The sequence below is a fragment of the Methylomonas sp. LWB genome, from assembly GCF_001856095.1.
Classification (GTDB): Bacteria; Pseudomonadota; Gammaproteobacteria; order Methylococcales; family Methylomonadaceae; genus Methylomonas; species Methylomonas koyamae_A.
In genome coordinates, this window is record NZ_MKMC01000012.1 from 1 (window position 1) to 115,343 (window position 115,343).

Annotated in this window: 104 protein-coding genes and 1 pseudogene; 47 read left to right on the top strand and 58 right to left on the bottom strand. The window is 53.5% G+C overall.

Translation table 11 applies throughout. From position 1 onward, the window contains the following. The 3 genes from cobN to BJL95_RS05880 all read left to right on the top strand — a co-directional run. Positions 1 to 3,263: cobaltochelatase subunit CobN (cobN, locus tag BJL95_RS05870; RefSeq protein WP_071156234.1), on the top strand; the 3,263-nt coding region annotated here is incomplete at its 5' end. Between the two features lie 154 nt (positions 3,264 to 3,417). Beyond that, positions 3,418 to 3,903, top strand: coding sequence for a MotA/TolQ/ExbB proton channel family protein (locus tag BJL95_RS05875; RefSeq protein WP_071156237.1), 486 nt, complete (start codon positions 3,418 to 3,420; stop codon positions 3,901 to 3,903). A 10-nt stretch (positions 3,904 to 3,913) separates the two neighbouring features. After that, positions 3,914 to 4,255 carry a DUF2149 domain-containing protein gene (locus BJL95_RS05880; protein ID WP_071156239.1) on the top strand — a complete coding sequence of 114 codons (342 nt, stop codon included), beginning with the start codon at positions 3,914 to 3,916 and terminating at the stop codon, positions 4,253 to 4,255. A 13-nt stretch (positions 4,256 to 4,268) separates the two neighbouring features. Here the strand turns inward: BJL95_RS05880 and BJL95_RS05885 are convergent, their stop codons facing one another. Genes BJL95_RS05885 through BJL95_RS05900 form a run of 4 tightly spaced genes read right to left on the bottom strand, consistent with a single transcriptional unit; the run spans position 4,269 to position 6,497 of the window. Continuing rightward, positions 4,269 to 4,724: a roadblock/LC7 domain-containing protein gene (locus tag BJL95_RS05885; RefSeq protein WP_071156241.1), complete on the bottom strand. Its 456-nt coding sequence runs from the start codon at positions 4,722 to 4,724 to the stop codon at positions 4,269 to 4,271. 17 nt (positions 4,725 to 4,741) lie between these two features. Beyond that, entirely contained in the window at positions 4,742 to 5,155 is a 414-nt protein-coding gene (locus BJL95_RS05890; protein WP_064030484.1) for a roadblock/LC7 domain-containing protein, read from the bottom strand. A gap of 25 nt (positions 5,156 to 5,180) precedes the next feature. Beyond that, entirely contained in the window at positions 5,181 to 5,729 is a 549-nt protein-coding gene (locus BJL95_RS05895; protein WP_082885617.1) for a V4R domain-containing protein, read from the bottom strand. A gap of 24 nt (positions 5,730 to 5,753) precedes the next feature. Next, a complete protein-coding gene (locus tag BJL95_RS05900) occupies positions 5,754 to 6,497 on the bottom strand; it encodes an OmpA family protein (RefSeq protein WP_071156243.1) in 744 nt (247 codons plus the stop codon). Positions 6,498 to 6,909: 412 nt separating this feature from the next. Here BJL95_RS05900 and BJL95_RS05905 point away from each other — a divergent pair, with 412 nt between their 5' ends. The 7 genes from BJL95_RS05905 to BJL95_RS05935 all read left to right on the top strand — a co-directional run bounded on the left by BJL95_RS05905 (position 6,910) and on the right by BJL95_RS05935 (position 13,041). Continuing rightward, on the top strand, positions 6,910 to 7,119 hold the full coding sequence (locus tag BJL95_RS05905) for a hypothetical protein (protein ID WP_064030488.1): 210 nt from the start codon (positions 6,910 to 6,912) through the stop codon (positions 7,117 to 7,119). A gap of 542 nt (positions 7,120 to 7,661) precedes the next feature. Beyond that, a complete protein-coding gene (locus BJL95_RS05910; protein WP_071156245.1) occupies positions 7,662 to 9,440 on the top strand; it encodes an NAD(P)H-dependent oxidoreductase subunit E in 1,779 nt (592 codons plus the stop codon). Between the two features lie 2 nt (positions 9,441 to 9,442). Next, on the top strand, positions 9,443 to 10,159 hold the full coding sequence (locus tag BJL95_RS05915) for a 2Fe-2S iron-sulfur cluster-binding protein (protein WP_071156248.1): 717 nt from the start codon (positions 9,443 to 9,445) through the stop codon (positions 10,157 to 10,159). After that, positions 10,149 to 10,688 carry an NADP oxidoreductase gene (locus tag BJL95_RS05920; RefSeq protein WP_064030494.1) on the top strand — a complete coding sequence of 180 codons (540 nt, stop codon included), beginning with the start codon at positions 10,149 to 10,151 and terminating at the stop codon, positions 10,686 to 10,688. The genes BJL95_RS05915 and BJL95_RS05920 overlap by 11 nt, the downstream gene beginning before the upstream one ends. 77 nt (positions 10,689 to 10,765) lie before the next feature. Next, a complete protein-coding gene (locus BJL95_RS05925) occupies positions 10,766 to 12,265 on the top strand; it encodes a Ni/Fe hydrogenase subunit alpha (protein ID WP_071156250.1) in 1,500 nt (499 codons plus the stop codon). Beyond that, complete coding sequence (locus BJL95_RS05930) at positions 12,265 to 12,777, top strand: hydrogenase maturation protease (protein ID WP_071156252.1); 513 nt, start codon at positions 12,265 to 12,267, stop codon at positions 12,775 to 12,777. The genes BJL95_RS05925 and BJL95_RS05930 overlap by 1 nt, the downstream gene beginning before the upstream one ends. Before the next feature lie 96 nt (positions 12,778 to 12,873). Further along, on the top strand, positions 12,874 to 13,041 hold the full coding sequence (locus BJL95_RS05935; protein WP_348637062.1) for a TraR/DksA C4-type zinc finger protein: 168 nt from the start codon (positions 12,874 to 12,876) through the stop codon (positions 13,039 to 13,041). A gap of 13 nt (positions 13,042 to 13,054) precedes the next feature. On the opposite strand, the gene BJL95_RS05940 is transcribed toward BJL95_RS05935, so the two are convergent. Then, positions 13,055 to 13,402 carry a hypothetical protein gene (locus tag BJL95_RS05940; protein WP_071156253.1) on the bottom strand — a complete coding sequence of 116 codons (348 nt, stop codon included), beginning with the start codon at positions 13,400 to 13,402 and terminating at the stop codon, positions 13,055 to 13,057. Between the two features lie 131 nt (positions 13,403 to 13,533). Between BJL95_RS05940 and argH the strand changes: the two genes are divergently transcribed. From argH to BJL95_RS05980, 8 genes are all read left to right on the top strand, one after another. After that, positions 13,534 to 14,925: an argininosuccinate lyase gene (gene argH / locus BJL95_RS05945; RefSeq protein ID WP_071156255.1), complete on the top strand. Its 1,392-nt coding sequence runs from the start codon at positions 13,534 to 13,536 to the stop codon at positions 14,923 to 14,925. Positions 14,926 to 14,986: 61 nt separating this feature from the next. Next, positions 14,987 to 15,673, top strand: a complete 687-nt coding sequence (locus BJL95_RS05950; protein ID WP_071156257.1) for a FimV family protein — start codon at positions 14,987 to 14,989, stop codon at positions 15,671 to 15,673. Further along, the gene (locus tag BJL95_RS05955; RefSeq protein WP_064030508.1) at positions 15,670 to 16,845 is read left to right on the top strand and encodes a hypothetical protein; all 1,176 of its coding nucleotides are present in this window, start codon (positions 15,670 to 15,672) and stop codon (positions 16,843 to 16,845) included. Before BJL95_RS05950 ends, BJL95_RS05955 begins: the two co-directional genes overlap by 4 nt. Positions 16,846 to 16,860: 15 nt before the next feature. Further along, positions 16,861 to 17,397, top strand: a complete 537-nt coding sequence (locus BJL95_RS05960; RefSeq protein ID WP_071156259.1) for an ATP/GTP-binding protein — start codon at positions 16,861 to 16,863, stop codon at positions 17,395 to 17,397. Positions 17,398 to 17,401: 4 nt separating this feature from the next. After that, positions 17,402 to 18,037, top strand: a complete 636-nt coding sequence (locus BJL95_RS05965; RefSeq protein ID WP_071156261.1) for a hypothetical protein — start codon at positions 17,402 to 17,404, stop codon at positions 18,035 to 18,037. A gap of 55 nt (positions 18,038 to 18,092) precedes the next feature. Beyond that, positions 18,093 to 18,455: a roadblock/LC7 domain-containing protein gene (locus tag BJL95_RS05970; RefSeq protein ID WP_071156263.1), complete on the top strand. Its 363-nt coding sequence runs from the start codon at positions 18,093 to 18,095 to the stop codon at positions 18,453 to 18,455. 27 nt (positions 18,456 to 18,482) lie between these two features. Next, positions 18,483 to 18,959: a PAS domain-containing protein gene (locus tag BJL95_RS05975; protein ID WP_064030516.1), complete on the top strand. Its 477-nt coding sequence runs from the start codon at positions 18,483 to 18,485 to the stop codon at positions 18,957 to 18,959. 15 nt (positions 18,960 to 18,974) lie between these two features. Beyond that, the gene (locus tag BJL95_RS05980) at positions 18,975 to 19,721 is read left to right on the top strand and encodes a phosphate/phosphite/phosphonate ABC transporter substrate-binding protein (RefSeq protein WP_071156265.1); all 747 of its coding nucleotides are present in this window, start codon (positions 18,975 to 18,977) and stop codon (positions 19,719 to 19,721) included. A 13-nt stretch (positions 19,722 to 19,734) separates the two neighbouring features. On the opposite strand, the gene hypF is transcribed toward BJL95_RS05980, so the two are convergent. The 4 genes from hypF to BJL95_RS06000 form a co-directional block, all read right to left on the bottom strand. Then, positions 19,735 to 22,044 (bottom strand): carbamoyltransferase HypF, encoded by a 2,310-nt coding sequence (gene hypF / locus BJL95_RS05985; protein WP_071156267.1) that lies wholly within the window; start codon positions 22,042 to 22,044, stop codon positions 19,735 to 19,737. After that, positions 22,044 to 23,084: a hydrogenase expression/formation protein HypE gene (gene hypE / locus BJL95_RS05990; RefSeq protein WP_071156269.1), complete on the bottom strand. Its 1,041-nt coding sequence runs from the start codon at positions 23,082 to 23,084 to the stop codon at positions 22,044 to 22,046. Before hypE ends, hypF begins: the two co-directional genes overlap by 1 nt. A gap of 253 nt (positions 23,085 to 23,337) precedes the next feature. Continuing rightward, complete coding sequence (locus BJL95_RS05995; protein ID WP_071156271.1) at positions 23,338 to 25,077, bottom strand: sulfite reductase subunit alpha; 1,740 nt, start codon at positions 25,075 to 25,077, stop codon at positions 23,338 to 23,340. A gap of 144 nt (positions 25,078 to 25,221) precedes the next feature. After that, positions 25,222 to 30,702: a glutamate synthase-related protein gene (locus tag BJL95_RS06000; RefSeq protein ID WP_071156273.1), complete on the bottom strand. Its 5,481-nt coding sequence runs from the start codon at positions 30,700 to 30,702 to the stop codon at positions 25,222 to 25,224. 269 nt (positions 30,703 to 30,971) lie between these two features. On the opposite strand from BJL95_RS06000, the gene BJL95_RS06005 reads away from it, so the two are divergent. Continuing rightward, entirely contained in the window at positions 30,972 to 32,192 is a 1,221-nt protein-coding gene (locus BJL95_RS06005; RefSeq protein ID WP_071157002.1) for an FAD-dependent monooxygenase, read from the top strand. A 5-nt stretch (positions 32,193 to 32,197) separates the two neighbouring features. Here the strand turns inward: BJL95_RS06005 and glnD are convergent, their stop codons facing one another. Continuing rightward, entirely contained in the window at positions 32,198 to 34,828 is a 2,631-nt protein-coding gene (gene glnD / locus BJL95_RS06010; protein WP_071156275.1) for a [protein-PII] uridylyltransferase, read from the bottom strand. Positions 34,829 to 34,833: 5 nt separating this feature from the next. Then, positions 34,834 to 35,646 carry a type I methionyl aminopeptidase gene (gene map, locus BJL95_RS06015; RefSeq protein ID WP_083385702.1) on the bottom strand — a complete coding sequence of 271 codons (813 nt, stop codon included), beginning with the start codon at positions 35,644 to 35,646 and terminating at the stop codon, positions 34,834 to 34,836. Between the two features lie 216 nt (positions 35,647 to 35,862). Here map and rpsB point away from each other — a divergent pair, with 216 nt between their 5' ends. The 9 genes from rpsB (at position 35,863) to BJL95_RS06060 (ending at position 44,105) form a co-directional block, all read left to right on the top strand. Beyond that, complete coding sequence (gene rpsB, locus BJL95_RS06020; protein ID WP_064030535.1) at positions 35,863 to 36,606, top strand: 30S ribosomal protein S2; 744 nt, start codon at positions 35,863 to 35,865, stop codon at positions 36,604 to 36,606. A 131-nt stretch (positions 36,607 to 36,737) separates the two neighbouring features. Beyond that, positions 36,738 to 37,622 (top strand): translation elongation factor Ts, encoded by an 885-nt coding sequence (gene tsf / locus BJL95_RS06025; RefSeq protein WP_064030537.1) that lies wholly within the window; start codon positions 36,738 to 36,740, stop codon positions 37,620 to 37,622. Between the two features lie 141 nt (positions 37,623 to 37,763). Beyond that, positions 37,764 to 38,483, top strand: coding sequence for a UMP kinase (gene pyrH / locus BJL95_RS06030; protein WP_064030539.1), 720 nt, complete (start codon positions 37,764 to 37,766; stop codon positions 38,481 to 38,483). Between the two features lie 5 nt (positions 38,484 to 38,488). Continuing rightward, positions 38,489 to 39,046, top strand: a complete 558-nt coding sequence (gene frr, locus BJL95_RS06035) for a ribosome recycling factor (protein WP_064030541.1) — start codon at positions 38,489 to 38,491, stop codon at positions 39,044 to 39,046. Positions 39,047 to 39,058: 12 nt separating this feature from the next. Then, positions 39,059 to 39,823, top strand: a complete 765-nt coding sequence (locus BJL95_RS06040; protein ID WP_071156278.1) for an isoprenyl transferase — start codon at positions 39,059 to 39,061, stop codon at positions 39,821 to 39,823. Positions 39,824 to 39,861: 38 nt separating this feature from the next. Beyond that, positions 39,862 to 40,785, top strand: a complete 924-nt coding sequence (locus BJL95_RS06045) for a phosphatidate cytidylyltransferase (RefSeq protein WP_064030545.1) — start codon at positions 39,862 to 39,864, stop codon at positions 40,783 to 40,785. After that, entirely contained in the window at positions 40,782 to 41,966 is a 1,185-nt protein-coding gene (gene ispC / locus BJL95_RS06050) for a 1-deoxy-D-xylulose-5-phosphate reductoisomerase (protein ID WP_071156280.1), read from the top strand. The genes BJL95_RS06045 and ispC overlap by 4 nt, the downstream gene beginning before the upstream one ends. A gap of 2 nt (positions 41,967 to 41,968) precedes the next feature. Further along, a complete protein-coding gene (gene rseP, locus BJL95_RS06055; protein WP_071156282.1) occupies positions 41,969 to 43,333 on the top strand; it encodes an RIP metalloprotease RseP in 1,365 nt (454 codons plus the stop codon). 61 nt (positions 43,334 to 43,394) lie between these two features. Then, complete coding sequence (locus tag BJL95_RS06060) at positions 43,395 to 44,105, top strand: DsbC family protein (RefSeq protein ID WP_064027213.1); 711 nt, start codon at positions 43,395 to 43,397, stop codon at positions 44,103 to 44,105. Positions 44,106 to 44,192: 87 nt separating this feature from the next. Here BJL95_RS06060 and BJL95_RS06065 read toward each other — a convergent pair whose 3' ends face one another. From BJL95_RS06065 to mutS, 4 genes are all read right to left on the bottom strand, one after another. Next, positions 44,193 to 44,786 carry an OmpA family protein gene (locus tag BJL95_RS06065; protein WP_071156284.1) on the bottom strand — a complete coding sequence of 198 codons (594 nt, stop codon included), beginning with the start codon at positions 44,784 to 44,786 and terminating at the stop codon, positions 44,193 to 44,195. Between the two features lie 12 nt (positions 44,787 to 44,798). Beyond that, a complete protein-coding gene (locus tag BJL95_RS06070; protein ID WP_064027217.1) occupies positions 44,799 to 45,239 on the bottom strand; it encodes a FecR domain-containing protein in 441 nt (146 codons plus the stop codon). A 78-nt stretch (positions 45,240 to 45,317) separates the two neighbouring features. Continuing rightward, the gene (locus tag BJL95_RS06075) at positions 45,318 to 47,588 is read right to left on the bottom strand and encodes a CHASE2 domain-containing protein (protein WP_071156286.1); all 2,271 of its coding nucleotides are present in this window, start codon (positions 47,586 to 47,588) and stop codon (positions 45,318 to 45,320) included. Between the two features lie 208 nt (positions 47,589 to 47,796). After that, on the bottom strand, positions 47,797 to 50,382 hold the full coding sequence (mutS, locus tag BJL95_RS06085; protein WP_071156290.1) for a DNA mismatch repair protein MutS: 2,586 nt from the start codon (positions 50,380 to 50,382) through the stop codon (positions 47,797 to 47,799). Between the two features lie 166 nt (positions 50,383 to 50,548). On the opposite strand from mutS, the gene BJL95_RS06090 reads away from it, so the two are divergent. Beyond that, positions 50,549 to 51,847 carry a tyrosine-type recombinase/integrase gene (locus BJL95_RS06090; protein ID WP_071156292.1) on the top strand — a complete coding sequence of 433 codons (1,299 nt, stop codon included), beginning with the start codon at positions 50,549 to 50,551 and terminating at the stop codon, positions 51,845 to 51,847. On the opposite strand, the gene BJL95_RS23670 is transcribed toward BJL95_RS06090, so the two are convergent. The 5 genes from BJL95_RS23670 to BJL95_RS25650 all read right to left on the bottom strand — a co-directional run bounded on the left by BJL95_RS23670 (position 51,798) and on the right by BJL95_RS25650 (position 54,559). Further along, positions 51,798 to 52,133 (bottom strand): AlpA family transcriptional regulator, encoded by a 336-nt coding sequence (locus BJL95_RS23670; protein WP_197484912.1) that lies wholly within the window; start codon positions 52,131 to 52,133, stop codon positions 51,798 to 51,800. The two genes, BJL95_RS06090 and BJL95_RS23670, sit on opposite strands and share 50 nt — an antisense overlap. A 92-nt stretch (positions 52,134 to 52,225) precedes the next feature. After that, positions 52,226 to 52,693 (bottom strand): FlhC family transcriptional regulator, encoded by a 468-nt coding sequence (locus BJL95_RS23675; protein ID WP_083385704.1) that lies wholly within the window; start codon positions 52,691 to 52,693, stop codon positions 52,226 to 52,228. 12 nt (positions 52,694 to 52,705) lie between these two features. Beyond that, entirely contained in the window at positions 52,706 to 53,299 is a 594-nt protein-coding gene (locus BJL95_RS06095; RefSeq protein ID WP_071156294.1) for an STAS-like domain-containing protein, read from the bottom strand. 32 nt (positions 53,300 to 53,331) lie between these two features. Beyond that, positions 53,332 to 53,949: a FlhC family transcriptional regulator gene (locus BJL95_RS23680; RefSeq protein ID WP_175463654.1), complete on the bottom strand. Its 618-nt coding sequence runs from the start codon at positions 53,947 to 53,949 to the stop codon at positions 53,332 to 53,334. Further along, positions 53,930 to 54,559 carry a flagellar transcriptional regulator FlhD gene (locus BJL95_RS25650; protein WP_254786697.1) on the bottom strand — a complete coding sequence of 210 codons (630 nt, stop codon included), beginning with the start codon at positions 54,557 to 54,559 and terminating at the stop codon, positions 53,930 to 53,932. The genes BJL95_RS23680 and BJL95_RS25650 overlap by 20 nt, the downstream gene beginning before the upstream one ends. Positions 54,560 to 54,660: 101 nt before the next feature. On the opposite strand from BJL95_RS25650, the gene BJL95_RS06100 reads away from it, so the two are divergent. Further along, the gene (locus tag BJL95_RS06100; protein WP_071156296.1) at positions 54,661 to 55,644 is read left to right on the top strand and encodes a hypothetical protein; all 984 of its coding nucleotides are present in this window, start codon (positions 54,661 to 54,663) and stop codon (positions 55,642 to 55,644) included. Between the two features lie 111 nt (positions 55,645 to 55,755). Here BJL95_RS06100 and BJL95_RS06105 read toward each other — a convergent pair whose 3' ends face one another. From BJL95_RS06105 to BJL95_RS06125, 5 genes are all read right to left on the bottom strand, one after another. Further along, positions 55,756 to 56,856, bottom strand: a complete 1,101-nt coding sequence (locus BJL95_RS06105; protein ID WP_254786698.1) for a hypothetical protein — start codon at positions 56,854 to 56,856, stop codon at positions 55,756 to 55,758. Continuing rightward, a complete protein-coding gene (locus BJL95_RS25655; protein ID WP_071156299.1) occupies positions 56,783 to 57,412 on the bottom strand; it encodes an ATP-binding protein in 630 nt (209 codons plus the stop codon). Before BJL95_RS25655 ends, BJL95_RS06105 begins: the two co-directional genes overlap by 74 nt. A 141-nt stretch (positions 57,413 to 57,553) precedes the next feature. After that, on the bottom strand, positions 57,554 to 59,317 hold the full coding sequence (locus BJL95_RS06115) for a DUF4942 domain-containing protein (RefSeq protein WP_071156301.1): 1,764 nt from the start codon (positions 59,315 to 59,317) through the stop codon (positions 57,554 to 57,556). A gap of 118 nt (positions 59,318 to 59,435) precedes the next feature. After that, a complete protein-coding gene (locus BJL95_RS06120; RefSeq protein ID WP_071156303.1) occupies positions 59,436 to 59,936 on the bottom strand; it encodes a hypothetical protein in 501 nt (166 codons plus the stop codon). Positions 59,937 to 60,083: 147 nt separating this feature from the next. Beyond that, the gene (locus tag BJL95_RS06125; RefSeq protein ID WP_254786699.1) at positions 60,084 to 60,746 is read right to left on the bottom strand and encodes a hypothetical protein; all 663 of its coding nucleotides are present in this window, start codon (positions 60,744 to 60,746) and stop codon (positions 60,084 to 60,086) included. Between the two features lie 243 nt (positions 60,747 to 60,989). Between BJL95_RS06125 and BJL95_RS06130 the strand changes: the two genes are divergently transcribed. Further along, positions 60,990 to 61,286, top strand: coding sequence for a hypothetical protein (locus tag BJL95_RS06130; protein ID WP_254786700.1), 297 nt, complete (start codon positions 60,990 to 60,992; stop codon positions 61,284 to 61,286). Here BJL95_RS06130 and BJL95_RS06135 read toward each other — a convergent pair. From BJL95_RS06135 to BJL95_RS06180, 10 genes are all read right to left on the bottom strand, one after another. Beyond that, positions 61,264 to 61,797: a hypothetical protein gene (locus tag BJL95_RS06135; RefSeq protein WP_071156310.1), complete on the bottom strand. Its 534-nt coding sequence runs from the start codon at positions 61,795 to 61,797 to the stop codon at positions 61,264 to 61,266. The two genes, BJL95_RS06130 and BJL95_RS06135, sit on opposite strands and share 23 nt — an antisense overlap. A gap of 350 nt (positions 61,798 to 62,147) precedes the next feature. Then, positions 62,148 to 63,968: a VWA domain-containing protein gene (locus BJL95_RS06140; RefSeq protein ID WP_071156312.1), complete on the bottom strand. Its 1,821-nt coding sequence runs from the start codon at positions 63,966 to 63,968 to the stop codon at positions 62,148 to 62,150. 88 nt (positions 63,969 to 64,056) lie between these two features. Next, positions 64,057 to 65,262, bottom strand: coding sequence for a DUF3150 domain-containing protein (locus BJL95_RS06145; protein WP_071156314.1), 1,206 nt, complete (start codon positions 65,260 to 65,262; stop codon positions 64,057 to 64,059). Positions 65,263 to 65,345: 83 nt separating this feature from the next. Beyond that, positions 65,346 to 66,113, bottom strand: coding sequence for a hypothetical protein (locus BJL95_RS06150; RefSeq protein WP_071156317.1), 768 nt, complete (start codon positions 66,111 to 66,113; stop codon positions 65,346 to 65,348). 2 nt (positions 66,114 to 66,115) lie between these two features. Then, a complete protein-coding gene (locus tag BJL95_RS06155; RefSeq protein WP_071156319.1) occupies positions 66,116 to 67,057 on the bottom strand; it encodes a MoxR family ATPase in 942 nt (313 codons plus the stop codon). 146 nt (positions 67,058 to 67,203) lie between these two features. Continuing rightward, positions 67,204 to 67,431, bottom strand: coding sequence for a hypothetical protein (locus tag BJL95_RS06160; protein ID WP_071156321.1), 228 nt, complete (start codon positions 67,429 to 67,431; stop codon positions 67,204 to 67,206). 223 nt (positions 67,432 to 67,654) lie between these two features. Beyond that, complete coding sequence (locus BJL95_RS06165) at positions 67,655 to 68,656, bottom strand: YqaJ viral recombinase family protein (RefSeq protein WP_071156323.1); 1,002 nt, start codon at positions 68,654 to 68,656, stop codon at positions 67,655 to 67,657. After that, positions 68,656 to 68,988 (bottom strand): hypothetical protein, encoded by a 333-nt coding sequence (locus BJL95_RS06170; RefSeq protein WP_071156325.1) that lies wholly within the window; start codon positions 68,986 to 68,988, stop codon positions 68,656 to 68,658. Before BJL95_RS06170 ends, BJL95_RS06165 begins: the two co-directional genes overlap by 1 nt. 118 nt (positions 68,989 to 69,106) lie before the next feature. Further along, on the bottom strand, positions 69,107 to 70,171 hold the full coding sequence (locus BJL95_RS06175) for a recombinase RecT (protein WP_071156327.1): 1,065 nt from the start codon (positions 70,169 to 70,171) through the stop codon (positions 69,107 to 69,109). A 145-nt stretch (positions 70,172 to 70,316) separates the two neighbouring features. Continuing rightward, on the bottom strand, positions 70,317 to 70,772 hold the full coding sequence (locus tag BJL95_RS06180) for a single-stranded DNA-binding protein (protein WP_368086599.1): 456 nt from the start codon (positions 70,770 to 70,772) through the stop codon (positions 70,317 to 70,319). A gap of 217 nt (positions 70,773 to 70,989) precedes the next feature. On the opposite strand from BJL95_RS06180, the gene BJL95_RS06185 reads away from it, so the two are divergent. The 13 genes from BJL95_RS06185 (at position 70,990) to BJL95_RS06250 (ending at position 89,467) form a co-directional block, all read left to right on the top strand. Further along, positions 70,990 to 71,868, top strand: coding sequence for a hypothetical protein (locus tag BJL95_RS06185; protein WP_254786701.1), 879 nt, complete (start codon positions 70,990 to 70,992; stop codon positions 71,866 to 71,868). 147 nt (positions 71,869 to 72,015) lie between these two features. Next, entirely contained in the window at positions 72,016 to 73,611 is a 1,596-nt protein-coding gene (locus BJL95_RS06190) for an SAVED domain-containing protein (protein WP_175463655.1), read from the top strand. 12 nt (positions 73,612 to 73,623) lie between these two features. After that, positions 73,624 to 74,886 carry a nucleotidyltransferase gene (locus BJL95_RS06195; protein WP_139306150.1) on the top strand — a complete coding sequence of 421 codons (1,263 nt, stop codon included), beginning with the start codon at positions 73,624 to 73,626 and terminating at the stop codon, positions 74,884 to 74,886. A 14-nt stretch (positions 74,887 to 74,900) separates the two neighbouring features. Next, positions 74,901 to 76,565 (top strand): ThiF family adenylyltransferase, encoded by a 1,665-nt coding sequence (locus BJL95_RS25445; RefSeq protein WP_217631664.1) that lies wholly within the window; start codon positions 74,901 to 74,903, stop codon positions 76,563 to 76,565. Continuing rightward, the gene (locus BJL95_RS23700) at positions 76,558 to 77,064 is read left to right on the top strand and encodes a Mov34/MPN/PAD-1 family protein (RefSeq protein ID WP_175463656.1); all 507 of its coding nucleotides are present in this window, start codon (positions 76,558 to 76,560) and stop codon (positions 77,062 to 77,064) included. Before BJL95_RS25445 ends, BJL95_RS23700 begins: the two co-directional genes overlap by 8 nt. Positions 77,065 to 77,323: 259 nt before the next feature. Further along, the gene (locus BJL95_RS06215; protein ID WP_071156333.1) at positions 77,324 to 78,778 is read left to right on the top strand and encodes an ATP-binding protein; all 1,455 of its coding nucleotides are present in this window, start codon (positions 77,324 to 77,326) and stop codon (positions 78,776 to 78,778) included. A gap of 25 nt (positions 78,779 to 78,803) precedes the next feature. Beyond that, a complete protein-coding gene (locus BJL95_RS06220) occupies positions 78,804 to 81,176 on the top strand; it encodes a class I SAM-dependent DNA methyltransferase (RefSeq protein WP_071156334.1) in 2,373 nt (790 codons plus the stop codon). 67 nt (positions 81,177 to 81,243) lie between these two features. Further along, positions 81,244 to 82,638 (top strand): restriction endonuclease subunit S, encoded by a 1,395-nt coding sequence (locus BJL95_RS06225; RefSeq protein WP_071156336.1) that lies wholly within the window; start codon positions 81,244 to 81,246, stop codon positions 82,636 to 82,638. After that, a complete protein-coding gene (locus BJL95_RS06230) occupies positions 82,625 to 83,749 on the top strand; it encodes a YhcG family protein (RefSeq protein ID WP_071156338.1) in 1,125 nt (374 codons plus the stop codon). The genes BJL95_RS06225 and BJL95_RS06230 overlap by 14 nt, the downstream gene beginning before the upstream one ends. Next, positions 83,746 to 86,802, top strand: a complete 3,057-nt coding sequence (locus BJL95_RS06235; protein WP_071156341.1) for a type I restriction endonuclease subunit R — start codon at positions 83,746 to 83,748, stop codon at positions 86,800 to 86,802. The genes BJL95_RS06230 and BJL95_RS06235 overlap by 4 nt, the downstream gene beginning before the upstream one ends. A 159-nt stretch (positions 86,803 to 86,961) precedes the next feature. After that, positions 86,962 to 87,993: a nucleoid-associated protein gene (locus BJL95_RS06240; RefSeq protein WP_071156342.1), complete on the top strand. Its 1,032-nt coding sequence runs from the start codon at positions 86,962 to 86,964 to the stop codon at positions 87,991 to 87,993. Further along, positions 87,980 to 89,131 (top strand): hypothetical protein, encoded by a 1,152-nt coding sequence (locus BJL95_RS06245; RefSeq protein WP_071156344.1) that lies wholly within the window; start codon positions 87,980 to 87,982, stop codon positions 89,129 to 89,131. Before BJL95_RS06240 ends, BJL95_RS06245 begins: the two co-directional genes overlap by 14 nt. A gap of 15 nt (positions 89,132 to 89,146) precedes the next feature. Beyond that, complete coding sequence (locus tag BJL95_RS06250; RefSeq protein ID WP_302848339.1) at positions 89,147 to 89,467, top strand: HU family DNA-binding protein; 321 nt, start codon at positions 89,147 to 89,149, stop codon at positions 89,465 to 89,467. Between the two features lie 12 nt (positions 89,468 to 89,479). Here BJL95_RS06250 and traN read toward each other — a convergent pair whose 3' ends face one another. From traN to BJL95_RS06340, 18 genes and pseudogenes are all read right to left on the bottom strand, one after another. Continuing rightward, entirely contained in the window at positions 89,480 to 92,263 is a 2,784-nt protein-coding gene (gene traN / locus BJL95_RS06255) for a conjugal transfer mating pair stabilization protein TraN (RefSeq protein WP_071156347.1), read from the bottom strand. Next, on the bottom strand, positions 92,263 to 93,255 hold the full coding sequence (locus BJL95_RS06260) for a TraU family protein (protein ID WP_254786733.1): 993 nt from the start codon (positions 93,253 to 93,255) through the stop codon (positions 92,263 to 92,265). The genes traN and BJL95_RS06260 overlap by 1 nt, the downstream gene beginning before the upstream one ends. 35 nt (positions 93,256 to 93,290) lie before the next feature. Continuing rightward, positions 93,291 to 94,439 carry a TrbC family F-type conjugative pilus assembly protein gene (locus BJL95_RS06265; protein WP_254786702.1) on the bottom strand — a complete coding sequence of 383 codons (1,149 nt, stop codon included), beginning with the start codon at positions 94,437 to 94,439 and terminating at the stop codon, positions 93,291 to 93,293. Positions 94,440 to 94,479: 40 nt separating this feature from the next. Next, the gene (gene lepB, locus BJL95_RS06270; RefSeq protein ID WP_139306152.1) at positions 94,480 to 95,010 is read right to left on the bottom strand and encodes a signal peptidase I; all 531 of its coding nucleotides are present in this window, start codon (positions 95,008 to 95,010) and stop codon (positions 94,480 to 94,482) included. Positions 95,011 to 95,014: 4 nt separating this feature from the next. Further along, a complete protein-coding gene (locus tag BJL95_RS06275; RefSeq protein ID WP_071156353.1) occupies positions 95,015 to 95,332 on the bottom strand; it encodes a hypothetical protein in 318 nt (105 codons plus the stop codon). After that, a complete protein-coding gene (traC, locus tag BJL95_RS06280; RefSeq protein WP_071156354.1) occupies positions 95,322 to 97,736 on the bottom strand; it encodes a type IV secretion system protein TraC in 2,415 nt (804 codons plus the stop codon). Before traC ends, BJL95_RS06275 begins: the two co-directional genes overlap by 11 nt. After that, positions 97,733 to 97,996 carry an RRXRR domain-containing protein gene (locus BJL95_RS06285; RefSeq protein WP_254786703.1) on the bottom strand — a complete coding sequence of 88 codons (264 nt, stop codon included), beginning with the start codon at positions 97,994 to 97,996 and terminating at the stop codon, positions 97,733 to 97,735. Before BJL95_RS06285 ends, traC begins: the two co-directional genes overlap by 4 nt. A 7-nt stretch (positions 97,997 to 98,003) precedes the next feature. Continuing rightward, positions 98,004 to 98,303: a TraA family conjugative transfer protein gene (gene traA, locus BJL95_RS06290; RefSeq protein ID WP_071156358.1), complete on the bottom strand. Its 300-nt coding sequence runs from the start codon at positions 98,301 to 98,303 to the stop codon at positions 98,004 to 98,006. Positions 98,304 to 98,426: 123 nt separating this feature from the next. After that, complete coding sequence (locus BJL95_RS06295) at positions 98,427 to 98,951, bottom strand: TraV family lipoprotein (protein ID WP_071156361.1); 525 nt, start codon at positions 98,949 to 98,951, stop codon at positions 98,427 to 98,429. Continuing rightward, positions 98,948 to 99,751: a DsbC family protein gene (locus BJL95_RS06300; RefSeq protein ID WP_071156363.1), complete on the bottom strand. Its 804-nt coding sequence runs from the start codon at positions 99,749 to 99,751 to the stop codon at positions 98,948 to 98,950. The genes BJL95_RS06295 and BJL95_RS06300 overlap by 4 nt, the downstream gene beginning before the upstream one ends. Positions 99,752 to 99,780: 29 nt before the next feature. Then, positions 99,781 to 101,151, bottom strand: a complete 1,371-nt coding sequence (locus tag BJL95_RS06305; protein WP_071156365.1) for a TraB/VirB10 family protein — start codon at positions 101,149 to 101,151, stop codon at positions 99,781 to 99,783. Beyond that, positions 101,151 to 102,113 carry a type-F conjugative transfer system secretin TraK gene (locus BJL95_RS06310; protein WP_071156367.1) on the bottom strand — a complete coding sequence of 321 codons (963 nt, stop codon included), beginning with the start codon at positions 102,111 to 102,113 and terminating at the stop codon, positions 101,151 to 101,153. Before BJL95_RS06310 ends, BJL95_RS06305 begins: the two co-directional genes overlap by 1 nt. Further along, on the bottom strand, positions 102,110 to 102,721 hold the full coding sequence (locus BJL95_RS06315) for a TraE/TraK family type IV conjugative transfer system protein (protein ID WP_071156369.1): 612 nt from the start codon (positions 102,719 to 102,721) through the stop codon (positions 102,110 to 102,112). Before BJL95_RS06315 ends, BJL95_RS06310 begins: the two co-directional genes overlap by 4 nt. After that, positions 102,718 to 102,999 carry a type IV conjugative transfer system protein TraL gene (gene traL, locus BJL95_RS06320; protein ID WP_071156371.1) on the bottom strand — a complete coding sequence of 94 codons (282 nt, stop codon included), beginning with the start codon at positions 102,997 to 102,999 and terminating at the stop codon, positions 102,718 to 102,720. The genes BJL95_RS06315 and traL overlap by 4 nt, the downstream gene beginning before the upstream one ends. A gap of 217 nt (positions 103,000 to 103,216) precedes the next feature. Further along, positions 103,217 to 103,690: pseudogene (locus BJL95_RS06325) on the bottom strand (DUF1348 family protein). A gap of 30 nt (positions 103,691 to 103,720) precedes the next feature. Continuing rightward, positions 103,721 to 104,326, bottom strand: a complete 606-nt coding sequence (locus tag BJL95_RS06330) for a glutathione S-transferase family protein (RefSeq protein WP_071156373.1) — start codon at positions 104,324 to 104,326, stop codon at positions 103,721 to 103,723. Between the two features lie 15 nt (positions 104,327 to 104,341). Further along, positions 104,342 to 105,628 (bottom strand): pyridoxamine 5'-phosphate oxidase family protein, encoded by a 1,287-nt coding sequence (locus BJL95_RS06335; protein WP_071156375.1) that lies wholly within the window; start codon positions 105,626 to 105,628, stop codon positions 104,342 to 104,344. 147 nt (positions 105,629 to 105,775) lie between these two features. After that, complete coding sequence (locus tag BJL95_RS06340; protein WP_071156377.1) at positions 105,776 to 106,321, bottom strand: carboxymuconolactone decarboxylase family protein; 546 nt, start codon at positions 106,319 to 106,321, stop codon at positions 105,776 to 105,778. 136 nt (positions 106,322 to 106,457) lie between these two features. Between BJL95_RS06340 and BJL95_RS06345 the strand changes: the two genes are divergently transcribed. Further along, positions 106,458 to 107,357, top strand: coding sequence for a LysR family transcriptional regulator (locus tag BJL95_RS06345; protein WP_071156379.1), 900 nt, complete (start codon positions 106,458 to 106,460; stop codon positions 107,355 to 107,357). A 9-nt stretch (positions 107,358 to 107,366) separates the two neighbouring features. Here the strand turns inward: BJL95_RS06345 and BJL95_RS06350 are convergent, their stop codons facing one another. Beyond that, entirely contained in the window at positions 107,367 to 108,242 is an 876-nt protein-coding gene (locus BJL95_RS06350) for an AraC family transcriptional regulator (protein ID WP_071156382.1), read from the bottom strand. A 155-nt stretch (positions 108,243 to 108,397) separates the two neighbouring features. Here BJL95_RS06350 and BJL95_RS06355 point away from each other — a divergent pair, with 155 nt between their 5' ends. Further along, on the top strand, positions 108,398 to 108,979 hold the full coding sequence (locus BJL95_RS06355; RefSeq protein WP_071156384.1) for a carboxymuconolactone decarboxylase family protein: 582 nt from the start codon (positions 108,398 to 108,400) through the stop codon (positions 108,977 to 108,979). A 115-nt stretch (positions 108,980 to 109,094) separates the two neighbouring features. Here the strand turns inward: BJL95_RS06355 and BJL95_RS06360 are convergent, their stop codons facing one another. Both BJL95_RS06360 and BJL95_RS06365 read right to left on the bottom strand, forming a co-directional pair. Next, entirely contained in the window at positions 109,095 to 109,721 is a 627-nt protein-coding gene (locus BJL95_RS06360; protein ID WP_071156386.1) for a TIGR04282 family arsenosugar biosynthesis glycosyltransferase, read from the bottom strand. Between the two features lie 3 nt (positions 109,722 to 109,724). Further along, positions 109,725 to 111,875 carry an FAD-dependent oxidoreductase gene (locus tag BJL95_RS06365; RefSeq protein ID WP_071156388.1) on the bottom strand — a complete coding sequence of 717 codons (2,151 nt, stop codon included), beginning with the start codon at positions 111,873 to 111,875 and terminating at the stop codon, positions 109,725 to 109,727. A 280-nt stretch (positions 111,876 to 112,155) separates the two neighbouring features. On the opposite strand from BJL95_RS06365, the gene BJL95_RS06370 reads away from it, so the two are divergent. Next, positions 112,156 to 112,650: a MerR family transcriptional regulator gene (locus BJL95_RS06370; protein ID WP_071156390.1), complete on the top strand. Its 495-nt coding sequence runs from the start codon at positions 112,156 to 112,158 to the stop codon at positions 112,648 to 112,650. 281 nt (positions 112,651 to 112,931) lie between these two features. Here the strand turns inward: BJL95_RS06370 and BJL95_RS06375 are convergent, their stop codons facing one another. Then, on the bottom strand, positions 112,932 to 113,939 hold the full coding sequence (locus BJL95_RS06375; RefSeq protein WP_071156392.1) for a hypothetical protein: 1,008 nt from the start codon (positions 113,937 to 113,939) through the stop codon (positions 112,932 to 112,934). Positions 113,940 to 114,274: 335 nt separating this feature from the next. Further along, positions 114,275 to 115,339, bottom strand: a complete 1,065-nt coding sequence (locus BJL95_RS06380; protein ID WP_071156394.1) for a cobalamin-independent methionine synthase II family protein — start codon at positions 115,337 to 115,339, stop codon at positions 114,275 to 114,277. Between the last annotated feature and the right edge of the window lie 4 nt (positions 115,340 to 115,343).

Consider the following 115,343-nt stretch of genomic DNA (forward strand, 5'->3'; position numbering starts at 1 on the left):
GCAACGGTTTTCCCAATCCCAAGGCGCGCCGCGTGGTCGAAATCGACGAACCGTTGATAACCTTGGACGGCAAATTGTTGCCGCGGGTGTTGCTGGTCAATACCTTTCTGGGCATGGCGCCGGACAGCCGCAAGGCTTGGCATCAGGCCTTGGGGATCCCGGCGATTAACGTGTTGGCCTATCGTACCGGCACCCGTGCCGAGTATTTGAAAGACTTGGCCGGCATCAATAGCTTTTATCTGCCGATGACGCTGATTAATGCCGAGTACATCGGCTTGATCGATCCACTGGTGTTGAGCAGCAATGAAAGCGGCGAACTGGTGCCAATGCCGGAGCAAATGGATTTGCTGGTCGGCAAGGCAATGAAGCTGGCCCGTTTACAGACCATGAACAATGCCGATAAAAAAATAGCCCTGCTGTTTTGGAATCATCCGCCCGGCGAAAAGAATCAGGGCGCTTCGAATTTGAATGTGCCGCGCTCGCTGGAAAAATTAATTCTCGATATGAAGGCTGACGGTTATCGTTTCGAGCCGGCCGCCGAGCAAGAAATCATCGACGCGGTCGGCAACATGCTGCGACCGGTTTACCGTCCCGGCACGCTGAATGAATTGATGGCAGGGCCGAATTGGGATTTCGTGTCGCTCGAGCGCTATAAGGCCTGGTATGCGACCTTGCCGGAACACGTGCGTCATGAAGTGGAGGGTAGTTTCGGTCAGCCGGAAGATAGCAAATGGTTGGCCAGCAAGGACGGTGTGGCGGGCTTTGTAATTCTCAGAATGCAGCGGGGCAATCTGGTGTTGATGCCGCAACCTCCGCGCGGCGAAATTTCCGACGAACGCGAGAAAAAGCTGTTCCACGATACCAAGATGCCGCTCAATCATTTTTACATGGCGGCCTATTTATGGATACGCGAGGTCTACCAGGCCGACGCCATCGTACATTTCGGTACCCACGGCAGCCAGGAATGGACGCCGGGCAAGGAACGCGGCTTATGGGCCTACGACTACCCGAATTTGCTGGTCGGCAATACACCGGTGGTGTATCCCTACATCGTCGATAACATTAACGAGGCCATCCACGTCAAGCGGCGGGGGCGCGGCGTGATTATCAGCCACCAAACGCCGGCCTTCGCGCCGGCCGGGCTGTCCGATGATTTCGTCAAGATCAATGACCTGATCCGCGAATACCGTTCGGTCGACGAAGGTCTGGTTAAGGATAACAGCCGCAAGCTGATCATCGAACAGGCGGTGAAAATGAACATACACAAGGACATGAAGTGGCAAGTGGCCGATCTGGAGCGTAACTTCGAGAATTTCCTGCGCGACATCGAGGATTACCTTGAAGACCTAGGTTCGGCGATGCAACCGCTGGGCTTGCATACCTTCGGTAAGGATGCCGCGCGGGAGCATCAAGTCAGCAACGTGATGCAGATGTTGGGTCAGCCGCTTTACGCCAAGTTGGGTGTGGATAGTAAACAGTTGTTCAAGGGCGATTACCGGACCTTGCAGCAGACGACCCCGTATCGTTTCGTCGCCGAAAAAGTGTTTTCCGACCAAGCGTTGGATATGTTTGGCGATGCGGAGGAAAGAGCCCTGGTCGAAAAGGGCCGTAAATTCCGCGACGATTTAAGAGCCGGCAGCGAGAGCGAAGCGTTGAAACGCGGTTTGGCGGCGCGCTGGATCGATCCATCCTACGGCGGCGATCCGATCCGCAATCCGGATTCGTTGCCGACCGGCCGCAATATGTACGGTTTCGATCCATCTCGTGTGCCTACCAAGGCCGCGTATGAGGCCGGCAAGCAGGCCATCGAAAACTTGATCCGAGAATACCAGCTGACTCACGACGGCGAATTCCCGAAAAAGCTGACCTTCACGATGTGGAGTTCGGAAACCATGCGTCACATGGGCATGTTGGAAGGCCAGGTGTTGTACGCGATGGGCGCTAGGCCGAAGTGGGACGATGGCGGACGAGTGGTCGGCATGGAAGTGATTCCGCAAGTCGAATTGGCGAGACCGCGTATCGATACCATCATTTCGCTGACCGGGTTGTACCGCGATCAATTTCCGAACGTGATGGAACGTTTTAACGAAGCGATCGCGATGATTGCCAAACTGGATGAAAAGCCGGAATTGAATCTGGTCCGCGCCAACACGCTGCGCATCAAGGCTCTGTTGGCCAAACAGGACATAGACCCGGCCGCTGCCGAGGAATATGCGCTGACCCGGATCTACGGCAACGAAAGCGGCGATTACAGTACCAAGCTCACGCCGGCGACCTTGGCATCCGACCAATGGAACGAAGGCGACGGCAAAATGGAAAACCTGTATCTATCGCGGTTGTCCTGGGCATATGGTCCCAACACCTCGCATTGGAGTCAAAAGCTCAAGGATCGTTCCGGCAAGGAGATCAATGCCTATGCCGAACATTTGAAGGGCACTAGCGCGGCGGTATTCTCGCGTTCCTCGAATCTGCGCGGTCTGCTGGATACCGACCATCCCTTCGAATATCTAGGTGGGATTTCAATGGCGGTGCGCCATCTGGATGGCAAGTCGCCGCAGCTGTACATCTCGAATATGCGCGACCCTAATCGTACCAAACTGGAAACGGCCGAGAAGTTTCTGGCCACGGAATTACGGGCGGTTTACCAGCACCCGAACTGGATGAAGGAAATGCAGAAGGAAGGTTATTCCGGGACCTTGCAGATGCTGAATACCATCAACAATTTTTGGGGCTGGCAAACCATGGATCGCAATATCGTGCGAGACGATCAATGGCAGGAATTCCACGAGACCTATGTGAAGGATAAGTACCAACTCGGCATGCGCGAATGGTTCGAAAAAAACAATCCGACCGCGCTGGCTCAGATCAGCGAACGCATGCTGGAAGCCATTCGCAAGGACTACTGGAAGGCCGACGAGCAGACCAAGCGCGAGCTGGTGCAGGTCTACCAGGAAATCGCCGCCAAGCATGACGTGTATACCGCCAACGAAACCTTCAAGGCCTATGTCGCCGAGCTGGCTCAGGGATACGGCATCAGTGTGCAAGCCGCGCCGGCCGAAACGCAGCCGACCGCCGCGCGACCACCCGAGGCCGCCAACCAAGCGGTACAAGGTCAGCAGTTACAGAAAGTGGAGCAGCCGCAAGCGATCAATGAAGATTGGTTGAAATTGCTGTTTCTGTTACCGGCCTTGCTCGCGTTGCTGGCCGGCATGATTTGGCAGGGCCGGCGACCGGAGCCGGGCCGGGAGATCGTCTTGAGCTAAGCCAAGCGTTTCCAGGGCGCCTCCTCGTCCTTCGCTATAAACCTTCCTGGTGGCTTGGCTTCGGCCTGCCGCCTTTTTTTGAACATAGCGCGTCGCGGCTGTGGATTTCCCCCGCTCGTCGCAATCAAGTATTTATTAACAACCCTAAATCGATATGTCATTTTTGGAAGTCTCGCTTTACGAAATCACCAAGTACTTTTTAACCCCGGTGTTATTGCTGATTGTCGCGATGTTTATTTTTGCGTTCTTCGCGCTCGGGGTGTTTTTGATGGAACTGTGGCAACGTTTATACGCTGGTCGGCGCGGATTGGCGTTTCCCAGTAGCCTGGACTGGTATCGGCGACAAAAACCGGGCCGCAGCGTGGAAGATTTGGAATTGTATATATTGAAACGCTTGGAGCCGTTTCGGATCGTGTCGCGCGCGGCGCCAATGCTGGGTTTGGTGGCGACGATGATACCAATGGGGCCGGCCCTGTTGTCGCTGAGTGAAAACAATACTCGCAACGTTAGCGAAAACTTGGTGGTAGCGTTTTCGGCGGTCATCACCGCGCTACTGGCCGCGTCGATTACCTTCGTTATCCTAACGGTGCGCCGGCGTTGGTTATTAACCGAGCTGCACGATTTGAACCGGGAAGTGTAAGGAAGCGAAGATGGCCGAAAAGAGAAAATTGCATATCTTAGAAGACGAAGAACTCGATGACCCGATTCTGTCGGTCGTCAACGCGGTTGATGTGTTTTTGGTGATCATCGCCATCCTGTTTATCATCGTCATGGAAAATCCGCTGAATCCGTTTAACAGCGACAAGGTGATTGTAGTTAAGAATCCGGGTGAAGCGAATATGGAAATGACGATTAAGGACGGCGAGAAAATGGAGAAATACCAATCGACCGGCAAAATCGGGCAGGGCGAGGGTATGAAAGCCGGTGTGACCTATCGACTAAAAGACGGTTCCTTCGTGTATGTGCCCGAGGATAAACCGGCCGGTCCCTAAGTTTAGCGACACTTTAGCGCTTGGCTTTCAGTGGTTCGCTGAGCGCGGCGGCCAGATTGGTGGCCTTGGGACAAGCGATGCAGAGCACCACCGGGCCGATGTTGAGCACCGCCACTTTGCTGGTCGAGCCGACGATGACCAGTTGCTCGATATCGCCCAACTTTAGAATCGCCGAACTGTCGCGGGCCACGCCGATGCTGTCCTCGATCAGCGCGCCCAGCGCGTCGGCGTGCGGCAGTTGACCGGCACTGGCCAGAATCAAGCCCTCGTGGTACGCGGCGCAGGCGTGGATGCCTTTGATCCGCACCACGCCATCGACCAGTGTTTGCAATGCGGCGATGAATTCGCCGCGCTTGGTGCGCAGGGAGGCGCTGGTACTGACTAGATCGTCCGATGGCTGGCGTTGGGCCGCCGAGTAGGCCGCCGCCAAGCGATCGAGCTCGGCGAGTTGCGATTCGAACCAATGCATGGTCGCGGTGCGTCGGGTTATTTGAATAGGTAGCTGGAAAACAGTTTTTTCAGCATCGGCACGGTTTCCTTCAGTTCGAAGCGGACCCTGCCCAACAAAGCGTCGCGCTTGGTCACCAACGCCAGCATGAAACCGGCTTCGATCGGCGTTGACAGGATATAGCCCTCGGCATTTTCGCAGATTACCATTTGGGTTTGATGATGGCCGACATGTCCGGCGGCTTTGGAGGCAGCGCCGAATACCACTTGCACCGAGGCGCCGATGGCATCGGTATTGATCTCGTAATCGCGGTGGATGTGGGTGACGAATCCGTCGCTGTCGACGATGGCTGCGGCGGAAACGCCCTGTATGCTCATCAAATTCCGCAGAATCGATTCGATTTCCGCCGATTGCGAGGCTCTTGGCTCCAAAGCGTGGATGTTGCTGTTCATGATACGCTCCAATGTGTCGTCATAATTACAGTAAGTCGACCCGGATCAGGCAGGTTTTGTCGCCCAGGGCGTTGCACTTGGTTTCGGTGGCTTTGACGTTGCGCTTGAAAAATGCCTTGACGATGCCGCCGACCATGCCGGCCTCGAAATGGCAAATCGGCGCCGCCACGTTATGGATGCCGGCGCAGGAGACGCATTCGTCCACCCGCAATTCCAACAAACCACTGGATAGATCGACCTTGTCGGGCACCACCAAGCCGATGCAAAGTTGCCGGCACAATTGCTGGATCTTGCCGACATAGGTTTCCAGATCCTTGTCGACGTTGGCCGCGACGATTTGGCCCAGCGTACTGCCCAGGCTTTGTCCGGAGTGGTATACCAGCGACGGTGCGCCCTGGCCGAGGATGTCCTCGACGTTAGAGCCCAGTGCCACCATCCGCAACACCTGAAACAGGCGAATCGGGATGAGTGGACCGAGGTCGTTGCGGTTTTCGATGCCGAATTCCCCGGACAAAATACCCTCGAGAATTTGTTGTTGCGCCAGTTGGTAGTCGGTTTTGTTGTTGGTGAGCATGCCTGATCCTCTTTGGGGGTGCGTTTAGGGCGTCAAACAGCGTACTTCGGCGCGCCGGTTCAACTTTTGGCCGTCCGGCGTGTCGTTGGAAGCCGCGGGTTTGTTCCAACCTTCCGTGGTGGTTTCAATGGGCGCGGCAATACCCTGTCCGGTCAGCCAAATTTTCAGCGCTTCGGCGCGCGCTTGGCCGAGTTGGCGGTTGGATAGGTCGCTACCCAGGTTGCAGGTATGCCCGACGATTCGGATACCCTGACCGCATTGTTTGACTTGTTCTAGCAGACGGTTTTTCTCGGCGTCGGACAGTTTGCTCGGCCTCGTGGAGTTGAACTTGAAATACACGATATAAACCGGATCGGTATTGGCCGGAACCGGACCGGCGGCGGTGGGCTCGGTTGGCAATTCCAGCTTGGCTTGCGGCTCGACGGCCGGCACCGGCGACGCGGCGACCGATTCCGGCGTGCTCTCCGCCGGCGCCGTTGGCTCGGCGTCTTGGGTTGTCGGCAGCGCGGCAACGGCTTCCGCCTGCTTTGTTGGCGGTGAAGGCGGAATTGGCGGAGCCGGAACGGCATTGCTGGACCGGTTCGGCGTTTCCGGCCATTCCAACTTCGGCACAGGATGGTTGCGCACCCAGGCCGCGCCGATCGCCGCGATCACTAACAATAGCAAGCTCCAAACGACCCAGGCCCGGCTCGCTGGCGGGCGCGGTTCCGCGGCGGGACGAAGGATGCCGTCCAAGCCGTCGAGATCGAGTGACCGTTGTTTTTTCATGCAATTTCCTTGATGTACATCACAACCAAGACTCAATATTTTTGATTGTACTCCCGGAATCCGTCTTTGTGGAATTGAGGTTTATCGGCAAGTGTTGAGATTGGCATCCGCCGTGCGGGCAAATCGGATAGAGCCTATGCAAGCTTGTTATTCCGGTTGGCTTGCCGGAACTGATTCGGAATGGCTTGAAATCGGTTTGTCATAATCGACTTGTAGAGTGACCGCCGAAAGCTAGTCGCTGCAATCCAAGCGGGTTGCCGCTGACAATACTGACCCGAGGCTGACAAATATGTCCGAAAGCGCGGCGCATCGGCTGACCCAGGAATCCAACTCCTTGAATAGAAAAGCTGAAATACCTGGCCCGACATCTGCTTGACATTTAAACAGTTCTATCAACCCAGGGGTGAATGTCATGGAAACTTTTTCAAACGATAATCTCGAGTTTGGCGATACCCGGACTGATTTCATCGAAATGCTAAGTCATCAATTTGTGTCGATGACCGGATGCGGTGTCTACGTGTATCTAAACCCGTTGGCGATCAACAGTTTGTACAACCAATATTTAAGCGAATCCATGCCGATTCGAACCTTCGCTCGGCAATGCGTTAAGGATTTGCTGTAACAGCGGCCTTAGTGTTGATGTTTTAGTGCTTCGCTCCGGGATCCGGAGCAGTTCTCCCTCTGTTCGTTACTTTGCAGTTCGCCCGGTTTTTTGGGACCGGATTTGTGACGAATTGTTTGGTACGTCAAGTTCGCACCAATTTACGTCTGGCCTGGCCGACCTAGGGGGCGGCAGGTCAGCTTTGTGTTGTTCGGCGTTCCGTAAGTCAATCCACCGAAGCCGGTTAACGGCTTGTCGAGTTTCAGATGAAAATACCCTTGCCGCTCGGTAGATTTCGTATGCTGGTGTCCCCGGCCTGATCAAATTGGATTGGTGAGCTCCGCGAAAGGTCGAGACCGTTGGGTTTACTTGGGTTTGCGGGACGTTTTGGAGTAAAACGCCGGTCGTTTTGAAAAATTTGCCGAATAGTCCTCACAAATTGTCTAGTATTAACGCAGATTGATTGCTTAGTTTCGCCAGGTAGTTTCATGTTTCGAAAGCCTTGGTCCTGGCGTTTTCCGGGCAGTTGCTAAATTTCTTGCTCAACCAAACGGTGCGAAACGATGAAGACGTTTATTCAGACCGTGCTGGCGGAAGCCGATGCTCAAGCGGTTAATCTGCTGCAAATCCTAAGAGCCGTCCAAGCCCGCTACCAGCATATTCCCGAGGAAGCCATCGAATTGCTGGCGGAAGGCTTGTCTATTCCGCGTACGCAAATTCTCGGTGTCGCCGAGTTTTACAGCTTCTTGCATATGACCCCGCAAGGTCGTTATGACTTGTTAATCAGCGATTCGATCACCGATCGGATGTTGGGTAACCAGTTTGTGTTGGATTATCTTGCCGAGCGTTTGGCGGTTCAGGTCGGTCAGGTCCGGGCGGATAGCTTGGTGAGTTTAAATCGTACTTCGTGTACCGGTATGTGCGATCAAGGGCCGGCCGGCTTGGTCAACGGATTGGCTTTAACGAGCCTGGATATAGCTCGGCTCGAGGAAATCGTCGAGTTGGTGAATCAGCAAACGCCGCTGTCGCAGTGGCCGGCGACATTGTTTGCGGTCGCCGATAACATTCATAGACCTGGACTATTGCTTAGCGAACCCTTGGTCGCTGGCGATGCGTTGCGGGCGGCGTTTGGACGCGGTCTGTCGGAAACGTTGGAGGAACTCGACCGCTCCGGTCTGCGCGGCCGCGGTGGCGCGGGCTTCAAAACGGCGGTGAAATGGCGGTTTTGCGCCGATGAGCCGGCCGACACCCGTTTCGTGGTCTGCAACGCCGACGAGGGCGAGCCCGGTACCTTCAAAGACCGGGTGTTGCTAAACAGCTATGCCGGTCAAGTTTTCGAAGGTATGACGCTGGCGGCAGCGCTGATTGGCGCCCAACAAGGGTTTTTGTACCTGCGTGGCGAATATTTGCATCTGCACGAACAATTGCAGGGTGTGTTGACCGAGCGCCGCGCGTCCGGCTTGCTGGGCGAGAATATCCTCGGCCTGGGATTGAACTTCGATATCGAAATCCGTCTCGGCGCTGGCGCGTATATTTGCGGCGAGGAATCGGCGCTGATCGAATCGTTGGAAGGTAAGCCCGGCATACCCCGCAATCGGCCGCCTTATCCGGTGACCAGCGGCTATTTGAATAAACCGACGATAGTCAATAACGTCGAAACCTTTTTGGCCGCCGCTCACATAGCCGTACGCGGCGGCGCTTGGTTTGCCGCGGTCGGCACCGAAAAATCCGCCGGCACTAAGATTCTCAGCATTAGCGGCGATTGTGCACGGCCGGGCATCTACGAGTACCCGTTCGGTACTCGTATTCGCCAGGTGCTGGAAGACTGCGGCGCCGTTGACGTATTGGGAGTTCAGATCGGCGGACCATCGGGTACGTTCATTTCCAATCGGGAACTGGACCGGGCCTTAGCCTTCGAAGATCTAGCCACCGGCGGTTCCTTCATTGTCTTTGACTGCAGTCGGGACATCCTAAGGATCGTTCAAAATTTCACCCATTTCTTCGCTCACGAGAGTTGCGGATTTTGCACGCCATGCCGGGTTGGGACCTCGTTGTTGAAAAAGCAGTTGGATAAAATCGTCGACGGTCATGGTTCGGCCGGCGATGTCGTCGAGCTGGAAAATCTTTGTCAGTTAGTGAAACACCACAGCCATTGCGGCCTGGGACAAACCGCGGCCAACCCGATCTTGAGCACATTGGAACGCTACCCCGACGTCTACGAAAAACAATTGAAGCAGATCAGTTACGAACCTGGGTTCGATTTGGACGGCGCGTTGGCGATAGCCCGCCGCATGGCGCATCGCGACGACGCGGCCGCGCATTTGTCGCAACTGGAGGATTGAGCATGACAGGTACCATCACCATCGACGGGCAAATCGTCCCGTTCCAAGCAGGGCAAACCATCATCGAAGCCGCCACCGCGGCCGGCATCTATATTCCGCATCTCTGCCACAAGCCCGGCTACACGCCCCACGGCAGTTGCAAATTATGCACGGTCAACGTCAACGGTCGGAACTGCTCGGCTTGCACCTTTCCAGCTGTTGACGGCCAAACCGTGATAAACAATAGCGCCGAGCTGCAGCAAGACCGCCGCCGCATCACGCAGATGCTGTTCGTCGAGGGCAACCACCTATGTCCGTCTTGCGAGAAAACCGGTAACTGCCAATTACAGGGCGTCGCTTACTATTTGAATATGACGGACAACCACTTCCCGCACTTTTTCGCCCACCGGGAAATGGATGCTTCGCATCCGGACATTTTGATCGATCACAACCGTTGCATTTTTTGCAATCTCTGCGTGCGGGCGAGTAAGGAAAAAGACGGCAAAAACGTGTTTGCGATCGCCGGTCGCGGCATCAATAAGCGTTTGGTTGTCAATTCGGTCAGCGGGCTGTTGAAGGACAGTGACGTCAGCATCGATGACAGCGCGGTGCACGTGTGCCCGACCGGGGCGCTGTTGATCAAGCGCACCGGTTATCAAGTCCCTATCGGGCAACGTATTTACGATCATCGCCAAATCAGCGAAGTGGCGCTGTTCGCGGAGGGAAGTCATGAGCAATAAAATTAAGGTCGCGACCACCTCGTTGGCGGGTTGCTTCGGTTGCCACATGTCGTTTCTGGATATCGACGAACGCCTGTTGACCTTGGCCGAAGTCGCCGAATTCGACCGTTCGCCGATCACCGACATCGAGCACTGCGGTCCCTGCGACATCGGTTTGATCGAAGGTGGCGTCTGCAATTCGGAAAACGTGCATGTATTGCGCGAATTTCGGAAGAACTGCAAGATCCTGGTGGCGGTTGGCGCTTGCGCGATCAACGGCGGCTTACCGGCGATGCGCAACCACATCGATCTGGAAGATTGTTTGCTGGAAGCGTATCGAGACGGCATCGGCGTTGAAAATCCGCAAATTCCCAGCGATCCGGAATTGCCGTTGTTACTGAACCAGGTGCATCCAATCCACGAAATCGTCAAAATCGACTATTTCCTGCCCGGTTGCCCGCCGTCCGCCGACGTGTTCTGGACCTTCCTGACCGCGTTGGTCGAGGGCCGAGAACCCAGCCTGCCTTACGAATTGGTGCATTACGATTGAGCCTCGCGCCCGTTTGGCGTCGGTTCGAGTAAATGACGTCGAGCGCGGCCCGCCGTCCCGTTAAAGAGAGAATATTTATGTACGAGCATCTTGAAACCGCCGTCAATCCCGCCGGCCTGAAACGGGTCGTGGTCGATCCCGTCTCTCGCGTCGAGGGTCATGGAAAAGTTACGTTGTTGCTGGACGCCGAGAATCGGGTCCAGCAAGCCCGGCTGCACATCGTCGAATTTCGCGGCTTCGAAAAATTCATTCAGGGCCGGCCGTATTGGGAGTTGCCGGTGTTGGTGCAACGGCTCTGCGGCATTTGCCCGGTTAGTCACCATCTGGCGGCGGCCAAGGCCATCGATCAATTGGTGGGTGTCGATCCTGCCGACTTAACGCCGGCCGCCGACAAATTGCGCCGTCTGCTGCATTTTGGTCAGGTTTTACAATCGCATGCTTTACACTTTTTTCATCTTTCCAGCCCGGACTTGCTGTTTGGTTTCGATAGCGACATCGCCAAGCGTAACGTCATCGCGGTGCTGGCGGAATACCCCGAGATCGGTCTGCAAGGCGTTAAGCTGCGCAAGTACGGCCAGGAAGTCATACGGATGGTATCCGGCAAAAGGGTGCACGGTACCGGCGCGATACCCGGCGGCATGAACAAGGCTTTGAGCCGAGACGAGCGGGATTATTTGTTGCGGGATATCGATCAGGTGCTGGCTTGGGCCGAATCGGCGGTGGCCTTGATCAAATCGGTGCATACCGCCAACCTGCCGTATTACGACGAGTTTGCGACGATACGCAGCAATTATCTGGGCTTGATCAAGCCGAACGGTGCGATGGAGCTTTATCACGGTGGGATTCGCGCCAAAACCGACAGCGGCGCGACGATAGTCGACCACTACGATTATTGCGCTTACACCGATTTGATCCATGAAGAGGTGCGCTCCTGGAGTTATATGAAATTCCCGTATCTGACCGCATTGGGCAAGGCCGACGGTTGGTATCGGGTGGGACCCTTGGCTCGGGTCAACAACTGCGATTTCATCGATACGCCGCTGGCCGAAGCAGCGCGGGTCGAGTTCAAGCAACACGGTGGGGAGGCCATGGTGCACAGCACCTTGGCTTTCCATTGGGCCCGGTTGATCGAATTATTGCATTGCGCCGAAGGTATTAAGATTTTGTTGCGCGATTCCGACGTGATGAGTAGTCATTTGCTGGTTCAAGGCGAAAAGCGTTACGAAGGTATCGGCGTGATCGAGGCGCCGCGCGGAACCTTGTTTCACCACTATCAGATCGATGACAACGACATCGTCACCAAGGCTAACTTGATCGTTTCGACGACCAGTAACAATATGGGCATGAACGAGTCGGTACGTCAGGTCGCGGCTGAATACCTGTCCGGGCGCGAGTTGACCGAGCCGTTGCTGAACAGTCTGGAAGTGGCGATACGCGCCTACGATCCTTGCTTGTCTTGCGCCACCCATGCGGTTGGCAAAATGCCGTTGCAACTCGAATTGGTGGATGCCGAAGGCCAAGTGATTGATCGGTTGATTCGGCATAGCGACGGTGAATTCGAGCACGGTTTGGCCTGATGACGGCACTTAAACCGGTTCTGGTGTTTGCTTACGGCAACCCGAGCCGAGGTGACGATGCCCTCGGACCTCTACTATTGGAGGCTCTGGAAAACCAAGTCGGCACCAACACCGTCGAATTCATCGTCGATTTTCAGTTGCAAATCGAGCACGCGCTGGATTTACAGGGGCGGCGTGTGGCGATATTCGTCGATGCGTCGGTCAAGGCCGAGATGCCCTACCAATTCAGCCGGCTCATGCCGTTACGTGATCGGAGTTACACTAGCCATGCGATGAGTCCGGCGGCCTTGCTGGACGTTTATCAAGCGTTGTACGGTTCGCCGCCGCCGACTTTCTTATTGGGCATTGCCGGTTTGTCGTTCGAGCTTGGCGAGGTGCTCAGCCCTGACGCCGCGCAAAACCTGGCGCTGGCTGTCGAATTCGCCTGTCGCTTGCTGAGCGGGTCGGCGGAGGATATATTAGCCGCCGCTATCAAAGCCGTTCCGCCTTTAGACCTCCCCGTTCCGGCTTGAGCGGCGCCAGCGACTTTTCCAATTTTTCACAGGATTACCCGTATGTCCACCGCATGGGCCGGCGGTACCGACGCCATTGTCGAACGCTTGGATCAAATGACTGAATTATTCGTCGAACAAACTCGCCGCTCGATGTATGCCGGGGAGTCGGCGACGCATTGCGACGAATGCGGCGAACCCATCCCCGAGGCGCGCCGGAGCGCGATTGCCTGTCGTTATTGTTTGCCCTGCCAGACCAAATTGGAACGTAGCGGTAAAATCTGAATTGGTGATCATCTCAGGATTTAACCCGTTTCATCCTGATCGATACCAAGTCGCCGCCACGTTCCAATGTGTCTTGGTCGACGATTTTCCAGGCCTCTTCCGAGCCGTCGGCTTTCTTGAATACCAAATACGACTGACTACCGGATTCGCGGACGAAAATGTCGGCGAATTCGGTGCGTTCGCCGTTGGAATCCAGGTAGTTTTTGCCAATGACCAAGGTTTGGTCGCCGATGATTTTCGCGACGGCGTCGATGAACTGGTTTTCCGAGCCGCCTTCGGCCCGGTATTCACCTTCGTAACCGTGTCCGCAACCGACGAGTAGGATTAACGCGCCGGCCAAAATGGCTGATTTGAATGTCATTGGTGATCTCCTGAGTGTCGGTTTTGGCCGATTATGCCCGAAGCATGGCCGGCTGAATATCGCAAATCCTAATTTTGATTCCGGTCGTCGACGGTATAATCGGCGTTTTTTGCCGCTTGCGATCGTTGCCTATGTCAAATGTAAACTCCGAAAAACTCTCCAGCGCCCGCTTCGCCGAAGCCACCGACGCCTTCGTCGAGGAATTCACCGCCTCGGTCGGTTTCGATCAACGCATGGCCCTGCAGGATATTCAGGGTTCGTTGGCGCACGCGACGATGCTCCATAAGATTGGGATTTTGACCGAACAGGAGCTGGCCGACATCCGTAGTGGGCTGGCGCAAATTCGCGGTGAAATCGAACGCGGCGAGTTCGTCTGGTCGATAAAGCAGGAAGATGTTCACATGAATATCGAAGCGCGCTTGACCGACCTGATCGGTATCGCCGGCAAAAAACTGCACACCGGACGTTCGCGTAACGATCAGGTCGCCACCGACATTCGTTTGTATTTGCGCGACGAAGTCGACGTCATTCTGGGTCAATTGCGGCGCCTGCAAACCGCGTTGTTGGATCTGGCCGAACGCGAGGCCGCGACGATCATGCCCGGTTTCACCCACTTGCAGGTGGCCCAACCGGTGACCTTCGGCCACCATTTGATGGCCTGGTTCGAGATGCTGAGCCGCGACGTCGAGCGCTTCCAGGATTGCCGCAAGCGCATCAATGTGATGCCGCTGGGAGCGGCGGCGCTGGCCGGTACCAGTTATCCGCTGGATCGTTTCTTGACCGCGGAATTACTGGGTTTTTCCCGGCCGTCCAACAATTCGCTGGATTCGGTTAGCGATCGCGATTTCGCGATCGAGTTTACCGCCGCCGCCAGCCTAGTGATGTTGCATTTGTCCAGGTTTTCCGAAGAGCTGGTACTTTGGGCTAGTGCTCAGTTCGACTTCATCGATATTCCGGACGCCTTTTGCACGGGATCGTCGATCATGCCGCAGAAGAAAAACCCGGACGTACCGGAGTTGGTGCGCGGCAAGTCCGGCCGGGTGGCCGGGCATTTGATGGCCTTGCTGATGTTGATGAAAAGCCAACCCCTGGCCTACAACAAGGACAATCAGGAAGACAAGGAGCCGTTATTCGATACCGTCGATACCGTCGTCAACAGTCTACGGGCTTTTGCCGACATGATGCCGCGCGTCCAGGCCAAGCGCGAAAACATGTATCAGTCCGCCAAATGCGGGTTTGCGACTGCGACCGATTTAGCCGACTACTTGGTCCGTAAGGGCATGGCGTTCCGCGATGCGCACGAGGTGGTCGGTTTGGCGGTTCGCCTGGGTTTGCGGACCGGTCGGGATTTGTCGGAATTAACCCTGACCGAATTGCAAAGTTTCTCGGCAACCATTGCGGAAGATGTGTTCGATATCCTCGGCTTAGAAGGGTCGGTGGCTTTGCGCAAGCATATTGGCGGTACGGCACCGGAGACAGTTCGTCAGGCAATTTGTGATGCGCGCCGGCAAATCCTTAGTTAAATCGCGGTAATTATCTGATTCGCTGCTACCCTTTCGAACGGTCTTGGTTCGGAGGGTGGCAATGCTTCAAAGCGATTTTGGTTTAGAAACCGCTCGGACGGTCATAGCGGCGGAGTCCGAGTTCTGGTCCGATGCTCGCTTGGCGGCGTTTGGCATCGATCCGGACGGCGAGCAGGCCTTGAATGTCCTGGTCTTCGCGGTCCGCAAACAACCCGCCGATCTGCTTGGCCATTTGCGGCGTATTTATCGCTGTTACCGTAGCGACTTATCCGAGCAGCTATTTGCCGCATTGCTCGATTTAACGATTATCTTGGGCGGACGCGGTTCCGCGTTACGCGCCCGATTGCTCGCCGCCTGTCGCGGTAAATTGAGTGCCGCCCAAGCGGCGGCTTTACTCAAGCCCGGTACGCGCGTGGCGAATCGTTACACGTTATTTACCGACGGTATGTTGGGAAGCTCGGACTTGGTTCAACAGGTCCGGGGAACCGACACTCAATACGACTATCTGGCACTGGCTAACGATTTCATCGAGTACAGCCAATTGAGCCAAGCCATCGAGGCGTTGGAAACCGGATTGATTCAACAACCCGAACGCGAGGACTTGCAGAACTCGCTGTTGGAGTTATATCGCTCTACCAAAAATGCTGAACGCTTTCGCCGGCAATACCGAGCATTGAGCGACGCCGGCGTGGCTCTTGTGGACGGCTGGCGCCAAGTTGCGGTTTACTTTGACGGAATCAGCTCATGACACTTCACGTGCCCCCGGCCTTGCGGGCCGCGTTATTCGCGATGGACGGCCGGACCGGCAAAACCATGGCCATGTATTTGAAAGGACCTTGCCGCGGAGTAGCGGTCGTCGTCAACGAAGACGAAGCGGATCTGGACCTGATCGATGCCGACCACGCCAAGGCGGCCGATATCATTAAAGCCCGGCGCGCCGCCAATCCTGGTAGACCGTTAGTATTGTTGTCGCTCTATGACCTGCGGGTTGAAAACGCGTTTTTCGTTAAGAAGCCGGTCAATGCTCAACAAATGCTGTCGGTGTTCGCGCAAGTGCGGGATGTTTTGGCGGCTCGAAAGGTCGCCGAAAAACTCCGTCACCCCGCCAGCCGCGGATCGGAAGCCGAGCATGCGTCTGAATCGGTATCGTCCGGACAACCTCGCCCGGAGCGATTGAAATCCAGCAAACACCGGACTGCGGCGCAACTGAGCGATAGCGGGTTCCGCACCTTCCTCGGCACATTGGCCGATATCGATTTCGACGACCCTGCTCAATGGCGCACCGCGTATTTTGATCCGAGACATTATTTCCTGGGCTTTGTGCAATCGGCATTCAAGACCGCCCGCTTGCAGCATAAGGCACTACGGCTGAACTCGATCTGGAAGCCGTTGTTGATTTTTCCCGAGTCCGAGGAAATCTGGTTGGATGCCGATGACAAGCAATTGCGGGCATTCGCCGGGGTGGTGCTGAACCGGGCCTCGGCGGGGAACATGACATTGTCGGTATTCGATTTGACCGACCCGGCGCCCCGCGACGCTGAAAAACATCAGGACATGTCGGCTTTTCTTTGGAAACTGGCGATTTGGACCTCCAAGGGCCGATTTCCGATCGGAATCGATATTTACAAGCCGGTATATCTGGACCGCTGGCCTAACTTTACCCGCTTGGTGATTACCCCGGAAGCTTTGCGGATCGCGGCCTTGTTGATCCAGCAACCGCGCACGCCGTTGGAAATCGCCGAAGTGCTGCGGATCAAGATGCAATACGTCTTTGTGTTCGTCAGTGCCTGTCATACGCTGGGCTTGTTGCGCCAATCCGAACGCCAAGCCGACGCGGTGGTCGCCCAACCGGCCCCAAGACCGGCCAAAAACCAAGGTCTGTTGAGCAAGATTCTTGGGAAGTTGCGCGGCGAGCAATAACGATAAGGAACCACGATGAGTCAATACAAAATCATATTCACCGGCCCAGTCGGCGCCGGCAAGACTACCGCTATACATTCGATCAGCGATCTGCCGCCGGTCAAGACCGATGCCGCCGCTAGCGATATGACTAAGAACCGCAAGGAATCGACGACCGTGGCCATGGATTACGGCGTGATGAATTTACCCGGCGGCGAAAAGATCCACTTGTACGGAACACCGGGCCAAGAGCGCTTCGATTTCATGTGGGAGATTCTGACCGTCGGCGGTATCGGCTTGGTCTTGCTGCTCGACAACACCAGGGCCGATCCGTTTCAAGACATGAAATTCTTTCTGGATGCCTTCGGTAAATTTATCGATACCACCGGCGTGGCCATAGGCGTCACCCAAATGGATTTGAGCAGCACGCCGGCGATAGACGACTACCATCAACAGTTGCAAACCTTGGGTTTGAATCCGCCGGTATTTGCCGTCGACGCTCGCGAGCGGGCCGATGTCTCGCTGTTGGTCCAGTCCTTGTTGTACTCGCTCGATCCTGGTTTGGTGGGCTGAAGTCATGGCCGGTTACGAACTAAAACAGGGTTTGTATTTATACCCTACGCCCGCCGGCGCTTATTACGCGATCGCCAGTCCCGCCGAAGATAAGCCGCGTCGCTTTCTAAATCAGTTGTTGAAGCTGGAACAAACGCCGGAATTGACCGAAGGTCGCTTAATGGCCTTGATGGAAACCGACGAAACCGAAAAAGCCATGCAATTGTTGTCGTATTGCCAAAAACTTGGTTGGGTTCAAGGTCTGGATGCGCCGATAACGGCGCCGCAAGGGGCTTTGGAGGATATTCTGCCGGCGATGTTGGGCTTGATCGCCGAGTCCGGAAAAGTCTTGCTCGCCGACGATCAAGGTTTTTACTTGGCTTGCAGCGGATTCCCGCATGAGGTCGCCGAAGAGTTATCGGCACTGAGCGCGGAATTGGCGACAGTGCATAAGCGCCGGTCCGGTCTACTGGTTAATAACCTGGGAATCGCCAGCCACGCCTTGGCGATCGTCGATGCGTTCGGGAATAGCCAAATTGGCTTTTGGCCGATGTTCGTCGGCAAGCACCGCTTTGTGTTGGCTATCAGCGGCGTGCCGCATTTCAATCACGCCGAGTTCGTTTCGTTGGCGTGGGCATTGATTACTCGCTATCTGAAATGACCGGCGGCAAACCGGCGGTTTTAACTTATCACCTGAAAACAGAGGAAACCACACTATGAGAGCAGACATGTTGACCTCGGTCTTGACCGAGCTGAACGGCACTTCGGCGGACATCGAAGCGTCCGGAGTGATTTCCACCGATGGTTTGATGATGGCCTCGGTATTGCCTGCCAACATGGATGAGGACCGGGTCGGCGCCATGAGCGCGGCGATGTTGTCGTTGGGTGACCGCACCGCGCAGGAGTTGAGTCGCGGCGGCCTGGAGCAAGTGTTGATTAAGGGCGACAAGGGCTACGTGCTAATGACTTACGCCGGGCGCGAGGCGGTTTTGACGGTGTTGGCCAAGCCTAACGCCAAGTTGGGTTTGATATTTCTGGACGTCAAACGGGCGGCCGAGAGCATCGCCGAAATGTTGTAATTCCCTCAAACGCTAGTGGAGCGCATCATGATTGCTGATATGAAGCCCGAGGATATCGTAGGCGACTTCAAGGAGACGACGCTGACCTATTTTGACGGAAGCAGCCGTAAAGTACTGTATACCGAACTGGAAACCCCGTATCCGGACGGCAAACTGATTGTTTCGACGACGACGCCGGACGGCATCATTCGCCACGCCAACCAAGCCTTTATCGACATGTCCGGCTATGCCGTGCAAGAGTTGATCGGGATGCCGCACAGTGTGCTAAGACATCCCGATATGCCCGCCGCCGCGTTTAAGGACTTGTGGGACACCGTCGGGCGCGGCGAAAAATGGCAGGGTTACGTGAAGAATTTGCGCAAGGACGGCGGCTATTATTGGGTTAAGGCGACCGTCATTCCCAACGTCCGCAACGGTCAGGTGGTCGGGTATACCTCGGTCAGGCGTAAGCCCTCGCGCCGCAAGATCGAAGACAGCATCCAACTCTATTCGACGCTAATCTGAGCAGGGGAACGCGTTATGACTTATTTGTTTACCGTTAGTCCCGATTTTGCGCCGGATCGTTTGTCCGGATGGTATATCTTCAATACGTGGCTGCAAAAACACACCGCCGCCGCGATCCATTTGGAAATGTACGACCATTATCAACGCTTGCACCAAGCTATCGCCGGCGATGCGGTGGACTTGATCTATGCCAATCCGTTCGACGCGGCGATGCTGGTCCGGGAGAAAGGCTTTCTACCCCTGGTCAAGCCGGTAGGCTTGTCGGATGAGGCGGTGATCGCGGTCAACGCCGACAGCCCGATTCAGGACGTAGCGGATCTGACGCCGGGTATCCGCGTCGCCCACACCGAAGATCCGGACGTGCGGTTGATGGGCATGATCATGTTGGAACCGGCCGATCTGGACCGCGGCAACATTCAAGCATTGCTATCCGACAATTACGTGTTGGTTGCAAAGCACCTGCTAAAGGGCGAAGCCGATGTCGGCATTTTCTTAGCGGAAGCCTTCGACAACTTATCCGGCATGATCAAAAAACAACTAAGGGTGTTGGTACGTAGTCAGATCAGCGTCATCAACCACGCACTGCTGGTTGGCCCGCGTCTGGCCGAGCGGCGCCAGGAGATTCGCGATCTGTTGGTGCGGATGGCCGAGGAAGACAAGGGCCCCGGCGTACTGGAAAGCCTAGGATTTTCCGGTTGGCAAGCTCTGGAGGACGAAGACATGGAGTTCATGATCGATTTGATGGAGACGTTGAATACTTGAGCCTTCGTTCGGGTCATCGCGCCGCCGCCGCCGCGATGACCGCCTGACCCAGCGCCAGACCACCGTCGTTGGCCGGATAGGCGCGCGGTGCCAACACCTGAAAGCCGGCGGTTCTCAACTTCGCCGATAGACCTTCCAATAGCAAACGATTCTGAAACACGCCGCCGCTCAGTACCACGGTATCCGCCGGGTGGGTTGTTGCCAACGTAGATAAGATTGCCGATGTGGCGTCGATCAGTGTGTGGTGAATGCGGGCCGCCACGTGAGCCGGATCGGTGCCGTCGCGCAAGTTGGTTAATACTGCCAGCCACAATCCCCGCCAACTGAGTACCCGACTCTCGCCGTTTGGGGCCAAAGCCCAACTGTTCGGATAAGCTCGCTCATCGGCAAATGCCGATCCGGCCAAGGTCTCCAACGCAATCGCCGCTTGGCCCTCGTAATCGGCGAACTCGGCGTGAAGGCCAAGTGCGGCTGCAAACGCATCGAACCATCGCCCGCACGATGAAGCCGGTGGCGAATTCAAGCCTTTTGCGATCATCGCGTCCAAAGTTGCCAACGGCTTGCGATTCAGCAATTGCACGATATCCAGACCGCCGTATTCGGCGATCAGGTCGGGCCAAGCGAAATAGTGCGCGAGCTGAGCGTATGCGTTTCGCCACGGTTCCCGAATCGCCTGCGTGCCGCCGGGCAGGGCGATCGATTCAAAATGCGCGAGACGCCGGCAAGTCCGGTAGCCTCCCCAGAAAAATTCGCCGCCCCACAAACTGCCGTCGTTACCCAGGCCCAAGCCGTCGAAAATCGCCGCCAATACCGGCGGACCGGCCAATGGCGCGCCATCTTCTGCCAGACAGGCGGCCAGATGGGCGTGGTGATGCTGAACTTCGTTCAGCTCGGCGGCTAGCGCGGCGGCAAGTTCGCGGCCGTGAGTACTGGACAGATAACCGGGATGGCGGTCGATCGCGATCCGTGTCGGCGTGCAGCCGTGCAGCTGCTGGTATAGATCAATCGTTTGGCGGTAGTCACGTTGCGCCGCCGCATTTTCCAGATCGCCGATATGCTGCGAGACGATGGCTTGACCCCGCCGAATCAGGCAAAAACTGTTTTTCAATTCGGCGCCCATTGCCAGAACGCCGTCCGCCTGCTCGAAGCCGACGGGAAGAATCAACGCTTGCGGGCTGTAGCCGCGCGCCCGCCGCAACAAGCGAATTTCGCCGTCCACTAGCCGCGCCACCGAATCATCCAAGCGATTCACGATATCGCGGTCGTGCATCAGCCACAGGTCGGCGATGTCGGCTAATTCGGCGCGGGCCGCAGCGTTGTCGATGCATTGCGGTTCGTCGCTAACATTACCGGACGTCAGCAGGATGGGCGTGTTCAGCGCGGCCATCAACAAATGATGTAGTGGTGTGTACGGCAGCAAGAAGCCCAGTTTATCGTCGCCGGGGGCGAGTTCAGGTGCCAGCCCGGCGCCGGTTGCCGTTAGCAGCATGATGGGCGCGGCCGGGGATTGCAGCGCGGCGCTTTCCAATGCGGAACACTCGGCGTAGCGGCGCAACATCGTCTCATTACCGGCCATCAACGCGAACGGCTTAGCGTAGCGGCGCTTGCGCAGGCGTAATCGGCGTACCGCCTCGGCATTGGCGGCATCGCAAGCCAAATGAAATCCGCCCAAGCCTTTGATCGCGACAATCCGTCCGGCGCGGATCGCGGCGGCGGCCTGATCAATAGGATCTCCGGGGAGGAGGCCTTTGCCGTCTTCCAGCCATAATCTGGGGCCGCATACCGGACAGCAATTGGCTTGAGCGTGAAAGCGCCGGTCGGCCGGGTCTTGATATTCGCTTAGGCACTCCGGGCACATCGCGAAACCGGCCATGCTGGTATGGCGCCTGTCGTAAGGCACGCGGCGGACGATGGATAAACGCGGACCGCAATGCGTGCAGTTGGTGAAAGGATAGCGATAGCGGCGGTTGCCGGGATCGGCAATGTCGGCCAGACAAGCCGGGCAAGTGGCGGCATCGGCCGCGATGACGGTATCGGCCGCGCGGCCGCCGGCGCTGGCGACGATGAGGAACTCGTCCGGCGCGCTGCCGAGCAGTTCGGCGCTTTCCAGCGCGTCCAATCGGGCCAGCGGCGGCAGGTGCTTGGGAATCGCCTCCGCGAACTCCGCCAACACGCTTGCAGGGCCGTAGGCGTGAATCATCACGCCTTCCTGATCGTTCCAGACCGAACCGGTCAAATGGTATGTTTTGGCCAGATGCCAGATCGTCGGTCGAAAACCGACGCCCTGCACCACGCCGCGCGCCCGGATCGCCAGGCCGGGCATCAGCAAATGCGCGGCAGTTGTTCACCGGCGGGCCAATCCACGATGCGGCGGCCGCCGAAGCCGGTGGTCATTTGCACGAAATGGTGTTGATCGGCGACGACGGTACCGATGATCGAGGCATCCCGACCCAACGGATGGTTTTGCATCGTATTGAGTAAGGTTTCGGCGGCGTCGGCTTCGCAAATACAGACCAGCTTGCCTTCGTTGGCGACGTAAAGCGGATCGAGGCCGAGAATCTCGCAAGCCGCTCTGACTTGGGCCTTAATAGGGATGCGGTTTTCGTCGACGACGATGCCGACGCCGGATTGCTCGGCCAGTTCGTTCAGTGCGGTGGCCAAGCCGCCGCGGGTCGGATCGCGCAAGCAGCGTATCCGGGTCGGCGCCGCGGCCACCATATCCGCTACCAAGCCGTGCAGCGCGGCCGAATCCGAAACGATGCTGGTCCCGAATTGCAGATTCTCGCGGCCGGCCATGATCGCCACGCCGTGGTCGCCGATGCTGCCGCTGACCAACACCGCGCAGCCGGGCTCGGCGCGGTCACCGGCGATATCAACGCCGTCCGGCACGATGCCGACGCCGGTCGTGGTGATGAATACGCCGTCGCCCTTACCGCGCTCGACGACCTTGGTGTCGCCGGTCACCACCGGAGTGCCGGCGGCTTTGGCGGCGGCGGCCATGCTGGCGACGATACGGTCCAGATCGGCCAGCGCCAGGCCTTCCTCCAGAATAAACCCGGCCGCCAAATACAAGGGCCGGGCACCCGACATTGCGACATCGTTCAGCGTGCCATGCACCGCGAGCGCGCCAATGTCGCCGCCTGGGAAGAACAGCGGCGAGATCACGTGGCCGTCGGTGCTGATCGCCAGCCGGCCGGCCGGGACCTGAAAAACAGCCTGGTCGTTGCGGCGCTTCAATAAGTCGTTGTCGAAATGCTTGATAAACAAGGCATCAATCAATTGCGCCATCGCCCGGCCGCCGCCGCCGTGACTAAGATCGACCTGACCGGATTTCAAGTTCAGAGTGTAAGCGGAATGGGCCACGCTAGCAGTCCTATCAAATTCATGGTATCCGGCATGGATGCGCCGGGATCAGCCGGCGATTTTAGCCGAATACGGGGTCGATCGAGCGGGATTTTGTCGGGCGGAGGAAGGATGTTTAGGCAAAAACCGGCGGAAAACCGCCGCATTGCCAACGGCTAGCTTTAACCGGACACGAGCGGAACCGGCGTTGCTGGCCGGCCGGGGAATTAGATGGGCGAGTTGTCGGGTTGTAACCGGCAGCTCGCCCCTCTTGTCAATAAACGTCGCGGACGTAGCGTTTGTCTTTTTTCAATCGGTTAACGTATTCGACGGCGTCTACCAATGTCATTTCGCCGTGTTCGCGGATCACGTCGTGCAAGGCTTGATCGACGTCCTTGGCCATTCGATAGGCGTCGCCGCAAACGAAGAAATAGCCGCCTTGTTCCAACCAGGCGAACAACTCGGCGCCGTGTTCCTTCATGCGATCCTGGACGTAAATCTTTTCCGCCTGATCGCGGGAAAAGGCCAGATCCAGCTTGGTCAGCAGACCGTTGCTTTGCATCGCCTCGATTTCGTCGCGGTAAATGAAATCGGTCGCGGCGTTACGGTCGCCGAAAAACAGCCAGTTCTTGCCGCTGGCCTTGCGGGCTTGGCGTTCTTGCAAGAAGGCGCGGAACGGGGCAATGCCGGTGCCGGGACCGACCATGATCATCGGCAAATTGTCATCGCTCGGAACTCGGAAATTGTTGTTGGGCGTGAAGAAGATCCGAACATCGCTGGTTTCATCGACTAAATCGGCCAAATAGGTGGAACAGACACCCTTGTGATGCCGGCCGTGGGCGTCGTAGCGCACACTGGCGACGGTCAGGTGGACGGCATCGGGATGTTGCTTGCTGCTCGACGAGATCGAGTAGGCTCGATGTTGCAACGGCTTTAGCAGGCGCAGAAATTCCGCGGCGGAAAATTCGACGCCTGGGAACTGCATCAGCAGATCCAGCGTGTCGCGACCCCACAGGTAATCGGCGAGTTTGTCCTTGTCGCCGGCTTGCAGCAGCGCGTTGAGTTCCTGATCGCCGGAGCGTTTGGCGATTTCCTCGATCAACTCCTTGCTTGGCGTTTTGATCTCGAAGTGAGTGCGCAATGCTTCCGAAAGCGTCATCAGTTCGCTGTTTACCGGTTCTTCCTCGGCGCCGCTGCAACCCAGGGCCTTGACCAGGTCGGCTACCAGTCGAGGGCAGTTGGTCGGTACCACGCACATTGCGTCGCCCGCCTCGTAATTCAGGCCGGAACCGGCGATCGATATTTCGTAGTGGCGGGTTTCCTTGGACGAGTCGCCGGCGGTTAACAAGCGATTAACCAACAGTTTGGCCGGGAACGGATTTTTGCGGTTGTATTGAGATTTGCTTGGCTGAGCCTCGGTATCGACAACCGCGACGGTTTCGGCGCCGTCGGCCATCAACGGAATCACTTCGCTAAGCCATTGTTCGGCGGGCGCTTCGAAATCGACGTCGCAATCGACCCGCTCGAACAAGCGGTTGGCTCCCAAGGCTTGCAGGCGTTCGTCCCAGTCCTTGCCGGCTTGGCAAAACAAATCGTAGCTGGTATCGCCCAGCGCCAACACCGCGTAATTGAGTTTTTCCAGGCGAGGGGCGCAGTCGCCGCTGGCGGCTTCCCAGAGCATTTCGGCGTTGTCTGGCATGGCGCCTTCGCCATAGGTGCTGGTGATGATCAATAGGTATTCGATATTTGCTAGTTGACCGATTTCGATTTCGTCCATGCCTTTAACGATGGGAACCAAACCGTGGCTTTTGGCGCGGGCGGCGGCGTCGTGAGCCAGGGATTCGGAATTGCCGGTCTGGCTGCCGAACAGAATATGTAAGTTGCGGGCGTTGGCGGAATTGACGCTGCCGGCGCTGTGAAGCATGTGGCTGTGCATGCCGGCGAAAAAACCGCTGAGCCAGGCACGTTGTGAGTCGGAGTAGGGGGCGTTTTCAGGGATAAAAGGTGATTTCATTTCTCTACCAACTTGGGACCGGCTTGCGCCGGTCCGGTCTCTATATAAATCAACGTAGCTTGGATCGAGTGGAACGCTACCCGGCGCAAAGGCGAGATAGCCGGACTGTGCGGCCTAGGTTAACCTGGTCCACTTCGATTTCGGTTACGCTGCCTCGCATTCCAGCATGTTTTGAACGATGGTCAGGCTTTCCAGGCTGGCCAGGTTTTTGTCGACCGAAGGTAAGTTGACCAATGCCGCGCGATTGACACGGTCTTGCTCGATGATCCAGGCAGTCGAACCGATCGAGTAGATGCTTTGTACATCGCGCAGCATCAGCGTGGTCTTGTAATCGTTCAGGCGCTTTGCCGCCATCAATGCCGCTAATTGACCGTCGTCGTATTGACTATAGGCCTCGCGGATATTTTTGATCAGCGCGTCTTGTAACTTGCGTGGCCGTTCCATCACCAGTTTGCGGGCCTGTTGATCGACCTGTGCCGGCGTGGCGGTTTGCCCTGCTTTTTGGAGCTGGTCTCGGGCGAGTTGTTGCGCCTTGTCGATGACAGCGTAGCTATTGATCAATTTCAAGGTCAATTCGCCGTCGGTTTCGCCGTAAGCGGGAATCGCGCCATCGAACAGGGCCTTATCAAGGGTGTAAGCCTGTTTGATTTGCTCGATTTGCTGCTGGGCGAGCGCGACCGATAATTCCTCGATCATGGCCTTGCGATCCATCGATTTACTGAGAAACTCAGCAGTTTGGGTGCGATTCAACCACAACGGCAGCGCGAATTTGAAGTGCTGGCGCTCGTTTGTCCAATTGTTCAGAATCGTTTTCGCTTTTTCCGAGCCGGTGTGTTCGATATGTTGTTCCAGCATGTACAGAACGAACTGTTCATGGCTGGCCGCGAGCTCACTGCCGTCGGTGAGGCCGTGGATAGACACGGACGTGGCGTCGTACAGGTCTTCCAGACGATTTTCCGGGTCGTATTGGTAGGCATTGCCGCCGGACATGCCGGTGCAGAAACCTTTGCCGAAGCCGCCTAAATTCAACACCGCGCCATTGATCATGTATTCGCAAGCGAAGTCGCCGACGCCTTCGACGACGGCCATCGCACCGGAGTTGCGCACCGCGAAGCGGTCGCCGGCCTCGCCGTTGATGAAGGTTTTGCCGCCGGATGCGCCGAATAACGCGAAATTGCCGATCAGCACGTTTTCGCCGGGCAGCTTAGACCCGCCACCGGGCGATTTGATGACGATAACTCCGCCGCACGCGGTTTTACCGACACCGTCGTTGCAGGTGCCGGTGTGTTCCATTCGCATGCCGTCGTTATTAAAGGCCGCATAGCTTTGGCCCGCGGAGCCGTGGGTACGGACGATGATCGTGTCGTCAGCTAGATAGCGGCGGCCGTGCTGGTTGGTGTAAACGATTTTGGAGGCGGCGACTTGCTCGGCGCTCATTTCGTAGGCCAAAAAGCGCTCCAGGTCGATCGCGGTTTGGCCGCCGACGGTTTTATTGCGGTTGTTGAGTTTGAACTCGTCACCTTCGATAACGACTTGCTTCAGACCTTGCTGGAACAACGCGGTTTTGACTTGCGGGAAAATGCGGTCGTCGATGGCAAAGTCTTTTTCCAGATAGACCGGTTGGGCTATTTTGACTTCGTGCACTTCCGCCAGCAATTTTTGCAGATGAATTTGACCAACCATGCTTGGGTGGTCGATCAAATGCAGCAATTCGGTTTTACCGCGAATTTCCTTCAGGCTGGTGTAGCCCAGGTCGGCGAGGATCTCGCGGACTTCGTGGGCCAAATTCATAAAGAATTGCGCCAACACGCGCGGATCGCCCTTGAATTCTTCGTGCGCGGTAGTCAGGCCGGCCGGGCAGCGAATGTTGCAGTTTTTCGCCATCACACAGCGCAACATCATCAGCGCGGTCGTGCCGAACTCGAAGGAGTCGCCGCCGAGTATCGCGGATTTGACCACATCGGCGCCATTTTGGTGGGCGGCGCTACAACGCAGGATCACTTTATCGCGCAGGCCGTTGACGGCCAGTGCTTGATGCACTTCGGCAATGCCGATTTCCGGCGAACGGCCGGTGTTTTTCAAGCTGGTGACCGCCGCCGCGCCGGTGCCGCCGGTATTGCCGGCGACGTTGATGACGTCGGCACCGGCTTTGGCGACGCCAACCGCGATGGTGCCTATGCCTTCCGACGACACCAGTTTAACGACCACGCGGACACGAGCGGCTTTGGCGTCGTGAATCAATTGACCCAAGTCTTCGATGGAGTAAGTGTCGTGGTGGGGTGGCGGGCTGACCAACTCGACTTTGGGGGTGCCGCCGCGCAGTGCGGCGATTTCGACCGACACTTTCGGCGCGGGCAATTGACCGCCTTCACCGGGTTTGGCGCCTTGGCCGATCTTGATTTCGATTTCTTCCAGATTAGGGTCTGCCAGATAGCCGGCCCAGACGCCAAAGCGGCCGGACGCGAACTGTTTGATTTTGCTGGAACGGAGGGTGCCGAAGCGGCTGGAATGTTCGCCGCCTTCGCCGGAGTTGCTCATGGCGCCGGCGATATTGGTGCCTTGGGCGACGGCTTCGTGAGCTTCGGCCAGTAAGGCGCCGTGACTCATCGCGCCGGAGGCGAACGTCGGAGTAATTTCGTGAGCCGGTTGGACTTGACTCAAATCCAGACGCTCGCGGGCAGTGCGGACGTTACTCAAATAGCGGTAGATCAAACTGTCGCCATCGTTGACCACTACTTTTAGCGTATCCGTTTCGATATTGATGCTGAAATCCTGGCTGGAGAAACGGGCTTTCAGATGTGCCGCTAGCGGTTCCAGACGGGTTTTACTGCTATTTTCAGTAAAATTAACATTGAAAACCGAATTATCTATTTGGTTGACTTTCAGGCCCCGAACCAGAAAATTGTTGTTGCCAAGCAGATTTTGGCTGCCCAACAGGCGATCGAATTCGGCTTGGGTGTCGGCGAGGCTGATGTCGACCGGAAACTCCATCACATCGCGTAACGCGGCGGGGCGATTGGCGCGTTCCAGCGTCAAATTGCGAGCGAAGCTGCGATACGCAGGGGTAATGCCGAAGGCGTCGATCTGCTCCGGCGTGCGTTTATCGTAGCCGAAATCGCGGTAAGCGGTGTCGCTCGCTTCGTTAGCCTGCTCCCGCGCTATATATAAAATAGGTTCGTCGGTCATCGCGATGTATTCGCGTACCGCGGTATTGCCGAAGGTGTGGCCGGCGCCGTCCTGACGTTCCTTGAACAGGCCCAGGAACGGAATGTCGTTCTCGCCTTGCACCGACAGCGCCTTGTGGTGCCATTCGGTGTTGCTGGCGGCGATGTCGGCGTAGCGCACGCCGCCGACAGACGAGTTGATGTTGGGGAAGTAGGCGTTCAGTTTCGGCTCGTCGGTGTCCAGATAGTTGGATTCGAAGAACTCGCCGCCAATGTAGCTTTCCACGGTGCACAATCCGAACTTGCCCATGGTTTTCATCAGCGATTTTTCGACGCCTTTCTGGAAGTTGTACAAGGCTTTCTTGCGGCCCGCCTCGTCGCCGTATTCGGTCATCACCCGGTTATGAACGCTTAGCGGACAAATCGCCGACGCTCCGAACCCCAGTATCGTCGCAACGTCGTGCGGGCTGGCGGCTTGACCGGTTTCCATGACGATAGACGAGTTGAAGCGCAAGCCTTGTTTGACCAAATGCTGATTGGCGGCGGCGATCATTAGTAGGGCTGGGATCGCTGCCTTGGTTTTGCCGATATTGGCATCGCTAAGGATGATGATGCCGGTGTGGTTGCGCGCGGCCTGTTCCGCTTGTTCGCACACCGCGAGCAGGGCTTGTTCCAGAGCCAGCTCGTTTTGGTCGGCATCGTCGAAATTCGGGGTGTACAGCGCGTCCAGGGTGACGGTTTTAACTTGGTTTTGCCGACGGATTTGCTCAAGCTGGGTGCGTTGCAGGATCGGCGAGTCGACCATCAATTGCTTGCTGGTCGGCGGCGCGAAGGTAGGTTTCGCACCCAGCGCGACGCGCAGGGTCATACCGTCGCTCTCGCGCAACGAATCCAACGGTGGGTTGGTGACTTGGGCGAAACGTTGGCTAAAATAGCGCGACATGCCGCCTTCGGCCGCGCTGAGCGCGTTCGGAGTCAGGCCGTAACCCATCGCGGACACTTTTTCCAAACCGGTTTGCAGTATCGGATCAAGCAGGAATTTGAAGCTTTCCTGATTCAGCGAATAGGCGGTATGGCGTTGATCAATGTTTAGTTCGTGGTCGTTGCCGATTTCGGACAATTCGACTTTCGGCAGTTCGTTCATGTGAACGCACCGCTGGGCCAACAGGGCTTTGTAATCTTTCTGTTTCGCCAGGCGTTCCATGACCTGATGGCTGTTGTACGACTCGCCGGTGCCGTGATCGAAATACAGCATCCCGCCGGCTTCGATCCGGCCGCGGCGCAGAACTTGTTCCGGCGGGAAATCGATCTGACCGGCCTCCGACATCACCGCCAAATATTCTTGGGTTTCCACCGAACGTAACGGGCGTAGCCCGAGACGGTCGAGGCGAGCGCCGACACGGACGCCGTCATTGAAGATCAGTGCCGCCGGACCGTCGTTTTTCTCTTCGTACAAGCTGAAATATTCCAGCATCGCGCGCACGTCATCGGACAAAGTAGGGTCGTTTTCCCAGGCTGGCGGCATCATCGCCAGAATCGCGGTGACGATGTCGAGTTCGTCTTCGTTGATGCGGCGAGTCAGGGTTTGGTCGAGGCGGCCGGAATCGGACTGGCCGCACGGAAATACGATGTGTTTGTTATTTTGCCGGGCAATGGCGTTTTCGCTGAGACGGTTTTTCTTGTCGGTATTCAACTCGCCGTTGTGGGCCATGTAGCGGAACGGCTGGGCCATCATCGTCGCCGGCGCGGTATTGGTCGAAAAGCGGGTGTGGAAAAACAGCGTGCTGATTTCGTGGTCGGCGTCGTATAGGTCGATAAAGTATGGGATAACTTCAAACGAATTCAGGCGGCCTTTGTAAACCTGGGTGCGCGAGCTCATCGATAGCGGATAAAATCCGCGCAATTCCGGGCGGCCGAAACCGTCGACTTCGATGGTCAGGAGCGCTTGCTGAATATGTTTTTCGAACAGCTCGTGGCTAGCATCCTTCAACGATGCGGGGCGGCCGAAAATCAGTTGTTTGATAGGTAGTTGAGCCTTGACAGAGGCTGTATTCAATACCGAATGGTCGACCGGCACCTCACGCCACTTGATGACCGGCAGATCGAATTCCTTCAGATGTTCTTCGACCAATTTTTGTGCTTCGGAATCGTAATGGGCGTGATCTTCCGGGAAGAAGAAGTTGGCGACGCCGAATTGACCCAGTTCCAGCGTTGCATCGCCGGTGACCTTGCGGAAAAACTTCAAAGACAGGTCGATATTCACGCCGGCGCCGTCGCCGATGCCCTCGGCGCTCATGCCGCCGCGATGCGGGATCGTGCATAAGGCCTCGTGTGACTTCAGCAATAACTCGTGAGTCTGTTTGCTATCCTTGCGCGTGATGAAGCCTACGCCGCAACTGTCTTGCGATAAGTCCGCGTCGTAGAGCATGAATGTGTTGTTTTTCTGGGCGTGTGTATTCATAGCTATCCAGATCCTGTCTTCCTGATTAATGAACCACCCGAAGTGGCCTGCCGGCAGGTTTATGGTTTTTAAATCGACCGCGTGATAGAGTCACTATATTTGAGAAGTTCGCTTTGCGCTAGTCGTCGCAACCAGTTCTCGTTGGCCAAGGTGGCTTTCGGTTGGTGAAACTTTCCAATGATACCATGCGCGCTAGAGCCTGTCATTCCTGGGGCCGGCCAAGCCGGCTTCAAATCCATTGCATAAACGGCAACACACTATAAAAAATGATGAAACAACAATACGATGTAGTAATTGTGGGTGGCGGAATGGTGGGTGCGGCGGTCGCCTGCTGTCTGGGCGGTAGCGCCTTGAAGGTGGCTCTGCTCGAAAACCGTTTGCCGGAACCGTTTGCGCCGGAACAACCGCACGATTTAAGAGTGTCGGCGTTGAGTATTGCGTCCAAAACCATACTCGAGATGGTGGGCGCTTGGCAGGGTATCGAGTCCAAGCGATGCTGCCCTTTTCAGCGCATGCGCGTTTGGGAAACAGCGGGCGACACCACCTTCAACAGTAAGGATATCAATGCGTCGGAGTTGGGTTACATTGTCGAAAATCGCGTCACGCAGTTGGCCTTGCTGGAGCGCTTGCCGGATTTCGCCAATATCGAGCTGCTCGCGCCGTGTTCGATCGAGGCTATCGACTATCTAGCCGGACGGACGGAATTGACGTTGGCCGATGGCGCCAAAATCGCCACAAACATGTTGGTCGGGGCCGACGGAGGTCATTCCAGGGTTAGGCAAGCGGTTGGGCTAGGGGTCACCAGTTGGGATTATAACCAGCATGCGCTGGTGATCTACGTCGAGACTCAATATCCCCAACAAGATATCACCTGGCAACGCTTTGTCCCGTCCGGACCGCAAGCTTTCCTGCCGCTGACCGGCCATTTTGCGTCTCTGGTTTGGTATAACTCGCCCGACGAAGTTAAGCGTTTGCAGGCATTGCCCGTCGAAGACTTGAAGCGCGAACTGACGGGAGCCTTCCCGGATTGTCTCGGGGAAATCCAGCGAGTGTTGGGTGTCGCCAGTTTTCCGTTACGGCGCCAACATGCACAGCATTACTTCAAGCAAGGCGTCGCCTTGGTGGGCGATGCCGCGCACATGATCAATCCCCTGGCGGGTCAAGGCGTCAATATCGGTTTGTTGGATGCCGCCGCGCTGGCCGAAGTGCTGATCGAAGTCGGCAAACAGGGCAAGGCGATCGGCGATTCGGCCGTATTGCAGCGCTATGAACGGATGCGCCGTAACGAAAATCTGAAAATGATGACGGTGATGGATGTGTTTTATCAATCGTTTAGCAACGACATCTTGCCTTTAAAGGTTTTACGTAATTTGGGCCTCGGGTTGGCGCAACGTATCTCTCCGGCTCGGAATAAGGTGATGAGGGCGGCGATGGGATTGGAAGGTCGGCTGCCAAAATTGGCTCGCGGCGAACGTTTGTTATTGGGTTAGCGCATTTAGCCGCTCAGTAGTTGCAGTATGGTATCGCGCAACGCTTGTCGCTGGTGCTGATCGGTAATGGGCGTGCCGTCCAGTGCGCTAATGTAAAACATATCCTCGGCTCGGCTGCCTATTGTGGTGATTTTCGCGTCGTGCAGCTGGATGTTTTGTTCGGTAAAGGCGCGGCCGATCGTCGACAACAAACCGGCTCTGTCGGTTGTTACCAATTCCAGTATCGTATGTTTATGCGACGGATTTTCCAGATAGGTCAGCGTGGTTTTGATTGGGAAATGCTTGGCTTGCCGCGATTGCTTGTGGATGTTTTTAGATGATTTGACGGTCTTGGTTAGCAGTCCGTGACGTAATGATGTGCAGATATGCACCTCCCGGTGCAAATCGGTAATCGGTTTGCCGGACTGTTCCAAGACTTGAAAGCTGTTCAGGACGTATTGGTCGGCGGTCGTGATGATCCGCGCGTCGAGGATGGTGAGGCCTAATTGATCGAGCGTCGCGGTGCAGATCGAAAAAATCTGAACTTCGTTGCGGGCGTACACGAAGATTTCCGCGCTGCCGCGCAGGGTTTGCGGGCGCAACAGCACCAGGGGCAATTCGTGGTCGTGGCAGGCGGCAATCGCGACCGTATGCCAAGCGATTTCGTCGCCGGAGTATCGTAAAAAATAATCGTCGCTGACGTGTTGCCAAGAACGTTCTATCGATGTCGGCGATAAACCGAGCTTTATCAATTCCTCTCGGGCTTCCTTGCGGTTTTCCTCAAGGCGTTCCGATCTGGCCATCGGATTGAGCAGACCGCGATGCAGCGCCTGATGTGTCGAAATATACAGTTCTTTTAGTAACGCGTCTTTCCAGGCATTCCAAAGGCTGGGATTGGTCGCCCTAATGTCGGCTACCGTCAGCAGATACAGGTAGTTCAGATATTCGATGCTGCCGACATGCAGCGCGAAGTCGTGAATGATGTCGGGATCGCTGATGTCCTTGCGCTGCGCGGTCATGGACATCAGCAAATGGTTGCGAACCAGCCAAGTGATGATCTTGGTGTCTGAGCTGGGCAGCTCGTGCTGTTGGCAAAACTGGCGGGCGATGGTTTCACCCAATGTCGAATGGTCTCCGCCGCGACCTTTGGCGATGTCGTGAAACAACGCGGCGATATACAAAATTTCCGGCTTGGAAATCAGCAGGAAGATATTGTTGCAAAACGGTAATTCCTTGTTGTGCTTGGCCAGCGAAAAGCGGCGCAGGTTACGAATCACGAACAGCGTATGCTCGTCGACCGTGTAGATATGAAACAAGTCGTACTGCATGCGGGCAACAATATTGGCGAAGTCCGGCAAGTAGGCCGCCAGTATCCCATAGCGGTTCATGCGCTTGAGCTGGTGGGTGATGCCGCGCGGTTGTCGCAGTATGTCCATAAACAAACGGTTGGCGCGCTTGTTTTGCCGGAATTCTTCGTCGATCAAGGGCAAGCTTTTTCGGATTAACCGTATCGTACTGGCGCGGATACCTTTTAGCGACGGCGATTGTTGCAAAATCAAGAATATTTCCAGTAACGCCAGCGGTTGTTTTTGAAAAACATCTTTGTTGGAGGCCTCCAGGTAGCCGTCGATCGACGAAAAATTCGCGGTAATCGGGATCGGATTCAAGCTTTCCTTGTTGCTGATCAGTTTTTCGTTGAGCAATTGCAACAGCATTTCGTTGAGTCGCTCGATATCGACGACGGTCTTGAAGAAAAATTGCATGAATTGCTCGACATCCGGCTGGTCGTTCGCGTCGACATAGCCGAGTTGGGCGGCGAGCTCGCGTTGATAATCGAACAGCAAACGGTCTTCGCAGCGGCCGGTCAGGTTGTGCAGCGCAAATCGCAAACGCCAGAGTATGTCGCGGGCAGTGATCAGATTGTCGTATTCGGATTTGGGTAGAAAGCCGTATTTGATGAGTTCGCGTAGCGACGCGGCTTTGTAGTGGTGTTTGAATACCCAACTGATGACTTGCAGATCCCGCAGGCCTCCGGGGCCTTCCTTGATGTTGGGTTCAAGATTGTAAGCGGTGTCGTGAAACTTGGCGTAGCGGCGTTCTTGTTCGCTGAGTTTGGCCGGAAAGAATTTTTCGGACGGCCAGAGCGTGTCGGAATTTACTTGCTGTTTCAAGGTTTCGAATAACGTTGTGCTGCCGGCGATCAGACGCATCTCCAGCAAGCTGGTAAACACGGTTTGGTCGGCTGCCGCGGCTTGTAGACATTCGGCAACGCTGCGGGTGCTTAGTCCGGGTTTTAGGCCAATGTCCCAAAGGAAGTTGGCAAACCCGGCGACGGCTTCCCGATAATCTTCGGCACAAGCAGGGTCCAGTAGTACCAATATATCGATGTCTGAGTAGGGGAACAGTTCGCCGCGCCCGTAACCGCCGGTCGCCACCAAGCCGTGGTGAGTATCGCAAGCTCCCATGAAGTGCTTCCAGCAGGCTTGCAGCAAGTTGTCGATGAAATGGGCTTTCTCGGTCAGTAGTCCGGTGGTTGCTTTGTCGGGATTGAAGCGAAGCTTTAAATGTGCGTTTTCCTTGGCGATGGCGCTTTTGAACGAGGCAACCGGATTCTCTTCGCCGAAACAACTCAGAAAGTCGTTTTCGGAAAACCACATGCCTTTCACAGCTCTTCTTGCCTCAGGGTGAGTATTTCGTGGCCGGTTTCGGTGACCAGAATCGTGTGTTCCCATTGTGCTGAAAGGCTGTGATCCTTGGTAACCGCGGTCCAGCCGTCACCGAGGATTTTCATGTGGCGCTTGCCGAGGTTGATCATCGGCTCTATCGTGAAAATCATGCCTGGCTCGAACATCGCACCTTCGCCCTGCTTACCGAAATGCATGACGTGGGGTTCTTCGTGAAATTGTTTGCCGATGCCGTGCCCGCAGAACTCTCTGACCACCGAATAACGATGGGCCTCCGCATGTTTTTGAATCGAATGCCCAATGTCTCCAAAATGCTTGCCGGGGCGGACTTCGGCAATCCCCAGCATCAGGCATTCGCGCGTGACGTCCACCAGGCGCTTGGCGTGCGGGCTGACATCGCCGATGCAAAACATTTTGCTGGTGTCGCCATGGTAGCCATCCTTGATGACCGTGATATCGACATTGACGATGTCACCGTTTTTTAGTTTCTTTTCGCTCGGAATGCCGTGGCAGATTTGGTGATTGACCGACGTGCAGATCGATTTCGGAAAGCCGCGATAATTCAGTGGTGCCGGTACGGCGTGTTGAACGTCCACGATGTAATCATGGCAAATTTTATCGAGCGCTTCGGTGGTCACGCCGGCAACGACATGCGGTGCAATCATTTCCAGTACTTCGGCGGCTAATTTTCCGGCCACGCGCATTTTGGCGATTTCGTCGGCGTTCTTAATGCTGATAGTCATTCGAGGGTTGTAATGGTTGAAAAAACAAGGAGCTGCGCCGGATCGCATCGCGGAGTGCGCCGCTAAGGCAGCGCAGTCTAGCAGGTTTAAGCTTGTTGGGAAAACGCGATCATGGTATAAAGGTAAGTTCACCAAGTAACCAATACTCACACTTATCGACACGATCGGTGGGGTGCTCGCCTTTTTAGAAAAGTCGGGTCACCGGTCGGGATCAGTGGAGGCGTAACCCAACGCCGAATTATTCGGCAATTTTAGGAGAAGTAAATGGCAGCAGTGTCAATGCGTCAAATGCTGGAAGCGGGTGTGCACTTCGGTCACCAAACCCGTTACTGGAACCCCAAAATGGCTTCATATTTGTTTGGAGCTCGTAACAAAATTCATATCATCAATCTGGAACACACCTTGCCGTTGTTCAACGATGCGATGAACTATTTAGGTCAAATGACCGCTAATAAAGGTACCATATTGTTCGTGGGTACCAAAAAAGCTGCCCGTAAAGTCGTGGCTGAAGAAGCGGCGCGTTGCGGCATGCCTTATGTCAACCATCGGTGGTTGGGCGGCATGTTGACCAACTTCAAGACCATTAAGAAATCGATCAATCGCTTGAAGGAACTGGAAGCGATGAAAGCCGACGGCACACTGTATCAACGCTTCAGCAAAAAAGAAGCCCTGGGCATGGAGCGCGAGCTGGATAAACTGGAGCGTAGCTTGGGCGGTATTAAGGATATGCGCGGCATACCCGATGCGATTTTTGTTTTGGATGTCGGATACGAAAAAAATGCCATTATGGAAGCCAAGAAATTGGGCATTCCAGTGGTTGGCGTTGTCGATTCGAACAACTCTCCAGACAACATTGATTACGTCATTCCCGGTAATGACGACTCGATACGCGCCGTTACCCTGTATTGCCAAAGTGCGGCCGCGGCGATTTTGGAAGCTAAAGCCTTGCGGATGGATGCCGGCGGCAAGTCCGACGACTTCGTCGAAGAAGTCGTAGCGGAAGCGTAAGCAAACTTTCGATAGTGTCCGGCCCTGTCGCCGGACCCTCCCGGGTGCTTGATTTGCGTCCGGTACCGTATGTCTTTTAAACGCCTCCTTAGTGAGGCGTTTTTTTAGTTAATAAACTTGAGGAAATAACGATGAGTATAAGTGCGGCGATGGTCAAGGAACTGCGTGAGCGTACCGGTTCCGGCATGATGGAATGCAAGAAGGCCCTGGTCGAGGCCAACGGCGATATGGAATTGGCAGTCGAAAACATGCGTAAGGCAGGTTTGGCCAAGGCCGATAAAAAGTCCGGCCGTATCGCGGCCGAAGGCATTATCGGCGTCAAAGTCTCCGAAGACGGCAAAACCGTGGTGATGGCCGACGTCAACTGCGAAACCGATTTCGTGGCCAAGGGTGAAGACTTTATCGGATTCACCAGCGATGTGGTCAACAGCTTGCTGAACAGCAATGTCAATAGCGACGAAGATTTGCAAGCCATGTTGTTGAGTACGGGCGTCAGCTTGGACGAAACCCGGCGGGCATTGATCGCCAAAATTGGCGAAAACATCACCGTGCGCCGTTTTGTCAAATACACCACCACCGATGGCGGTCAAGCGGCTTATCTGCACGGTAGCAAAATCGGCGTTATCGTCGAGTTGGCAAAAGCGGATGCCGAATTGGGAAAAGACATTGCGATGCACATTGCCGCCAGCAAGCCGATTTGCATTTCCGCCGATCAAGTTGCACAGGAAACCCTTGAAAAAGAGAAAGAAATTTTCTTGGCGCAGCAAGAAGAGAAAATCAAAGGTAAGCCGGCGGACATCGTGGAAAAAATGGTTTCAGGTCGCATTAACAAGTTTTTGTCGGAAATTACGTTGCAAGGCCAAGCCTTTATTAAGGACGACAGCAAATCCGTCGGCCAACTTTTGAAAGAGAAAGGCAATTCGGCGGTACGCTTCGCTCGTTTCGAAGTTGGCGAAGGCATCGAGAAGAAAGAAGAAGATTTCGCGGCCGAGGTTATGGCGCAAGTTAGAGGCTAGGCCGCGCCGAGGCGGAAACCGGCACCGAGCCAAGAACGGTTTCCGCCCGAACTTACGCTTAGTTCGCGCGTCGAGGGGACTCGACGCGGTTATGTTCTACAATTCGTTGCTTTAACTGAAACTCCCGACGGACGTTCGATTATGAATCAAATGATTTGCCAAAGAATTTTGCTGAAGTTGAGCGGCGAAGCCCTAATGAGCGAGAAGGGCGGCAGTATCGATCCGGATATCGTCCAACGCTTAGCCCTCGAAGTGAAGGATTTATGCGACGCCGGCGTGCAAGTGGGGCTGGTAATTGGCGGCGGCAATATTCTGCGCGGCGGCGAAAAGGCGTCGGAATCCCTGAATCGGGTGACCGGCGATCAAATGGGTATGTTGGCAACCGTGATCAATGCCTTGGCGATGCAGGACGCTCTTGAATACCTGGGTCAGCCGGTGCGGGTGATGACGGCGTTGAAAATTAATCAGGTCTGCGAGGATTACATCCGGCGCCGGGCCGTGCGTCACCTTGAAAAAGGCCGGGTGGCGATTTTCGCGGCCGGTACCGGCAACCCGTTTTTTACCACCGATACCGCGGCCAGTCTGCGCGCGATCGAAATCGACGCCGATTTGATGATCAAGGCGACCAAGGTCAAGGGTGTGTATTCCGCCGATCCCAACAAGGTGGCCGATGCGGTTTTTTACCCGCGTTTGACCTACGACGAAGCCATAGACCAGCGTTTGAACGTGATGGATACCACGGCTTTGGTCTTATGCCGGGACAACAATTTACCCATGCGGGTCATGAATGTTTTTGAGCCGGGAGCGGTGATGCGCCTGATGCGCGGCGAAGACATCGGCTCTCTAATCGTGAGGAATTAATAACAATGATCAGCGATATTCAACAAGATGCCGCGAGCCGAATGGTGAAGAGCATAGAGGCTTTGCAGAAAGCCTTCAGTAAAATTCGGACCGGGCGGGCGCATCCCAGCCTGCTGGATCAAATCAGCGTGTCTTATTACGGTTCGGAATCGCCGCTATCCCAAGTGGCCAACGTTACCGTCGAAGACGCGCGTACCCTGAAAGTCGTACCCTGGGAAAAAAGCATGGTCGGCGCTATTGAAAAAGCCATATTGTCGTCTGGATTGGGATTGAATCCCGCCACTCAAGGTACGGTGATACGCTTGCCGTTGCCGGCCCTGACCGAAGAACGCCGCCGCGATCTGGTGAAGATCGTCAAAAACGAAGCCGAACAAGGACGGGTGGCGATACGCAACATCCGTCGAGACGCCAATGCGGCGGTCAAGGACGCGTTGAAGGAAAAGCTGATTTCGGAGGATGACGCTCGTCAGGCCGAAGATAAAATTCAAAAGCTCACCGATCAATACATCAAGGAAGTGGAAAAGCATCTTGAAGAGAAAGAAGCCGACCTGCTTTCGATGTAATCGGGAGGTGAAATGACTGCTGTCAGCAACGAAAAAACGGTCGTGGATAATGGTAATCCCCGTCATATAGCCATCATTATGGACGGCAACGGCCGTTGGGCGCAGAAGCGGATGATGCCTAGAATCATGGGGCATCACGCCGGTGTCAAGGCGGTCAGAAAAATCGTCGAATATTGCGCGAAACAGCACATTGAAGTGCTCTCGCTGTTCGCGTTCAGTAGCGAGAACTGGCGCCGGCCGCAGGACGAAGTCAGTTTGCTGATGGAATTGTTCATGGCGACGCTGCAATCGGAAGTCGACAAACTGGACAAGAACAACATCCGCTTGAAAATCATCGGCGACAAGCACGCCTTTCCCGAGAAACTGCAACAAAAGATCGCCGCCGCCGAGCAGCAGACCTCTCGGAATACCGGTTTGACCCTGCTGATAGCCGCCAATTACGGCGGACGCTGGGATATTACCCAAGCCGCGCGTAAAATAGCCGCCGACGTTTTGGCCGGCGTCATTCAAGCGTCCGACGTGACTGAAGAGTTGGTCGATAGTCATCTAATGACCGCCGGCTTGCCGGAGCCGGATTTGTTTATTCGCACCGGCGGGGAAGAGCGCATCAGCAACTTTCTGCTGTGGCAATCGGCCTATACCGAATTTTATTTTACCGACGCCTTATGGCCGGATTTCGATCAGGCCTCGCTCGATAAAGCGATCGCCAGCTTCAAGGGCAGGCAACGTCGCTTCGGGCACACTGGCGAGCAGGTCATTGCTCAAAAAGTGCGCTAGGGATTTTTCCATAACCATAAGTATAAGAAAATCAGCTCATGTTATTGAAACGCGTTTTAACCGCCTCGGTGTTGGCGGCACTGGTTATCGTTGCCGTCTTCAAATTACCTGCCCTATTGTTTTCGTTATTTATTGCCATCATTACCTTTATCGCCGCTTGGGAATGGCTGGCGTTGACCGGCGTCGATAGCCTGGGGCGTAAGCTATTGTTTTTCGGCGCAATGCTCGTGCCGATGTTCGGCGTCACTTATTGGACCGAATTGCTGGAGTTGCTCAGCGAAGCGATGGAGTGGCCGGAAATCAAAGATTATTCCGATGTGTTGGAATGGTTGGTGTTCGCGCCGGTGTTGTTTTGGATTCTGACCATGGTGCTGATACGCCAGACTGGGCCGCAGCTATTGACGGCCCAATTTTCGCCGCGCCTGCAAGCCTTCCTGGGCTGGTTGGTGTTGATGTCGGCCTGGATGTTCCTGAGCAAACTGCGCGCCTATTACGGGTCCGGCATGGTGATCTACTTATTGTTGTTGATCTGGGCCGCCGATATTTCCGCTTATTTCGCCGGAAAAAAATGGGGCACCGACAAATTGGCGCCGGAGATCAGCCCCGGCAAAACCATACAAGGCATGTACGGTGCGTTGGTCTCGGCGGTAGTCTGTGGAATCGGCTTCTTTATTTACGGTAAAACCATTTCCACCGAATCGGCGCAAGCTCAGGAAGGCATGATGCAGTTCCTGGACGAATTGGTGTTTTTCGATATGTTGATGCTGTCGGTATTCACCGTTTTGATCTCGATCTACGGCGATTTGTTTTTCAGTTTGGTCAAACGCCGCAAGGGCGTCAAGGATAGCGGCAGCTTGTTGCCGGGCCACGGTGGCGTGCTCGACCGGATAGACAGCATCGTCGCCGCGACACCGTTCTTCTATGCGGGTATTTTATTGATCGGCCGGATTTTTTACTCATGAAAGGTATTTGCATACTGGGCGCGACCGGTTCTATTGGCGTCAGCACGCTGGATGTCGTCGCGCGGCATTCCGATCAATATCGCGTCGTCGCGCTGACCGCCAACGGCAACATCGAAGCACTGTATCAGCAATGTCTGGTGCATAAGCCTGATTACGCGGTCGTCGCCAACCCGGCCAATGCCGACGCGTTTAAAGCCAAAATCGCCGGGTCGCCGATCGCTGACATGACCGTGCTGGCCGGCGCCGAGGCGCTGGAAACCGTGGCAACGCTGAATAGCGTCGACGCGGTCATGGCCGCGATCGTCGGCGCGGCCGGTTTGTTGCCGACGCTGGCGGCAGCCAAGGCCGGAAAAACCGTGTTATTGGCGAACAAGGAAGCCTTGGTGATGTCCGGGCAGATTTTTATGCAAGCGATCGCCGACTCCGGTGCGACGCTGTTGCCGATCGATAGCGAACATAACGCCATTTTTCAATGCATGCCGGCCGGTTACACGACCGGGCATACCGCCAAGCAAGCCCGACGTATTTTGTTGACCGCGTCCGGCGGACCGTTTCGGCAAACGCCGATCGCCGATCTGGATGCCGTCACGCCCGAACAGGCGGTAGCGCATCCCAAATGGGATATGGGCCGGAAAATCTCGGTCGATTCGGCGACGATGATGAATAAAGGGTTGGAGCTGATCGAAGCTTGTTTGTTGTTTAACATGGACCCGGATGCGATCCAAGTCGTAATACATCCGCAAAGCATCATCCATTCGATGGTCGATTACGTCGACGGTTCGGTATTGGCGCAAATGGGCAACCCGGACATGCGTACGCCGATCGCCTACGCGATGGCGTGGCCGGAACGCTTCGATTCCGGCGTCGCGCCGCTGAATATCTTCGAGGTTAAGCACATGGACTTCGAACAGCCCGATTTAAACCGCTTCCCCTGCCTACGCCTGGCTTACGAAGCGATCAAGGCCGGCGGTATCATGCCGACCGTGTTGAATGCCGCCAACGAAGTCGCGGTCGACGCGTTCTTGAACGAAAGAATCAAGTTCACCGATATCGCCAAAGTTATCGAGCGCGGCATGGCGAGGTTTCAAGCGGACAGCGCCGATAGTTTGGAACTGATCCTGCGGGCCGACAGTCAAGCAAGGCAAGTCGCTAACGACATCATTGCCGAATTGACCGCCTAACCATGGATACTCTGCACACCGTCTTTTATTTCATCGTCGCCATCGCGGTTCTGGTCGCATTTCACGAATTCGGTCATTTCTGGGTGGCGCGTAAAGTCGGTGTCAAAGTGATTCGTTTTTCCATCGGTTTCGGCAAGCCACTTTGGACTTGGCGTAAATCGCCCCATGACACCGAGTTCGTCGTTGCCGCCGTACCGTTGGGCGGCTACGTCAAAATGGTCGACGAGCGCGAAGGCGAGGTGAGTCCCGAGGATTTACCCTATGCGTTTAACCGTCAACCCTTGTGGGCCAGAACAGCGGTAGTCGCGGCCGGCCCGTTGGCTAACCTGTCGCTGGCCGTGGTTTTGTTTTGGACCGTGCTGGTGCTGGGCGAAGTCGGCGTTAGACCTGTGATTGGCGGTGTCGAAGCGGATTCGTTGGCGGCCGCTGCCGGTTTCACGGCTGGCGAAGAAATCGTCGGCGTGGCCGGCAAGGACACCCCGACCTGGATGGATGCCTTGGATGCCGTGCTATCGTTGGCCATCGACGGTCAGACGCAAATCGACGTCGCGGTCAAAACCAGCGACGATAGCCGGCAGGTCAGACAGTTGCAATTACAGCCCAGCGACGTCGACTCTCCGGAAGTGTTACACAAACGCCTGGGCCTAAAGCCGTGGATGCCGGTCGTCAAGCCGGTAGTGGGTAAACTGCTTGAAGACGGTGTCGCCAAGCAGGCCGGTTTGTTGAGCGGCGATCTGATCCTTAGCGCCGATGGCAATCCGATCGGCGAATGGCAACAGTGGGTTGATTATGTGCAGGCTCGACCGGATCAACCGATCAAGTTGCTGATAGAGCGCGACAACGTAACTCTGCCGTTGACGCTAACGCCGCGCCGCGAACATCAGGACGACGGCCGGGAGATCGGCAAGATCGGCGCGGGCGTCTACATTCCGAAGGAATTGAGCGATTCGGTATTGGTCAAGTCGTCTAAAAGCCCCTGGGAAGCGGCGCCGTTGGCCTTGGAGCGGACCTGGTTTTACGCGACCGCGACGCTGAAAATGATGGGCAAAATGTTGGTGGGTTCGGCTTCGGTCGATAATTTGAGCGGTCCGATCAGTATTGCCCAATATGCCGGTCAGTCGGCGGAAATGGGCCTAACGGCATTTTTGAAGTTTCTCGGTTTGGTCAGCGTCAGCTTGGGCGTCCTCAATCTGTTGCCGGTACCGGTGCTGGATGGTGGCCACCTGCTGTTTTATCTGGTCGAAGCCCTGCGCGGGCGGCCGTTGCCGGACAAGATCCAAATGTATTTTCAACAAGTCGGCATGTTTTTACTAATGATGCTGATGGCGCTGGCGATGTTTTTGGATATCGATCGATTGTTCCAATAACTTGGAACGATTCGCGCCGCGTCGAGTCAACCGCTTTCTTTCCCATCCCTCGGACTATTCCATGAAAACATTGTTTCGAACCCTGGTGATTGCCGCTTCGGCCGCGATCAGTGCGAACGCGGCCGCCGACGAAGCCGCCATCAAGAAAGCTTTGACCGAATTCATGCCGTCCGGACAGGTCGATTCAATCACGCCGGCTGAAATCAAGGGATTATACGAAGTGACGATGGGCGCCAATATTTTCTATGCCTCGGAAGACGGTAAGTATTTGTTGCAAGGACAGTTGTTCGATGCCGAGGCCAAGAAAAACATCACCGAAACCAAGCAGGCCGGCGCCAGAAAAAACGCGCTGGACAAAGTCGGCGAGAAAAATATGATTATTTTCAAGCCCGAATCGCCTAAGCATCAGGTCTCGGTGTTCACTGACATCGATTGCGGCTATTGTCGGAAACTGCATTCCGAGATGGAGCAATATCAGGCGCAGGGCATCACCATACGCTACCTGTTTTTCCCCAGGGCCGGCAAAGGTTCGGATTCCTATAAGAAAGCGGTGTCGGTCTGGTGCGCGCCCGATCGTAACAAGGCGCTGACCTCTGCCAAGAAAGGCGAAAATCTGGATAGCAAGGCCTGTGACAATCCGGTCGACAATCACATGGCTTTGGGCGAGGAATTCGGCATGAACGGCACGCCGATGATTGTCACCGAAAAAGGTAACGTATTACCGGGGTACGTGCCGGCAGCCCAGCTCGCCAAAATCCTGTCCAGCGAATAAGCCGGCGGTTTGCTCGCCAAACTCCCGCTAAGCGACCGTTTAGCGGGTTTTAGACCACTTTAAAATTTTTCAAGAAGACTCGCTACCTTAGCGTATTGTAACTTCTACCCGCCGATTTTTCGGTTCCGGTGTTTCGTCGGCGGTTTTTACCAGCGGGTTTTTCTCACCGTGAGAAGTCACCGCAATTTCCTTGACATCCAACTGTCCGGCACCAAATAGCTTAGCCACTTGTTCGGCACGTTCTTTCGCCAGCGTCTCATTGTCCGCCGCCGCGCCAACCGTGTCGGTATGGCCGATGATGGAAATGTCGGCGGCCGGGTGACGGCGCGCTGATTCAATGATTTTAGGCAACTGCGCCGCCGATTCCGCCGTCAAGCGGGTACCGCCGGTTTCGAAGTACAGCAGATATACTTCCGGCCTGACCGGCTCTGAGCCGAGTGCCCGGCCGAAGTCTGATTCAATTTGTTTTTGGTCGGCCTGAAATACGTCCCCTTTCCGGTCGATGCGGGTTGCGGATCCGGCGCGGTCCAACACCGTTTCGCCGTCGGCCGATTTGAACACGACCTGGCCGGTACTGCCGTCGTGATCTTCCAACAACACCAGATACGACGAGCTACAGCCGACGAACATTGGCGCGACGGTCAGCAGCAGCGTTAAGGGTTTCATTCGATTGATAGTCATGGCTGCTCCCGCTTATGGATCGACTTTGGCCAGAAACCGCGTACCGCGCACCGCGATGACGCCGGACGGCGTTTTCAGCGTTACCGCCTCGGGCTTGAGTTTGGCGATAACCCCGGAAATGTATTGGAGCGTGCCTTTCAGCAAGCTGGCGTTCAGTTCCAAGCGCTCTTGTTGCGGTTCGAATTGGTAGGCCTTGATCTCCAGTTCGGTGTTCGGTCCTATCGATAGTACCGTGTTGTCTTTCAACGTAATTCCGGCCGCGCCGCGCTCGTCGGTTTTGATGACTTGACCGACTCTAATCGGCGAGCCTAATACAGCCGGAATTTGCAGATCGCCTTCGACAATCACCGTCGCGTCGGCGACCGTTTTGACGTAACCGATGGCCGATTGCTCCGCCCGGACCGAGCCGGCGGCACAGCTCAGCCAGATCAAACACAAGAATACGATTTTCATGGATGCCCTCTCGAAAGTCCGAAAGCCTTGCGCAGACAGCGCGGTGGGTTAGCGGGCAAGTATAGACAGCATTGCGGCTTATGCGCGTGGAAATTCAGCCCAGAACGTGCTGCCAACCTCCGGGATGCTGCTGACGCCGACTCGTCCCGCCATCAGCTCCGTCAGTTGCTTGGCGATAGCCAAGCCGATGCCTGTCCCTTCTATACCGCTATGTTCGGCATCCAGGCGTTCGAATGACTTGAATAGGCGATCGAGTTGCGCCGTGCTCAATCCCGGCCCGGTATCGGTCACCGCGATGCGGACGTAGCCGGCGTCGGTGGTCTGGGTCGACACGACGACGCGGCCGCCGGGCCGGTTATATTTGACGGCGTTGGACAAAAAGTTCAGTAAGACCTGCTTGGCGCGGCCGGCATCGGCGTAGAGACAGGTCGTCGGGGCCAGCGGGTTGGCCAGCTCTACGACAATCGCGTTCGGGTTGGCGAGCGGTGCGATCCAGGCCAGGCAGTCGTCCAACAGGGTTGTCAGTTCGACCGTGGTCAGGTTCAGACTCAGCTTTCCGGATTCGATTCTGGCCAAGTCCAGCAAATCATTGATCAAATTCAGCAAGTGCATGCCGGCCTTGAATATTTCGTTTGCGGCTTCTAGATGTTCGGCGGCCAGCGGGTGCTCGGGGTCTTCCATTTGCAGCAACTGCGCAAAGCCGATCACCGCGTTCAATGGTGTGCGCAGTTCGTGGCCGATTTGGGCCATGAATTGGCTTTTGGCGGTACTCATTTGCTCGACGCGATCCATGGACTCGCGAATCTCGCTAAACTCCTCGGCTTTTTTAAGCAAGAGTTTTGCCATCAGCATGCGCTCGCTAAGGTCGTTGACCGTAATCACCGCGCCTAGTGCTTCACCTTGACTGCCGAACAACGGTGCCACTACCAAATTGGCGGTCACACTTTGTTGATCGCTAACGGTCAGTCGGCAGTGTTCGAATTTGAGAGGCGCGTTTCCGCTCCGGCTCTCGGCGATCAACTCGCTAGGGAGCCAGAGCTTTCCGCCGGCTTGTGCTGAAAATAATTGGTCAATGTTACGGCCGGCTTCGAGTAACTTGGGACCGAACATATCCAACGCGCGGGAGTTCATGAAGTCGATTTCGCCGTTATCGCGCGTGGTCACGACAGCATCGACAATCGCATTCAATGTGATGTAAGCCCGTTTACGTTCGGCAAACAAGGATTGCAGCAGTTTTTCGAATTGGCGCCAGCTGCGCAGCGGATAGCTGAGGAATACGACCGTGACGGTGGCTGCCGGTGCAAACCAATAGCCGCCGAACGCCAACAACAACAGACTGAGAACGACCGTGCCAACCGCAAAGGCCGCTACGACCAGCGGCAGCCAGCGCGCCGGTGCCCAAGCGCCAGCACCGACGGTCAAGCCGGTCAGCAGCAGTGCCACACCGCACTGCCAGAGCCACGGCAGTTCTTGCCAAAATTTCTGTTTCAATAAGGCGTCCAGCCCGGCCGCGACAAATTCGACACCGCTTAGCGGCCGATTCCCAACCGCGAGCGGGGCCGGTAATTCTCGCTCGATGCCGGCGGCGGTCAAGCCGACCAAGACGAATTTATCCTTGAAAACCCGGTCGGCCACGGCGCCGGACAGCACGTCGGCATAAGACACCCGGACGAAGTCGGTGCTGGTGTCGTAAAACGGCAAGCCGACCCGATAATCGCCGGCCAATCCGGTGGCGACGCCCGCCGGATTATTGCCTGTCCGCGCGCCGGTCGACGCTTTCAAAGCGTCCGGATAGCGGACCGCATAGGCTGCAAGTGCCATCGCCGGCCAACGAGCGGCGCCTAGCCCGCTCCATAACAGCAGGCCGCGCCCGACCCCGTCTTTGTCTATTTCCAAGTTGGCATGGCCCAGAATCGCCGCCGAGCGAAACGAAGCGATCGGCAAGGTTTCGACCAGGGAATCGGCGTTGCTTTCGATGATGACCGGTAGAATCACAGGGCCGCTGTTTCGCAAGGCCATGGATAGCTCGGCATCCGCTTCGGGGTGCTCGGCATCGGCCTCGGAGAACACAAAATCCAGCGCAATCGCGGTGGGCCGGGCCGCGGCCAATTTGCGCAATAGCTTGGCGTGGATATCGCGAGGCCACGGCCAGCGCCCCAGCGTGCCAAGACTGCGCTGATCGACTTCGACGATGACGATATTGGCGGAAGCGGGCTTGGCCAGCCAAGTCAAACAGGCGTCGTACAGCCAGCGGTCCAGTCGCCAAGCGGCGTCGGTCCAGGTCAAGGTCACTATCGCGGCGGCCAGGATTAGCGCGATGGGCGTTTGCTTGCTTAGCCGTCTTGGCATCGATGCGGAGAAAGTTTGAAGAATCACTGCCGATTATAGTCAGCGGACAGCGTTTTGGTATTTCGTCGCGGTTCGCGTTGCAAGCAAACATTCGTGGTTGCGGTTTTGGCGCGTCTGTAGGCCGGGCCGAGATTTTTGCGTGGCTCCGCGCCAAACAGCCGGGGAGACGTCGCCTAACCCAATGGGCGAGCGACGGCCCTGATGGTTTCTAGAGCATTTTCTTCAACCGGTATAAGGTGTCCAAGGCTTGGCGCGGACTGAGGAGGTCCGGATCGATTTCTTCGAGCAGCACCACGGCGGGATGGCATTCGCGGCTGGTAAACAAATCGAACTGATTAATTTCCTGGTGGCTTTGCTGCTCGATGTAGGCGGTGTTTTCCAATTGCGCCAGCTTGTGCTTGGCGTTGGCGATCACCGATTGCGGCACACCGGCCAAGGCCGCGACCTGCAGTCCGTAACTTTGGCTGGCCGGGCCATCCTTGACCGCGTGCAAAAACACGATCTTGTCGCCGTGCTCCATCGCATCCAGATGAATGTTGTGGATGCCGGTTTGTTCTTCGGCCAGCGTGGTTAGCTCGAAGTAGTGGGTGGCGAACAAGGTAAAGGCTTTGACGTGGCGCGCCAAGTAGTCTGCGCAAGCCCAGGCTAGGGATAGGCCGTCGAAGGTGCTGGTGCCGCGGCCGATTTCGTCCATCAGGATCAGGCTGTTGGCGGTGGCGTTGTGCAATATGTTGGCGGTTTCCGACATTTCCACCATGAAGGTCGAGCGGCCGCTGGCCAAATCGTCGGAAGCGCCGATGCGGGTGAAGATTTTGTCGATGGGGCCGCAGGTCAACGACTCGGCCGGCACGTAACAACCGATGTGGGCCAATAGCACGATTAACGCCGCCTGGCGCATGTAGGTCGATTTACCGCCCATGTTGGGGCCGGTAATGACCAGCATTCTTTTGTCGCCGGAAAAATCCAGGTCGTTGGCGACGAACGGTATGCTGGACAATTGCTCGACCACCGGATGACGACCGGCGGCGATGCGGATGCCGGGTTCCTGGGTTAATAGCGGTTGGCTCCAATTCAAGGTTTCGGCGCGTTCGGCGAAATTGACCAAGACGTCGAGTTCCGCCAAAGCGGTGGCGCAATGCTGCAAGTCGATCAAGGCGTCTCCGAGCCTGGTCAAGAGTTCGTCGTACAAGGCTTTTTCGAAGCTCAAAGACTTTTCACGGGCGCTCAATACCTTGTCTTCGAAGGATTTCAGTTCCGGCGTGATGTAGCGCTCGGCGCCTTTCAGGGTTTGTTTGCGGGTGTAATGGACCGGTACCTTGTCGGCCTGGGCGTTGGAAATCTCGATGTAATAGCCGTGCACCCGGTTGTAATTGACCTTGAGGTTGGCGATGCCGGTGGCCTGGCGTTCGCGATGCTCCATGTCGATCAAAAATTGGTCGGCGTTCTGGCTGAGGTTGCGCAATTCGTCGAGTTCGGCGTTGAAACCGAGGGCGATGACGCCGCCGTCGCGGATCAGCATCGGAGGATTGGCTATGATCGCCCGCTGCAGCAGGTCGACCAATTCCGGATGCTCGCGCAATTGCCCCCGTAGTCGTTCCAGATGGGGATTGTCCGAGCCCTTAAGCTTTTGTTGCAATTCCGGCAACACCGCCAAGGTCAGCCGCAAGGTCAGCAAGTCGCGGGGGCGGGCCGATTTCAACGCAATCCGCGAGCTGATGCGTTCAATGTCGCCGACTTGGCGCAGGCTGGCTTGCAAGTCGCGGTACAATTCGTTTTCGATCAGGCTGGCGATGCAGGCGTATCGGCCGTTGACTTTTGTCTGGTCGCGCAACGGCCGGTGCAGCCAGCGCCTGAGACAGCGGCTGCCCATCGCCGTCGCGGTTTTGTCCAATACGCCGAGCAAGGTGTATTGCAGTTGGCCGCTGGGGTGGCTGTCCAGCTCCAGGTTGCGGCGGCTGGCGGCGTCGAGGGCGATGCTGTCGCCTTCATGCTCGACGGCGATGCCTTGGATATGGGGCAGGGCGTTGAACTGGGTGTCGCGCACGTATTGCAGCAAACAGCCGGCCGCGCAGATCCCCGCCGGCAGGTGTTCGCAGCCGAAGCCTTTGAGGTCGTGGCAGTTGAATTGCTTCAAAATTAGTTGGCGGCAACTATCCAAATCGAAATGCCAGGGTGGGCGCTTGCAAAGGCCTTTGCGTTCCTTGACGCTGGCCGGCAAGGCGTGGTCTTCGCTGAACAGCAGCTCGGCTGGGCTTAGCCTTTCGATTTCGGCCAAGAGTTGGCTGTCGTTTTCCAATTGTTGCAGCACGAACTTACCGCTGCTCAGATCCAGGCAGGCCAGGCCGATCAGTTTGTCGAAATGCGCTATCGCCACCAGCAGATTGTCCTTGCGGTCCTCCAACAAGGCTTCGTCGGTGACGGTACCAGGCGTGACGATGCGTACGACTTTACGTTCGACCGGCCCCTTGGATTTGGCGGGATCGCCGATTTGCTCGCAAATCGCGATCGATTCGCCTTGTTTCAACAGTCTGGCGATATAGTTTTCGGCGGCATGATAGGGAATGCCGGCCATCGGAATCGGCGCTCCGGCCGATGCGCCGCGTGCGGTCAGGGTAATGTCCAGCAATTGAGCGGCGCGTTTGGCGTCGTTGTAAAACAGCTCGTAAAAGTCGCCCATCCGGTAAAACAGTAGAATGTCCGGATGTTGAGCCTTGATGCGGAGGTATTGCTGCATCATCGGGGTGTGCTGTGTTTCGTTGCCTTGCTTGCTGTCTTGTTTTGTTTGGATATTCATTCGTAAATTAATGAAATAACAGATAATTGTTCTATGTTGTGAGCCGGGTTCACTCCAGCTACACTTTTCAAAACTTCCCTGCACTTTGCTGTTTAGTATAGGTTTTAGTATAGGTTTTTTCGAGTTATACTCGTGTCATCGATCAACATAAAAAACCTATACTAAAATGCAATTCGATGCCCGCACCGCTAAAGCTTTGCAGCCAGGACAGCATATGGCTTTTGACGATTACCCAGGACTGCGTTTGTCTGCCATGGCAAAGGTGAGAACTTGGTTTTATCGGTATAGAAGCACTGTTGATGGACGCCTTAGGCAGGTGTCAATTGGTCATTGGCCGTCTATGTCATTCCCAGTGGCTATTGTCGCTTGGGAAGCTTTGAAAAACCAGCGTGATTCTGGTAATGATCCTGTATTAGAGGCAAAGCAAGCTAAATTAGAGGCAAAAGCTTTAATATTAAAACAAGAGGCGGCAAATTCTGAAAACGCTTATACAGTCCGCGTGCTATGTGATGAATATTTAGCTGGACATGTTTGTCGCCACAGAGCCAAAAAAGGTTCTACTGAAATTACTAGGATGTTTAACGCGATGCTGGGTGATATGGCGGATTTACCATCCACTGCAATTACCCGCGCAATGGCTTTTGATTTGATTCAAAAGTACGCCGCAATATCGCCCGTGCAGGCCGGAAAATTACGATGTGAGTTAGGAGCAGCATGGGATTATGCAATGGATGCCGGCAGACTACCTGAAGCTGCAGTAAATTGGTGGCGCTTAATTTTACGTGGAAAAATTAGATCAAAAGGAAAGACCATAGAAGGTAAGAACATCGGCGTGGTCAAACGCGTACTCACTGAAGACGAAATCGGTGAATTGATAGCTTGGCTTCCAAATTTCGCACCGATAATTACTGACGTTCTAATGTTATATCTTTGGACCGGAACTCGCGGCTCAGAAATTGTTGGCATGTCAGGAACTGAAATTAGTGAAGAGGGCGGTCAAGTTTGGTGGACGATACCGAAAATTAGAACGAAAAATGCCCGACATGAAACTGCTACAGATCAAAGGGTGCCCTTATTCGGTAGAGGTTTGACAGTGGTGTTACGGCGGAAAAAACTATATGGAGACGGTTTTCTATTTCCATCCCGTCATAAAGTGGGGCACATCGAACAAAAATACGTCACTGAACAGGTATTTTATAGGCAACCCTATAGTCAGATTCGCCCTGAGCAGGTGAGGCCTCGATTAACGGTGACTCATTGGGCACCGCATGATTTGCGACGGACGTCACGCACCTTGCTTGCAAAATTAGGATGTCCAGATTCCGTAGGTGAAACGATTCTCGGTCATATGTTACCCGGTGTGGTGGGAACTTATAATCGGCATCAATATGACGATGAAAAACGCCTATGGCTCTTTAATCTGTCAGAGCATCTTGAGTCATTGGCAAAGCGTTTCGAGATTTAGGTTTGCCGTTGCGTCCGCCTATTGCCGTATTAGGGGGGGGCAATAAATCGGAAACAGGACGCGATTCAGCCCATTCTTCAATTTCACGTAGTAACCAGCAGGAACGGCGTGCAGATGCTTTACGAGGCTTAGGGAACTCATCGGCACGAATCAATGATTGGATGGTAGATTCAGAAAGCCCTGTGACTTCCGAAACCGCCTCAAGATCAATCATGATGGGTCTCAATACCGACTGACGTTTATGGGCGTTACTCATGTATTTGTTGTCTATCAATAAATAGGTCACTGGTTCGATCCGGCCTTGTTTTAGATAAAACAATGACCGGATTAGCTGCCATTTTTTCTTACTCAGGATTCAAATATTTTTGGTTAACCTTCTCATAAATGTATTTTGCAGACGCTGCAGCGATCAGAAAGATCTTCACGGGCTTTTAACAAAACCCAAGATCGGCATTGTGGACATTTCGAAAGTTGTACTTTTTTATCATTGATGTCTTGCGCCACCACCCAAGCATCGGAAAACTCGAGTTGTCCCAAGGGATATGATTTTTTATACGCATTAAAGGCGGAAATTAGTGTCTGGATTTGGCTTTCTGTCGATTTGGTCGTGGCAACCTGAAAACACACGGCGAAGATGGTTACGTCTTTATACTTACGGTGACTACCGGTCAAACCTCGGGTTGAAAACTTGATTGATCCACGGCTGGGCGATCGGCCATGTAATTGACGGTAAGTCTGTCTCAATAGCTTGACCGGAATTCCCGTTGCTTGATGCACGATTTTGACTTTCGCATGGAGATTGAGCAGTTCTATTGCCAAGGTTTGTTGTTGATATTTCTTGAGCATTAGCTGCCTCCCTTAATCAATAGTGCCGCTTAATCCGAGCATGGCTTCCACCATCGGTGGCGATTCTCTGTTGATGTTTTGAATAAACTGACTCGAAAATCGGGGGGTAAAACATAGCCAGTTGGAGCGGGCAATGAAATCAATGTCTTCTAAAGATAAACGTTCAACTGCCAAGCGCATGGCCTCATCGGTAATCCCCAAGATTAATTCAGTCAGCACCGGGTTCTCCCGTGCGACTTCTCTGGCTTTGATGAGCCAGGCCTGATTCATGGCGTAAATCTCTTCATCGCACCCCAACTGATCAATCGTCGTCAGTTTGTCAAAGTAGCCCTCCAGATTTTTGAATGCTGACTGCATCATGTTGTCGATGTGCCCCGCCATATTGACTATTTTCAGTTTCGATTTCAGAAAATCGGATCCGAATTCGGAGACCAATGGCAAAAACAATTCCTGAAAGAACCCCAGCGTGATGCTTTTAACGTCCTTAAAATCAATCGTCAGCGATTGCTGATTGGCAAAGCACTCGCGTGCTAGCCGCGCGAGGTTTTTGCCATGGATAGACTGAGGTATTTGGGAATTGGTGGCTGTGACGACAACGATATGCATGCGACTTCTCCTTAGTAGCTGATGGATCGTCTCTAACGAGCGCTTGGTTTGTTCAATGTGAGCATTTTTGATTTTGTGGAAATCCAGCGTCGCCGACCTGAGCGATCAGTCCATACATCACAGATAGGGCATTGACTAAATGCGGCATCAGGGTGAATCATGCTCAGATAACGGGCGCGGCAACGCCCGCAGATCATGAAAACCAATTCACCCGCCGAGAGCAGGCTAATTAAATACCAAGCCCGGTTGATGTCTAACGGATAATGTTGGCTGGAGCGAGATTGGATACATTGCCGATAGGCTAAAATTCTGGAAGCAACGTTGCTGTAGATCTCATAAGCCGCAACCAGTAAGGTCGCATCCAGGTTCGGGGTAGAAAGCCGGTGCCGAATGTCTTCAATCATGCTTAAAAATAGCGAGGCATGAATGTTGTTGAACGCCGAGCGAATGGCCCATTGATGATCGTGTGGCAGCATGCCTTGTTTGGGTGCTTGCCCTTGTACTGTCTTAAAAAATGCGATGCTTTGCTTTCGGGTTAAATGGCAGAGTTGGCTGACAATTGGAGGACGGGCGCCGAGTTGGATTAGTTTTTCCGCCAATAGCAAGTCTGCGCCAATGTTTGGCCTGTTTTTAAAGGGCATTGGTTTCATCCGCGGTTCCAGTGATACAAGGTTGGAGAAGATCCACATAGGCAACCATGGGCAAATTGCTTGGGGCATAGACAGGCAATAACTGAATCACTGCGCGACTGCTTTCGGCGTGTTCACGAAGTTGCTCCTGTGTCATGCCGGCGAGACGGTCTATGCCAACCCGATCTAATCCAAAGCGCCAGGCCGTTTCCGCCGGATTACTGCGTGCGCATTCTCTGGCTAGCATGAGATATTCGAAATTTAATCGGGCAAGATCTTCATCTAGTGTTGACATAAACGCCTCTGAGTTGATTAACGACTGTTGTCGATATGCTAGGCAGGGAATGCGGAAATGTCCCGGTCGCAAAGTGACCTGTTTTGGGTCACAAAGCTCCGGAACCCCGGATTGATATGATTTGGCGTTGTTGAAAATAATTGGCTTATTGAGCTGGTGATGCGTTTTTCCGCATGTGATGGATGACCACTTTGATAACGCCAGGCTATTTGTTTGGCCTGATGGATTGAATGATCCTGAAATTCTTCTAATCTCGTTCTGCTTGCCAAAGGCCTTGCCCGCGACAAGCGGCGTCTTACTTGGCGTTTGATCTAAATAACTACATCCCAAAATCATTTTTACTTCGCTTATATCGCATTGGCTATGGAGGACATTGTTATGAATCGGCTGGTCGCTAACCAGACCGCAACTGCCTGTTACCTGGTTTGGGGTGGTTTATGCGCGAGGTAATTCAATGCTTGATCGATTGGCTGGATAGCGAGCCAAGCGATGAAAAAGGGCACCGCATATTGCGTGCGTTAGCCCAGGAATCGTTAATGAAAGCGGATTTCGAAGAGTCGAAGCGACGTTTCACGGCCGATGAAATCGTCGCTGCTGTTGGTGAGTCCTTAGAAAGTGTCGAACCTAAAAAATGGATCGACTGGCCGGGTTCGTTAAAAAAATATTGCGAAATCCGCGAACCCCAAATCACCGAGTTTGCCCGTAAACGTGGGTTGCCTCATTATCCAAAGCCGGAACGTAAAAGCACAAAGGGAGGGCCGGGACGACACACGACGTTCTATATCAAAGCTGAACCGGTTCCGGAGATCTTGGAAGAAGACCAAGCGATCGAGGATGTTCGGGCTGAGAGCAACGCCGCCGATTTGCAAGCCAGCTATCAAATGACTGAATTGGGTGAAGTCAAACCCAGTTGGATCGCGAGTTGGCTATTCCGGCATGGACAAATCGAATTAAGACAATGGCATGTCTGGGTTATATTGGGTTGGCTAGCAATCATAGCTGGGTTCGCGGTGTTAATTGCTTATGCCGGATGGCTATCGTTATCCGTGCCCAGGCCGGTGACAACGCAAGATTTGACATTACTGGTAAGTATTTTTGCGATTCCGTATGGTTCCTGGGTCACTATCATCAAGCCTTGGATATTATTGTTGGATGATCGAATTGTTGTAGCCCATGAACTATTCACAAATTTTTATGAACAGTCTGCACAGTTCGAACTGCTACGAGATGGAGATTTAAGAGTGGTTCGCTTGGTTCGGTATTCGGCGGTATGCCCAATATGTGGCGCCACTATTTATCTCGAAAAAGGCGAGCCGGATTACCGGCGAAGATTGGTTGGGCGATGTTATGAAAGCCCAAGAGAGCATGTGTTTAGTTTCGACCGAATCACGCGTTGCGGGCGGCTACTGGTAGATAGATAGCATTTCGAAGGTGCATCTCAATGTTTTTAGGGAGACAAGGATCGGTAGCTTGTTTTCGGTAATGAAAATGAGCGCATTATCCAGCTGGATAATGCGCTCATACATTTAGTTTTAACAATCCTTGCCGGTTTGAAGGATTTGCTTTTGACCCGATTCAGTTGGATACGCTATCACCGAGGCCGGTTTGCCGTGCTGATCCAACTCCACCACGAAGGCTTTGCCGTACAGTGCAGGACAGCCGCAAAAATTCGGCAACAGTCGTTGCATGGCATTGGCCGGATCGCTGGCGGTATTGGCAACCACAAAGGCGATGAAGGCATCCGAATCGCTTTCAAAGGTCGATTCCTGAAACTCATCATATTCGCTTCTGAAGCTGGCCATTTGCTGCAATGCCTGTGCTGAGCAATCACCTTTGGGCACAATGATGTCATCGGCGTTTTCCTGGCCTTGGTAGCAGGCCTCATCCCTGATTTCAACAACATCCTGCCCAAGCCGGATTCGGTAAGCATCGCAAAAACGCACGGGAACCCAACACCAATCACCTTGGAATTGAGCCTGGTGCGTTTCATTGATCGTTTCAATTACCAGGTCTTCATCATTGAGGTGCCGAACCAGAGCATGAAGCCAATGCCCGCTATCCAGTGTGCCGTGGTACAGCAAATAATCCTGGCGCCAGGCAAACATAAAACGCCCGGCGCCGTCCTGCTTGATGTCATCATCAATCGAGACGATGCCACGGGCCTTAATTTCTGCACGGGTCATGGCTTTTTCCGGCCGCTGCTCGAAGTTATCAAAAACTTCGGTATCGCAAACCGGATAGGCAATGATTTCGCGTAAGGCTTCTGGCGGCACTACAGGTACATCGTTGAGTAACTTCAGCAGTTCCCAATGCCGCAGCATGTCATAAAAACCAACGAACGCTTCGGCAGACAGAGAGGCTTTCATCTGGATAAAACGCTGTTCGATGGTTTGCGCCAGGACAGCTTTAACCCGTTTGATGACATCAGCTTCATCGACCAGCTTGTCACGATCCGGCAAGCGGGCGTGAAAACGAGAAGAGTCCAGATGAATGATACGGCGATGCGAAGTGTAGCTATGCGAGGAATAAATGGGCAAACCTTGCAGATAAATATCGAATTCATATTGCGCCCCATTGGGTTGGTCCATACCATGCAGATAGATTGCGCCAATCTCGGTTTCGACAAAGGTCAATCCGCCATCTATGGCGCATGAACCGTTCAAGCAAGTGATCGTTGAACAGCACTGGAATGGGGAAGCCGCGCGCCAACGTTTTCAGCGTCGTGGCAATTTGACCCATTTCCATATCCACATCCTGCAAGGTAATGCTAGTGATGCCGTTCCAATCTTGGACTGGTGTGATCGTCACCGGATTAAATGCCAAAATGTGGTCGGTTTCGACGTCAATCGAACCACTTTTACTCATGACGCTGATTTGCCGACAGGCAAACAATGCCGATAAAAATCCGATTCCAAACGGATGTTCATAGGCAACCACGTCCGGATTCCAGCCTGATTCGGCTACAGTCAGTAGTGTTGCAATCGAGTCGATGCCGCAGCCATCATCCAAAACTTGAAGCGTTTTGGTTTCAGGACAATAGTTAATCACCACCATGGCGGCATGGGCCCGGCGAGCGTTTTGAATTAACTCGCCCAGAACTGTGGTTTTGTTGGTAAAACTGAAGCGTAGACTTTTGACCAAGTTGGCTTGGTTCACTTTCATCGCGACTTCGTTAGTTTGTGTTTTCATGTGTTATCTCCGGGTATAAAAAAGCCCCGAGAACATGAAACAGACTACCCCCTTGGGGAGCGCTGTTCATCTCCCCGAGGCGGGTGATACTGGTTAGACCAGTGGTTATTTAAAAAACTTGCTTTAGAATTTGTGCGCGGGCTATGAAGCTAAAGCCAAATGGCTATCATGCAGGCCATCCCAATCCAATTGGCGGACACCGTTTTGATCGCTATCCAACAAGGTATCGGGATCAATGCCATGATTTGCCAGTACAGTGCTCATGGCCTGGGTTAGCATGGTATGGCCTCGAGCACGTTCGGATTCACCGCCGTATTTGATCGCCCAAAATGGATCAAAGTGATAATGCCGGCCATCCCGTTTACAGTCTTTACTGACTTCGGTACGGAAGGCCTTATCGAGCTTTTCCGCTTGGTCGAACTGCTGCCAAAAACCAGTTCCTGCATTGGTCTCCGCAGGTGGTAGCCAACGACGATGAGTGCCAACCAGACGATTCATCCGATCAATCAGCGTTTTATTGCTGGGGAAGAAATGAATCGTGCCCACGCCCGGATAGTAGCGAACATCAAAATAGCTGCCGCTAATCCGTTGCCCGGTTCGCAGGGCATGGAAGTGATTTCGGAAAACCGATTCCAGCCTTACAGCCGCTTCATACTTGCCATCCAGCATCGCAAACACTTTGTCAAAATCCGCCAGCATCCGTTGGGACTCCCACGACAAATCGTTTTGATACGATTCTGTGGCGTGACCCGGAATGACAAAGCGGGTGGTTTTGATGCGCATACCCAACGCGCGGTGCTTATCGTTCGACTTCCAGCCCATGTAAAACACTGTATTGTCACTGTGGTAGCGAGTGATCAAATCGAACACATCGCAGACCATGCTCAGCTGAATATCGCCTTGTTGATCGATGATGCCCTGTAAAAAACCGTAGATATTAGGTACGGTGAATTCCAGTGACTTTATGGTCTCGAAATCCGACTCCAGCCGTTTTTGCGCCGCCGACGATAAACGCGAGGTGACTTGCGTGGAACGCAAAATACCGGACCAGGCACGATCTTTCAGATCGCTATAATCGGTATAAAGCTGATTCTTCACCCAATCCAGAGTGGTATGTGTGGATTTGACCGCCGCATCGCCATTCAATTCGCCGAGTGTTTGCCCCAGCATCTTGCGATAGCGCATGGCGCGCGCTTCACTAAATGCCGATTGCCGGGCCGCTTCGACCGCGGCATTGAACATCAGCACCGCGTTGTCGATGAAGGCATTGGCTAACGCCAGTTCATGGATTGGCTGGCAATCGCCGGCCAAATTCTCGGCGCTCGCTTGATCGCGACGTAAGTCATCAAGTATGTTGCCTAAAAGCTCCTCTTCGAACGTTGAGGTTTTCTTCAGCCAGACCAGCGCAATTTCAACATCGGTTTTGCGGCTAGCATCCTGGCCGGCAAACATCTCCGGCAAATATTCCACTTCGCCAAACTGTTCAATCAGTCGGAGCAAATGCTTTCGTTCCTTGGAAAACGGGTTTTTCAAGGTTTCGGCATTAAGGATTGCGACGATCTCACCATCGAACAAAATCTCCCAAGCCTTCAGAACATGCTGTGTGCCGTCGGCAAACGGGGGATTCATCAACACATGCGAATACAGACTACCGCTTTTGAACTGCATAAAATCCATGCCTACCACCGAATAGCCTTGCGAACGCAAGATCGGGTGCTTGCTGATATCAATTTCAATGCAATCGACCGGAATTTTCTGCCAGTGGTTGTAAGGTCGAGGTTTTAATAAATGACCTTCACCTGCGGAGGGTTCCAATACACGAACAAAACTCTTGTTCTTGAAGGTTTCCCAAGCCTTGATACTCAGGGATTCAGGTGTTGGATAATACTGATAATTGTCTATCATGGTGATCTCCGATAAGACCCCTGACGACAGATTTATCCCTGGCGGGATAGAATCATCCCGCAGGGGTATGTATAGTGAAAAAACTCGGCTTAATCGAGTGTCGAAATCAAACAGTGCGTCAGATCAACGCAAACCGCTTATATTGAATGAAATCCTGATACTGCCGGGCTTCATTTTTTGCCTTGAACCGGGCATGCACGCTGCCGTCGATGAACATTTCCCAGGGCAAGCGTTTAAGCTCACCTCTAACCAGTTCCACGTCACCAACTCGAAAATCTTTGTGTTGGTAAAGCACCTGGCGCGGGCTATCGATACGAACGATGCAATGATCCAGTAAGGCCGGACCGCCGATGTCACCCGGTTCGATCAATAACGGCACTTTGATCGTGCCCGTCGAGCGACCGATCCAGCCGATAACATCGTGTTCATCGAGCCAGGACTGACCGGTTTGAGTATCGCCGTAATAAAGCCGGATTTTGCGCCGGCTTTGGCGAAGCTGTTCTAACAGATCGACTACTGGCTCCGGCGTATCAGCGTGATAACAGGTGCCGGATGGCAAGCGCTGATATTGGATGCAATGACCCGTGCCGAAGGTGTGTTCAAAGATGAGTGAGTTCATGATGTTGTCCTCAAAGAATACGGAAACATCACGCTTCCCCGGCGGGAATAGGACATTCCCGTGTGGGTGGATAAAAAGAGCGCCGAATCGAAAGACTTGGCTAACTCAGGCATTTACGAATTACGCGTCTGAACGACGCACTATTTTTTAGGATTTGTTTTCCAGTGCAGGTTTCCCCAAGGTTTGAAATGCCAGAGGTATTAACTGATCCAAATCCTCCCAATCGATACTGCCGCCGTTGGTTTCGCCTTGTTGATAGGCTTCAACCAATCCCCGACAAACCCGCATGGCCGCTTGTTCCTGCTTCAATTGCCGTACCGAATGATCCGGCTCTGGCAACTGTGCAACAGCAACGCATGCCCATACCAAGCTTTCACCCTCCGATTCATGATATTCATCGGACAATAACGGCATAGCAGCGGTGTCATCCCAAATGGTGGCATCGTTGAATGCCTGTTTGGCAATCTGTTGTGCCGATTCGGGACTATCCGTGGTGATGCCAACCGAAACCCGGTGCACATAGTCGATTTCGTAGGAGACTACGAAAAGCCGATTCACCACCGCCACCTTGACATTGGCTGAGGCGGGTTCGTCGACTGGCAATTCGGTTTTCGCCGATTCACCCTCGATCAATGCGCTTTCATAAGGCTCGATCTCTTTATTGCAACCCGGGTAGCGATCGTTACAGCCGCAATCCCATACATCCTCCCATTCGGTTTGACAGTAGGGACAGCGGTACTGATTTAGATAGCGAACCGTGCTGGCTTCGGTCTGCATTGCGGTAATGTTTGGTTGTTCGATTAATGTCATGGTCATTTCCTCCAAAAAAACGCAGGAACAACCACCCTGCAGGATGAGGTTCCTGCAGGGTTAAAAACGCTGAAAAAGCCTAAAACTGGCTTATGCAGCGGGGTTGAATTCACGTAAAAATCGGTATATGGTGACTAAAACTCATTAAAAAGTAGAGAAATAGCTATGTTTGACGATATTTTGCGCATTTTTGATTTCCTCAGTCCTAAGCAGACCAAGGAGCAGTATCCAAGTCGAAAACCGATGGCAATTCCACTCGATCCCAGACTGAATGCGTTAAATCTTTGCAAAACAATTTTGACCAAGTTGGATGCCGCGGAAGCCGATGTTTTGCAAAATATCGATGATCCGAAGCGAGCCTGGGAGTTGTTGAGCAATATCCGACAATTGCGACGGGAAACCTTTGAGGATCTACAATCGCTATTGCCGGAGGGCTTTCGTTTCAACGAACCCAAGATTGATTTGGCCAGGCCGGTACGCACCGTAATGACACAAACCGGCGCGACGCTTGCGGTATTCAATGGCCGACAGACTCACTAACCGGCACTGATAAACCGTTGCCTTTCAGCGCTGCCCGTAATTGGGATACCTGATGCGGAATTTTCTGGGCCGCTGAGTCAGCAACCGATTGCTTTTTCGAGCGCCGAGGTTTTTTGACTTCAGGCTCGGGACTATCAATCACAGGCTTAATTTTCAACAACTCCCGTTCCAGTTTGGCGATTTGAATATCCGCCTCGTAGATTTCGATCGTTTTTAACTTGGCCTGTAATTGTGCTTCCAGTCGGACAGCCTCACGATTAACACCGTGATTGCGGGTTTGAATTTCCTGACGCACCGAATCCGATATCGCCAACCAATCCATGTCCTCGCGGCTACGTGGCATGATGACCGGTAGCCGGTTTCTAACCGACAGCTTTCGCTGTGCTCGATAGCGCTTAAAAGCCAGTGTGCTTTGTTTCAACACGATCAGTAGTTGCAAAGTTGTCGCCCAAATCACTCGCAAGGCGAGGATGAACATCGCCAAAATAATGATGCCGAAAATAAAGTTCATTGAAGTTCTCCTTTATAAAATTTAAGAAAACACTTCGAATGAACAGCACCCGGCTGGGCGATGGTAGCCCGAAGCGGGTTTAGGATTTGCAGAGGGTAGTACCACTGCGTTTTACATCGGGCTTAACGCACCCAACACGATCAAGGAAACACCTTGCTCGCCGCCTAAAGACGGAACGCCGACCGGAGTCGGATTCAGCATTCTGGAAAGAACGCATGAAGTGTCTGTTTGTCGAATGGGCTCGTTATGTGGAGTACATTCGACAAACTGCAAGTGCAATCAGCTACCCATAGCCACAATCCAAGGCATTGGGCCAAGGATTGGGCTACGGATAACGGACTGAGGACAGATTACGCTGCCAACAACACCGATTTCGAGAGATCGAACAATTGTGCTCTCAGCTCTGAAAGGTCATTAATGGTGATGGCAATCGGGAATAGATGACTGACATCCAGTCCCAAACCCACACCGACCGTTTCAATACCGCTATCCCGACAGCGCTGCAAAAGTTCCAGCGTGCTCAGGGTGTCGTTGGGTTGACCATCGGTCATCACCATCAACACCTTGCGCGGTTCCCGGCAACGCAGTAGTGACGCCACCCCAAACCAAATCGCTTCGGTCATCGGCGTACTGCCAGTGGCGGCCAGCGAAAAGGCGCCGGTACGGGCATTCACGCGTTGACCATGTTCCAGTAATCGGAACACCGAATCATCCTGATGGCCTGGAAACGCTGTAACGCCAGGATTTACCCCCGGAATGCCTTCAAAGGCTAATGCCAGTGCCAAAGTCGCTTCCAACGCAATCGGCATACGCGATCCGATGGGTTGGCCTTGGCTATCGGTTACCTGATAACCCATGCTTTCGGATTTATCCAGTAACAGATGAATCGCCGTATTGGGTGCAGCTTTGGCCCGTTTGCGTTGAAACAGCTTAGTTTCGCCCAGTGGTAAGCGGTGTAAACGCTTGCCATCCAGCCGCCGTCCACGACACGCATGTTGCGACCGGTTTAAGGTTTGCGATTGCACCAGGCCTTGCAACGCGGCACGGATTTTTCCCGATTCGCCTTGCACCTTACGCAGCAAAAACGCACCGGCCCGATCGTCCATGGGTGGCTCGTGGCCACTGGGCATCAGCAATTCCGAACCATTTTCCGCAGCCAACGATAACGCCGATTTCAGCGATTCAAACACATCCTGCTCGATGTCACTGTCACCAGCGGACAAAAAGGTTTGCAAGACGCCCATCGGATCGGCAATCTCCGCAGTTTCTTCATATTCACCTTGCGGGGTGGATGTCGAACTGTCGGATGGCGTTGCCGGTTCATCGTCAGGATTTTTGGGAGCCGAATCGTCGTTACCGGCTGGTTCTGACGACGATTCGTCATCAGTGTCGTTGGATAACTGTTCATCGGGATTCATTTCATCCTGGGAATCCAAGCCGCTCGAATCGTCCGAATCGGTTGATTCAGCATCCTGATTCGTATCATCCGGTTCAGGCGTGGTTTCCTCATCCGCTGTTGGTTGCGCTTGATTACGCTGCCGTTGTTGTTCGAATTCCTGCTCAATCATGGTCAGGATGCGATCAGTCAATTGCAGGCAATCGGACTCCGATTGCAAACCCAGCGGCACTTCGGATAGCAAGCCTTTCAGTCGGGTTACCGCACCTTTCGGAAACTTCGCTTTTAGTGCCAGTTCGGTTTGCTCAACCAAAGGTTGCAGGGCCGATTGACCTAATACCTTTGCCCGCAAACTTTTCAAGACAAAGCTGTACAGAATATTAGCCGGATGATCATCAATACTACTGGCGACAAAGTCGCCTTTGGCAATCATCTTTTCAATTACGGTGCGGATAGTTAGTCGCGTTCCCGGAAAGTCCTTGGCCAGTTCGTGCTCGATACGGACATCCTCGATTGCATTGCATAAGCGCCGGCGTAATACCGAACTGCCATAGCGCAGCGAAAAATCCGAATAACGAATATGCGCCGCTTCATGTGCTAACAGGCCCCATGCAACATCCTGATAATCCGGATCATCACCCTCATAGGCCGGCAGCCAAATGGTTTGCCCATCGGTTTCGGCTTTATCACCGCCGACACTGACTTTGACGCCGAAGCGATTGCCGATGGCGGCCGCGACGATGGGAAATGCGTTTTGTAAGGTTCTATTTTTCATGGTGTGCTCCTAAATAAAGGGCAAACCATGACCCCATTGGGACATGAATTTGCCCCAGTGGGTGAACAGTTAATTTAAGTCAGATCATTCAGAACCAGTAGTCCTGGTCGGAATCGTCCTCCTCGTCATCGTCTCCCGCAGTCACCGTTTCCGGTTCTGCTGAATGTGTAGACGGGTTGGATTCATCGTTATCTTTATCGATTTCCAATTCGGTCTGACGTTTATCCAGCAAGACCTCAATCGCCAAGTCATCCGCTGCAGAATCCGCTTCAAGTTCATCATCAAAGATGCCGTCAAACAGATCGGTAAAATCGGGACTGTCTGAAACGCTTTCAGCGATGAGTGGTGTTGGTTCGGCTGCGACTGTTGTTGCTGTTGGTACCGTTGGAGGCTCTAACTCCGCGTGTTCGACGATTTCATCAACATCCGTCTCTTCAACAATGGGTGTTTGATTAACCAATAAACCTTCACCGTGCCGCCGGGTTTTATCCGGATCGGACAACAGCATTGCCGTGGCTAAAATCTCCTGCAAAATACTGCCTTCAATGGCGCCTTTGGTGGGAATCCTAGCCAATAGATCGTCAATGGTGCTGACGACCGGCGCGACCCGATGATCCAGAAAACCTAACCCATCGAGCTTGTCCCTCATGCGGCGAATCGGCCGTAACGCATTACGCGTGACTTGCTCCTTGCCCAGCAATGATTGCTCGATGAGTTGATTGGCTTCCACGGAAATTTCGTAGAACATCTGCTCACTGAGTGAACCGATTTTGCTGTCCAGACGTGAGACATCCGCCGGCGGCAAGCTGTCGGGTAACCCAATGCTGACCACCAGAAAATCAAACGACAACCGCGTTGAGACAAACTCCACCGAATCCACTGCTTGTTCAATGATGCCGGCAAATTCCGGATGGCGAACCACCCAGTCCGTCACCGCCGCATCATAGCCGGCAATAAACTCGGTTTTAGCCACTGCAAAATCCAGCCCGATACGCTTAAGTTCCGCGGTAATACTGGCGGCCGATTCAACCGGCACGGCAAATCCACCCAGAAAGCGAGTGCCAACGCGTAAACAAATGCGTTCGGCTTCCTTCTTCAGGCGGTTGAATACCGTCAGCTTATCGGGATCGAGCAAACGTTTGGAACCTAAACTGGCTAAATCCTCCGGCGGCAATTTGCTACCGTCGGCAAGCACCAGGTCTTCTTTCTTCAGTTTCTTGCGTGCGCCGTAGATATTGGCATCCACTTTTACCAAGACCACGCGGTCTAATATCAATTGCGTTTCATGAGACATGGGAACCTCCTAAAGAATTGAGGCACACCCATCCCGCTGGGGCCGATGTGCCCCTTTCGGGTTAAATGAAAATAACAATACCCTTAAAACCAGCAGTCGTCCGTGTCGGACATGGCCGTTGCCAGATTTAATCGGGGTTTGAGTAAACCTAAGACTCCAGCGGTCTCACGAATGCTGTCGAGGTTGGTGCCAAAAAATGCCAGCACGTCCTGTTCAACTTTCAGATCGACCGAGAGGTCACGGGCGGTTTCGGTGGCAATATCGATATCCACGCCTTTGAAGCCTTGTGCTTTCAGCGCCAGTAAAAACAGCCAAGGCAAAACGCCGTGGGCTGATTTAATCTGGCCACTCAGTTCGAAGACTTCAGCATTAAGCGTGGCATCAATCCACTGTTGCCAGCCATTCCACGCCTGTTCAGGCGTAGCATGGCCATCAGACAAGGTTTGAATAACGCCAATCAGTCGTCTGACCTCGATACCCAAATCCACTCGGATGGGCTGTTTTGCATGGCAATCAATGGTCCAATACAGTGCTTCGACTGGCGGTGCTGGCACAGACACGAGATTTGCATCAGGTTCAGGCAATTGTGATGGTGTTGCCGAAGTCTTGCCCGGAAACACCACATTGCCGTTCACATCAATATCCACCTCGCCGACCAACACATAGCCCTTGGCCTGTTTTTGCCGTTCGATATCGAACTGCTTAACGCTGTATCGGTTACTAAAGCCCGGCAAACTATCTGCCGTTTTGCCCCAACGGGTGGTGATTGATCCATCCGAATTACTCCTGACCGCCCAGTCTTTGGAACTGCCGTCACTGTTACGGTGACGATATAAATTCCAGGCAGCCATGATTACACCTGCCAGTCATCGCCAAATACATCCTTGGCGATACGATGAATCGCTTCACGTTCGGCGGGTTCGGCCCGAAACGTCAAGGCCCGGTCCAAGGAATACGCCAAGGCATTAGGCGCACTTTTGAAGGTGGCCACCAATGATGCCCAACGTACTAATCCGCGCGTCGATAAGGTCACCGATAACATGCCGCCGCCATCTGCTCCGCCGATAAACACCTTGCGAATCTGGTTGGCGACCTTGATCATGCTTTCGCGCACCGTTTCCGGCATGCTCGGCACCACATCGGCCAACAGTTTCATTTCATCTTCCGGCTCGGGGTAACCGACTTCCATCAGGCGAAATCGATCCAGAAATGCCAGGTTTTGACGTAATACACCTTGATACAAGCCCGATTGATCACCAGATCCGGCACTATTGCCGGTGGCCACCAAACGAAACTTGGGATGCGGAGTGATCACATCGCCGGTTTGCGGAATCGTCAACGGTTTGCCTTCAACGATTTCATTCAGGCCGATCAACTCTGCGGGATCGATCGCGTCTATTTCGTTGATCAACAGTACATGGCCTAAGCGAACCGCCAAGGTCAAAGGTCCATCGATCCACTTCATCGCGCCGCCGTCGACCAGCATGTACTGACCTAGTAGATCGTTGAGTTCCAATCGACCATGGCCGGTGACCGAATGCACGCCCCAATTGAGACGCGCCGCGACTTGCTCCAACAACGAGGTTTTACCGGAACCGGTAGGACCGGTCAGGTATAAGCCGTCGCCATTGTGCGAGCCTAAAAACGCCAGAACATCGCGCAAGTGATCCTTGCGAAACACATACGGTTTTTGCGCTGGTACATAGGCATTTTGTCCAGGGATAAAGCCTTCCACTTTCATGGAGGCCGGTGCTGGTATGCCGAAGGTATCGGCGATGGAATAGGATTGATACATGGTGAACTCCTTATGCTTGGGTTAAACCCGCAACACGAGACACACCATTCCCCTGACGGGCAGTGTGTCCCCGTCGGGTTGAGATAAATTCCTGGCGAGCCAGGGGTTTAGTACGTTGAACGATAAAAGGTTAAAGCGGTGTCAAACTACCTTTGGCGAGGCATCGATACTGAAATGCGCATTACCTTCGCCAATTCCGCGCGGGCGAGGAGTTCCTCGTCCATAAAGCGCAAAATCCGGCGAATGTCGGTTTTGAAATCCAGATCTCGGGTTTGACCGAGCATCTGCCGCACCACGTCTTGCTTATGCCTAATCTCGTCAACACTGGCGGTTTCCAGCCAGCAAAACAGGCTTTTCCAAAAGTCTTTATTCATAGCGAACCTCCTTTGTTGATAAAAGGGGTCACCATGACCCGCTAGGGTGATGAACCCCGACGGGACTGCAAACCAGGCTTGACGCACCTGGCACATGAAAGTGTTTCACCTTCATGCCGCCTCAAAAGCGGAACGCCGGTTTACACCGGATTCAGCGTGTTTCGAATGAAACAGCCGAACTGTTTTCCAGCTAAATTTTCCTCACTGACGTCAAAACCCGAGATCAGAACCAGAAATCAGCACCGACCATCTCTTTCAACGCCTCAGCATCGAAAGGCACTTCCGCCAACCTGCCGGAGTCATCCCGACAAGTAATGCGAACGCGGTTAGCCGGTTGTTTTCGGTAGCTGTCGAGCATCGCTTCGGTGACATCCGGCAATAAGGCCTTCATCACCGCTTTGTAATCAACACTGCCTTGGGTCTGAAAGCGACTGACACGTAAACCCGAATGCTCGGCTGCCATGAAATCACCCATCAACAACACCAAGGTTTGCTCGATGTCGAATTGATTGGCTTCCAGGGTTTTGAGTTGGGCTTTCAGGTCATCGATCTTTACCGCCTGGCTGCGATAATTCGCCGCCAATTGCTGCCATTGCTGTTCGGCATGGCCTTTGGGTAGATAAATATCGCGGTCAGGATTTTTTTCGGGTTCCTGTCGCTGTTTGACGTTCGACCAGAATTCCATGGCGGTATCGACGAGCCGGTTTAAGAAGACTTCATCCCGCTCGATTTCAAACTCCACATCCTGGCCCTGGTGATAGAAGAACAAAAAGCCGCGTTGCGCATCCGCCACCAGCATTTGCTGTTGCACCTGGCACCAGTAAAGTTGATAGGCTTCAGACTGTTCGCGGTTTAGCACCACATCCAGAAAAGTAGTTTCATGCGGGCATTTGATTTCGACCGGTTCGTTGTTTTCCGACAAACCGTCGAAGGACGCCCGCATTAGCGAATACCAATCAGACTCGCCGCAGAGGGGCAGCAGCATGACATCGTGCTTTTCTTCAAAACGCTGTAAGGCTTCGGGTTCCTGTTCGATACCAATTCGGACCAAAGGGTTGTTGTCCAGGCTTTGTTCCAGCACGAGCCCCGTCTTTTCCGCCCATAACCGCCAAGGGCTTTTGTGCGGCGAACGATTCATAATGATCGCCGCCTCACTGGCACTAACTCCTTGTGAACGCCATAACTGCCATTCCGGTGATCGCTGAGAGACATTGATGACCTTCATCACCGATGCTCCAGTAATTGGATATGGCAGCCTAGCCGCAGTGTTGACACGCCGCGTTTAACAAGTTGGTTTTCACAACGCCGCGCCCAGTGATAGTCGGCAAAGAGCAGCAGGGTTTGATCGGCTGTGGGTAGATAGAGACCGCCATAGCTTTCGACCAGACTTTGCAGTTCTGGCTTGGTAGGCGCCTGGATTTCATGGACAGGATTGCCCGGACTCCAGTTACGTTCCAAGTAACCACGGCCATGCCGGCGAATCACCGTCGGTGAATCGTAGCGATGCCAGTCGGTATGACACGGTATGCGGTTGGATGATTGATCAATGGCATTCATGACATCTCCTCTTAAACAAAAAGGGCGTCATGAATTTCACCCCAAGGGCGATTCAGGACGCCCAGGTAGGGTTGAAAATAATCACCGGCAATTTACCGGCGGTTGATAGTTAAAACGACTATGGCTGATGTGCCGATCCCAAGGTCTCGCGAGCCTTGTTCAGAGCCTCTGAAGCCGGATCACTAGCGGCTGGCATACCAGAAGCGTCTATGGGCTGATGATTAACATCACCTTTAGTCGATGCCGCCTTGGCAGATGCTGATGCCTTGTCCAGTTCAGCAATGGCATAGGTCAAATCCAGGCCTTTGAACTTGTTATTGGCATAGTCGTAGGCGGCTTTCCAGGCGCCTGCAAGTGCTGTGCGTCTAACCAGTTCACTGACGGCTTTTTGCACCTTGGGCGGAATCATCGATAAATCGATCACTCGCGGTGGTTCGACGCTGCCGACAATCGCATCATCGATCACGTCCGCTTCGTCGAGTCGACTGGCAGTGCTGTTAATCACGCTGCCGTCATTCATGTCGTCGATGCTTTTGCCATCCATTTCCTCGGCGGCGTAACCGCATTCCTCCGGAAAGGCTGCCCTAAGCGACGCTGCTTTACCGCATTTGGATAATTGCCCCTTGGGGCGTTTGATCCACATCGCGGTGGGCACTTGCGAGTTTTTGCCGCCGGCGGTGCTATAGGCTTCTTGCCAATACACTTCCTCGGTAAATGCACAGCGCTTGCCACCCACAATCCGGTACACCGTGACCGCTACCCATTCGGGAAACGTTACGGTGACATTGGATTCCTGCCATTGGTCGTTGTCGTCCTTGTACCGTCCGGTGAAGGTTTTGGTCACATCGGGTCCCCATGCCGGTCTGTCCATGCCGGCCCAAACACCGGTACGCGACGCAGTAGTCTGGATTTCCATGATGGACGGCCAGACGGTTTCGACATTGCGGCCCAAGGCGGCACTCCACATCAGCACCACATGGACTGGTTTTTTGAAAATATCCAGTTTGCGGGCCTTGCAGTAGTCCAGGGCCATCATGATGGCTTCCGGGGTTCTAGCGGTTGGGAACGTCACGTCGGTGAGGACTTTCCAGGACTGCTCCGAAATGCCATAGACCTGATTTATATCGATGGGCATTGGCAGATTGCGGGTTTTTGCAGGATTATTGCGGGGTTGATTGCTCATGGCGTGTCTCCTTAAAAAATAGAGGACGCAATGCCCCATCTGGGGAGAGACGTCCCCATGGGGTGAAACACCTAAACAGCGGATGCTGCCAGGCGGGTAAATTAAAGATCAATCTGAATAGCGGATAACAAGGGCAAACAGCTACTCAGAAAAACGGAATGTCATCGAAGTCCTCATCCAAGCCGTCCTCATTTACCGCCGTCGGTGGGGTAGGGGACTGACTGGATTGACGAGAAGACCCATTTTCATCAGCACGGTCCAGCATCTGTAACTCACGGACAACCACTTCCGTGCGGTAGCGTTTTTCGCCGTTTTTATCCCACTGCTGGGTGCGAAGACTGCCTTCCACATAGATCTTGCTGCCTTTGCGCAGATACTGCTCGGCGGTATCAGCCTGTTTTTTGAAAAACACCAACCGATGCCACTCGGTGTGTTCCTGTTTGGCTTTGGCTTGGTCATTCCAGACTTCGCTAGTCGCCAAACGGATTGCCACCACCTTGCCGCCGTTATTGGGTAAATACCGGATATCAGGATCGGCGCCGAGTCGGCCTAATAAAATGACTTTATTCACACCACGACTTGCCATGATGAAATCCTCCAATCGGCCGCGCCCGACAAGTGAGAAGTAAACCCACCTGCGCGGTGATGGGTAGAGTCCCGCAGGCTCACCCCGACTGGGAATAAGCATTCCCAGGAACAGGGTTAAAAAAACGAAAACACATCAGGCTTGACGCACCTGACACGTCGATGAAAACCATCGACGCCGCTTAAAAACGGAACGCCGGTCGAAACCGGATCAAGCCATCTGGAAAGACAGCATGAAGAGTGGGAAAGTGTTGCTGGCAAAAAATGAATGCCCAGAAAGATCAGGTAGGCTGCAGCCAATAACACTTGGCGCCATTGAAGCAGAAATGTTTTGGCGTGAGCTTGCAGCTAATGTCGAATTCACCATTAGCTGCAAAAGGGATGAAAAAATCTTCGATTACTATCGTAGTCCATCCCACACTCATCAAGGAATGCAAATGGCTGAAACTTCCGCCCCAGTAAAACCGGCTCGACTTGAAATAAGCCGGCCCGTATTCGAGCGCACTTTCAAGATTAATAGCGAACAAGCGATTCGGGTCATACGCAAAAGTTATGACCGGCTGATCAAGTCGCTGTATGCGATCGATGTGATTTTGCGCATCGTCGGCCAGGAACAAGCCATTGATGAAATCGAGGCCATTGTCAGCACGATGATTGCCGATTGCGCCACGCAACTTCAGCAGGAAAAAGCCCGCCTGGAAAAACTCAAAGCCGACAACGGTATAACCGAAACGCCGACCTACACTCATCCGACCGAATTTGTCGCCAAGATCGCATCGCCGCAAATTGCTCAGTTCGTTGAACTGATTCGCTTACTGGACCAATTGATGATCGTCATGGATACCTTGTGGCTTTGCCAGGTCATCGACAATAAGCACTGCGTGGAAGCCCGCTACCATTGGCAGCAACGCTTACAGCGCTTGGCCAACCGGATTGTCACGATAGAGCGACAGGCGCATCGGGCGGCATATGCGCAGGGATATGGGGAAGATGTAAGATTGGCACGGCAAGAGTCCGGGCTACAAGATGAGCCGGAAACTGTTTCCGAAGACGAATCAGTTGTGGATGAAATTGACCCAACTAAACAAGTAGACGGCGTTAAGCTACCGTAGTAGCTGGATTTTGATAGCCGATTTCTACCCCTGAAGCTATCCTCCTTTTAGGAAGGGCGGATTCATCCTTCTCATATTGAAATCAGAAAAAAACTCCCCATCTAGGCGTTAGCTATTTATTCTTGTGATTTTTGTAAGGGAATGCCAATGCCTAAAACATCTTCAATTACCGCACAACCCATACCTGAAGAAAATCAGGCAATTGACGATGGGGAGCTAGCCACATGGTTAAAAACACAGCACGGTGCTGGGTTGACCATAGCCTATGCGCATGCAAAACATCGTTGCAAGGTATTTGAGGTCGGTACCTCGAATACTGCCACGATCATGGCGAATCCTGGCAAAACCTCCCTTGCAGAATTAAAGCGAATTGCGAAGTCTGGAAAATTAAAGCGCGTTGAATTGCTACTTACCGAATTTGATCAAAGCGTAACGATAAACCCTGCTTGGGTTTTATTTGATGCAACTGCGGATGAAGTTGGAAAATGGTACAAAACTCGGGAAGATCTATTTGACCAAGGACGTGGCAAAGCCATCTCGCCCGCAACGGCTGCTCTGGTTTGGCATGCTGCTGGCGGTCGATGCATGTATCGTGGATGTGGGCAGAATCTTGGGCAGACCCCATTGACCACAAAAGCCGCTCGTATTGCATATCTCGCTCACATTGTCGCATCTGACCCAGACGGCCCGCGAGGTAACCAGGAATCACATAAACTCTCTGATGATCCAGAAAACATCATGCTGATGTGTGATGCCCATCATCGCCTGATAGACCGAATCGACGAAGCCGGGCATACAATCGAACGGCTAAAAATGATGCGAGATGAACATGCCAGCCGAGTGAATTATCTATTGGACGGAATCGCCTACCCACGTACGCTACTAATTACCTTGCTTGCGGATCTCGCTCAGGTTCCAACCAATGTTTCTCATACCGAATTAAGAGAAAGTGTTCTTAGTCGCCAGCTTGGACCTTTGTGCAACCCAATCAACGCAATTCGAAGAACACAACGCGATGACCGTAGTCGTCAAGATTTCTGGTGGCATTTCCTAAAGGAACATGAGAACGATATTCGATCTTTCATTCTGCAAGTTAGTAATCAGCCCGCCCGCAGCAATGAGGCGGCTCCAGATGTGCTGGCTATTTTTCCGCTTCATCTGGTTCCGGTTCTATTCATTGCTGGTCGCATTGTAGGAGAGGCTCGTTCTGTTGAAGTGTTTCAGTATGATCGTGATCGGCGCACCTGGCGTTGGGATGAGACTGCCACACCGTCTGTCCGAGGAAACATTTCCATTTCAACATTACCTTCTGTCCCAGTTGACGAAGTTATTCTAACCATCGAATTAACCGCCGCGATTGATGAAAAAAATCTTCCCGATATGCTGATTACTGCAGTCCGCGACCAAGTGATACCATGGATTCGGATCACTCACTCGTCGCCACACTACAACTGCATTTGTACCTCTGAAGATCTTTGTCAATTCACTCAGGTAGCCCGCCAAGCTATTCGAGTCATCCAGGATCAGCTTCGGGCAAAACGCGTACATCTCATTGGCGTTTCGCCCGCAAGCACCTTATTCAGGTTCGGGCAATTACTGCAGGCTGGACATCATCCACTCTATCAATTCTATGACCGTCCCGACGGCGCTCATAAGTTTTTACCCGCGCTGACTATTAACGGTACCGAGATTATCGCGAATGCCAACAACGGCGCAGAACCTTGCAAAATTTCTCTACGATAAGGAGCTAATTTCATGACCAATACCAAGTATGCAACCCTAGTTGAGGTGGCAAAAGGACAACGTAAGGACCGACGCCTGAATTTGGCTCTGGAAGCGATAGCCTTTGATAGCTCGTCAGGAATACCGATTTCTTGGCAATCCTTGGCGGAAGAACTTGATGCTATCAACCGACATATTACGGTTAACGCAGACGATTTCGAGGAAGCGGCAAGCGACTACAACCATATTGCAGAACGATTAGTGGAAAAACTTCATTGGCCTAATGATGCCATTCGCATCATTCCACAAGGGTCGTCGAGCACTAAAACGCTAATCCGTATGCCCGGTCCCGGTAAATTCGATATCGACGCAGTTTGTGCTGTAGACATTTCCAAAATCGAAGCAAAAGACCCAATAGTGTTTTTCGAAAAGATCGGGGAAGCGCTCGAAGATTGGTTGCCTAGCGCCAAGAAGCGTTGCTGGTGTGTCGAGTTTACGAATCGACGCTATTACATTGAATTTACACCCTCTGTACCGTTAAACACGATTCCGGCACAAGCTGTAGCTAGCATCTGCTACCGTCCTAGTGATCGCTATAGCGATACCGCTCTCGCTGTTGTCGACACGCCAACTCGGCGATGGAAAACCTCTAATCCAGAAGGTTTTTCCAACTGGGTATCGGATCAGGCAAAGCGCATCATCCTTGTTTCTTTACTCCTAGAAAAGCGCGCAATGGAGGCGCTGGCTTCGGATAGCGTTGCTCCAGTTCCGGAACAGCAAGTTCCGCTGAGCGACACACTCCGAATCGCAATACGGCTTCTCAAACGTCATCGCGACATGTCGGTTCAACGGGGTTATTTCGAAGCCGAACTTAAACCGATTTCCGTCATCATCGTGACTCTGCTCACGCAGTGTTACGAAGGTTTGGCGGATCAAAATGCACGCTATTCGCACCCGATCGAGTTGCTGGCTGACCTCGCCCAATTAATGCCGGGGATGATTGAGATTCGTAATGGAGATTACTGGATTGAGAATCCAACGGTGGCCGAGGAAAACTTTGCAGAGAAGTGGAACACCAATCACACGCTTAAAGATGTTTTCGATAATTGGTGCGAGCTGCTAATCGATGATCTACAGAGTATTTTATCGTCGACTGACGAGCGTTCGCTTTGTGAGAATATACGAAGTGTGTTCGGCTGTACTGCGGTGACCGGCTCGGTTCCGCCATCAAGCAGCGGCCTGGCTTCTCGAGCGCCGAACCGTGTGCATAACGTACCTGCACGCGGACTAGCGTAGCGAGGTTTACGGATTTGGCGAACGCTCTTGAGGACTATCTGGCATCGCATGTAAACCTATTGTCTGAGCAATCTGGTGGAGAGGGACTTCGCCGGTTTTTATTACGTCTGCCAAATCTTCCAGAAGGAAGGTCATTCGGGCAGGCATGGCTTGAATTGCCGAGGACGTTTCCTGATAACGGTATCGCCAAAATTCGGCTGTTACCTGAAAATGCTCTGAAAGTGCCGCATATTGAGGCTGATGGCAAGCTCTGTATTGATGACGGCGACCCCGGCCCTTTGAGTGGTGCGTCGCCTATCAGCCGAGTTCAACAACTTATTGAAGCGTTTTACGAACTCTTTCTTAGACCATGGTGCGCTGGTGATCTTGATGGCGATTTCGCCGATGAGGCTCAAAACTATTGGACGATTCATTGTAACCGAAATTCTTCATTGCATGATGCAGTAACCAAGGTTTATACCATTGATAGACAGCCTGCATCCCCAAGTATATACAAAGCAAAACATCTTTCTGGAAAGCGTATCGTCGTTGCATGTAGCGATGACGCCTTATCCAATCGTTTTGTATCAGCCATGGGAGATGGACAACAATTGCGTCAAGTTCTCGTAGCAGATATCCCTGTCTCTTTTCCTCTGACGCCGGATACGTGGCCACAAGATCAGGCAAGCCTCGAACGCCTTCTTCGCATGCGGTTAGGAAGTGGGGTTGCTGGAAACTTTCTGTCTGCTAAAGGTCATCGGGGGCGACCGATCCATAGGATTGTGATTCTACGGGCGCCAGATTGCAGTTTTGGTTTTTTATTACCTGGAGGTCCTCCAGTCGTCATTCGTAAAGGATATTCGACTCGTGCCTATCCGACACCGAAGTTAATCCCTCTTCAGGTCGAGCGTCTTGATCCCAATTGGACATTTGGTCGAAACCAGCATCCGGAAATCCAGATCAGACAGCAAAAACATGTTCTAGTAATTGGAGTTGGGGCTCTAGGTAGTCCAGTCATTGAGCAATTGGCCAAAGCCGGAATTGGCCGCCTTACGATCATTGATGGAGACATCTTGTTGGCAGCCAACATTGGTCGCCATGTTTTGGGGGCAGATGCGATTGGCTTAGGGAAGGCAAAAACGCTTGCGGAGAAAATTTCTAGGAGTTGGCCAAGCTGTAATGTTTCGGCAAATTCGGGTTCCATAGAGTGTTGGTTGAGGCATCACGATCTTTCTGATGTGGATATGGTGATTGACTTAACCGGTGAGCCGGATGTGCGGCTATGCGTCGAAATTGCGCGGAAACGTCATAATTGCCCACTCTTAATTGGCTGGATGGAGCCTTACGTGGCCGCGGCACATGCTTGTTTGCTTCCTATAGGTCAGCCATGGATGATTGATCAGGTTGATCGTCTTGAGTCTCTTCAGGCAGTCACGTGGCCTGATGATGTCATGCAGCATGAACCATCCTGTAGCAGTATTTTCCAAAGCTATACTTCGGCAGCGGCTACCCACGCTGTGGCTCTGGTTGCTGAAGCTGCACTTAATTTACTAGATGGTAAAATTAAACGACCAAATGTCCAGCATTGGATTCGTGGCCAGGCTTTCTTGGATGCCCAACGTCCTGGATTGAACCTTAGGGAGTGGGCGATTGCAGCAGCTCCTTTTGATGGAATCTCATTTGAAACCGTTTATGAGTGAGCGTCGTTTTCAATTGCCAGAAAATAGGGGGATGGTAGTCTTCTCAAATGATGTTCTCCAACATATATACAGATACGCGCAGACCGCATTCTGGAACTGCGAAGCGGGAGGACAGTTATTTACTTTGACTCCAGAAAAACCCTTAGTGTCAATCTCTTTAGCAACTGGTCCGTATCGGCAAGACCGTCGGACACGTTGTAGTTTTCATCCAGATGTTCGCAAGGCAACAGAGGATCGATTTCAGTTATTTTCAAAGGGATTGCATGCTGTAGGACTTTGGCATACTCATCCAGAGGCGTGGCCAACGCCGTCGGATTGTGACCGAATTACCACAAAGGATTATCTCGAAGCCTTTCAGGGGGAGATGGAAGGGTTTCTATTGGCAATTCTTGGCAACCAAGGAAACCCTCGTAATTTATCGGTCTGGATGGCTTGGACAAATCAAAGCCTGCCGTGGTCAAAGCTTCCGGAAATTGCGTCCGTAGTCAGTGGTGGATAGCCGTCACAGAAAGAGCACGAATCAAATACAGGCTCCAGTTGCTAATTTATTTCGGACAATTGGTTTTTGCGATCAACTACCTTTCAACATGGTTAGGAATAGGCTGGTCAATCTAAAGGAGGTATATTCAAAGAATTGGCGACTATCCTATTGGAATCTGTATACGATAGCGGCGTGGATTTCAAAATAAATCGCTAAAACATTAATTTATTGCTATCTATACATGACAATAAACTGAGCAGGATGCTAAGATTGCTTCATGAAAGTCTCAAAAGAAGAACTAATTGCCGTACTGGCCCAATTCAATCCCTGGTGGCGAGGTGAGCCAATTGCGGACTTACCGGATTGGCAGCGGGCTGCTTCGCGCGAGTTAAATCGCTGGATTAATCATCCACCGGTCCATCGCGCCATTCTGCTGTCCGGCGCTCGTCAGGTCGGCAAGACGACACTTTTACAACAACAAATCGACGCATTATTAAAGCAAGGCGTCCCAGCAGCCAACATCCTCTACGCCACTTTTGACCATCCGGTGCTCAAACTGGCGGGCATCGAAGCCGTGTTGGAAGCGTGGCGCGAGCGTGAGCCGCGCGTCGATGGGCCTGAATACCTATTTCTCGATGAAGCCCAGTTTATTCGTGATTGGGGGACTTGGGTAAAACACCAGATCGATTTCAACAAACAGCGCCGTATTGTCTTTACCGGTTCGGCCATGCCCTTGGTGGAAGCGGACCAGGAGTCCGGCGTCGGTCGTTGGCATACCATTCGACTGACTACGCTATCGTTCTACGAGTACCTGCAAATCAAACAGGTGCAATTGCCGCCGTTGCCGCCATTAAAAAGTTTGGCCGAGCTGTTCGACTGGACACCACCGCAGTTTTATCGGGCCCAGGAAATTGCCGTGCCTTATGTCGGCCATTTTCACGAATATCTGATTCGCGGCGGCTTCCCGCAAACCGCTCAAGTGGAAAGCATCACCCAGGCTCAGCGCTTGTTGCGCGAAGACATCATAGACAAGGCGCTTAAGCGCGATATGACCGCACTGTTTGGCGTGCGTCGCATCCTGGATCTTGAACATACCTTCCTGTATCTGTGCATGCATGACGGCGGTTTGCTGAATATCACCGATTTGTCCAGCAACCTGGAGGTCAAACGTCCCACCGCCCAGCATTTCATCGAACTTCTGGAAGCCTGCCATTTGATCTATCGGCTGCCGCCGTTCGGTTATGGCAAAGACGTACTCAAGGGTCGCTTCAAAATTTACCTGGCCGATGCCGCCATCGCGCCCGCCGTATTGCTAAAGGGCAAAAGCATCATCGACGATCCCGCCGCCTTGGGCGTGGCCACCGAAACGGCGGTGTTTAAACACCTATTCGCGCGCTATTATTCCCAGAATGTGCGTTTTACTTACTGGCATGGGAAAAAAGACCGTGAGGTCGATTTGGTCGCGGAAATTGGCGGCCAATTGATCCCCTTCGAAGTGAAATACCGTGCTCAACATACCGGCGCACGGGAATTGAAAGGTTTGATTGAACTGTGCGAGCAAAAGAAAATCGCCCGAGGCTATGTTGTTACCAAATCGCTCGATGACTTCGGTTTAATGACCGGTCTGCCGCAAACTGGCGATACTGCCAGCCAGATCATGCGTCTGCCAGCACCGTTGCTGTGCTATTGGATGGGCGCTTCGGAATTGAATCAACCCGAATTTAACGATTAAGCCGGACAAACGGCGATAGGAAACCATGGATCAAAGCCAACTCAAATGGATTGCAGACTTCATCTGGAACATCGCCGATGACCGTCTGCGCGACGTGTATGTGCGCGGCAAATACCGCGATGTGATATTGCCGTTCACCGTACTGCGCCGTCTCGATGCGGTGCTGGAATCCACAAAAGATGTCGTATTAGAACGCAAAAAGTTCCTCGATCAACATGGCGTTGTCGATCAGGAAGGCGCCTTACGTATGGCCGCCGGCCAGGCTTTTTACAACACCTCGGAATTTACCCTGTCGCGCCTGGCAGCCAGTAACCACGGCCAAAGATTGCGCGATAACTTCATCGATTATCTCGATGGCTTCTCGCACAACGTCCAGGAAATCCTGGCCAAATTCAAATTTCGCGACCAGATCCAGACCCTGGTTGATGCCAATGTCCTGGGCTATCTGATCGAAGATTTTCTCAATCCCGATGTCAATCTATCGCCGCAACCGGTGCTAGATGGCGACAACCGCATCAAACTGCCGGGTTTGGACAATCACGGCATGGGCACGGCATTCGAGGAATTGATCCGCCGCTTCAACGAAGACAACAACGAAGAAGCCGGCGAACACTGGACGCCGCGCGACGTAGTCAAACTGATGGCCAAGTTGCTGTTCGTGCCGATCGCCGACCGGATTGAGTCCGGCACCTATACCTTGTATGACGGTGCCTGCGGTACCGGCGGCATGCTAACCGTGGCCGAAGAAACGCTGCTAGAACTGGCCGCCAGCCACGACAAGGAAGTCTCGATTCATTTGTTCGGGCAAGAGATCAACCCGGAAACCTACGCCATTTGCAAAGCCGATTTGCTGCTAAAGGGCGAAGGCGAAGAGGCCGAGAACATCGTCGGCGGCGCCGATAAATCCACCTTGTCGGCCGACCAATTTCCGGCGCGTGAATTCGACTTCATGCTGTCCAATCCGCCTTATGGCAAAAGCTGGAAAACAGACCTGGAACGCATGGGCGGCAAAGCCGGTTTTAGCGACCCGCGCTTCATGGTTACTCACGACGGCGACCCGGAATACAAACTCATCACCCGTTCTAGCGACGGCCAGCTGATGTTCCTGGTCAACAAGCTGCAGAAGATGAAACACAACACCCCGCTGGGCAGCCGTATTGCCTTGGTGCATAACGGCTCGGCGCTGTTCACCGGCGACGCCGGCCAGGGCGAAAGCAACATACGCCGCTGGGCCATCGAAAACGACTGGTTGGAAGCCATCATCGCCTTGCCGCTAAACATCTTTTACAACACCGGCATCGCTACCTACATTTGGGTGCTGACCGACCGCAAGGCCGAACACCGCAAAGGCAAAGTGCAACTGATCGACGCCAGCCAATGGTTCCAGCCCTTGCGCCGTAACATGGGCAAGAAAAATTGCGAGCTAAGCGAATCTGACATTGCACGCATTCTGGAACATTACCTGCAATCGCCGTCGGCCGATGACGATGCGGCAAAAACAATGCCGGAATCCAAATGGTTTAACAACGCCGATTTCGGCTATTGGAAAATCACCGTCGAACGGCCGTTACGCCTGAAGAGCCAGCTCAAACGCAGCGCCATCGAAACCCTGCGCTTTGCCTCCGGCGATGAAGCCTTGCGCAGCGAAATGTATGGCCGCTGGGGCGATGCACTGTACGATCAGTTCGCCAAATTGCGGCCCGAGATCGAAGCCTGGCTGAAAGGGGACGACAGCGACGAAGAGGCGGACGACAGCGACGAGGAAGACAGCAAGTCCGCCAAGAAAGCCGTACCCGAAAAACGCCGGAAAAAACTACTCGACCCAGCCACTTGGCTGCGCGACAACGCCCTGGTCGAACTGGCCCGTTTGGCGCAACAGGAATTGGGCGAGGGCGTATTCGACGACCACAACCAGTTCCGCGCTCGTTTCGATGCGGCCATGAAACAGCTCGATAAGAAACCCAGCGCTTCCGATAAAAAAATCATCTACAAAGCCGTGAGCTGGCGTGACGAAACCGCGCCGCCGGTGATCGCCAAACGCACAAAACTCAAAGCCAACGACTTCTTCGAGCCTGGCTACGACGGCGCTTATCTGGAGCAAGATGGCAAAGACCGCTACATGCTGGAATACGAAGCCGACAGCGATTTGCGCGACACCGAACAAGTGCCGTTGACCGAGCCCGGCGGCATTGAAGCCTTCTTCAAACGCGAAGTGCTGCCGCATGCGCCCGACGCCTGGATCGCGATGGACGCCACCAAAATCGGCTATGAAATTTCTTTTGCCCGTTACTTTTACCGGCCCGCGCCGCTCAGGACGCTGGAGCAAATCCGCGCCGATATTCTGGCCCTGGAACAGCAGACCGAAGGTTTGCTGCATAAAATCGTGGGGGCGGCATGAACGGTTTTGTCTACGCACTGAGTAGACAATTGGCTTATAGCCCTTGCAAAGCTGCGGGAGTTGCGTAATGGATACGGTTCGATATCCGTCTTATCGAGACTCCGGCTTGCCTTGGGTGCCTGAAATTCCGGCAGGTTGGCAGGTGCTGCGCAATAGCCGATTATTTGCCCATCGGGTGCAAACCGGCTTTCCGGACTTGCGGATTTTGGAAGTGTCATTGCGTACCGGTGTGCGGGTGCGCGACATGGAAAACTTGAAGCGCAAGCAAGTGATGAGCCAGAAGGAAAAATACAAACGCGCGGCCAAGGGCGACATTGCCTATAACATGATGCGGATGTGGCAAGGCGCGCTCGGTGCGGCCCCGGTCGATGGCTTGGTCAGCCCGGCCTATGTGGTGGCCAGTCCGTTTCCGGAAGCCAACAGCGCCTATTACAGCTATCTGTTCCGCACGGCAGCCTATATGCGCGAGGTGAATAAGTTCTCGCGCGGCATCGTCTCGGATCGTAACCGGCTGTATTGGGACGAGTTCAAACAAATGCCGTCGCTGTTGCCGCCGCGAGCCGAGCAGGATCAAATCGTAGCTTATCTGCGGGTGCAAGATGCTCACATTGCCCGCTTCATCAAGGCTAAGCGTGAGTTGATTAACTTGCTCAACGAGCAAAAGCTACGCATCATTGATCATGCCGTCACGCGCAGCATCGATGCATCGGCCAAGCTTCGGCCTTCTGGTGTTGATTGGTTGGGCGACGTGCCAGAGCATTGGGTGATCAAACCGCTCAAGCGATGGGTACACCTCAACGCCGGCACACTTGGAGAGAAGACCAGACCGGAATTCGAGTTTCGCTACGTCGATATAGGCTCGGTGAAGACTGGTCGATTAGCAAAGGAGCTTGAGCGGATGTGTTTTGCGGCGGCCCCGTCAAGAGCTCGCCGCATCCTGCGCCGGGGAGACACTATTATCTCGACTGTGCGGACGTACCTAAAGGCAATTTGGTATGTCAACGAAGAGGCTAATGATCTAATTGCATCTACTGGTTTTGCCGTGCTCACACCGGGAAGTGGCGTCGAGCCCGAGTACCTTAGCTATGTGATTCAAAGCACTCCCTTTGTGAACCGGGTTACGGCCAACTCGATTGGTATCGCTTATCCGGCTATTGCTGAGACCGTACTTGGACGATTCCCTGTTGCGCTTCCGTCAACGTTGGCCGAACAGCAAACAATCGTTGCTCATATTAAAGCCGAGGGTGAACCACTGGATCGAGCCATCGAACAGGCGATGGCAGAAATTAAGTTAATGCGCGAATACCGCGACCGCCTGATAGCCGACGTCGTCACCGGCCAAATCGATGTCCGCAATTGGCTGCCCGGCCTGGACGACGTGGTGGCCGAGGAAGACCTGGCGGCACTGGGCGGCGACGAAGACATCGAACCCAATGGGGAGGACGAGGATGGCGAAGAATAAACCCGCCGCACCCAAACCGGCCGACGCCTTACTGCTGGAGTTGCGCGGCCTGATCGACTCTGCCCGCCAGCACGTTGCGCAGACCGTCAATGCCACGCTGACGATGCTGTATTGGCATGTGGGCAAACGCATTCGCAGTGAAGTGCTGCGCGATGGCCGTGCGGAGTACGGCGAGCAGATTTTGTCGACGCTGTCGACACAATTGGTACGGGAGTATGGTCAGAGCTTCGGGTTGCGCAGCCTGCGCCGCATGATCCAGTTCGCCGAGGTGTTTCCGGACGAAGCAATTGTTGCGACGCTGTCGCAACAATTGAGCTGGAGTCACTTCATCGAAATCCTGCCACTCAAACAGCCGCTGGAACGCGAGTATTACGCCGAGCTGTGCCGCGTAGAACGCTGGAGCGTGCGAACCCTGCGCGAGCGCATCGCCAGCCAGTTGTACCTGCGCACGGCCATCGCCAAGCAGCCGGAATCCGTGGTAAAGGCGGAAATCGGCCACCTGCGCGCGGGTGGGCAAATGACGCCCGAACTGGTGTTCCGCGACCCGTACATGCTGGACTTTCTGGGCCTGCCGCACGACTACAGCGAACGCGACCTGGAAGACGCCATCCTGCGCGAAATGGAGCGCTTCCTGCTGGAACTGGGCGTGGGCTTCACCTTTGTGGCGCGGCAAAAGCGCATCAGCGTCGGTGCGGACGATTTCTACCTAGACCTGCTGTTCTACCACCGCCATCTGAAACGGCTGGTCGCGGTGGAACTGAAGCTGGAGAAGTTCCTGCCCGCGCACAAGGGCCAGATGGAGTTGTACCTGCGCTGGCTGAACCAGCACGACCGCGCCGTGGGCGAGGAACCACCCATCGGACTGATTCTGTGCGCCACCAAGGATGCGGAGCAGGTCAAGCTGATGGATATGGATGCCTCCAATATCCGCGTGGCCGAATATCTGGCGCACATCCCGGACATGAAAGTTTTGCAGGTACAGCTACACCGCGCCGTGGAACTGGCGCGCGAACGAGCCGCACAGGTCACTTTGCCGCAGCCGGCGACCATTGCCGAGGCGGCGAGCCAAGCGCCCAAACCCCAGAGCGGAAAGAAGGGAGACAATGCATGAAGCCCACCGACACCAGCGAAAAAGGCCTGGAAGTCCTAATTGTTAGCCATCTCACCGGTCAGCAGAACCCGGCCCCCGCAGCGGATAACTCAGTCCACTCAAGTGTGGGCTATTACAGCGTCGGCGGTTATCAGCCAGGCCAACCCAGCGATTACAACCGGGATGTGGCGCTGGATGTCGTCAAGTTGCTGGCCTTTTTGCAAATCACTCAGCCCAAGATCGTCGAAACCTTGGAGTTGGCGCGGGACGGTATCAAACGCAGCCAGTTTCTGCACCGCATCCAGGGCGAGATTGCCAAGCGCGGAGTGGTGGATGTGTTGCGTAAGGGTGTCAGCCACGGCCCGGCGCATGTCGATTTGTATAAATTCCTGCCGACGCCGGGCAATGCCAGCTCGACGGAGAATTTTGCCAAGAATATTTTCAGCGTCACCCGTCAATTGCGTTACAGCAACGACGAGACCACGCGTTCGCTGGATCTGGCGATTTTCATCAACGGCTTGCCAGTGGCGACTTTTGAATTGAAAAACTCGCTGACCAAGCAAACCGTGGCCGACGCCATCAGCCAATATCAAACCGACCGCGACCCGCGCGAATTGCTGTTTCAAATGGGCCGCTGCATCGTGCATTTTGCGGTGGACGACAGTGAGGTGGCCTTTTGCACGCATTTAACCGGCAAAACCTCGTGGTTTTTGCCCTTCAACCAGGGCTGGAACAGCGGCGCCGGCAATCCGCCCAATCCGGACGGTCTGAAAACCGATTACCTGTGGAAACAGGTGCTGGCCAAGGAATCGCTGGCCAACATCATCGAAAACTTTGCCCAGATCGTCGAGGAGGAAGACGAGCGCGGCAAGAAAAAGCGTAAACAGGTGTTTCCACGCTTCCATCAACTACGCACGGTGCGGGCCTTGTTGCGCCGCTGCGGAACCGAAGGCGTGGGCCGCCGTTACCTGATCCAGCATTCGGCCGGCAGCGGCAAAAGCAACACCATTGCCTGGTTGGCGCATCAGTTGGTGGAGTTGAAGCAAGCCAACGATGCCAATAGCGCCCAGTTCGATTCGGTGATCGTCATCACAGACCGGCGCGCGCTGGATACGCAAATTGCCAAGACCATCAAGGGCTATGACCATGTCGCCTCGATCTTTGGTCATTCCGATAGCGCCGAGGAGTTGCGCGGCTTTCTGCGCAAGGGCAAAAAAATCATCGTCACCACGGTGCAAAAGTTTCCGTTTATTCTGGATGAACTGGACGACCTGGGTTCCCGCCGTTTTGCCTTGCTGATAGACGAGGCGCATTCTAGCCAGGGCGGCAAAACCACCGCCAAGATGCACATCGCCTTGTCTGCCGCGCCCGGCGACGACGAGGACGACGAAGAGTCGGTCGAGGACGCGGTGAACAAACTGATCGAGTCACGAAAGATGCTGGCTAACGCCAGTTACTTTGCCTTTACCGCAACGCCGAAAAACAAAACCCTGGAGTTGTTCGGCGAGCGCTACCAGGAAGGCGACGAAGTGCATTTCCGCTCGCCGCCGGAGTTGACCTACACCACCAAGCAGGCGATTCAGGAAGGTTTTATCCTGGATGTCATCAAGAATTACACGCCGGTGGACAGCTTTTACCGCGTCGCCAAGACCGTGGAAGACGATCCGGATTTTGACAAGGTCAAGGCGCTGAAGAAAATCCGCCATTACGTTGAATCCCACGACAAGGCCATTCGCCGCAAGGCCGAAATCATGATCGACCATTTCACTGCGCAGGTGATCGGTAAACGCAAGATCGGCGGGCAGGCGCGGGCGATGGTGGTCTGCAACGGCATCGCGCGGGCCATCGATTATCATCGCGAGATCAGCGATTACCTGCGGGAAATCAAAAGCCCCTATAAAGCTATCGTGGCGTTTTCCGGCGAGCATGAGGTGGGCGGCAAGAATGTGACCGAAGCTGACATGAATGGTTTTCCCAGTAAGGACATTCCGGCCAAGCTGAAGCAGGATCCGTATCGGATTTTGATTGTCGCCAACAAATTCGTCACCGGCTTCGACGAGCCATTGCTGCATACCATGTATGTCGATAAAGCACTGGCTGGGGTGCAGGCCGTGCAGACTTTGTCACGACTGAATCGCGCCCATCCGCAAAAACACGATACCTTTGTGCTGGACTTTGCCGACAACGCCGAAGCGGTACAGGCGGCGTTTCAGGAATATTACCGAGCCACGGTGCAAGTCGGTGAAACCGACCCGAACAAGCTGCATGACCTGAAAAACGATCTGGACGGCCATCAGGTGTATGCCTGGCAGCAGCTGGAAGACTTGGTGGCGCTGTACATCAAAGGTGCGGAACGCGACAAGCTGGACCCGATTCTGGATGTTTGCGTCGAAGCGTACAAACAGCAATTGGATGAAAATGCCCAGGTCGAGTTTAAAGGCAAAGCCAAGGCCTTCGTGCGCAGCTATGGATTCCTTGGAGCTATATTGACCTATGGTCACCCGGCCTGGGAAAAACTGGCGATTTTCCTGAATTTCCTGATTCCGAAACTACCGGCGCCGAAAGAGGAAGACCTTTCCAAGGGCGTGCTCGATGCCATCGACATGGACAGCTATCGGCCGGAAGTGAAAGCCGCGTTGAGTATGGGCATGGAAGATGAGGATGGCAGTGTAGAGCCCGCACCGACCAGTGCTGGCGGCGGAGGCAAGATTACCGAAATCGACAAGCTATCCAACATCATCAAAGCCTTTAACGATTTGTTCGGCAATATCGAATGGAAGGATGGCGACAAAATTCGCAAGGTGATTACCGAGGAAATTCCAAATCGGGTTTCTCAGGATAAGGCTTATCAAAATGCCGTGCAGCACTCCGACAAGCAGAATGCCCGCCTAGAGCATGACAAGGCACTAAACCGAGTCATTCTCGAATTGCTGGCCGATCACACCGAACTCTTCAAGCAATTCAGTGATAATCCCAACTTTAAGCGCTGGTTGACCGATACTGTTTTTGATACGACTTATCAGCCTGGATTGATACCGCCCAATGTGCCGCCACAGTCTGGTGCTGGGTTGTGAAGCGTTGCAATCGTCAGGGATCGGTTTTACTTCGATAAAATTCGCCAGACAGTGTCGGGCAAATTCGCAGACGTGTCTGCGAAATTAAGACAATAGTGGCTTTTTGGCAGACTTGCACAATATCCCGTTAATGGAATTTATATTCGTTGGAGCATAGAAATGATTATTCAGGAAGCAATCGTCCATCGGTTTGATAAGGATAGACACAAACCGTCGGTAGCCAAAATGCGGGATGAGGTCTTGCCAAACGAAGATAATTTACAAAATTTGGTGGGTGGGATTCGTGATGTTTTTAATCGAACTATGACTCGTGGCTATGGGGCCTTTAAAAGTGAGGATGTTGCTTACCCCTTTTCAGATTTGCTCGACAAATACCTGAAAGACCAACAAGGACTTGGGGTATACACTCTGGGACTGAAAACCTGCTATCAGAAAGCTATCGACGGTGCGTCTCTCGCCACTGGGGGCTATTTGTTTTTTGCTCGTTACCAGGAAAATGGGCAGGATTTCATGTTTGTTGTATCGCTCAAATTAAAGGCTGGTACAGGCATCGACGACACCACGCTAACAATCAATAAAACGGTCAATTTCGATATTGATCACCTGCACGAAGCGGCCAGAATTAATCTGACAGCATGGAAGGCCGGAAACGATCGATACGTGACCTTTATTAAAAAGCGGCGTAGTGGTGAAGATAGTAAAAGTGCTACAGATTATTTTCGGGATTTTCTTGGTGTCACGGAATTAACCGAATCGGCAGAGCAAACCAAGCTTTTACTCCAGGTAGTCAGGGACTATTGTGAAGAAAAGCAATTTGAGGTCGACAAAGCGCGAGAAATACGCCAAAGAGTTCATGCCTACTGTGTCGAATGTACCAAGGAAAAGAAAGGCATTAGTCTGGATGCATTGTCTATGCGTCTTGACGATCAACAGCCTGCTAGCTTCTCTGAATTTGTCACGAGTAAAGATTATCCGCTTGGAGATGGCTTTGAGCCGAACAGTCGAATCTACCGCGGTTTGCGCCGCCATCGCATTAAGGATTCAAAGTTGACATTGGATTTCGAAGAGTCGATTCTAGGCTCACGTGTCATCTATGATGACCTTACCGAAACACTGATTATCAAAGACTTGCCTTTGGAATTTAAACAACGCTTGAAACCAACATCAACTGAAAGCGATGACCCAACTTGATTTGGTTGTAAGACTATGCCGAGAATTGACGGCTCCTTTTGTGGAGGACGCGTTACTTCATGGTTACATCGATAGTCTTACGGCCGAAACACTTACAGTTCTGAGGAAATTAGATGCTGACGGCCATTACATGCTGCCAACAGCGTTTGATGAACAGCGAGCGCTTGGTCAGCCATTTAAAGTTAGAGACGTTGCGATTCCACGTTTACCCGAGATGTTTTTTGCGAGTACTTGGGATGAGTTTTTACAACATCATAACTTTCGTTTTGCTAAACCGAGGTCATATTTTGTCATAGAAACAAATTTCTATTCTGCCGACGCTACTCAGGATCAATTTGCCGATCGATATTCCCAAGTTGTCGATTTAATAAAATTACTGGAAGAGATAGCCGATGTTTCTCAGCCTAGTGCAGGTCGTCTTGCGTTAGTTTTCATGGTCAAGGAGAAATTCGAGTTAACTATTGACTATGGGGCTGCCGACCTTAGAGCGCTTTCTGAGTTAAACAGCTTGCGTAACGAATTTATCGTTGACGATGCTCATACAGAGCAGCGTAAAAGCATTCTCAAATCTGCGCTGATGGAAATGCTAAAAAATGTACCCAGCGGTGAGAGATTTAAGCATCTACTTTCCGTGTTTGACGAACTCAAACGGCGGGCTCGCGACAATTATCAACTTTATGTTGCCGGGTTTTCTTTTGAGAAAGTGCGAGAGGAAGTTCAGGAAAACCGCTTGGAATACACCTTAAAATTGAACAAGGTGTTTGCGGAGCTTCAAAATCAGCTATTAGCCGTCCCTGCGGCGCTGTTGTTAGTTGGGTCTCAGATGGACGAGAAAGCGGGAGATTCTTTAAAAAACTGGGCTCTTTGGTTTGGAGCCTTAATATTCACGGGCTTCATGAATATGCTTTTAAGAAATCAGCGTCATAGCTTGAAAGCGATTAATGATGAAATAAGTGAGTTGAAAGAAAAATTGACCGTTGAACATGCCGCGTTAGCTACCAAATTGATGCCAATGTATGGCGAACTCGACAAACGCTATAAACAACAGAAAAATGCCTTGTTATTTGTAGAAGTTTTGATAGCGGGAGTTTTGCTCTTTTGCACTTTTTTGTTTGGTCGATACTGCAAATTTTGGTAAAAAAATTCCAATCAAATTAATGGCAGAACAAATCTATTTTTATACCCCTTAGGAAATTATTCAATGAACAAATCCGACCTCATCGACGCCATCGCCAGCCACGCCAACCTGACCAAAGCCGACGCCAGTCGCGCATTGGATGGCATTACTCAATCCATTCAAGCTGCATTGAAAGCAGGTGATTCGGTCGCTCTAGTGGGTTTTGGCACCTTTGAAGTGAAAGAGCGTGCGGAACGCGCCGGTCGTAATCCACAAACAGGCGAAGCGATAACGATTGCCGCCGCCAAATTACCATCGTTCAAAGCCGGCAAAGGTCTGAAAGACGCCGTTCAGTAAGCCTCTGGCCGATCATTGCGGCCCCATACCCCAGCCTTCCAGTTCCGACTGCCGTTTGACCGTGGGGACGTCCAGATCGGTCATCCGGCCTTGAGTGCGGGTTAAGGTATCTTGCCGACCACTTGAGGCTGCACCGTATTTTTGCGGATTGAGTCGGCTGCCCGTTCCGGTGAGTTGATCGAGATTGAGCATGGATGCAGCATTTGCAGCAGTCGGTAAGTGTCCGGTCTGAGCCAGAATGCCTAGCCATTCGTCCAGATTAACTTGGGTCCAATCGACTCGATCCAAATCCGAGACTTTGATGCCCGTGCATACTGGGCTCTCTGGCGTCCCAAAATCCATCCCGAGTTGCGGTTTGATTTGTTCGTTGAGGATACGGGCTAGCGGTGAGTTGTAGCAGCAGTAACTTTCCTTGCGCACCCAACACACGTCAGCCACTTTGCTTTCGCAATAGGTGCCAAGGTCCGTGCAGACTTTCAGTTGCTTCTTGGCGGCAAGCTCGTATTCCGGTTCTTCGCAGGAATAGACGATCTGGATAATCATGATGATGATCATCACCACAGTATAAGCCGTCATCAAGGTGCTGAGCAGTTGCCCGGCTACTGCCGCGCCGCCGCCTAATTGCACACCACCGGATTGCGCGGCGGGTGTGAGATTGCCGGCTGCATCAAAGGCTGCCTTGCCGCCCGCACTGAACAAGGCATTACCTGCGGCTTGGCCAAAAGTCTGGCCGATCCATTCCGCCACCGACTTCATCAATTCGCCTTTGAGCGAGTCGAGTAGCCCTTTTGAGGCAATATCGCTGGTGCTCAGCATGTCTGTACCGACCAAGTTATTGACGCCAGAAGCAAAATCCGCCTGAAAACTGTTCCAGGCATCGCCGGCCAAGGTGAGCGGAGTACGCATGGTTTCCCAGGCGCCCCGGAAGGCGGAGGTGCTGTCCATGGCCATGACGGCGCTGTCCATCTGACTGGTGGCGATCAGCAGATCAATGTAACGGCCCAGCCCCATCGCACCCGAGGGTGTTTCGCAGCAATCGACCAGACTGAGCGCGCCACCGACCATTTTGCAACTGGCCGGTTTGCCTTGAAATACCTGGCAGGTGGTCGGATCCTTTTGCTGCAGATCGGCATTGGCGTAGTCACAATGTAAGTCCATTGCCATTTGCTGGGCGCTATTCAATAACGCGACCGCCTTACTGAAATCCTGGCTCTGCGTGCGATTCACGGTAATACAGTCTTCGCCCATACAGCGTATCGGCCCGGCACATTGCTGTTGGGTGTTGCTTTGAATGCCGGGAATGCCCACCGTTTGCCCGCAGTCATAAGTATCGACGCTGTCCCAGCAGGTGCCGGAGGCCAACACACTGGTACATTGGCTTTTGATGAATGAGCAGCCTTGCGTTTCCAACGACGCACAGGTCTTGCTGGGGCTTCCATTCGCCGGTGGCTCCAAGCAATGGGTGCCGGCGGTATCGGTCCAACATTGGCCATACTGATTCAAATCGCAGTGTCCAGAGGACTGGATATTCATGCAAGTATTACGAATCCCGGTCGAACTGGCCACCGGGGCTTGTGCCAAATCCGTGCCGCAAACCATCACCTGCGAAGTTGGGTCGACGTAACAACCCGAAGCATTGGCAGGATCGCTAGTACAACTCAATTGGCTGCCGGCGTGACAAATGCCGTCAGTAATCGCATTGGCTAAGTTTTGGCAATTAGGGCCACTCCAACTCCATTGATCCTGGGTGATCAGTTTCGACAAATCGTAGCGTAGTCGAATCCGGGAATAACCTTCACCATTACCACCAACCATGGTTTCCTGTTTGAAGACTTTGTTGCCTGTACTGTTGAAGGCATAGGTGACGTCGCGATTGGGATGGTCGACCCAGCTATTGCTGAGCTCACATGAGCCACCCCAGCCGGTGGAACCGGTATAGATCAGATTCCCGCCGTAATAGACGCGGGCATGGTCATCGAATTCGACGTCTTCCAGCGTGGCACTGATGATGGCTTCCGGATGCAGGACGTTGTATGTGACTTCCCAGCTGAATATGCCGCAGTCGGCTGACCAATAGTTATCGCCCACACGCCCGACGTACAAATCCATGCAGCCAGATCCACAGCTGGACATGCCTCCGTTACCGGAGACAAAGCTGAGTAGGGTCTCAACATTGACTTGATGCGTTGCAGTACAACTTTGCGGCACTGTCGGCTGGCGCAGACACAACTGATAATCCGGCACTTGCACCGAATGACTGGTCTCGGTTTGAGTCGTCACGGTGGTACAGTCTGAGAATGAATGTGCCCACGGGGTAAAATCGGCAAACACCTGATCGCCGGCATTCCAGACCGCATCGTTGCGTAAATCCGGGTGTGACTGGTGGGAGTTGTCGATCAAGGTGCGATAGGCTTCGCCGGTGAAACTGCTTTCGCCGTTCAAGGTGGTTTGGGCGTTTAGTCCCGCTGCGATGGTACCGGGATTGTTGCCGTAGAGATTGGCAAAATCGCTGGCCGATGTACTGGCGCTGTTCGTATCCGGAAATAGCGTACCAATCGATATCGCGCTTTCCTGGGAAGTGCCGGGGTTTAGCGTCAGCGAACCGCTGCCGGTATCGGTTGGAAATTCAAATCCGCCGACAATCTGTTGTCCGAGTTGTTGCCCGTCGCTACCGGCTGCCTGTATCGCGTCAGCCCAGGATAATCCAAACGGCGTCCAAGCCAGCGTCACGCATAAAACTGCGGACAGTGCTTGGGTAAACCAGCGATGCGGCTCGAATAATGTCCAGATGCCCATCACAACCCCACGCAACAATCCTGCCAGCGCCACAGCAGGTAGAGATGATCTTCGCCCGGTCCTGGGAAGGTACGTCCCGCACCCCATTTGAAGGTGGTCTCGCCGATGACATGATTGGATTCGGTTTCCGCTACCGGATAAAACATCGAAAGCCGGTATTGGGATTTGGGTATGAAGGGATATATTGTCCCGCCGCACAGGGCATCGTTACCGGAGGTTTTCCAGGCCAGGCCTCGACGATGTAAAGCGGCGGTGGCTCGCGTGGCCAACAAACTGGTAATCCGCAGATCGGTGCCGTAACTAGTCGGCGAAATGCCGGATAAGGGATACATATGGCCCCAAGCACCGGCACACCAGAACAAGGCATCCAGGGGATTACCTGTTGCAGCCGCTGCGGCATCGGCGACACAGGCCGATATCGCCACCGGGTTAGCAAACAACGCCGTTTCCGGGCTGGTGAAGAACGCCAACAAATCGCTATTCCAGGTCGGGTCAAGTTCCGAGACGTATAGCAAATCAAAGTCGCGATAGCCGTCGCTATTGCAACGCCCATCCCAGAACAGATCCAGCATGATGGTCAGCGGAAAGGCGAAGTAGTGGTAATTGAAAAACGACATCTCGCTGGCATCGAAATCCGCCTTGCCGGTGGTAGCGATCAAGCGCACATTCGAGGCACTGATTTTATGACCTCCCAGTGCCGGCGAACACCAGGGATTGCGCACGATTTCAATCAGCCGCGCCGGATTCCATAAACCCACCGTCATGCCCAATTGCGGTATGCCCATGGGATCGGTGCAGAAGCAAAACTTCTCATCGGTGGCGATACTGGGGACATTGCCGCCACCCAAGGACGCGCCGGCGGCGCGAATCGGAAACAGGCAACTCCAGCAAATATCGGTGACCAGTTTTCCTGACCACAGCTCGGCATCCGCACACAGCGGATCGGTGGCTCTGGTTGTCGTGTCGGCATGCAGGTTGCTCACCAGGGACATGAGCAGCCAAAAAGCCCAAGGGAAAATCAGGCAATTCATGACCGCTCTCCCGCCGAAGCCGGCAGTTTTCGTTCGCGAACCACTAGACGATTGCCAGTCTGCTCGACCAGACTCGGTACATGCTGTAATTGAAATCGGCTACGCACGTCTGGCGTCAACAAGTACACCGATGAATTCAGCGATGTTTCCAATGCTTTCAAACCGTTCCAACCGTACTGACGCGAAACCGACGTGGCCAGATACATCACGCGGGCTTTTTTGTCCTGACATGACAATTGGCGAACCCATTGGACTTGAGTGGTTTCTGTAGCGTCAAATACCACTAGGCATAAGCCAAACGGCATGTTGTCTAAGGGATTAACGGTTTGTCCGGCCCGGACAATGAGCTGACCATTCGGCGCAGTCAGATTGCGTGGCGCGGTGATCGTCATATCGATTACTCGCTCACGATCTTCCAATGCGACTGGCAACACTTCGAATCTTTGCTGATCCCAGAAACGAGCAATGGCCTGTTGCTGCTTTTGCCGCCAATCGATCGCAGCCATCCGTCGTTTGATTTCTTCGAGCAAATCGATTTCGGCGATGTCGTAGACATCGCCCAATCGGCCTAAATTGCCGGTAGCACTGGTTTTGAGCTTGTCGTTTAGCCAGCTCAAACTGCTGACGCCTTTCACCTGCAGCAATGCCTTGTCATCCGCTTCGACGACCATTGCCGGCACCGACGACACTGCCCATTTCTGAAAACGAGTCGGATCAATGACGATGTTGGGTACGGGATCAATATCTTTCAGAAGTCGTTTCAGGTCCGCGAACAAGGCGGGTAATTTTTGGCCCGCCTTGGGGCCTCGAAACACCAACAAGGCATCGTCCTGTCCCGATGCCTCTTCGAATATGCCTTTCAATGCCGTATCGCCGAGCGAAAACGAAACGAACACCACTTTGAGCGGTTTGCCAGGATGAGGTGTTACCGTTTTGTCGAGTGGGTTTGAGGATGCTGGAATGGATTGCATAGCCTTCGAGTTCTGCATCATCTCCATGGCTTGCCGGTTTGCTTCCAACTGATAGGCATTGCCTTCCAGCCAAGCAGGCTTAGCTTGGCCATCCAAGGCATTAAGAATCCGTTGCGATCTGGATAACCATTCCTCTTCCGCATTCACCGAAGCCACCAGTAATACGTTTGCCAAGCAAAGGAACACGACCTGACGCGGGCGATTGGACAGGGATTCAAAATAGCGCATAAGCTCGCCCAATTACTTGGTGGTCATAGACATAGCCCCAATACCGCGAGTCAAAACTCTTATCCGTTTTGCCGGTCAACCAATAGGCCGCCGGCGGAATGGTTTCGTCACGTTTGAAACTGGACGCGGGTTTCTTGAGTTTTTCCGCTAACGGCAAACCTTCGATAATCAAGGAACCGTTGACCGTGGTTTGATGACTGTCGACCTGAATATGATCGCCGGTCACACCTGCGGCAATTTTGACGATGATCTGGCCATCCTTGAAATATGGAGCCATGCGCTCGGCACGAAACGCCATCAGATCGCCGCGCCAAATGTCCTTGTTGTAGGTGTCGATCAGGTAAATCCATTTGTCGGGTAAACAACGATCAACCTGATCGTCGCCGCCGATTAGAAAGCGTTGGCCGATGTAATGCTCAACCACCAATACCAGAATCAAGATCGGCAAGGCCTTGAGCAGGAACTTGCCGATAGGCTTTCTGTGGGATGTTTGACGTATCGCCATGGGTTTGTCCATCGCATCACCTTTGGGTTTGACGGACATAAACATCGTCAGGTGCCGTAACCACCGCGGTGGAATCGATCACCAGATAGCCCGCGTCACTGAGTTTTTTGGCCTGGCTTTGCCAGTCATCGACGATCTTGGCCATTTGTTCCTGGCTGGCATTAGGCGGAATCGATTGAATCAGCTTGGCTCGATCCAGCACAAATACCGGTGTGACGAGATTCAACCGAGCAATCGGTTGCTGTAATTGCTGATGGGCAGCAAACCACCCACCGAGGCAGCCCAAACTGGAAGCGATCAAAATGATACTGAGCCATTGCGATTTAACGTCCATGGCTTATCTCCCGTGGTTTGGTTCTACGATTGTCGAGCAGTTGTTGGATGGCATCACCGAGAGATAGTCCTAGCCGGCGCAACTGCTTGAGTGCCTGCACATCTTCTGGTTTGGTGGAAAACAGAATGCGTTTGAACGGGTCGACGATCAGACGGCCAATCCCTGAGCCCATCTCGGTGATGAAGAAGATTTCAGAATACGCGCCCGGTAGGGTGTGGACGGTTTTTAGGAGTTCATAACCGCCATCGGATAACGGAAGACGACGATCTTGCTTCATGCCTTCGATGACTTCGGCTTTTTGACCGAGCAGATACATATTGGCCGAGTTCTCGACAATGGCGCGGCCGGCGGCATTACGGTACAAGTCGTTGACCGACTGGGTGATGGTCACTGCCGCACCGCCGTATTTACGAAACCGCCGGTAGCCGTGTTCCATGAACTTGGCCACATCGCCTTCAGTCAGCAAATCCCACGCTTCGTCGATAATGACGATCTTCGGCCGGTTGCGTTCACCGAGATACATTTCCTGCTGGATTTGGTAAATCAGCTGCAGCAACACCACCTGTTGTAGATGCTTGCGGCCTTTCAGTTCTTCCAGTTCCAGCACGGTAAAGTCATTGGTGAATTTGGCGTTGTTGCGGCCATTGAAGTAGCGACCGTATTCGCCTTTTGTGGTAAAGGGAAACAGCTGCTCGCCGACATCCTTCAAGCGTTGATCGGTTTCGGCGCAAAGTAACTTGGCAATATCGTCGACGGACATGGCCTGCGCTTTATCCGTCCACAAGTGCTTCAAAATTCGTTTCAGGCCAGCGGTTTGGAAATCGGTTAGTTTCTCGGTCGGTGCCGCCATCTGACTGACTAACCCCGCTAACATATCGGCTTCTTCCTCGAAGTTTTGCACGATCTCGAATGGGTTCATACAGATGTTCGAACCGTGGGTGAATTTAACGAAATCGCCTTCCAGCACCTCGCAGAGGTTTTCATAGGAGCGGCCAACATCGATCGCCCAGATTTGAGCACCTTCGGTCAGGTAGCTGACGATGATCTCGTTGGTCAGGAAAGACTTACCTTTACCGGATTCGGCAGCAATACACAGGTTGTAATTGCCGGTGGTATCGAATAAGGACACGGCCATGTGTTCGCCGTTGCGTGAGACGAAATTCAAGGTCGGTGTGCCAGTACCGGCCCAATCGCCGAACAAAGGCAATAATGGAATCGCATGCCGCGTGGCCAAGGTACGATACCGTTTCAGGTCGGCAATCGCCGACCGTTCAGGACCGAACGGCAAACAGTTGAGGAAAAACGGCAGGCAGAAATATTTGTCTTCCAGCAGCTGAAATCCTAGTTCCCGAAAATACACCCGAGCATTCGAGACAGCTGCCGCCTCATCAGATTCATCGCAGAACAACAGCACCCCAAAATAACTGCGAATCGGCCGGTCGCCGTCGCCATAGGCTTCGAACAGGACGTCGAAATTATGTTTACGCTGCACCAGTACCGGTAAGAAGCGGGCAATTGGTGTGTTAACCTGGTTGGTAATAAATTGGCGAACGCCTTCCTGTTTGCTGCGCGTCGATTCGGCATCGGGGTAATGCAAGGTCAGACTGATCAAGGCATTCTGGCGGATACCACGGGTACCGGACAAAATATCGCCCAGATAACTCTTGGCGCTACCGAAGTAAAAATGGTCGGGCGTGCGTTTGGCGGATAGGGTTTTTACCCGTTTTGATCCGAGCCAAATGCCTTTTTCGTCGGTCTGTAGGGCATTGTCAAAATCGAGTAATTGGTCGCGGATCAACTGGGTCGGATCGCATTCCGGAACTACTCTGTCTTTCCAACCGGCATCTGGGTGCCAGTTAAGGATGGTATTCAATACCCGCACATATTGGTCGGAGCCCAAAATCGATGGATATAAGCCAATCGTTGATAAAGATTGCTGAGTGGCGAGTTGTAATTCCGTTGCCCGGCGGATTTCCGCTTCATTGGGTCTGGGGTTGGTGATGGGTAATTTCACCGTGACGATGACATGGCTTCGTCTAAGTCGTGCGCCCGAAATCGCTTCGGGTGGTTTGGTGGTACCTTGACGTAGGAAGTCGATGCTGGCCCCGGTCATCGTTTTATAGGTCTGTTTTTGCTGCTTTAGGCGCCGGGTTTGCATGATGGCCAACGACTCTTCGATATCCTGTGAAGTCCACAGGCTGACTTGCAATAAAGTATCGGTCGGCCAGTCCTGATTCAGCAACACATTGACTCGAGCGGAAACGCTGGGATCGGCCCCAGTCAATGGCCGGCAGATAAAGCCAAAGCCCACGCTGGAATCCGCCAGCAAGAACAGGTGATGGTCGTTGTCATAAGCGAGGGTTGAAAAAAGCGTATCGGCGGTATGGATTCTGGACTGTTTCATGCCGATTCCTCCTCTGCGTATAACAAACGCATGGTTTCGGCCTGATTTTGCAGCAATAGTCTAATGGTGTAGGGATGCCGGCTGACGCGGACCGCGCGTTTCTTGCGCAATAGTTCCCGCGCTCGCGCCGGATGGCACGGATTGATTGGTTTACCATCGGCGGCCTGAACGCGAACCGTGCGATCAGTCGTGTGTTCTGGGTTACGGCGGTTGCCCGTCGTCATCTCGGTAACGGGGTGTGGTCCGGTAATGTTGCTCATAACAACCTTATAGTGTCGCGGTGACAATATTGGTGATGATGGTCGGCGCCGCAAATAGGCCCACGCCGCTGGCGATACCCAGCACGAAGCCCATGATGCTGCCGCGTACCACGCCAGCGACCAGACCGACAATCACGAACACGATGGCGATGATCCGACCCAACAAACCTTCGACCCAACCGGTCAGTAAGGTCCAGACGTTGTTGAACTCGGTACCACCGGCGCCGGCCAGTGCGTCGGGTGCCAGTAACACAAAAAACAAGGAAGCCAGGGTGACTTGAACCCCGGTTCGATAGGACACTTTCATACAAGACGACCTCATAGTTGAATGACGACGGTTACCCGTCCGATCTCGGAGTCAAACTCCGGCTCAACATCAGCGGTCGCCCACTAAGACTCGCCGATCCCGAAGGTAATGGCGGTGAAGAATTTAGTTTTTGGCGGCTGGGTTGTTTAGCGTGGATGGCAAACCACGCGATTCCAAATCATCGTTATCTAATGCCTGATGTTTTTCAGGTGGCCGTTGTTCGACTTGTAGCGGAATCAGCGATGGACTCAGAGTCGGGGCCGACTTACCGATCATCCAGCGCCGTGGCTCCAGTTCTGTGTATACATAGTTGGAAACCATCAAATCGCCTTCGGCATCTTCCCAAGGAGCGATCCAGATGCGCATGACTTGCGAGGGTGTACGAATTGGCGTGGGGTCTTCAATTTTGGGCACTGGTTGTTGCTGGGGGATGTTCGGATCGGATACGGTTCGATGAAGTTCTTCGTGATTGTCCTGTTCGACTGATGGTTCCACCAAGGCTGGATTAGTAGCTTGATAGGCTTGTGTGGTCGACAAACACTGTGGTTCGTCCGGCATGCCTTTACAGCCGTACTGAGTTGCGCAGCCAGTGACAAGTACCAACATCAAGCTGGAAAGGAGTAATGGAAACGGGCAATAACGTTTCATGGCTTTTTCTCCACTTTTGGGGAGTTGTCTGTGGCGGTTGAGATGACCTTGGGTTTATTTTCCAGCCAATCGGCCAATACGTCCGGTGCGCCACTATGCGTACGGCCATCCGGGGCAATCAGAAACGGCACCCCTTGCAAGTCAAACAGCTTGGCGGTAACGATGGCTTTCTGTAACGGCTCTTTGTTGCATTGCGTGGGTTGTTCGGTCGGTAACCCGGCGTAATCCTGTTTCAACAGTCGTTTGCGCACGGCGTCCTTAATTTTGGCATCCGCTGAACCCAACTGACACGCCAGTTGTACGACGATGGTTTGTGATTCGGCACCCAGGATCGGCACCATCACCAGCTTGAAGGTGTATTTGTCCTGCAAGGCTTGCAGGTCTTTCATAACCTTGCCGCAATACGGGCAACGTGGATCGATAAAGATCAATACCGATTCTTTACCATGCCCAATCGTTACCGGCCCCAAGTCATTGACGTTGAGTTTCATCCGCGACAGATCGATGCGATTGGCGATTTTGTCGATGTCAGGCAAATCCTTGATTTCCTGCTGGGTCCAGACATCCATCAGTTTACCGCCGTAAAACGCAAAGCGACCATTACTGGAAATGAACACCGTTTGTGCGCCGGTCTTGACCATCTTCAATCCGCTGATCGGCAAATCCTGCATGCCGTCGATTTTGATCGACAGTAAGCTGGCGGCAATGTCAGATGCATTAGGTTTGGGTGGGGTGGTAGCTAATACAGCTGAAGCCGATAAAAATAATGGAAGTAGTAAGCTGGTCTGGCGTAGGATCATAAAATCATTCCGGATCTTGGGTTGAGGAATCAGCTAGCGGTTTTCAATTTCAATACCGTGCCTTTCTGCACGATGAAATTGACTTGGCGGGTGGCGTCGACTTCGATGACCGGGTAAATCTCTTCGGCCATGTCCATGTAAAAATGCGACAGCCGCTCCATGGCATACCCGGCACCTTTCAGTGCACCGCCTTCCATCGACTGCGAGGAAAAGGCACTTTGGAACGGTGTACTGCCCGCCAGACTGCCTAGGCCGCCGGTCATCAACACCGGAATCTGATTGCGGCCAAAAGCATCGGAAAAGCCTCTCAGGAATCCGGCCATCATCGATTGCGCCAATAACGCGCCTTGTTTGGACACGACGCGACCGCGCACCCCGTTTTTGCCATCTTCGCCGGTGGCATAAGCATTCATCGGTACTTCGATCACGCCACCGTCTTGGCGCACACATGAAAAGGTCTCGCCACGAAAATAGGCGCGTTCGGCACTCAAGTCGCCGAAGCCGGCGGCCAATAGAAAGCACTCGCGGACATCGGCGTGAAAGCGGTTGGGCAGAATGGCTTCCTTCTTGATGCGGAACAGTACTGGCATTGGTTCTTTTTTTGCTTTTTTGCCGGTAGGTGCATCCAGGCCGTTCAATAACACGCCAGTCAGAATGCTTCCTGCAGGGATGAATACGTCGTTGTGGGTAGAATCAGTGGCACTACTCTCACCGGTTGCTTTGGCATCTGTGGGCGATTTAGACGATTTGTCTTCCTGGATCACACGAATCTGCATCGCTGCAGGCGCTTGTGCATTGGCACCGGTTCTTCCGCTCGAGACGCCGGCATTACCAGTCGTCGGTGACGGTATCGCCGCCTGTTCAAACACGCTGTTCAGATCTTCTTGACCGGTGTTGGGTCTAGTCGAGTTGTAACGGCGGTCAGCATAATTGGGCAGTGCTGTGTTGTTGCCAGGCAATGCATTAGGATCAACACTCTCTGTGGGCGGCGTTACTGTGGTTTTGTTTTTTAACGACTCGACTTCACCGCTAACCGCTTGGAGTTTGGCTTCATAGGCTTCACGTTCTGCACTGGTCCATTGCTTGAAACGCAGTTCGTCGGATTGCTGCTCGCGTTTTTGCTGTTCCTCAATCGCAGCTAACCGCCGTCCTTGCTCTTCGTTTTTTTGCAGCAGATCGCGAAGCTGGGAGGAAATGCCGTCAATGCCTAAAGAACGAGGATCACTGTCGGTCAGGATGTGCTGGATCGTCGCCTGTTTACTGGTAGGCTTGGCGAACTCCGGTGACACTGATGCTAGAGCAATAATGGTTGCCAATAGCACGGCGCCGATACTGCCTACCGCAACATTGCGCTTGGCGGTAGGACTCAAACGTGACCACCAGTTGTCCATGCCGGCCATCAGGGTTGACTCCCATTGAGCAATGACGGTCTGAGCGTCGATGATGCTTCTGGAGCATGTCTGACCGCAACATAGAGTTCGGTAGATTCGTTCTGTCCCAGTACGACTTTGGGCCAGCTGGCAACCGCTAACACCTCGTCCTGGGTCGTTGCACAAGATCGCTCGTCAAACTCAATAGGCTCCATGCCGGTATTACGAGCCAGACCGACCAATATCAACATGTCGTGACCTTCCAATACTTGACCGGTCTTAATCTGCACCCGATCTTGCAAGCACTGAATATGTTCGCTCTTACTCGGATCGCGTAGGGAAAAGCCAGGCGGTGTCTTTTGCAGACCCAGGTCGCGGAACAGCTTTTTAATTTGGGCGATGTAAGCTTGTTCCTGATCGCTGGTTTTGCCTGAAGACGTATTTGGCGATTGCAGTTTGCTGAGTAGCTTGTAGCTGTCCTTGTCCAGACTGAGATGGATTTCCCGTGCTGGAATGCGTTTGGGGATCAAGGTCAGCGATAAGGCGATGTCCTGATTGTCGCCGGGGGTGATGTATAAGGTCACCGGCGTTTCGTCGGCCGTGGCGACATAGACGATTTTGCCCTTGGTGCTGGTGGTTGCTTGGCTGGTGGTGGTGACCACGGGATGTTCGAACGGAGTGACCAATCGGTTCAAGTGGCCAACGGCAATCGGCATCAGTTCGTTGATGCTGGGTTTGACTTGGATATGTTGAGGAGCGACCGAAGTTGCCGATGTGGCTGCCGCCTGTTGCTTAGCTGTCTGCAATATACTAGCGTCTACGGGTGGCAACTCTATCCCTAAGTCCTGATTTTGACTGGCATCAGATGATGATCTCGGTGATCGATCGGCTACTGCGGTTACTGGCGGCAGCACGGTGATCGGTAATTCCTCGGCAGACAAGGGGGCGCTAATCGTCAGCAATAACGCAAAATGGCGACAAGTTTTGTTCATGGGTGAGTTTCTCTTGGTTGAGATTGCATCGCTTTCAATCGATCCAGGGTTCGGGGCGAATCTGGATAGACGTCGATAAATTCCAGACGTGGCCGGTAGTTTTTGATAGCGATGATGAATTCGTAGGTGCGCGGCTTGATGTCGGGTTTGGAACTGGGGCCTTGGCTTTTGAGTTCGCCGCTGACGAAGACTTTATTGGTCTCGGCTTCGTAATCGACATGACGCGGCGTAAAACTGATCGCAACGCGGTCCATCTTGATGGCCTTGATTTGATCGGTCATGGCATCCAGAACACTGCGATAAATGTCTGGCGCCAACAAGGGCTCGATGGCCACCTTTAGAAAATCGGCATTGGCTGGGGTGGTGTTGCCTAGTAATTCCGCCATGTACAAGCCCCAGGACTCTTTGAATTCACTAGAGGCGCTACTACGCGTTACTTCAACTTCCTGGGTTAACGTAGGGGGCACCAAAATGATGCTGCGTTCGGTACGCCAAGCTGCCAGTGAGGTAATGACACAAATCACCAGTAAGCCGATGATAATGACTCGACTGAAACGGTTTTCGGTCTCATGCCCGTCCCAGGTTTGCAAAAAATCCGACAATCTCATGGCAAAAACCGGCGGATGTAAGGGTTGGGAATGGTATGTGCGCGACTAGGCAAAAGGCCCAGCCAATACAGTGCATGCAAGGTGTAGCCGTCGGGGCGGTTATCGCGAAAGCGGCGATAAAACTTCACGGCGATCAGGCCAATGGCCAACGCTGGAATGAACTGGTCGATGAGCATGCCGGTCAGCATGCTGACCATGAACGGCACGATCTCGTCCGCACTCCACAATAAAATATGGATCGGATCGTCGATGGTTTGGGGAATGGCTACGGGTTCCATAATGACCTCCGGTTGGGATGGTCATTATTGTGAAACGGATTTTAAGGAGGTCGTTTGCAGCTGATGACGAATTCGCGATTAGCTGTAAAAATTGACGGTAGGTTGAGAGTTCTAAACTTTAACGACCCTTAGCTTGATCTCGGATGCAATCCTCTCCGAGGCTAATAGGGGCAAGATGTTTCCTCGAGATGGCTCAACCGCACCGTCAATCGGCCATTTACAACCCCAAATCGCTCAAACTGGCATGGTCGTCCGGACGGCGGCCCAGCGGCCAGTGGAACAAACGCTGCTCTTCCTTGATAGGCAAATCGTTGATGCTGGCAAAGCGCCGCTGCATGAAGCCTTGCGGGTTGAATTCCCAGTTCTCGTTGCCGTAGCTGCGGTACCACTGGCCCGAATCGTCGCGCCATTCGTAGGCAAAGCGCACGGCGATGCGGTGGTCGGTAAAGGCCTATAATTCCTTGATCAAGCGATAGTCCAGTTCCTTGGCCCATTTGCGTTGCAAAAATTGCTTTACTTGTTCGCGGCCTTGCGGAAACTCGGCGCGGTTACGCCAGAGCGTGTCTTCGGTATAGACCAAGGCGACGCGGTTCGGATCGCGGGAGTTCCAGGCGTCTTCGGCCATGCGCACTTTTTGCGCGGCGGTTTCAGCGGTAAAGGGCGGGACGGGGGCTTTGATTTCTTGGGTCATGATGTTTCTCCGTGATGAAAAGGAATTGATTTACTCTTGCCACATGCCAGGCATGGCCAAGTAACCGGGCAATGCGCGAATTCGTTGGAACCAGGCGATGATGCTGGGGAAGGCACCGATGTCCAAACCGCCTTCCGGAGCCAGCGCCAAGTAGGGATAGACAGCAATGTCGGCGATGGATACCGAATCGCCGACCAGCCAATCCTGGCTTTGCAAATGGCGGTCGATAATGCCCAGCACTTTGTTGGCGGTTTGCCCTGCCGCTGCCGTATCGATAGGACTACCGAATTTGTGGTGTACCCGCAGCTTGGCCGGGCCGTGGAAGATTTCATTGGCAGCAGTCGATAACCAGGCGGCGATCTGCGCGAGCTGATAGGCATCGTCCGGCCACCACGGTTCCCCGCCGTAACGCTTGGCCAGATAAACCAAAATAGCTTGGCTGTCGCGGATGATAAGGCCGTTGTCATCCAGCACCGGCACCTGGGCGAATGGGTTGCGTTGCAAATGTTCCGGGCCACGCTGCTCGCCGCCGCGTAAATCCACGGCTTGGATTTGATAGGGCAAAGCCAGCAAACTCAGTAGCAAGCGAACTTTGTGGCAGTTGCCGGATAGTGGCATGTCGTACAGGGTAATCATGCTGGACTCCTTCGGTTAATTAAAGCTCTCAAATTGCACTCTGTCGTCTGCAATGCCGAGTTGGCGAGCGGTTTGGCGCACACTGTCAATCAGACGGGTTGGGCCACAGACATAGAAGACGGTATCGGTGGATGCGTTAGCGAGCAACCCCGAAACGTCCAACCGGGTAGGGTTTTGCGCCTGGCTGAAATAAAACCGGCATCGATCAGAAAACTGCCGTTGCAAGTCTTTGATAAAAGCCATGTACTGCGGTGTGCGGCCAGTGTAATGCAGCTGAAATGCCGTACCCCGTGCGGCCAAGGTTTCGGTCATGGCTTTGATGGGGGTGATGCCGATACCGCCGGCGATCAATAATGCCGGACGGTCGTCGTCATGCAGGCTGAAATAATTGTCCGGCGCATCGACGTTGAGGCGGGCGCCAATTTGCCAGCCGTCGTGTAATGCCGACGAGCCGCCTTCACCCTCGTCTATTCGCAGCACCGCGATGTGGTAGCAATCCCGTTCATCCGGTGCATCGGTCAGCGAATAGGCCCGGCTCGTTATCGTACCGTCTGGTAGCGCGATCGGCACACGCAGATGCGCCCCGGCCCGGTAGCTCGGCAGCGGCTCGTCATCGGAATGGCGTAATTCGTAAGCGCGAATGCGCGGCGATAATTGGCGAATCCCGCTGATGGTCAACGGCAATGCACCGTTTCCCAGCACTGCTTGCACATGTGGCGTCGCGGTCGCCGGTTGTTGTTGGCGAGTCTGAACCAACAGCGCTTCGACTTCGCGTTGGCTGTAGCGTGGTGTGATGTATTTCGGGCAATTCCAGTCGAAGGCTTCGACGTGAATGACGATGCCGCGCTCGATCGGGGCGCGAAAGTCGGCCAGTTCCAGCTTGGCCAGTAATTCCGGCTCGCTACCTTCGTTGACCACCCGCGCCCGGCCCCAGATTTTGAGGCGTTGCCGCCCTGGATAGTCCATCAGCAGCAGGCTGACCCGGTCGTCGCCGCGCAAATTGCCGACCGAAAGATATTGGCGGTTGCCGCTGAAGTCGGCGTAACCTATGGTTTGTTCATCCAATATTTTCAGGAATCCTGCCGGGCCGCCGCGATGCTGGACATAAGGCCAACCGGATTGGCTCACGGTGGCTTGATAAAAGCTGTCGCGTTCGGTGATGAAGGCTTGTTCGAATTCGCTCAAAGCCACTGTTTCGGTGTCGCCCAGTTCGGCTGTCCGGTAGGCCGTGCGACTGCCCATTTCGGTTTGTACCGCTTGGACGTTGGGGGTGAAGCTGATCTTGGCAAACGCACGGGCCATGGTCTTTACTCCGGACGGGGTGAAATGTTGATGGCTACTCTGGCACAATCATCAGCTGTGCTGAATAGTCATAATTTGCAATACCTTATTCCAATCAGCGCAATAAACCGGGCCAAACGCCATCTCTGCGCTTCGCCCGGTTAGGCTTTAAGCGGCTTGTTTTAACTCGACTTTCGGGAAGTCAATGTCGACCCGGCTGGCTTTGCCCAAAATATTGGTGAGGATATTCATGCCGACATGGGTGATCACCTCGACGATGTCGGCCTCGCTGAAACCGGCATCGCGCATCGCTTGTAGTTCGGTATTGGTCACCTCGCCTTTATGCTCGACCAAGGCGCGGGCGAAATGGACCGCGACCGCCGCTTTGGCGTCCTGGCTGGTACCAGCCCGGTTGGCTTCGATTTCCGCGCCATTCAAACCGGTTTCGCGACCGATGGCTGTATGGGCGGATAAGCAGTATGCGCATTGGTTCTGCTGGGCGAGGGCCAGTGCAATACGTTCGCGGGTGGTGGCATCCAGTGAGCCGTGGTTGGCGATGTGGTGCAAGCCGAGGAAGGCTTTCAAGGCATCCGGAGAGTGGGCGAATACACGCAGAAAATTGGGCACCATACCCAATTGACCTTGGATGGCTTCAAACAGGGCACGTTGTTCGATATTGGCAGTTTCGTTACTAACGCTGGTAATACGGCTCATGAGTGTTCTCCAAAAAATGAAAGTGGTTGTCGTATGCCTGGGTTAAATTCAGCAGGCGGGTACAGTGTGTCTTATTGCATAAAAATAAAGAATATCTATAATTTCCAATTAACTATTCCGATAATTGGAATTATCAATGGATCGTCTGCATTTAATGAGCGTGTATGTCGCGGTGGTCGAGGCGGAAGGCTTTGCCGGCGGTGCGCGCAAGCTCCACATGTCACCGCCAGCTGTGACGCGAGCGGTGGCGGCGTTGGAAGAACGCTTGGGCGTTAAGTTGCTGAACCGCACCACCCGCTACGTGCGCATGACTGAGGCCGGGCAGAAGTATTACGAAGACGCCAAACGCATCATTGCCCTAGCCGATGAAGCCGACGACGCGGCACTGGGCATCAACGCCGAACCGCGCGGTCAACTCACGGTGACCGCCTCGGTATTGTTCGGACGTTTGTTCATCATGCCGGGTATTGTCGAGTATTTACGCCGGTATCCGGCGGTGGAAGTCAATGCTTTGTTTGTCGACCGGGTGGTCAATATGCTGGAAGAAGGTGTGGACGTGGCGATCAGGATCGGCGATTTGCCGGATTCCTCATACCGGGCATTGCGGGTCGGCTCGGTGCGGCGGGTATTGTGTGCCTCGCCGGAGTATCTGGCCGAACACGGCATACCGCAAACGCCGGACGAATTAACCGAACATCGCATCATTCTGGCACGCGGTCTAAATCCGCACAACGAGATGCGCTTTCAGTACGATGGACAGGCGCAGACGGTCAAATTGCAACCGATATTGAGCGTCAGCGACAACGACTCGGCGGCCAGCGCCGCCATGGCCGGACTGGGCATCACCCGCTTGCTGAATTATCAAATCGCCGAACCGCTACGGAACGGTCAACTAAAAATCGTGCTCGGCGAATACGAAAGTCCACCGGTTCCTGTGCATATTCTGCACCGCGAGGGCCGCCACTCGTCGGCAAAAATTCGATCCTTCGTGGATTTGATGGCTGAAAGGCTGCGGGCAGAACTGGCATTGAATTGACAGGTAAATTTAGCTGCGCCGGAACGTTCCGGGCGATACGCCAAAGTGACGCTTAAAGGCTTTGCTAAAGGCCGGCACCGATTCGTAACCGCTTCTTTCCGCCACGCGCTCCACGCTCATATTCGGTTCAATCAGCCAGTGAGCGGCAATTTGTAAGCGCCAGATCGTCAAATATTCAATCGGCGAATGGCCGATCAACGCGGCGAATTTTTCCGACAACACCGTCTTGGAAACGCCGGCCCGCGAGCAGAGTTCGGCTAGCGTCCAGGCATGCCAGGGCTGTTGATGAATCAAGGCCAACGCGGTGGCCAGCCGCTTGTCCTGCATCGCCGCAAACACCCCTTCGCGCACCAGACCTTCCTCGATACAGTAACGAATCACCAACACAAACAAGCTGTCGCACAGGCGTTCGACCACCGAATCGCTGCCGAATCGCTGCGCCGAGGCTTCGGTGATCGCCAGTTCGATTATCCGGGCCAGGACGTTGCCGGCCTGGTTCTGCCGAATTACGATTTCGGCGGGCAAGGCCTGCCACAACAAGGATTTTGGCGCGGCCAGCTCGATTTCGCCACAGACGAAGCCTGTTTCCCCATCCAGCCAAGGCGTCAATCGAGTGTCGTCGGCCGTTTCGGGCAAATGTTCGGCGCTATACGACAAGAAGTGCCTAGCGGCATGCGGCAAAAACAGAATCAAATCGCCGCTATCCAGCGCCAACGGCGTTGGCCAGCGCGGCGAATGCACAAAGCCTTGTCCCTTGCTGATCAGATGAAACCACACCGAGGTTTCGGAGTTGTGATCCATCAACCAGCGTCCGCACACGCCGCCGGAATACACCAGCTTGGCGTGCAGGTTCAGCGTATTAACTAGGGCAGTTAAGGCATCCATAACCCATTCCCGAAAGATCGGACAACAATGCCGGAATGGCGGGCATGGGATAGCCGGCCCGCTTTACTTAATCTGTCTTCGTCGCAACGAGAACCGGCGCAACCGGTATCGGCGGCAAACTGCTTGTTATTTTTCAATTTTCTCAAAGAGATACCATGCCCCAATTCAAAATTCATTCTATCCTCACGGCCCCTGTCTCGGCTCAACCGCTACTGGAAAGGGCTTTAAAAAAATACGGCTTCGTGCCCAACCTGCAAGGCGGCTTGGCCGAAGCTCCGCCGGCATTGCAGGCTTATATCGAGTTGACGGCGCTGTTCGACCAAACTTCGCTGAGCCCGACCGAAAGACAAGTCGTACTGCTGGTCGTCAGCGCCGAGAATCATTGCAGCTACTGCGTGGCGGCACATTCGATGATCGCCAAACACATGGTCAAGGCCGATCCTGCCATTATCGATGCGATCAGAAACTTGCAACCGTTGCCGGACCCTAAGTTGGATGCCTTGGCAAACCTTACTCGCGACGTGGTGAAAAATCGTGGCGTAGTTTGCGGTCAAACCTTCGACAAATTTATCACGGTCGGTTACAGCCGAGCACAGGTATTGGAAGTGGTATTGGGCGTGACGCTTAAAACCCTCAGTAACTACACCAACCACATTATCGATACGCCGTTGGATACCGCATTCCAGGCCGAAGCTTGGGACGAACCGGCGCATTGCAGCAGCCAGAAATGCGCTTAAAGGGTTGATTGTTTTCGCCATAGCTCAAATGCGCCAATTCCGTGCAATTGGTGCATTTCGGCTTTTTTGTATGCATAAACAGTTAAAGAAACCTTTGGGGGAATGCCATTTCGTCTCAGCGATTTGTTAACTCTAAATAACGTTGCCAGTCCTGATAGGTATCCACGTCCCACTGACTGTCCAGTTCGTAAACCTTCAAGCCGATGTCTTCTGACCGACGACGGGTGGAAGACATCACCTGGTCATGACCCCAGTTCATGTTGCTGAACAGTCTCGGTTGTGCCTCGTTTAAACCGATCATGACGTAACCGCCATCGTCGGCGGGTGCAATGACCGCATCGTGTCCTTGGTTTAACGCCGTCAGTGCACAACGCAGGTCGTCTGCGGAAAGACTAGGACAATCGCAACCCATCAGCAATGCATGCCGGTATCGGCCTAATGCATCTTCGAAGGCTTGTTGCATGCGTTCCCCTAAATCGGAGCCGTGTTGAGTCCGAAGTGTGACCGGATAACGGCGCGCGTAATCCTGAAAAAATTCATCACCGGTGTCCGGCGCGCAGTGCAGTTCAACAGCGCACAAAGGCTGCTGGAAGGCCCTATCCAGCGTCATACAGGTCAATTGCTTATGTGCTTGGGTAGCCTGTTCGGCGCTCAAGGCCGGTTGCAGCCGGGTTTTGACTTGGCCGGGAATTGGCGCTTTGCAAAAAATCAGCAGTACACTATCGGGGAAAAGCGTTTGCATCGCTTAAACCTTACGCCGCCAGGCATGATAACGGCCCAGCCATGCCAGCAAACCCTTGGGAGCGTGATTACGCTTCCAGACTCCTGCCACATATTTATTGGCTTCCGCCAGGGTTGGATAGATGTGAATGGTGCCTAAAATCTTATTCAAGCCGATGCCTTGTTTCATCGCCAGCACGAACTCGGCCAGCAAATCGCCCGCATGTTCGCCGACGATGGTCACGCCGAGAATCTTGTCCTTGCCCGGCACGGTCAGCACCTTAACAAAGCCATGGGCTTCGCCGTCGGCAATCGCCCTATCCAGGTCGTCGAGGCCGTAGGTTGAGACTTCATAAGCGATATTCTGCGCTTGCGCATCCTGTTCGTTCAATCCCACGCGCGCCACTTCCGGATCGGTAAAGGTCGACCAGGGAATCACCGAGTAATCGGTACGGAATTTCTTGAATTGGCCGAACAAGGCGTTGACCGCCGCATACCAGGCCTGATGCGCGGCGGTGTGGGTAAATTGATAGGGTCCCGCCACATCGCCGACAGCGAAAATATTCGGATAGTTGGTTTCCTGAAAGGCGTTGGTTTCCAGGGTTTTGCGCGGCGACAAGGCAATGCCCAGTTCCTCGACGCCATAACCTTGTACATTGGCGGCACGGCCGATGGCGATCAACACTTTATCGAAGGCGATTCTGACGATTTGGCCGTTAGCTTCCGCCAGCAAAATGTGTTCGCCGCTTTCGACGATGAATTCCTTGGCGGTGTGGTTGACTTTGACCGCCACGCCTTCCGCCTGAAATCGGGCCTGGACGATGTCCGATACATCCGGGTCTTCCCGCAGCATAAGGCGCGGCGCCATTTCCACTTGCGTGACCTGACTACCGAGGTGGGCGAAGGTTTGCGCCAATTCACAGCCTATCGGCCCGCCACCCAAGACCAATAGGCGCTTGGGTAATTCGCGCAAGTTCCAGACGTTATCCGAAGTCATATAATCGATGTTTTCCAGTCCGGGAATCGGCGGCACGAAAGGCCGGGCGCCGGCGGCGATGACAATAGCGCGGCTGGTGAGGGTTTTGAAACCGTCGGCTGTCGTGACTTCCACCGCCCAGGGCGAAACGATTTTGGCCGAGCCTTCGATGACCTCCACGCCCAGCTCGGTATAGCGTTCGACGGAATCGTGCGGGGCTACGGTTTTGATCACCTGTTGCACCCGCTCCATCACGGTGGCGAAATCAAATTCAACCTCGGCTTTGGCGATGCCGAACTCGGGCGCGCGTTTGATATGCGACAGCAACTTGGTCGAGCGAATCAGCGCCTTGGACGGCACGCAACCGGTGTTCAGGCAGTCACCGCCCATTTTGTGTTTTTCGATCAGCGTGACTTTGGCTTTAACGGCGGCGGCAATATAGGCCGAGACCAAACCGCCGGCACCGGCGCCGATTACTACCAGGTTGTTGTCGAAGCTGGCCGGCTTAGTCCAGTTCGCGTAAATTTTGCGTTGCTTGAAGAGTTCGAGCATTTTCTTGGTCACCAAAGGAAATAGACCGAGCAAGGCAAACGAACCGAGCAAGGCTGGAGACAGGATGCCAGAGAGCGAATCGATTTTCGCCAACTGGGTGCCGGCATTGACGTACACCAAGGTGCCAGCCAACATGCCGACCTGACTAACCCAGTAAAAGGTTCTGGTCTTGATGGGTGTCAAACCCATCGCCAGATTGATCATGAAAAACGGAAACAACGGCACCAGACGCAAGGTAAACAAATACAAAGCGCCGTCGCGACTCACGCCCTCATCAATGGCCTGCAAGCGGGCACTGAATTTGGTTTTGACCCAGTCGCGCAATAAAAACCGCGCAGCGAGAAACGCCAGAGTAGCGCCTATGCTGGAAGCAAACGAGACGATCAGCGTACCCCATAGCAAACCGAACACCGCGCCGCCAGCCAGCGTTAATATCGTCGCTCCCGGTAATGACAGCGCCGTGACCGCGATATACAACGCGGCATACAGTGCCATAGCCAGTAGTGGGTGAGCCTGATGGTAATCGGCGATACCGGTCTGCTGGGCTTTTAAATTATCCAGCGTCAGGTAGTGTTGCAAATCCAGCGCAAAAAATATCGCTATCAATGCGGCAATGCCCAGCAATAACAAAAGTCTGGAGGTTTTGATGCCGACCTACCGATGCTGAATGGGCTAGGCTTCGGAGGGTGTTTGCAAGTTGTTTGGGTAAACATCTAAATTCCTTAAATACTATTGGGCTCGCCAGTTAGTCGTATTTGCTGCTCATTCCTGACAACAATCTCAGCAAATTTAATTTCACTGCTTTAATAGACATCATCGCCACTTAGTAGATCAAGATTCTTGCAGGCATTGCTGGTAGGCAAAATTTGTGTTCGGTTAGTGCAATACCTACACTATGTGACGTCTACCTTATATTTTGTAACTCATTATGCGCCTGCCGCCTAAACACCAGCGCGATGTTCTTAAAATCGGTGAATTAGCCGATGAACTTGGCACCACGCCAAGAACCATTCGCCTGTACGAGGAACTTGGACTGATCGCTCCTGACCGCACCGAGGGCGGCACGCGTCTTTATGCCCGGAAAGATTTGAAGCGCATGGCTGTCGCCTTGCAACTTGGTCGAGTCGGCATCGAGCTGGAATCGGTGCAAAAGCTGGCCTGCACACGCGAGCAATATGATTCCGGCAAACAAGCATCAGCCGCGATGCAGCCGCTCCTGCAAGATTTACGTAAAAGAATACGGGGCTTGCTGGACGATTTGGAAGAACTGGATCGCGATCTGGAACGGGCGGATAGGCTGATCCGCCAATGCGGGAATTGTCACAATCGCCCCAATCGCCAGGATTGCCCAGACTGTCCGGTGAATAAAAACGTCGAATTGACCAACATCGGTCGCCTGGTTTGGGATCCGAGTTGTCCGTGAACGAGCGGTTGCAGTCTAATATGCTGTCCTTCAAAATGTTGGTTCGATTTACCCTAAAGGGCATAAAAGTTTGCGTAATCGCACATTTTGAGGTCATCATTCCTCCGATTACGCTATCGCTAATCGGAGCGGGCTGGTCAGCGGGTTTATTCAAATATCACGTGAATGGATATTATTGTTGCCACAAGACCTTAAGGTTTAGTCAGTAGAGAGACAACACGCGAAGCCTTATTGCGCCTTACCGGCTTAAAATTAATTTTCAACGTTAGTTCATCAGAGTGTCACCTGCTGGTTAGTCGAACATATCTATTAATGGCTAACATGCCTTCGTTTTTAAGATTTTTACTACGATTAAGAATATCTTTATCAGTGCCAATGTTGCGGCGGTTAAAGGTTTCTTTAATTTGCGTTTCATAACTATTAAACCTATCCTTCCATTCGGAAGAATCCCTGATGGCAACCTGACTTGAATACCTGCCATTATTTGGACAGGTAACCGAGTGAACGCACAAATTATTCAGTAAGTAACCTACAACTTCATCGCAAGTAACAATAGAATAAACACTGGGATAATTAGAATAACTATGGGTATAAAGCTCTCGACAATCTAAAAAAATTGAAATGTCGGTTGAGATGTTGTGCAAACTTTTCTTTTCGCTATCGTAATTTTCTTTTAGGCTCAGGAATGAATCGATTTTTTTTCGAATACTTATTTGGTTATGGATATTTTGTTTAACAAAAAAGAATATTAATCCCGCGTAGATAGGATAAATCAAGTATGGAAGATCTTTATCAAATATTTTTTTCAGAAATACATCAACCATATCATTTTCACTTAAATGGCTGTTGTATATTTCTTTGATAATGGCCATAAAGCATTCGATTTGATGAATGTTTTCGGTGAAAATTGGCTTATTCCTAAGAACCAAGCTTGTGTAGTTATTTAATATGTTATCAGTAATTTTAATATTAAAATTATTCTGCAAATGCTTTTGGTAGTACCTTAGATAACCGCCTGGATCTTTTGCTGTTCTGAATAATTCAGAAATGGCGAATGCTGGGTTTAACTCAAGACCAAATCGACTAGCGTATGAAATGAATTTAACGAAGGTGTCTGGGATTGAGTTCTTGCAAATAAAATTAAATATATTGTTGTCGATAAGGTAGGTGGCACCGACCTTCGTAACGTCGTCGCCACCGTGAATAGGTGTGCCAAAATACACAACAGGCCCTGCACCGCCATCTATTTTTCTGACAGGGGAGAGTTCTGTATCGCTTATTTTGATCATATTTATTTACATCCAAATTAAAGCTAAAAAATTACGCTAGGTAACCTCTGATTTATTCGTTGTTTCAAATTTAAATGTTATTGAAATCAATGATTTTCAGTCAAGGTTTTCTTGAAAAATTGATTTAATCAGAGGTTGCCTAGAGAGTTTATTATATTTTCTTAATATTACCAGCTGTCAACATCATATGACATGCAATAGATAATAGATAATAGATAAAAAATATCAAATTAAGGCGGTAAGTTTAGGTCCATATTGCGTCGCATGGAACCGTTTAAAATTCGACGCAATGCCCTTTAGTAGTTGTCTTGTTCTAACCGCAAATCGCACCGCATTCAGCTATTCAACGCCTTGGCAGCCATTTCCGTACCAACGACGCGGGCCTTGATTTTGGCGAATGCCGTGTCGCGCCCGGTTGAGGTGTCGTCTTCGAAAGGCGAAAAGCCGCAGTCGTCGGTGGTGCCGAGCTGATGCAGCGGGATGTACTCGGCGGCGCGCAATACGCGATCCCGCACCAATTCCGGTGCTTCCACGTCGGGATTCAGCACGTCGATCACGCCGACAAACACACGCTGGTTGGGGCGAAGATTGTCTTTGACGATAGCCAACACACGTTCGGGCTCTTTTTCGTTAGCCATCTGCATATAGAAATTACCGGCTTCGAGCTGGAAAAAACTCGGCAGCAGGTCGGCGTAATCGACATCGGCGCTGTGCGTGGAATCATGGTCGCCGCCGGGACAGGTATGTATGCCGATGCGTTGGCGTTGTTCCGGGCTAAAGTGCGCCAATACCCGGTTGTTCAGGTCGATAAAGTTCCGCAGCAATTGCTTGGATGGATCGAGTTTGACCGACAAGCGCCCTTCGGTGAAATCGATTTGCACATGGTGGGCGCCTTGGTCCAAACAACCGCGAATGTCCGCCACCGTTTCCTTGATCAAGTCATCGATGAAAGCGTCCCGCGAGTAGCCGTCTATGCCTTGTTGCGGATAAAGCAGGCTCAAGGCGGAAGCCGAAATCACCGCCTGCTTGAGTGGGCGCGTGGTGTAGCGTTTGGCGGCCTGCACAAATGCGCCGGCATAGACGCCGTAGCGAAACGGTCCTGCGGTTAATCGGGGTAGTTGCCGGGTGTGGCCGTCGGCAAAAGGAATCACGATGCCGTCGTCGGCGATGTTGTGCAAACCTTGTAATGGGTAGGTGGCGAAGCTGGACTTGGTCTGTTCGCCATCGGAGATCACCGGCGAACCGGTGTCCGCAAAACGTTGCAAAGTGTCGCGCACCGCTTCGTCGTAGCAGGCATCGAGCTGTTGTTGCGATAGTCGGCCCGCGCGAAATTCCCGGAGTGCTTCGAGCAATTGCGGCGGACGGGGAATACTGCCTATGGATTCGGTGGGTATGAACATGTCG

Bases quoted from the DNA above. Each gene is read 5' to 3' on its own strand.
- BJL95_RS05915 (WP_071156248.1), top strand. From the start codon at position 9,443: ATGACAGGTACCATCACCATCGACGGGCAAATCGTCCCGTTCCAAGCA.
- BJL95_RS05930 (WP_071156252.1), top strand. From the start codon at position 12,265: ATGACGGCACTTAAACCGGTTCTGGTGTTTGCTTACGGCAACCCGAGC.
- map (WP_083385702.1), bottom strand. From the start codon at position 35,646: ATGCGATCCGGCGCAGCTCCTTGTTTTTTCAACCATTACAACCCTCGA.
- BJL95_RS06245 (WP_071156344.1), top strand. From the start codon at position 87,980: ATGACCCAACTTGATTTGGTTGTAAGACTATGCCGAGAATTGACGGCT.
- frr (WP_064030541.1), top strand. From the start codon at position 38,489: ATGATCAGCGATATTCAACAAGATGCCGCGAGCCGAATGGTGAAGAGC.
- BJL95_RS06195 (WP_139306150.1), top strand. From the start codon at position 73,624: ATGACCAATACCAAGTATGCAACCCTAGTTGAGGTGGCAAAAGGACAA.
- BJL95_RS05940 (WP_071156253.1), bottom strand. From the start codon at position 13,402: ATGACATTCAAATCAGCCATTTTGGCCGGCGCGTTAATCCTACTCGTC.
- BJL95_RS06215 (WP_071156333.1), top strand. From the start codon at position 77,324: ATGAAAGTCTCAAAAGAAGAACTAATTGCCGTACTGGCCCAATTCAAT.
- BJL95_RS06070 (WP_064027217.1), bottom strand. From the start codon at position 45,239: ATGAAAATCGTATTCTTGTGTTTGATCTGGCTGAGCTGTGCCGCCGGC.
- BJL95_RS05980 (WP_071156265.1), top strand. From the start codon at position 18,975: ATGACTTATTTGTTTACCGTTAGTCCCGATTTTGCGCCGGATCGTTTG.
- BJL95_RS05970 (WP_071156263.1), top strand. From the start codon at position 18,093: ATGAGAGCAGACATGTTGACCTCGGTCTTGACCGAGCTGAACGGCACT.
- BJL95_RS05910 (WP_071156245.1), top strand. From the start codon at position 7,662: ATGAAGACGTTTATTCAGACCGTGCTGGCGGAAGCCGATGCTCAAGCG.
- BJL95_RS23700 (WP_175463656.1), top strand. From the start codon at position 76,558: ATGAGTGAGCGTCGTTTTCAATTGCCAGAAAATAGGGGGATGGTAGTC.
- BJL95_RS06190 (WP_175463655.1), top strand. From the start codon at position 72,016: ATGCCTAAAACATCTTCAATTACCGCACAACCCATACCTGAAGAAAAT.
- hypF (WP_071156267.1), bottom strand. From the start codon at position 22,044: ATGCCCGGCCTGGCGATCCGGGCGCGCGGCGTGGTGCAGGGCGTCGGT.
- BJL95_RS05965 (WP_071156261.1), top strand. From the start codon at position 17,402: ATGGCCGGTTACGAACTAAAACAGGGTTTGTATTTATACCCTACGCCC.
- mutS (WP_071156290.1), bottom strand. From the start codon at position 50,382: ATGAATATCCAAACAAAACAAGACAGCAAGCAAGGCAACGAAACACAG.
- BJL95_RS06350 (WP_071156382.1), bottom strand. From the start codon at position 108,242: ATGGATGCCTTAACTGCCCTAGTTAATACGCTGAACCTGCACGCCAAG.
- ispC (WP_071156280.1), top strand. From the start codon at position 40,782: ATGAAAGGTATTTGCATACTGGGCGCGACCGGTTCTATTGGCGTCAGC.
- BJL95_RS06345 (WP_071156379.1), top strand. From the start codon at position 106,458: ATGGATCGTCTGCATTTAATGAGCGTGTATGTCGCGGTGGTCGAGGCG.
- BJL95_RS06305 (WP_071156365.1), bottom strand. From the start codon at position 101,151: ATGGCCGGCATGGACAACTGGTGGTCACGTTTGAGTCCTACCGCCAAG.
- BJL95_RS05995 (WP_071156271.1), bottom strand. From the start codon at position 25,077: ATGAAATCACCTTTTATCCCTGAAAACGCCCCCTACTCCGACTCACAA.
- lepB (WP_139306152.1), bottom strand. From the start codon at position 95,010: ATGGACAAACCCATGGCGATACGTCAAACATCCCACAGAAAGCCTATC.
- BJL95_RS06360 (WP_071156386.1), bottom strand. From the start codon at position 109,721: ATGCAAACGCTTTTCCCCGATAGTGTACTGCTGATTTTTTGCAAAGCG.
- BJL95_RS06160 (WP_071156321.1), bottom strand. From the start codon at position 67,431: ATGAATAAAGACTTTTGGAAAAGCCTGTTTTGCTGGCTGGAAACCGCC.
- BJL95_RS06100 (WP_071156296.1), top strand. From the start codon at position 54,661: ATGCGCGAGGTAATTCAATGCTTGATCGATTGGCTGGATAGCGAGCCA.
- BJL95_RS05960 (WP_071156259.1), top strand. From the start codon at position 16,861: ATGAGTCAATACAAAATCATATTCACCGGCCCAGTCGGCGCCGGCAAG.
- tsf (WP_064030537.1), top strand. From the start codon at position 36,738: ATGAGTATAAGTGCGGCGATGGTCAAGGAACTGCGTGAGCGTACCGGT.
- BJL95_RS05935 (WP_348637062.1), top strand. From the start codon at position 12,874: ATGACTGAATTATTCGTCGAACAAACTCGCCGCTCGATGTATGCCGGG.
- BJL95_RS06175 (WP_071156327.1), bottom strand. From the start codon at position 70,171: ATGAGCAATCAACCCCGCAATAATCCTGCAAAAACCCGCAATCTGCCA.
- BJL95_RS05920 (WP_064030494.1), top strand. From the start codon at position 10,149: ATGAGCAATAAAATTAAGGTCGCGACCACCTCGTTGGCGGGTTGCTTC.
- BJL95_RS23680 (WP_175463654.1), bottom strand. From the start codon at position 53,949: ATGAAACCAATGCCCTTTAAAAACAGGCCAAACATTGGCGCAGACTTG.
- BJL95_RS06130 (WP_254786700.1), top strand. From the start codon at position 60,990: ATGGCAATTCCACTCGATCCCAGACTGAATGCGTTAAATCTTTGCAAA.
- BJL95_RS05905 (WP_064030488.1), top strand. From the start codon at position 6,910: ATGGAAACTTTTTCAAACGATAATCTCGAGTTTGGCGATACCCGGACT.
- BJL95_RS06000 (WP_071156273.1), bottom strand. From the start codon at position 30,702: ATGAATACACACGCCCAGAAAAACAACACATTCATGCTCTACGACGCG.
- BJL95_RS06165 (WP_071156323.1), bottom strand. From the start codon at position 68,656: ATGAAGGTCATCAATGTCTCTCAGCGATCACCGGAATGGCAGTTATGG.
- argH (WP_071156255.1), top strand. From the start codon at position 13,534: ATGTCAAATGTAAACTCCGAAAAACTCTCCAGCGCCCGCTTCGCCGAA.
- traL (WP_071156371.1), bottom strand. From the start codon at position 102,999: ATGGAACCCGTAGCCATTCCCCAAACCATCGACGATCCGATCCATATT.
- BJL95_RS06155 (WP_071156319.1), bottom strand. From the start codon at position 67,057: ATGTATCAATCCTATTCCATCGCCGATACCTTCGGCATACCAGCACCG.
- BJL95_RS05890 (WP_064030484.1), bottom strand. From the start codon at position 5,155: ATGAACAGCAACATCCACGCTTTGGAGCCAAGAGCCTCGCAATCGGCG.
- BJL95_RS06335 (WP_071156375.1), bottom strand. From the start codon at position 105,628: ATGGCCCGTGCGTTTGCCAAGATCAGCTTCACCCCCAACGTCCAAGCG.
- BJL95_RS06075 (WP_071156286.1), bottom strand. From the start codon at position 47,588: ATGCCAAGACGGCTAAGCAAGCAAACGCCCATCGCGCTAATCCTGGCC.
- BJL95_RS06145 (WP_071156314.1), bottom strand. From the start codon at position 65,262: ATGTCTCATGAAACGCAATTGATATTAGACCGCGTGGTCTTGGTAAAA.
- BJL95_RS05885 (WP_071156241.1), bottom strand. From the start codon at position 4,724: ATGCATTGGTTCGAATCGCAACTCGCCGAGCTCGATCGCTTGGCGGCG.
- BJL95_RS06090 (WP_071156292.1), top strand. From the start codon at position 50,549: ATGCAATTCGATGCCCGCACCGCTAAAGCTTTGCAGCCAGGACAGCAT.
- BJL95_RS06005 (WP_071157002.1), top strand. From the start codon at position 30,972: ATGAAACAACAATACGATGTAGTAATTGTGGGTGGCGGAATGGTGGGT.
- BJL95_RS06135 (WP_071156310.1), bottom strand. From the start codon at position 61,797: ATGAACTTTATTTTCGGCATCATTATTTTGGCGATGTTCATCCTCGCC.
- BJL95_RS06115 (WP_071156301.1), bottom strand. From the start codon at position 59,317: ATGATAGACAATTATCAGTATTATCCAACACCTGAATCCCTGAGTATC.
- BJL95_RS06375 (WP_071156392.1), bottom strand. From the start codon at position 113,939: ATGATCAAAATAAGCGATACAGAACTCTCCCCTGTCAGAAAAATAGAT.
- rpsB (WP_064030535.1), top strand. From the start codon at position 35,863: ATGGCAGCAGTGTCAATGCGTCAAATGCTGGAAGCGGGTGTGCACTTC.
- BJL95_RS06170 (WP_071156325.1), bottom strand. From the start codon at position 68,988: ATGAATGCCATTGATCAATCATCCAACCGCATACCGTGTCATACCGAC.
- BJL95_RS06380 (WP_071156394.1), bottom strand. From the start codon at position 115,339: ATGTTCATACCCACCGAATCCATAGGCAGTATTCCCCGTCCGCCGCAA.
- BJL95_RS06310 (WP_071156367.1), bottom strand. From the start codon at position 102,113: ATGAACAAAACTTGTCGCCATTTTGCGTTATTGCTGACGATTAGCGCC.
- BJL95_RS06125 (WP_254786699.1), bottom strand. From the start codon at position 60,746: ATGACATTAATCGAACAACCAAACATTACCGCAATGCAGACCGAAGCC.
- BJL95_RS06315 (WP_071156369.1), bottom strand. From the start codon at position 102,721: ATGAGATTGTCGGATTTTTTGCAAACCTGGGACGGGCATGAGACCGAA.
- BJL95_RS25650 (WP_254786697.1), bottom strand. From the start codon at position 54,559: ATGATTTTGGGATGTAGTTATTTAGATCAAACGCCAAGTAAGACGCCG.
- glnD (WP_071156275.1), bottom strand. From the start codon at position 34,828: ATGTGGTTTTCCGAAAACGACTTTCTGAGTTGTTTCGGCGAAGAGAAT.
- BJL95_RS06185 (WP_254786701.1), top strand. From the start codon at position 70,990: ATGAAGAGTGGGAAAGTGTTGCTGGCAAAAAATGAATGCCCAGAAAGA.
- traN (WP_071156347.1), bottom strand. From the start codon at position 92,263: ATGGGCATCTGGACATTATTCGAGCCGCATCGCTGGTTTACCCAAGCA.
- BJL95_RS05875 (WP_071156237.1), top strand. From the start codon at position 3,418: ATGTCATTTTTGGAAGTCTCGCTTTACGAAATCACCAAGTACTTTTTA.
- BJL95_RS05955 (WP_064030508.1), top strand. From the start codon at position 15,670: ATGACACTTCACGTGCCCCCGGCCTTGCGGGCCGCGTTATTCGCGATG.
- BJL95_RS06275 (WP_071156353.1), bottom strand. From the start codon at position 95,332: ATGGACGTTAAATCGCAATGGCTCAGTATCATTTTGATCGCTTCCAGT.
- BJL95_RS06240 (WP_071156342.1), top strand. From the start codon at position 86,962: ATGATTATTCAGGAAGCAATCGTCCATCGGTTTGATAAGGATAGACAC.
- BJL95_RS05950 (WP_071156257.1), top strand. From the start codon at position 14,987: ATGCTTCAAAGCGATTTTGGTTTAGAAACCGCTCGGACGGTCATAGCG.
- BJL95_RS06235 (WP_071156341.1), top strand. From the start codon at position 83,746: ATGAAGCCCACCGACACCAGCGAAAAAGGCCTGGAAGTCCTAATTGTT.
- BJL95_RS06060 (WP_064027213.1), top strand. From the start codon at position 43,395: ATGAAAACATTGTTTCGAACCCTGGTGATTGCCGCTTCGGCCGCGATC.
- BJL95_RS06220 (WP_071156334.1), top strand. From the start codon at position 78,804: ATGGATCAAAGCCAACTCAAATGGATTGCAGACTTCATCTGGAACATC.
- BJL95_RS06355 (WP_071156384.1), top strand. From the start codon at position 108,398: ATGCCCCAATTCAAAATTCATTCTATCCTCACGGCCCCTGTCTCGGCT.
- rseP (WP_071156282.1), top strand. From the start codon at position 41,969: ATGGATACTCTGCACACCGTCTTTTATTTCATCGTCGCCATCGCGGTT.
- BJL95_RS06370 (WP_071156390.1), top strand. From the start codon at position 112,156: ATGCGCCTGCCGCCTAAACACCAGCGCGATGTTCTTAAAATCGGTGAA.
- pyrH (WP_064030539.1), top strand. From the start codon at position 37,764: ATGAATCAAATGATTTGCCAAAGAATTTTGCTGAAGTTGAGCGGCGAA.
- traA (WP_071156358.1), bottom strand. From the start codon at position 98,303: ATGAAAGTGTCCTATCGAACCGGGGTTCAAGTCACCCTGGCTTCCTTG.
- BJL95_RS06340 (WP_071156377.1), bottom strand. From the start codon at position 106,321: ATGAGCCGTATTACCAGCGTTAGTAACGAAACTGCCAATATCGAACAA.
- traC (WP_071156354.1), bottom strand. From the start codon at position 97,736: ATGAAACAGTCCAGAATCCATACCGCCGATACGCTTTTTTCAACCCTC.
- BJL95_RS25655 (WP_071156299.1), bottom strand. From the start codon at position 57,412: ATGAAAACACAAACTAACGAAGTCGCGATGAAAGTGAACCAAGCCAAC.
- BJL95_RS23675 (WP_083385704.1), bottom strand. From the start codon at position 52,693: ATGCTCAAGAAATATCAACAACAAACCTTGGCAATAGAACTGCTCAAT.
- BJL95_RS05880 (WP_071156239.1), top strand. From the start codon at position 3,914: ATGGCCGAAAAGAGAAAATTGCATATCTTAGAAGACGAAGAACTCGAT.
- BJL95_RS06095 (WP_071156294.1), bottom strand. From the start codon at position 53,299: ATGCATATCGTTGTCGTCACAGCCACCAATTCCCAAATACCTCAGTCT.
- BJL95_RS06230 (WP_071156338.1), top strand. From the start codon at position 82,625: ATGGCGAAGAATAAACCCGCCGCACCCAAACCGGCCGACGCCTTACTG.
- BJL95_RS06140 (WP_071156312.1), bottom strand. From the start codon at position 63,968: ATGAAAAATAGAACCTTACAAAACGCATTTCCCATCGTCGCGGCCGCC.
- BJL95_RS06045 (WP_064030545.1), top strand. From the start codon at position 39,862: ATGTTATTGAAACGCGTTTTAACCGCCTCGGTGTTGGCGGCACTGGTT.
- BJL95_RS06285 (WP_254786703.1), bottom strand. From the start codon at position 97,996: ATGAGCAACATTACCGGACCACACCCCGTTACCGAGATGACGACGGGC.
- BJL95_RS05900 (WP_071156243.1), bottom strand. From the start codon at position 6,497: ATGAAAAAACAACGGTCACTCGATCTCGACGGCTTGGACGGCATCCTT.
- BJL95_RS05925 (WP_071156250.1), top strand. From the start codon at position 10,766: ATGTACGAGCATCTTGAAACCGCCGTCAATCCCGCCGGCCTGAAACGG.
- BJL95_RS06040 (WP_071156278.1), top strand. From the start codon at position 39,059: ATGACTGCTGTCAGCAACGAAAAAACGGTCGTGGATAATGGTAATCCC.
- BJL95_RS06225 (WP_071156336.1), top strand. From the start codon at position 81,244: ATGGATACGGTTCGATATCCGTCTTATCGAGACTCCGGCTTGCCTTGG.
- BJL95_RS05895 (WP_082885617.1), bottom strand. From the start codon at position 5,729: ATGCTCACCAACAACAAAACCGACTACCAACTGGCGCAACAACAAATT.
- BJL95_RS06065 (WP_071156284.1), bottom strand. From the start codon at position 44,786: ATGACTATCAATCGAATGAAACCCTTAACGCTGCTGCTGACCGTCGCG.
- BJL95_RS06295 (WP_071156361.1), bottom strand. From the start codon at position 98,951: ATGAAACGTTATTGCCCGTTTCCATTACTCCTTTCCAGCTTGATGTTG.
- BJL95_RS06260 (WP_254786733.1), bottom strand. From the start codon at position 93,255: ATGTCCCTGGTGAGCAACCTGCATGCCGACACGACAACCAGAGCCACC.
- BJL95_RS06120 (WP_071156303.1), bottom strand. From the start codon at position 59,936: ATGAACTCACTCATCTTTGAACACACCTTCGGCACGGGTCATTGCATC.
- BJL95_RS05975 (WP_064030516.1), top strand. From the start codon at position 18,483: ATGATTGCTGATATGAAGCCCGAGGATATCGTAGGCGACTTCAAGGAG.
- BJL95_RS06150 (WP_071156317.1), bottom strand. From the start codon at position 66,113: ATGGCTGCCTGGAATTTATATCGTCACCGTAACAGTGACGGCAGTTCC.
- BJL95_RS06330 (WP_071156373.1), bottom strand. From the start codon at position 104,326: ATGATTACCCTGTACGACATGCCACTATCCGGCAACTGCCACAAAGTT.
- BJL95_RS06300 (WP_071156363.1), bottom strand. From the start codon at position 99,751: ATGATCCTACGCCAGACCAGCTTACTACTTCCATTATTTTTATCGGCT.